The 115,343-nt window shown below is 38.1% G+C and carries 115 protein-coding genes and 2 pseudogenes; 84 read left to right on the forward strand and 33 right to left on the reverse strand.

All coding sequences use genetic code 11. The features are described 5' to 3' along the window. From CD001_RS27445 to CD001_RS11405, 17 genes and pseudogenes are all read left to right on the forward strand, one after another. Nucleotides 1-283: pseudogene (locus CD001_RS27445) on the forward strand (transposase); the annotation flags it as partial. A gap of 34 nt (nt 284-317) precedes the next feature. Continuing rightward, on the forward strand, nt 318-737 hold the full coding sequence (locus tag CD001_RS27450; RefSeq protein ID WP_455423364.1) for a transposase: 420 nt from the start codon (nt 318-320) through the stop codon (nt 735-737). A gap of 265 nt (nt 738-1,002) precedes the next feature. Further along, nucleotides 1,003-1,482, forward strand: coding sequence for a M50 family metallopeptidase (locus CD001_RS11335; RefSeq protein WP_096187847.1), 480 nt, complete (start codon nt 1,003-1,005; stop codon nt 1,480-1,482). A gap of 356 nt (nt 1,483-1,838) precedes the next feature. After that, nucleotides 1,839-3,041 (forward strand): substrate-binding domain-containing protein, encoded by a 1,203-nt coding sequence (locus CD001_RS11340; RefSeq protein ID WP_407081105.1) that lies wholly within the window; start codon nt 1,839-1,841, stop codon nt 3,039-3,041. Between the two features lie 11 nt (nt 3,042-3,052). Continuing rightward, a complete protein-coding gene (locus tag CD001_RS11345) occupies nt 3,053-3,820 on the forward strand; it encodes an ABC transporter ATP-binding protein (protein WP_096187848.1) in 768 nt (255 codons plus the stop codon). Further along, the gene (locus tag CD001_RS11350) at nt 3,807-4,505 is read left to right on the forward strand and encodes an ABC transporter ATP-binding protein (protein ID WP_257009789.1); all 699 of its coding nucleotides are present in this window, start codon (nt 3,807-3,809) and stop codon (nt 4,503-4,505) included. The genes CD001_RS11345 and CD001_RS11350 overlap by 14 nt, the downstream gene beginning before the upstream one ends. Before the next feature lie 92 nt (nt 4,506-4,597). Continuing rightward, the gene (locus CD001_RS11355; RefSeq protein ID WP_096187850.1) at nt 4,598-5,485 is read left to right on the forward strand and encodes a branched-chain amino acid ABC transporter permease; all 888 of its coding nucleotides are present in this window, start codon (nt 4,598-4,600) and stop codon (nt 5,483-5,485) included. A gap of 4 nt (nt 5,486-5,489) precedes the next feature. Continuing rightward, the gene (locus tag CD001_RS11360) at nt 5,490-6,566 is read left to right on the forward strand and encodes a branched-chain amino acid ABC transporter permease (RefSeq protein ID WP_257009790.1); all 1,077 of its coding nucleotides are present in this window, start codon (nt 5,490-5,492) and stop codon (nt 6,564-6,566) included. Next, nucleotides 6,563-6,745: a hypothetical protein gene (locus CD001_RS11365; RefSeq protein WP_096187851.1), complete on the forward strand. Its 183-nt coding sequence runs from the start codon at nt 6,563-6,565 to the stop codon at nt 6,743-6,745. Before CD001_RS11360 ends, CD001_RS11365 begins: the two co-directional genes overlap by 4 nt. 24 nt (nt 6,746-6,769) lie before the next feature. After that, nucleotides 6,770-7,831, forward strand: a complete 1,062-nt coding sequence (locus tag CD001_RS11370) for a 3-oxoacyl-ACP synthase (RefSeq protein ID WP_096190578.1) — start codon at nt 6,770-6,772, stop codon at nt 7,829-7,831. Continuing rightward, nucleotides 7,828-9,327, forward strand: coding sequence for a class I adenylate-forming enzyme family protein (locus CD001_RS11375; protein ID WP_096187852.1), 1,500 nt, complete (start codon nt 7,828-7,830; stop codon nt 9,325-9,327). The genes CD001_RS11370 and CD001_RS11375 overlap by 4 nt, the downstream gene beginning before the upstream one ends. Before the next feature lie 153 nt (nt 9,328-9,480). After that, the gene (locus CD001_RS11380; protein ID WP_179298709.1) at nt 9,481-12,714 is read left to right on the forward strand and encodes a BTAD domain-containing putative transcriptional regulator; all 3,234 of its coding nucleotides are present in this window, start codon (nt 9,481-9,483) and stop codon (nt 12,712-12,714) included. Between the two features lie 5 nt (nt 12,715-12,719). Continuing rightward, on the forward strand, nt 12,720-13,619 hold the full coding sequence (gene phaZ / locus CD001_RS11385; protein WP_306454071.1) for an intracellular short-chain-length polyhydroxyalkanoate depolymerase: 900 nt from the start codon (nt 12,720-12,722) through the stop codon (nt 13,617-13,619). 21 nt (nt 13,620-13,640) lie between these two features. Then, nucleotides 13,641-14,381, forward strand: coding sequence for a 3-oxoacyl-ACP reductase FabG (gene fabG / locus CD001_RS11390; RefSeq protein WP_096187854.1), 741 nt, complete (start codon nt 13,641-13,643; stop codon nt 14,379-14,381). Nucleotides 14,382-15,073: 692 nt separating this feature from the next. Beyond that, a complete protein-coding gene (locus tag CD001_RS26405) occupies nt 15,074-15,211 on the forward strand; it encodes a hypothetical protein (protein WP_179298710.1) in 138 nt (45 codons plus the stop codon). A 12-nt stretch (nt 15,212-15,223) separates the two neighbouring features. Further along, nucleotides 15,224-16,495: a group II intron reverse transcriptase/maturase gene (gene ltrA / locus CD001_RS11395; RefSeq protein WP_096187855.1), complete on the forward strand. Its 1,272-nt coding sequence runs from the start codon at nt 15,224-15,226 to the stop codon at nt 16,493-16,495. A 687-nt stretch (nt 16,496-17,182) separates the two neighbouring features. Continuing rightward, nucleotides 17,183-18,553, forward strand: a complete 1,371-nt coding sequence (locus CD001_RS11405; protein WP_096187857.1) for an aldehyde dehydrogenase — start codon at nt 17,183-17,185, stop codon at nt 18,551-18,553. 232 nt (nt 18,554-18,785) lie between these two features. Here the strand turns inward: CD001_RS11405 and CD001_RS11410 are convergent, their stop codons facing one another. Continuing rightward, nucleotides 18,786-19,982 carry a GNAT family N-acetyltransferase gene (locus tag CD001_RS11410; protein WP_179298711.1) on the reverse strand — a complete coding sequence of 399 codons (1,197 nt, stop codon included), beginning with the start codon at nt 19,980-19,982 and terminating at the stop codon, nt 18,786-18,788. A gap of 400 nt (nt 19,983-20,382) precedes the next feature. On the opposite strand from CD001_RS11410, the gene CD001_RS11415 reads away from it, so the two are divergent. Beyond that, nucleotides 20,383-21,705, forward strand: coding sequence for a lysine N(6)-hydroxylase/L-ornithine N(5)-oxygenase family protein (locus CD001_RS11415; RefSeq protein WP_257009792.1), 1,323 nt, complete (start codon nt 20,383-20,385; stop codon nt 21,703-21,705). A gap of 247 nt (nt 21,706-21,952) precedes the next feature. Next, nucleotides 21,953-22,165, forward strand: a complete 213-nt coding sequence (locus CD001_RS11420; RefSeq protein WP_096187859.1) for an LOG family protein — start codon at nt 21,953-21,955, stop codon at nt 22,163-22,165. A gap of 207 nt (nt 22,166-22,372) precedes the next feature. On the opposite strand, the gene CD001_RS11425 is transcribed toward CD001_RS11420, so the two are convergent. Both CD001_RS11425 and CD001_RS11430 read right to left on the reverse strand, forming a co-directional pair. Beyond that, nucleotides 22,373-22,879 (reverse strand): DoxX family membrane protein, encoded by a 507-nt coding sequence (locus tag CD001_RS11425; protein WP_096187860.1) that lies wholly within the window; start codon nt 22,877-22,879, stop codon nt 22,373-22,375. Between the two features lie 359 nt (nt 22,880-23,238). Further along, nucleotides 23,239-23,514, reverse strand: coding sequence for an acylphosphatase (locus CD001_RS11430; protein WP_096187861.1), 276 nt, complete (start codon nt 23,512-23,514; stop codon nt 23,239-23,241). A gap of 277 nt (nt 23,515-23,791) precedes the next feature. Between CD001_RS11430 and CD001_RS11435 the strand changes: the two genes are divergently transcribed. Both CD001_RS11435 and CD001_RS11440 read left to right on the forward strand, forming a co-directional pair. Beyond that, nucleotides 23,792-24,535 (forward strand): lysophospholipid acyltransferase family protein, encoded by a 744-nt coding sequence (locus CD001_RS11435; protein WP_096187862.1) that lies wholly within the window; start codon nt 23,792-23,794, stop codon nt 24,533-24,535. Between the two features lie 94 nt (nt 24,536-24,629). After that, entirely contained in the window at nt 24,630-24,965 is a 336-nt protein-coding gene (locus CD001_RS11440; RefSeq protein ID WP_096187863.1) for an SCP2 sterol-binding domain-containing protein, read from the forward strand. A 160-nt stretch (nt 24,966-25,125) separates the two neighbouring features. Here the strand turns inward: CD001_RS11440 and CD001_RS11445 are convergent, their stop codons facing one another. Next, a complete protein-coding gene (locus CD001_RS11445; RefSeq protein ID WP_096187864.1) occupies nt 25,126-25,266 on the reverse strand; it encodes an FbpB family small basic protein in 141 nt (46 codons plus the stop codon). A gap of 170 nt (nt 25,267-25,436) precedes the next feature. Between CD001_RS11445 and CD001_RS11450 the strand changes: the two genes are divergently transcribed. The 3 genes from CD001_RS11450 (at nt 25,437) to CD001_RS11460 (ending at nt 27,630) form a co-directional block, all read left to right on the forward strand. Beyond that, complete coding sequence (locus CD001_RS11450; protein ID WP_096187865.1) at nt 25,437-25,922, forward strand: ferritin-like domain-containing protein; 486 nt, start codon at nt 25,437-25,439, stop codon at nt 25,920-25,922. 216 nt (nt 25,923-26,138) lie between these two features. Further along, the gene (locus CD001_RS11455) at nt 26,139-27,110 is read left to right on the forward strand and encodes an MBL fold metallo-hydrolase (protein WP_096187866.1); all 972 of its coding nucleotides are present in this window, start codon (nt 26,139-26,141) and stop codon (nt 27,108-27,110) included. Nucleotides 27,111-27,207: 97 nt separating this feature from the next. Next, on the forward strand, nt 27,208-27,630 hold the full coding sequence (locus CD001_RS11460; protein ID WP_142303580.1) for a hypothetical protein: 423 nt from the start codon (nt 27,208-27,210) through the stop codon (nt 27,628-27,630). Between the two features lie 20 nt (nt 27,631-27,650). Here CD001_RS11460 and CD001_RS11465 read toward each other — a convergent pair whose 3' ends face one another. Then, nucleotides 27,651-27,917 carry a hypothetical protein gene (locus CD001_RS11465; protein ID WP_096187868.1) on the reverse strand — a complete coding sequence of 89 codons (267 nt, stop codon included), beginning with the start codon at nt 27,915-27,917 and terminating at the stop codon, nt 27,651-27,653. Between the two features lie 102 nt (nt 27,918-28,019). Here CD001_RS11465 and CD001_RS11470 point away from each other — a divergent pair, with 102 nt between their 5' ends. Continuing rightward, on the forward strand, nt 28,020-28,814 hold the full coding sequence (locus tag CD001_RS11470; protein ID WP_096187869.1) for a VLRF1 family aeRF1-type release factor: 795 nt from the start codon (nt 28,020-28,022) through the stop codon (nt 28,812-28,814). A 114-nt stretch (nt 28,815-28,928) separates the two neighbouring features. Here CD001_RS11470 and CD001_RS11475 read toward each other — a convergent pair whose 3' ends face one another. The 3 genes from CD001_RS11475 to CD001_RS11485 all read right to left on the reverse strand — a co-directional run bounded on the left by CD001_RS11475 (nt 28,929) and on the right by CD001_RS11485 (nt 32,561). Continuing rightward, complete coding sequence (locus CD001_RS11475) at nt 28,929-29,468, reverse strand: DUF4269 domain-containing protein (protein ID WP_096187870.1); 540 nt, start codon at nt 29,466-29,468, stop codon at nt 28,929-28,931. A 51-nt stretch (nt 29,469-29,519) separates the two neighbouring features. After that, nucleotides 29,520-31,232 carry a DUF2207 domain-containing protein gene (locus CD001_RS11480; RefSeq protein ID WP_096187871.1) on the reverse strand — a complete coding sequence of 571 codons (1,713 nt, stop codon included), beginning with the start codon at nt 31,230-31,232 and terminating at the stop codon, nt 29,520-29,522. Between the two features lie 108 nt (nt 31,233-31,340). Continuing rightward, entirely contained in the window at nt 31,341-32,561 is a 1,221-nt protein-coding gene (locus tag CD001_RS11485; RefSeq protein WP_096187872.1) for an MFS transporter, read from the reverse strand. Nucleotides 32,562-32,751: 190 nt separating this feature from the next. Between CD001_RS11485 and CD001_RS11490 the strand changes: the two genes are divergently transcribed. The 3 genes from CD001_RS11490 (at nt 32,752) to CD001_RS11500 (ending at nt 35,670) form a co-directional block, all read left to right on the forward strand. Further along, nucleotides 32,752-33,135 carry an OsmC family protein gene (locus tag CD001_RS11490; RefSeq protein WP_096187873.1) on the forward strand — a complete coding sequence of 128 codons (384 nt, stop codon included), beginning with the start codon at nt 32,752-32,754 and terminating at the stop codon, nt 33,133-33,135. A gap of 219 nt (nt 33,136-33,354) precedes the next feature. After that, nucleotides 33,355-34,707, forward strand: coding sequence for an MATE family efflux transporter (locus CD001_RS11495; RefSeq protein ID WP_096187874.1), 1,353 nt, complete (start codon nt 33,355-33,357; stop codon nt 34,705-34,707). A 210-nt stretch (nt 34,708-34,917) separates the two neighbouring features. Further along, nucleotides 34,918-35,670 (forward strand): YfkD famly protein, encoded by a 753-nt coding sequence (locus CD001_RS11500; RefSeq protein WP_096190581.1) that lies wholly within the window; start codon nt 34,918-34,920, stop codon nt 35,668-35,670. A gap of 58 nt (nt 35,671-35,728) precedes the next feature. Here the strand turns inward: CD001_RS11500 and yfkAB are convergent, their stop codons facing one another. Continuing rightward, nucleotides 35,729-36,847 (reverse strand): radical SAM/CxCxxxxC motif protein YfkAB, encoded by a 1,119-nt coding sequence (yfkAB, locus tag CD001_RS11505; RefSeq protein WP_096187875.1) that lies wholly within the window; start codon nt 36,845-36,847, stop codon nt 35,729-35,731. Between the two features lie 194 nt (nt 36,848-37,041). Here yfkAB and CD001_RS11510 point away from each other — a divergent pair, with 194 nt between their 5' ends. The 6 genes from CD001_RS11510 (at nt 37,042) to pdaA (ending at nt 43,366) form a co-directional block, all read left to right on the forward strand. Further along, complete coding sequence (locus CD001_RS11510) at nt 37,042-37,233, forward strand: SE1561 family protein (protein ID WP_096187876.1); 192 nt, start codon at nt 37,042-37,044, stop codon at nt 37,231-37,233. A gap of 387 nt (nt 37,234-37,620) precedes the next feature. Beyond that, the gene (locus tag CD001_RS11515; RefSeq protein ID WP_096187877.1) at nt 37,621-38,433 is read left to right on the forward strand and encodes a hypothetical protein; all 813 of its coding nucleotides are present in this window, start codon (nt 37,621-37,623) and stop codon (nt 38,431-38,433) included. An 885-nt stretch (nt 38,434-39,318) separates the two neighbouring features. After that, the gene (locus CD001_RS11525) at nt 39,319-39,888 is read left to right on the forward strand and encodes a GNAT family N-acetyltransferase (protein ID WP_096187879.1); all 570 of its coding nucleotides are present in this window, start codon (nt 39,319-39,321) and stop codon (nt 39,886-39,888) included. A 154-nt stretch (nt 39,889-40,042) separates the two neighbouring features. Beyond that, the gene (locus CD001_RS11530; protein WP_096187880.1) at nt 40,043-40,681 is read left to right on the forward strand and encodes a histidine phosphatase family protein; all 639 of its coding nucleotides are present in this window, start codon (nt 40,043-40,045) and stop codon (nt 40,679-40,681) included. Between the two features lie 163 nt (nt 40,682-40,844). Next, nucleotides 40,845-42,359, forward strand: a complete 1,515-nt coding sequence (locus CD001_RS11535) for a fumarate hydratase (RefSeq protein ID WP_407081142.1) — start codon at nt 40,845-40,847, stop codon at nt 42,357-42,359. Between the two features lie 200 nt (nt 42,360-42,559). Beyond that, nucleotides 42,560-43,366, forward strand: a complete 807-nt coding sequence (pdaA, locus tag CD001_RS11540) for a delta-lactam-biosynthetic de-N-acetylase (RefSeq protein WP_096190582.1) — start codon at nt 42,560-42,562, stop codon at nt 43,364-43,366. A 208-nt stretch (nt 43,367-43,574) separates the two neighbouring features. On the opposite strand, the gene CD001_RS11545 is transcribed toward pdaA, so the two are convergent. Continuing rightward, nucleotides 43,575-43,940 carry a GAF domain-containing protein gene (locus CD001_RS11545; RefSeq protein WP_096187882.1) on the reverse strand — a complete coding sequence of 122 codons (366 nt, stop codon included), beginning with the start codon at nt 43,938-43,940 and terminating at the stop codon, nt 43,575-43,577. A 231-nt stretch (nt 43,941-44,171) separates the two neighbouring features. Between CD001_RS11545 and CD001_RS11550 the strand changes: the two genes are divergently transcribed. The 3 genes from CD001_RS11550 (at nt 44,172) to CD001_RS11560 (ending at nt 47,379) form a co-directional block, all read left to right on the forward strand. Beyond that, nucleotides 44,172-45,044: a DNA-3-methyladenine glycosylase family protein gene (locus CD001_RS11550; protein WP_096187883.1), complete on the forward strand. Its 873-nt coding sequence runs from the start codon at nt 44,172-44,174 to the stop codon at nt 45,042-45,044. Between the two features lie 70 nt (nt 45,045-45,114). Beyond that, nucleotides 45,115-46,473 carry a 23S rRNA (uracil(1939)-C(5))-methyltransferase RlmD gene (rlmD, locus tag CD001_RS11555; protein WP_096190583.1) on the forward strand — a complete coding sequence of 453 codons (1,359 nt, stop codon included), beginning with the start codon at nt 45,115-45,117 and terminating at the stop codon, nt 46,471-46,473. A gap of 297 nt (nt 46,474-46,770) precedes the next feature. Continuing rightward, a complete protein-coding gene (locus CD001_RS11560; RefSeq protein WP_096187884.1) occupies nt 46,771-47,379 on the forward strand; it encodes a lysozyme inhibitor LprI family protein in 609 nt (202 codons plus the stop codon). A gap of 655 nt (nt 47,380-48,034) precedes the next feature. Here CD001_RS11560 and CD001_RS11570 read toward each other — a convergent pair. After that, nucleotides 48,035-48,625 (reverse strand): oxidoreductase, encoded by a 591-nt coding sequence (locus tag CD001_RS11570; protein ID WP_096187886.1) that lies wholly within the window; start codon nt 48,623-48,625, stop codon nt 48,035-48,037. Nucleotides 48,626-48,783: 158 nt separating this feature from the next. Here CD001_RS11570 and CD001_RS11575 point away from each other — a divergent pair, with 158 nt between their 5' ends. After that, nucleotides 48,784-49,221 carry an Lrp/AsnC family transcriptional regulator gene (locus CD001_RS11575; protein ID WP_096187887.1) on the forward strand — a complete coding sequence of 146 codons (438 nt, stop codon included), beginning with the start codon at nt 48,784-48,786 and terminating at the stop codon, nt 49,219-49,221. A 198-nt stretch (nt 49,222-49,419) separates the two neighbouring features. On the opposite strand, the gene CD001_RS26410 is transcribed toward CD001_RS11575, so the two are convergent. Continuing rightward, nucleotides 49,420-49,626: a hypothetical protein gene (locus CD001_RS26410; RefSeq protein ID WP_096187888.1), complete on the reverse strand. Its 207-nt coding sequence runs from the start codon at nt 49,624-49,626 to the stop codon at nt 49,420-49,422. 543 nt (nt 49,627-50,169) lie between these two features. Here CD001_RS26410 and CD001_RS11585 point away from each other — a divergent pair. Further along, entirely contained in the window at nt 50,170-51,765 is a 1,596-nt protein-coding gene (locus CD001_RS11585) for an IS1182 family transposase (protein WP_096187580.1), read from the forward strand. A 213-nt stretch (nt 51,766-51,978) separates the two neighbouring features. Here the strand turns inward: CD001_RS11585 and CD001_RS11590 are convergent, their stop codons facing one another. After that, a complete protein-coding gene (locus CD001_RS11590; protein WP_179298712.1) occupies nt 51,979-53,181 on the reverse strand; it encodes an endo-1,4-beta-xylanase in 1,203 nt (400 codons plus the stop codon). 526 nt (nt 53,182-53,707) lie between these two features. Between CD001_RS11590 and CD001_RS11595 the strand changes: the two genes are divergently transcribed. Next, the gene (locus tag CD001_RS11595) at nt 53,708-55,156 is read left to right on the forward strand and encodes a phospholipase D-like domain-containing protein (RefSeq protein ID WP_096187889.1); all 1,449 of its coding nucleotides are present in this window, start codon (nt 53,708-53,710) and stop codon (nt 55,154-55,156) included. 154 nt (nt 55,157-55,310) lie between these two features. Further along, entirely contained in the window at nt 55,311-55,751 is a 441-nt protein-coding gene (locus CD001_RS11600; RefSeq protein WP_096187890.1) for a DUF5392 family protein, read from the forward strand. Nucleotides 55,752-55,818: 67 nt separating this feature from the next. Here the strand turns inward: CD001_RS11600 and CD001_RS11605 are convergent, their stop codons facing one another. The 4 genes from CD001_RS11605 to CD001_RS11620 form a co-directional block, all read right to left on the reverse strand. Beyond that, on the reverse strand, nt 55,819-56,421 hold the full coding sequence (locus tag CD001_RS11605; protein ID WP_096187891.1) for a TetR/AcrR family transcriptional regulator: 603 nt from the start codon (nt 56,419-56,421) through the stop codon (nt 55,819-55,821). 26 nt (nt 56,422-56,447) lie between these two features. Further along, a complete protein-coding gene (locus tag CD001_RS11610) occupies nt 56,448-57,236 on the reverse strand; it encodes a DNA alkylation repair protein (protein ID WP_096187892.1) in 789 nt (262 codons plus the stop codon). Between the two features lie 3 nt (nt 57,237-57,239). Continuing rightward, on the reverse strand, nt 57,240-57,680 hold the full coding sequence (locus CD001_RS11615; protein WP_096187893.1) for a VOC family protein: 441 nt from the start codon (nt 57,678-57,680) through the stop codon (nt 57,240-57,242). 136 nt (nt 57,681-57,816) lie between these two features. Further along, nucleotides 57,817-58,785, reverse strand: coding sequence for a sugar phosphate isomerase/epimerase family protein (locus CD001_RS11620; RefSeq protein ID WP_096187894.1), 969 nt, complete (start codon nt 58,783-58,785; stop codon nt 57,817-57,819). 218 nt (nt 58,786-59,003) lie between these two features. Here CD001_RS11620 and CD001_RS11625 point away from each other — a divergent pair, with 218 nt between their 5' ends. The 15 genes and pseudogenes from CD001_RS11625 (at nt 59,004) to CD001_RS11690 (ending at nt 74,372) form a co-directional block, all read left to right on the forward strand. Then, nucleotides 59,004-59,993, forward strand: a complete 990-nt coding sequence (locus CD001_RS11625) for a LacI family DNA-binding transcriptional regulator (protein WP_096187895.1) — start codon at nt 59,004-59,006, stop codon at nt 59,991-59,993. A gap of 113 nt (nt 59,994-60,106) precedes the next feature. Next, on the forward strand, nt 60,107-61,054 hold the full coding sequence (locus CD001_RS11630; protein WP_096187896.1) for a substrate-binding domain-containing protein: 948 nt from the start codon (nt 60,107-60,109) through the stop codon (nt 61,052-61,054). 149 nt (nt 61,055-61,203) lie between these two features. Beyond that, nucleotides 61,204-62,718 (forward strand): sugar ABC transporter ATP-binding protein, encoded by a 1,515-nt coding sequence (locus tag CD001_RS11635; RefSeq protein ID WP_257009793.1) that lies wholly within the window; start codon nt 61,204-61,206, stop codon nt 62,716-62,718. Further along, nucleotides 62,711-63,676, forward strand: coding sequence for an ABC transporter permease (locus CD001_RS11640; protein WP_096187897.1), 966 nt, complete (start codon nt 62,711-62,713; stop codon nt 63,674-63,676). The genes CD001_RS11635 and CD001_RS11640 overlap by 8 nt, the downstream gene beginning before the upstream one ends. A 12-nt stretch (nt 63,677-63,688) precedes the next feature. Further along, a complete protein-coding gene (locus tag CD001_RS11645) occupies nt 63,689-64,702 on the forward strand; it encodes a Gfo/Idh/MocA family protein (protein WP_096187898.1) in 1,014 nt (337 codons plus the stop codon). Between the two features lie 106 nt (nt 64,703-64,808). Beyond that, nucleotides 64,809-65,433 (forward strand): annotated as a pseudogene (locus CD001_RS11650) (DUF993 family protein); the annotation flags it as partial. A gap of 57 nt (nt 65,434-65,490) precedes the next feature. Continuing rightward, complete coding sequence (locus CD001_RS26910) at nt 65,491-65,652, forward strand: hypothetical protein (protein ID WP_257009794.1); 162 nt, start codon at nt 65,491-65,493, stop codon at nt 65,650-65,652. Further along, nucleotides 65,627-65,995, forward strand: a complete 369-nt coding sequence (locus tag CD001_RS11655) for a sugar phosphate isomerase/epimerase family protein (RefSeq protein WP_257009795.1) — start codon at nt 65,627-65,629, stop codon at nt 65,993-65,995. The genes CD001_RS26910 and CD001_RS11655 overlap by 26 nt, the downstream gene beginning before the upstream one ends. A 320-nt stretch (nt 65,996-66,315) precedes the next feature. Continuing rightward, nucleotides 66,316-66,855 (forward strand): GNAT family N-acetyltransferase, encoded by a 540-nt coding sequence (locus CD001_RS11660; RefSeq protein ID WP_257009796.1) that lies wholly within the window; start codon nt 66,316-66,318, stop codon nt 66,853-66,855. A 232-nt stretch (nt 66,856-67,087) separates the two neighbouring features. Then, complete coding sequence (locus CD001_RS11665; protein WP_096187899.1) at nt 67,088-68,506, forward strand: alanine/glycine:cation symporter family protein; 1,419 nt, start codon at nt 67,088-67,090, stop codon at nt 68,504-68,506. A gap of 226 nt (nt 68,507-68,732) precedes the next feature. Next, nucleotides 68,733-69,305 carry a tyrosine-type recombinase/integrase gene (locus tag CD001_RS11670; RefSeq protein ID WP_096187900.1) on the forward strand — a complete coding sequence of 191 codons (573 nt, stop codon included), beginning with the start codon at nt 68,733-68,735 and terminating at the stop codon, nt 69,303-69,305. A gap of 23 nt (nt 69,306-69,328) precedes the next feature. Next, the gene (locus tag CD001_RS11675; RefSeq protein WP_096187901.1) at nt 69,329-70,843 is read left to right on the forward strand and encodes a potassium/proton antiporter; all 1,515 of its coding nucleotides are present in this window, start codon (nt 69,329-69,331) and stop codon (nt 70,841-70,843) included. A gap of 516 nt (nt 70,844-71,359) precedes the next feature. After that, nucleotides 71,360-73,048: an alpha,alpha-phosphotrehalase gene (gene treC / locus CD001_RS11680; protein ID WP_096187902.1), complete on the forward strand. Its 1,689-nt coding sequence runs from the start codon at nt 71,360-71,362 to the stop codon at nt 73,046-73,048. A gap of 23 nt (nt 73,049-73,071) precedes the next feature. Then, nucleotides 73,072-73,788, forward strand: coding sequence for a trehalose operon repressor (gene treR / locus CD001_RS11685; RefSeq protein WP_096187903.1), 717 nt, complete (start codon nt 73,072-73,074; stop codon nt 73,786-73,788). Between the two features lie 119 nt (nt 73,789-73,907). Next, a complete protein-coding gene (locus CD001_RS11690) occupies nt 73,908-74,372 on the forward strand; it encodes a GNAT family N-acetyltransferase (RefSeq protein WP_096187904.1) in 465 nt (154 codons plus the stop codon). 424 nt (nt 74,373-74,796) lie between these two features. Here the strand turns inward: CD001_RS11690 and CD001_RS11695 are convergent, their stop codons facing one another. The 5 genes from CD001_RS11695 to CD001_RS11715 form a co-directional block, all read right to left on the reverse strand. Then, nucleotides 74,797-75,672, reverse strand: coding sequence for a hypothetical protein (locus CD001_RS11695; RefSeq protein WP_096187905.1), 876 nt, complete (start codon nt 75,670-75,672; stop codon nt 74,797-74,799). 77 nt (nt 75,673-75,749) lie between these two features. After that, nucleotides 75,750-75,962, reverse strand: a complete 213-nt coding sequence (locus CD001_RS11700; RefSeq protein WP_306454109.1) for a PLDc N-terminal domain-containing protein — start codon at nt 75,960-75,962, stop codon at nt 75,750-75,752. Between the two features lie 154 nt (nt 75,963-76,116). After that, entirely contained in the window at nt 76,117-76,290 is a 174-nt protein-coding gene (locus CD001_RS11705) for a YfhD family protein (RefSeq protein WP_096187906.1), read from the reverse strand. Nucleotides 76,291-76,391: 101 nt separating this feature from the next. Continuing rightward, complete coding sequence (locus CD001_RS11710; protein ID WP_096187907.1) at nt 76,392-76,517, reverse strand: YfhE family protein; 126 nt, start codon at nt 76,515-76,517, stop codon at nt 76,392-76,394. A 100-nt stretch (nt 76,518-76,617) separates the two neighbouring features. Continuing rightward, entirely contained in the window at nt 76,618-77,520 is a 903-nt protein-coding gene (locus tag CD001_RS11715; protein WP_096187908.1) for a TIGR01777 family oxidoreductase, read from the reverse strand. A 114-nt stretch (nt 77,521-77,634) separates the two neighbouring features. Between CD001_RS11715 and recX the strand changes: the two genes are divergently transcribed. Next, nucleotides 77,635-78,441 carry a recombination regulator RecX gene (gene recX / locus CD001_RS11720; RefSeq protein WP_096187909.1) on the forward strand — a complete coding sequence of 269 codons (807 nt, stop codon included), beginning with the start codon at nt 77,635-77,637 and terminating at the stop codon, nt 78,439-78,441. Between the two features lie 150 nt (nt 78,442-78,591). Continuing rightward, on the forward strand, nt 78,592-78,909 hold the full coding sequence (locus tag CD001_RS11725; protein ID WP_096187910.1) for a YfhH family protein: 318 nt from the start codon (nt 78,592-78,594) through the stop codon (nt 78,907-78,909). A 48-nt stretch (nt 78,910-78,957) separates the two neighbouring features. Here the strand turns inward: CD001_RS11725 and CD001_RS11730 are convergent, their stop codons facing one another. Both CD001_RS11730 and sspK read right to left on the reverse strand, forming a co-directional pair. Further along, nucleotides 78,958-79,119, reverse strand: coding sequence for a YpzG family protein (locus CD001_RS11730; RefSeq protein WP_096187911.1), 162 nt, complete (start codon nt 79,117-79,119; stop codon nt 78,958-78,960). Nucleotides 79,120-79,229: 110 nt separating this feature from the next. Continuing rightward, nucleotides 79,230-79,382 carry a small, acid-soluble spore protein K gene (sspK, locus tag CD001_RS11735; protein WP_096187912.1) on the reverse strand — a complete coding sequence of 51 codons (153 nt, stop codon included), beginning with the start codon at nt 79,380-79,382 and terminating at the stop codon, nt 79,230-79,232. A gap of 142 nt (nt 79,383-79,524) precedes the next feature. On the opposite strand from sspK, the gene CD001_RS11740 reads away from it, so the two are divergent. Beyond that, nucleotides 79,525-79,791, forward strand: a complete 267-nt coding sequence (locus CD001_RS11740) for a YfhJ family protein (RefSeq protein ID WP_096187913.1) — start codon at nt 79,525-79,527, stop codon at nt 79,789-79,791. Between the two features lie 433 nt (nt 79,792-80,224). Here CD001_RS11740 and CD001_RS11745 read toward each other — a convergent pair whose 3' ends face one another. Further along, nucleotides 80,225-81,211, reverse strand: a complete 987-nt coding sequence (locus tag CD001_RS11745) for a metal-dependent hydrolase (RefSeq protein WP_096187914.1) — start codon at nt 81,209-81,211, stop codon at nt 80,225-80,227. 202 nt (nt 81,212-81,413) lie between these two features. Here CD001_RS11745 and CD001_RS11750 point away from each other — a divergent pair, with 202 nt between their 5' ends. The 9 genes from CD001_RS11750 to CD001_RS11790 all read left to right on the forward strand — a co-directional run bounded on the left by CD001_RS11750 (nt 81,414) and on the right by CD001_RS11790 (nt 90,660). Then, the gene (locus CD001_RS11750) at nt 81,414-81,725 is read left to right on the forward strand and encodes a hypothetical protein (RefSeq protein ID WP_096187915.1); all 312 of its coding nucleotides are present in this window, start codon (nt 81,414-81,416) and stop codon (nt 81,723-81,725) included. Between the two features lie 35 nt (nt 81,726-81,760). Then, nucleotides 81,761-82,867, forward strand: coding sequence for an A/G-specific adenine glycosylase (mutY, locus tag CD001_RS11755; RefSeq protein WP_096187916.1), 1,107 nt, complete (start codon nt 81,761-81,763; stop codon nt 82,865-82,867). Nucleotides 82,868-82,904: 37 nt separating this feature from the next. Further along, a complete protein-coding gene (locus CD001_RS11760) occupies nt 82,905-83,663 on the forward strand; it encodes an SDR family NAD(P)-dependent oxidoreductase (RefSeq protein ID WP_096187917.1) in 759 nt (252 codons plus the stop codon). 362 nt (nt 83,664-84,025) lie between these two features. Then, nucleotides 84,026-84,784 carry a DeoR/GlpR family DNA-binding transcription regulator gene (locus CD001_RS11765; RefSeq protein ID WP_096187918.1) on the forward strand — a complete coding sequence of 253 codons (759 nt, stop codon included), beginning with the start codon at nt 84,026-84,028 and terminating at the stop codon, nt 84,782-84,784. Further along, on the forward strand, nt 84,781-85,692 hold the full coding sequence (gene pfkB, locus CD001_RS11770) for a 1-phosphofructokinase (RefSeq protein WP_096187919.1): 912 nt from the start codon (nt 84,781-84,783) through the stop codon (nt 85,690-85,692). Before CD001_RS11765 ends, pfkB begins: the two co-directional genes overlap by 4 nt. A 15-nt stretch (nt 85,693-85,707) precedes the next feature. After that, on the forward strand, nt 85,708-87,588 hold the full coding sequence (locus tag CD001_RS11775; RefSeq protein WP_096187920.1) for a PTS fructose transporter subunit IIABC: 1,881 nt from the start codon (nt 85,708-85,710) through the stop codon (nt 87,586-87,588). A gap of 331 nt (nt 87,589-87,919) precedes the next feature. Then, nucleotides 87,920-89,533 (forward strand): gamma-glutamyltransferase family protein, encoded by a 1,614-nt coding sequence (locus CD001_RS11780; RefSeq protein WP_096187921.1) that lies wholly within the window; start codon nt 87,920-87,922, stop codon nt 89,531-89,533. A gap of 30 nt (nt 89,534-89,563) precedes the next feature. Continuing rightward, a complete protein-coding gene (locus CD001_RS11785; RefSeq protein WP_096187922.1) occupies nt 89,564-90,130 on the forward strand; it encodes a chromate transporter in 567 nt (188 codons plus the stop codon). Further along, the gene (locus CD001_RS11790) at nt 90,127-90,660 is read left to right on the forward strand and encodes a chromate transporter (protein ID WP_096187923.1); all 534 of its coding nucleotides are present in this window, start codon (nt 90,127-90,129) and stop codon (nt 90,658-90,660) included. The genes CD001_RS11785 and CD001_RS11790 overlap by 4 nt, the downstream gene beginning before the upstream one ends. 461 nt (nt 90,661-91,121) lie before the next feature. On the opposite strand, the gene CD001_RS11795 is transcribed toward CD001_RS11790, so the two are convergent. Then, entirely contained in the window at nt 91,122-92,084 is a 963-nt protein-coding gene (locus tag CD001_RS11795; protein ID WP_096187924.1) for an NADPH:quinone reductase, read from the reverse strand. Between the two features lie 304 nt (nt 92,085-92,388). After that, nucleotides 92,389-92,610: a cytosolic protein gene (locus tag CD001_RS11800; protein ID WP_096187925.1), complete on the reverse strand. Its 222-nt coding sequence runs from the start codon at nt 92,608-92,610 to the stop codon at nt 92,389-92,391. Between the two features lie 215 nt (nt 92,611-92,825). On the opposite strand from CD001_RS11800, the gene fabL reads away from it, so the two are divergent. From fabL to CD001_RS11825, 5 genes are all read left to right on the forward strand, one after another. After that, nucleotides 92,826-93,590, forward strand: coding sequence for an enoyl-[acyl-carrier-protein] reductase FabL (gene fabL / locus CD001_RS11805; RefSeq protein WP_096187926.1), 765 nt, complete (start codon nt 92,826-92,828; stop codon nt 93,588-93,590). Nucleotides 93,591-93,710: 120 nt separating this feature from the next. Then, nucleotides 93,711-93,911 carry a gamma-type small acid-soluble spore protein gene (locus tag CD001_RS11810; protein ID WP_096187927.1) on the forward strand — a complete coding sequence of 67 codons (201 nt, stop codon included), beginning with the start codon at nt 93,711-93,713 and terminating at the stop codon, nt 93,909-93,911. 732 nt (nt 93,912-94,643) lie between these two features. Then, on the forward strand, nt 94,644-95,120 hold the full coding sequence (locus CD001_RS11815) for a DUF3939 domain-containing protein (RefSeq protein WP_096187928.1): 477 nt from the start codon (nt 94,644-94,646) through the stop codon (nt 95,118-95,120). 79 nt (nt 95,121-95,199) lie between these two features. After that, nucleotides 95,200-95,727, forward strand: coding sequence for a nucleoside tri-diphosphate phosphatase (ntdP, locus tag CD001_RS11820; RefSeq protein ID WP_096187929.1), 528 nt, complete (start codon nt 95,200-95,202; stop codon nt 95,725-95,727). Between the two features lie 107 nt (nt 95,728-95,834). Beyond that, complete coding sequence (locus CD001_RS11825) at nt 95,835-97,577, forward strand: ABC transporter ATP-binding protein (protein ID WP_096187930.1); 1,743 nt, start codon at nt 95,835-95,837, stop codon at nt 97,575-97,577. Between the two features lie 186 nt (nt 97,578-97,763). Here the strand turns inward: CD001_RS11825 and CD001_RS11830 are convergent, their stop codons facing one another. The 3 genes from CD001_RS11830 to CD001_RS11840 all read right to left on the reverse strand — a co-directional run bounded on the left by CD001_RS11830 (nt 97,764) and on the right by CD001_RS11840 (nt 105,470). Beyond that, nucleotides 97,764-98,843 (reverse strand): FUSC family protein, encoded by a 1,080-nt coding sequence (locus tag CD001_RS11830; RefSeq protein WP_096187931.1) that lies wholly within the window; start codon nt 98,841-98,843, stop codon nt 97,764-97,766. A gap of 358 nt (nt 98,844-99,201) precedes the next feature. Further along, nucleotides 99,202-103,701 carry a glutamate synthase-related protein gene (locus CD001_RS11835; protein ID WP_096187932.1) on the reverse strand — a complete coding sequence of 1,500 codons (4,500 nt, stop codon included), beginning with the start codon at nt 103,699-103,701 and terminating at the stop codon, nt 99,202-99,204. Nucleotides 103,702-104,177: 476 nt separating this feature from the next. Next, the gene (locus tag CD001_RS11840) at nt 104,178-105,470 is read right to left on the reverse strand and encodes a glutamate-1-semialdehyde 2,1-aminomutase (protein ID WP_096187933.1); all 1,293 of its coding nucleotides are present in this window, start codon (nt 105,468-105,470) and stop codon (nt 104,178-104,180) included. 177 nt (nt 105,471-105,647) lie between these two features. Between CD001_RS11840 and CD001_RS11845 the strand changes: the two genes are divergently transcribed. From CD001_RS11845 to CD001_RS11870, 6 genes are all read left to right on the forward strand, one after another. Then, complete coding sequence (locus CD001_RS11845; protein WP_096187934.1) at nt 105,648-106,658, forward strand: ABC transporter ATP-binding protein; 1,011 nt, start codon at nt 105,648-105,650, stop codon at nt 106,656-106,658. A gap of 1 nt (nt 106,659) precedes the next feature. Next, nucleotides 106,660-107,451 (forward strand): ABC transporter permease, encoded by a 792-nt coding sequence (locus tag CD001_RS11850; RefSeq protein ID WP_096190588.1) that lies wholly within the window; start codon nt 106,660-106,662, stop codon nt 107,449-107,451. Between the two features lie 4 nt (nt 107,452-107,455). Continuing rightward, complete coding sequence (locus tag CD001_RS11855; RefSeq protein WP_096187935.1) at nt 107,456-108,241, forward strand: ABC transporter permease; 786 nt, start codon at nt 107,456-107,458, stop codon at nt 108,239-108,241. Nucleotides 108,242-108,317: 76 nt separating this feature from the next. Continuing rightward, on the forward strand, nt 108,318-108,746 hold the full coding sequence (locus CD001_RS11860; RefSeq protein ID WP_096187936.1) for a potassium channel family protein: 429 nt from the start codon (nt 108,318-108,320) through the stop codon (nt 108,744-108,746). Between the two features lie 66 nt (nt 108,747-108,812). After that, nucleotides 108,813-109,283: a thioredoxin-dependent thiol peroxidase gene (gene bcp, locus CD001_RS11865; protein ID WP_096187937.1), complete on the forward strand. Its 471-nt coding sequence runs from the start codon at nt 108,813-108,815 to the stop codon at nt 109,281-109,283. A 127-nt stretch (nt 109,284-109,410) separates the two neighbouring features. After that, nucleotides 109,411-109,512 (forward strand): YjcZ family sporulation protein, encoded by a 102-nt coding sequence (locus CD001_RS11870; protein ID WP_096187938.1) that lies wholly within the window; start codon nt 109,411-109,413, stop codon nt 109,510-109,512. A 352-nt stretch (nt 109,513-109,864) separates the two neighbouring features. Here the strand turns inward: CD001_RS11870 and CD001_RS11875 are convergent, their stop codons facing one another. Genes CD001_RS11875 through CD001_RS11885 form a run of 3 tightly spaced genes read right to left on the reverse strand, consistent with a single transcriptional unit; the run spans nt 109,865 to nt 111,217 of the window. Beyond that, a complete protein-coding gene (locus tag CD001_RS11875) occupies nt 109,865-110,170 on the reverse strand; it encodes a hypothetical protein (RefSeq protein ID WP_096187939.1) in 306 nt (101 codons plus the stop codon). Beyond that, complete coding sequence (locus CD001_RS11880; protein ID WP_096187940.1) at nt 110,163-110,621, reverse strand: hypothetical protein; 459 nt, start codon at nt 110,619-110,621, stop codon at nt 110,163-110,165. Before CD001_RS11880 ends, CD001_RS11875 begins: the two co-directional genes overlap by 8 nt. Before the next feature lie 35 nt (nt 110,622-110,656). Further along, the gene (locus CD001_RS11885; RefSeq protein WP_096187941.1) at nt 110,657-111,217 is read right to left on the reverse strand and encodes a hypothetical protein; all 561 of its coding nucleotides are present in this window, start codon (nt 111,215-111,217) and stop codon (nt 110,657-110,659) included. A gap of 302 nt (nt 111,218-111,519) precedes the next feature. On the opposite strand from CD001_RS11885, the gene CD001_RS11890 reads away from it, so the two are divergent. From CD001_RS11890 to perR, 5 genes are all read left to right on the forward strand, one after another. Further along, a complete protein-coding gene (locus CD001_RS11890) occupies nt 111,520-111,960 on the forward strand; it encodes a hypothetical protein (protein ID WP_096187942.1) in 441 nt (146 codons plus the stop codon). A gap of 20 nt (nt 111,961-111,980) precedes the next feature. Then, nucleotides 111,981-113,090, forward strand: a complete 1,110-nt coding sequence (locus CD001_RS11895) for an aminopeptidase (RefSeq protein ID WP_096187943.1) — start codon at nt 111,981-111,983, stop codon at nt 113,088-113,090. A 285-nt stretch (nt 113,091-113,375) separates the two neighbouring features. Beyond that, a complete protein-coding gene (locus CD001_RS11900) occupies nt 113,376-114,410 on the forward strand; it encodes a D-2-hydroxyacid dehydrogenase (RefSeq protein WP_306454072.1) in 1,035 nt (344 codons plus the stop codon). A 35-nt stretch (nt 114,411-114,445) separates the two neighbouring features. Then, nucleotides 114,446-114,760 carry a cyclic-di-AMP receptor gene (locus CD001_RS11905; protein ID WP_096187944.1) on the forward strand — a complete coding sequence of 105 codons (315 nt, stop codon included), beginning with the start codon at nt 114,446-114,448 and terminating at the stop codon, nt 114,758-114,760. A 144-nt stretch (nt 114,761-114,904) separates the two neighbouring features. Then, complete coding sequence (perR, locus tag CD001_RS11910; protein WP_096187945.1) at nt 114,905-115,342, forward strand: peroxide-responsive transcriptional repressor PerR; 438 nt, start codon at nt 114,905-114,907, stop codon at nt 115,340-115,342. Nucleotide 115,343 lies beyond the last annotated feature (1 nt).

Here is a 115,343-nt window from a genome sequence, read left to right on the forward strand (position 1 = left end):
AGCTTACCATCCAAGAATGATGATGAAAGTGATTTTATGTGCTTACACACAATCTGTTTTCTCAGGAAGAAAAATTGAGGCATTACTCAAAGATAGTATTCGTATGATGTGGCTGGCTCAAGGATATGAACCGAGTTATCGTACCATCAATCGATTCCGTGTTCATGAAGAAGTAAAGGAATTATTACGGCAGTGCTTCGTCCAGTTTCGCTGTCAACTTGTGAAAGAAAAATTGATAGAGGAAGAAGCTATCTTTCTTGACGGAACGAAGATCGAGGCGAATGAATCGGGAGTGCACCCCACTTATCACGTATAATATGTACCGTAAGGAGAAGAAAAAGAGGTATAAAAATAACAATTTCAACTCGGCCAATTGGGAATATGACGAGGAAACAGATTCTTTTACATGCCCAAACGGGCAAAAGTTGCTGTTCCGTTACCTATCGAATCGGAAAGATAAAAGTGATTTTACACGAGCATTTAAAGTCTACGAGTGTGAGGATTGTTCAGGTTGCCCATTCCGTTCTCAATGCACTAAAGCGAAAGAAGGCCATAACCGAAAAATACAATATAATGAAAAATGGGAACAGCAAAAGGAATATATCAGACAAAAGCTTTCGGATGAGAAAACTGGCGAGATCTACGGTAAACGTAAGATTGATGTGGAGCCTGTCTTCGGATTTTTGAAGGCTAATTTGGGTTTCACTCGTATGTCAGTGAGAGGAAAGAGAAGGTAAAAAATGAATTAGGTTTTGCATTCATGGCGGTGAACTTGAGAAAGTACACCGCCATGAGCAGTTAATGGGACAAGAGATGACGAAAATACAACTAAAAAGGTTCCGATCATCTTATTTTGATGATCGGAACCTTTTACCAATTACTTCTTAGCTAGATTTGTCCCAGCCTCTTTTTCTACATATTATTCATAAATATGGAGTTTACATATATGTCCAAGTGGAATTGAACGTTGTAGATATTCGATTAGTAAAGGAGGACAATGGAATGTTCACTTGGTCTGACATTCCAACTTTTATCTGGGCTTTCGCATTCATTCTTCCATTAGTAATGGTCATTCATGAAACAGGACATTATTTAATGGCCCGACTATTTGGCGGGAAAATTAAGTTTATATTAGGCAGAGGTAAAGTCATTTTTAAAATAGGAGATTTTGAAATTCGACGTGTTTACTTTTTGGATTCTTGGTGTCAAATTGATGAATTACAATTCAGTAATCGCTGGTCACACGCTCTCGTATACTTCGGAGGTTCACTGTTTAATTTACTAACAATATTAATTTTAAACAGTTTAATTTCAAATGGATTTTTGGAACCGCATATTTTCTTTTATCAATTTGTATATTTCTCACTATATTTCATGTTTTTCGCTTTGCTCCCTGTTGAATATGGAGAAGGACATCCGAGTGATGGAAAAGCGATTTTTGATGTCCTTCGCTACGGTACGAAAAAAGCACCACTCGAGTAACGTTAATGAGAGACTCGGGGAAAAACAGGCTCATTAAAGCAAAAAAAGATTCCGATTATCGTAATTTGATATTCGGAATCTTTTTATATGGTCAAAATCATGTAAATGAAATTTGTGGACGAGGCGGTTTACTTTCTCAAGTTCACCGCCATAAGTGCAAACCATTATTTGTTTTTACCTTCTTTTTGCCTCTCACCGACAATTGACTGGAATGCAAACTCAAGGTGTACTCTAAAACGGTTGACCGTACGTTAACCTTACCCCATCCTCTTAGTTTGTAACTCATTTGTAACCGCTTTCATATAAAGTGTATTTGTAATATTACGAATAATGAATTTAAAGGGGGAAATTGAAAGATGACTATGAAACGGTGGCTCATTGTTCTTGCATTTATGACTACTATGATCCTTGTGTTAACTGCTTGTGGGGATCAAGAATCGTCTAGTGAAGATTCACCAATCAAAATCGGTGTCTTAACATCTCAAACTGGTTTGTTAGAAGCATACGGAAATCAAATGATAAACGGGTTTGAGATTGGCTTAGATTACGCAACTGATGGAACGAGAGAAGTAGAAGGCCGTGAAATTGAATTAATTGTTCGTGATACACAAACTGACCCTCAAGTTGCGGTTCAGCAAGCAACAGAACTTTATGAAGATGAAGAAATTGATGTTTTAGTCGGTGCAGCTGATAGTGGAGATACGTTAGCTGTTTTACCTTTAGCAGAGGCTTATGAACGAATTATGGTCGTTGAACCTGCGGTAGCAGATGCAATTACAGGTGAAGAATGGAACCCTTATATTTTCAGAACTGGTCGTAACTCATCTCAAGATGCTGTTGCTGGAGCTGCTGCGATTGCTGAGGAAGGGACGAAAATTGCGGTTTATGCACCGAATAATGCCTTCGGTCTAAATGGTGCTGAAGCCTTTATTGACGCTGCAGAAGATCTTGGAGCAGTAATTGTATTAGAAGAATACCCAGCTATTGATGCTACTGACTTTACAGCAAGTGTTCAGCGGGTTATCGAAGCTGAACCGGAATATTTATTTGTCATTTGGGCAGGCGCGAACAGTCCGTGGGGGACATTTTCTGATATGGGATTAAAGGATCGAGGAATTACGATCTCAACGGGAGCGCCAGATATTGCAGCTCTTCATTTAATGGATGAGCTCATCGGAATGGAAGGCTTCTCTGTTTATCACCATACGCTTCCGGATAACGAAGTAAATGATTATTTAGTTGAAGAGCATATGGAACGCCACGACGGAGAGGTACCAGATTTATTTACAGCTGGAGGAATGGCAAGTGCAATGGCTGTTGTAGAAGGGTTGAAGTTGACTGGTGGTAATGCAGCTGCTGAGGAGCTTCGTACTGCTATGCAAGGAATGGAATTCGAATCACCAAAAGGACCGATGACATTTAGAGAAGATGATCATCAAGCATTACAGACATTGTATGCTGTTCGTCTTGAAGAGCATCCGGACTATGATTATCCATTACCCGTTCTCATGAGGGAACTTTCCCCAGATGAGACAGCACCACCTGTCAGAAACGAGTAAGGGGGTTAAGCATGAGCGCATTATTAGAAACGAAAGATTTAACGATAAATTTTGGGGGACACACGGCAGTTGATCACGTGTCCCTCACAATTAAAGGAAAAGAATTGAAGTCTATTATCGGTCCGAACGGAGCTGGTAAAACAACTGTCTTCAACTTAATCACCGGACAGTTAAAGCCATCGAACGGGCACGTTTATTTCAAAGGAAAAGAAATTGAGCACCTTCATCCTCATAAGCGAACAAAACTTGGAATTGGCCGCTCTTTTCAAATAACAAATGTCTTTCCAAATTTATCTGTACTAGAAAACGTCCGGTTAGCAATCCAGTCACGTGAGAACATTTTATACAACATGTTTAGACACTTTAAATATTTTTCATATTTGGAAGATGAAGCAATGCAATACTTGGAGCAAGTTCAGCTATCACATAAATATGATCACTTAGCATCAGCACTTGCACACGGGGAGAAAAGGAAACTGGAAATTGCTATTTTATTAGCATTAGATTCTGAACTGCTTCTATTAGACGAACCGACTGCTGGGATGAGTGTAGAAGAAGTCCCAGCCATTATAGAACTAATCAAAAATATCCGTGAAAAAAGAGACAGGACGATTATTCTAATCGAACATAAAATGGATCTCGTTTTAAACTTATCAGATTCGATCGCGGTGCTCTTTCACGGAAAATTGCTTGCAGACGGTGATCCCGAGGAAATTATGAAAAATGAACAAGTACAATCTGCTTATTTGGGGGGAGAGGGGATCGATGCTCATTATTAAGGAGCTTCAAACGTATATTGAACAGTTTCATATCCTCCAGGGGGTTGAATTTGAAGTCCCTGAAGGTCAAGTCACCGTTGTTCTGGGGCGAAATGGGGCAGGGAAAACGACAACAATGCGCTCTATTATGGGTCTTACACCAGCAAAAGCAGGTGAAATTATTTTTCAAGGTGAGAATTTCACCTCTCTTCGACCATATGAAATTGCAAAAAAAGGGATCGGATATGTCCCGGAAGATCAGGATATATTCGGCTCTTTAACGGTTGAAGAGAACATACGTGTTGCAATGCAAAAAGAAGATGAAGCGACATTGAGCAGGCAAGAGTGGATTTTAAGTTTATTTCCAGACTTAAAAGAAGCGTGGAAACGAAAGGGAGGAAACCTTTCTGGAGGACAAAAACAGATGCTTTCGATTGCGAGAGCACTTGTGAATGAAACTCCTTTATTACTTATTGATGAACCTTCTAAAGGACTGGCACCAATTATGGTAGAGAAAGTCATGGAAGCATTGCAAGTGATTAAAGAAGACACAACTGTTCTTCTCGTCGAACAAAACTTTATGATGGCAAGTAAAATGGGGGATTATTTTTATATTCTTGATGAAGGACAGACAGTATATCAAGGGGAAATGCAAAAGCTTCGAGATGATCATGAGCTTCGAAAAAAATACTTAGGTATTGCTTAGTAAAATAAAAAAACGTTAAGAGTGTGTTCTTCCTATTTGAAAACGTACTTTAATGACTGATTTGGTATGACTTTTAGAAAGAAGGTGAATCCATGGAACTTCACTTAACCTTAATCTTTAATGGGCTGGCAACTGGAATGCTAATATTTCTTCTTGCTGCCGGGCTTTCTTTAATATTCGGATTAATGTCTGTATTGAACTTTGCTCACGGTGCTCTATTTATGTTTGGCGCTTATGCTGGGACTTGGGTATATATCATGCTTGGCGGATGGTCCACTGAATGGAGTTTTCTCTATTTTTCATTAGGGCTGGGTGCTGCAAGTGTGATCGGCATTGTTCTCGGGTTCATTGTCGAGCGTACGACAGTGCGCCGAGTATACGGTGACCATTTAAGACAAATTTTAGTGACAACGGGTGTCATGCTTGTGATGATGGAACTCGTAAAAGTATTTTGGGGCTCTAATGTCATAAATGTTGGACGCCCGCAAGTATTAACAGGAAGTACAGAGTTTATGAACGTGCTTCTTGGTCATTATCGGATTTTTATTATCATCTTCGGGGTAATCGTTCTCGTTGGAATGATGTTGATGCTAAAAAAATCTAAAATCGGCCTCATCGTTCGAGCAGGGGTAGAAAATAAAGAAATGGTTCAAGCTTTAGGAATTAATGTAAGACGTGTCTTTACTTTTGTCTTTGTGTTTGGAACAACATTAGCTTGTATTGGAGGTTTTTTGTGGGGACCTTACCAAGGCCAAATTAATCCGAATATGGGACTCGATTTAATGCTCATAGCTTTTATTGTTGTTGCAATTGGAGGGATGGGAAGTGTTGGTGGTTCAGCAATAGCAGCATTGCTCGTCGGGTTGTCAGAAGCGTATATGGCATACTTTTTTCCACCAGGAGCGCTTGCTATTAATATGCTTATTATGGCTGTCGTTCTATTAATTAGACCGACTGGATTATTAGGAGTAACGAGGTGATCGTATGAAAACAAACTTAACTAATCAAAACATCAATCGTGATGGACCAAATTCAGAGATCCGAAGACCTTTTCAACGTCACTTACTCTTGCGTGAACCGAAATATTGGTTTTTTATTGTCATTTGTATCGCTATGGCACTCGTTCCGTTATTTGTAAGTGGTACGACGATGTTACTAATCTTAACAAACATTTTTATTCTCGGTGTCTTTGCCATGAGCTATGACCTCCTATTAGGCTACACCGGAATTATTTCTTTCGGCCATGCGATGTTTTTTGGAATAGGTGCATACAGCATGGCTTTGTCACTTCGTTTCTTTGACAGTGCTGAAGTCGGTGTGCTTGTCGCCTTAGGTACGGCAGTAGTCCTTTGCTTTATCGTCAGTTTTATTGTTGGACTGCTGTCATTAAGGTTGAAGGATACGTTTTACGCATTAATTACATTGGCAGTAGCGACAATTTTTCTTATTACAGCTGAACAATGGCGAGGGTTAACGAGAGGCAGTGATGGATTTAACTTTACGGCGCAAATACCGAATGATCTGTTTGGATTTATAAACTTGCTTGACCGGCAAGTGATTTACTATATTGGTCTGCTTTTTATTATTTTGATGTTTCTTCTATTACGGAGATTCATTTATTCACCAGTCGGAAGGACGTTACAGGCAATAAGGGAAAATGAAGCTCGTGTTTCTTCATTAGGATATCCGGTGTTGCATTATAAGCTAATATCTAACGTAGTTGCCGGTGTGGTAGCAGGCTTAGCTGGGATTATGTATGCTTTTTCGATTCGTTTTGTGAATCCTCATAGTGTTCTCGGTGTAGAGCTTACCATTGATGTTCTATTAATGACTGTAATTGGTGGTGTAGGAACATTGATCGGGGCAATTGTTGGAGCAGGGATTATTGAATTTTCTTCTCATTGGCTCATGAACCTTCGCGATGTGCATCCGATTTTTGAGAGGTGGACGATCTTATTTGGGATCATTTTTATCCTCATCGTCATATTTTTTCCAGCTGGAATTGTTGGAACAGCAAGACAAAAGTGGGCGAAAAGAAAATCCGGGAGGTTATCGCAATGAACCAGCACATCACATCTTACGTTTTACGTATCGTTCAAACGTACAATGAAAACGGTGAAGAATACAGAATCAAAATTCGGCACGTACAAACGGATGAAGAAACGTATTTACCATCTTTACATGATGTCCCAAGCTTTATCGAATCACAGTTGAAAAAAGAAACGGAAGAAAAATCATAGATTAAGTATATGTATACTCATTCGATGAGGTTGACGGTTAGGAGGTTGGTCATCTTGAAAATTGAAGGATATGATTCGATCGGAATCGTTAGTTTCGCGACGTATTTACCTAAAGATCGTATGACAGGCAAGGAAATTGCTGATCTGGCTAAACTGCCTGAAGACGTTGTTGAAAAGAAGCTAGGCATTATTGAAAAAACGATTCCCGGAGAAGAGGATCACACAGTTGAAATGGGAGTTCGTGCAGCAACTAAAGCACTTAAGAATGCCTCGATTTCATCAGAAGAGATAGATTTAATCATTTATATTGGAGAAGAACATAAAGAGTATCCACTTTGGACAGCGAGTATTTATATACAAAAGAGACTTCGGGCAAAAAATGCTTGGGCTTTTGATATTTCGTTACGGTGCTCAACGACGGTTATGGCAATGAAAGTAGCTAAGGCGCTCATGCAGACAAATGAAAACATTCAAACTGTGCTGCTTGCAGGTGGCTACCGGAATGGTGATTTTATCGATTATACAAATGAGAGAACACGGTTTATGTACAATTTAGCGGCAGGTGGAGGAGCGATTATTTTAAAAAAATCTTATGGAGTAAACGAATTGCTCGAAACAGAAATAATCACTGATGGAAGTTTTTCTGAGGATGTTTACGTACCAGTTGGTGGGACAATAGAACCGTTAACAAAAAGTTTACTAGAATCAAAGAAATATAACCTCGATGTTATAGATCCAGAAGGTATGAAATCACGTCTGGAAGAAAAATCGCTAAGAAACTTTTTAACCGTAATTCGTGGTTCATTAAAAAACAGTGGATACTCAGAAGATGAGCTTGATTATTTAGCGATCCTCCATATGAAGAGGTCAGCTCACGATTATGTCATTAATGAGCTGAACTTATCTGAATTGCAGACCTCTTATCTAGATCATATCGGTCATGTTGGACAGTTTGATCAATTAATATCACTCGAAAAAGCTGTTAATAGCGGGAATGTACAAGATGGATCAGTGGTTTGCATGGTAAGTGCCGGAATTGGCTATGCCTGGGCAGCGAATACAATTAGATGGGGGCGGTCAACGTGAACAATGATGTCGATTGGATAGCTGAACGTGCTCGACTGTACCCAGATAAAATAGCTGTAATCGATGGGGAAAATGAGGAAAAGTGGACATATGATCAACTTTATCATCGCTACCTGCACATTGAGAAAAAGCTGAACAGTTTGCATGTGAAAGCGGGGGATCATCTTGCTTTTCTAGCTCCAAACACAATTAGTTGTATTGAATATATGTTTGCTTGCAGACGTATTGGGGCTGTGTTCATCCCGTTAAACTGGCGGTTATCTTTAAATGAGCTAAACGATATTGTAAAAGACTGTTCACCGAAATTGCTTATATTCGATGAAACATATCAGGAAATAGCTCTTCATTTAAATGTCACGAAGAAACATTGTATACAACATGATAACAAACCGTTAGAGGTAAACGAGACTCATCCACCGTTTCCTGATCGAAAAGCATTTATTCAAATGGATTCTCCGTGGTTGATGATTTATACAGGAGGAACAACTGGAAAACCGAAAGGGGTCGTTTTATCAAATCGGTCCGTTTACACAAATGCTTTAAATACTGTTACAAGCTGGCAGCTAACCGCTGACGATATTACGTTAACTATTTTGCCGATGTTTCATACTGGAGGAATCAATGCCTTAACTGTTCCAATATTGTTTGCTGGCGGAACCGTTATTTTGAAGTCAGTATTTGAAGAAACAGCAATCGTTCATTTACTTCGTACATATCGTTGCACGATCGTCTTAATGGTGCCAACGATGTATCATACGTTAGTCCAAAATGAATCATTTTTGAATGAACGTTTTCCACACATGAAAGCTTTTTTATCAGGCGGAGCACCTTGTCCGCTCTCTATTTATGATATTTTTCAAGAGAGAGGGTTGCCATTTAAAGAAGGGTACGGTTTAACTGAAGCAGGACCGAATAATTTTTTTATATCTACTGATCGAGCTGCAATAAAACGAGGCTCAGTAGGAAAGCCAATGAACTATAATGACATCAAATTAGTTAATGAAGAAATGTGTGAAGTAGGAACAGGCGAAGTTGGTGAAATCACGATATTGGGGGAACATGTATTTGATTATTATTGGAATAAGCAAGCAGAAACATCAATAGTGAAATGTGACGGCTGGCTTTTAACAGGTGATTTAGCAAGAAGGGATGAAGATGGTGATTATTATATTTTAGGCAGAAAAAAAGATATGGTTATTACAGGCGGCGAAAATGTATATCCGCAAGAAGTTGAAAATGTCATTTGTGAACACCCTGATATAAAAGAGGTCGTCGTTATCGGGCTGCCGGATGAAAAGTGGGGAGAAATTGTGACGGCAGTTATCAACCTTTATGAAGAAGAAAGTGTATCTGAAGAGGATATTAAAACATATTGCTCGAAACGATTAGCTGGATATAAAGTACCCAAAAGAGTATTTATGACAGATCGTTTCCCGACAACCCACGTTGGAAAGATCGACAAAAAAGCGCTTATTTCGCAATATAACGCAGTTTAATCGTAAATGAGGAAGCTTACTCATATGTTATAATGTCCACATCAAACGTGTTGACAAGAGTGTTCGGAGTAAGGAATATTGTGTAAAACAGTAACTTTCTCCTATTCATTTCATTACATGCGTTTAAATAATTTGGAGGGAAGGTGTTATCCCGTGCACACAATATATGGTCAAATTGTAAAAACAAAATTAGTGCCTCCTAAGGTAACTGACCATATTTTATTTCGTCCAACTTTAAGTAAGCGCTTTAAGAAAATTCAGGAACATACTTTGACGATTATTCACTCAGGTCCGGGAACCGGAAAAAGTACGGCTCTGTCTTCGTTTTTATGCCATGAATCGGTCCCATCCTGCTGGTTGAGTTTGACGGAACATGACGATCATTTATTTCGTTTTTTTCAGTACATGACTGAAGCAGTTAGAATGAGGCACGAGCCATTTGCAGAGAGTTTAAGTACCGACTTTTTTCAAAAGCTCCAATTAACACAAGAGCAAGATATTTATGCTACTTGCTCTGCATTTATTAACGAGCTGATGGCAATAGACGAAGAACTGATTCTAGTCATTGATGATTATCATTTAGTAGAAAATACGAGAGAGATAGAAACGTTTTTAAAATGGCTTATCCTTCACCTTCCTGACCATATCCATCTTGTCGTTGTAAGTCGAACTAGGCCGGATTGGGATTTTATCACATCATTAAAACTAAAAGGCAGACTTTGTGAGTTATCCGAAAATGATTTTTCTTTTAGTAGAGATGAAATTACCGTCCTTTTTGAAGACCATTATGGGTACCCACTCTCTCCAAAAGCTGTTCAACGTATCTATGAACGAACAGAAGGATGGATTATTGCGATCCAAATGATTTGGCAGCAGCTAAACGAAGGTGTTGAATTAACTGAAATTTTAGAAAATGAAACAAATACGATGCATGAATTGTTTCAATTTATGGTATTAGAAGTGATGGTAAATCAGCCTAATGAAGTCCAATCGTTTATGAAACAGTCTTCCATATTAGAGACGATTACGACTGCATCATGTAAAGGGGCATTACATCGTGACGATGGGGGTAAGATCATAAAATATTTGCATGCAAAAAATTTGTTTTTAGTGAAAGTGGGAGAAGGTGAGTTTCGCTATCATAGTTTATTCAAAGAGTGTTTATATGAGCAGTTAAAAAAAGAACCCGAAGAGTATAAAAAACTCCATCGCCAAGCAGGGGGATATTTTGCTCAATCTCATCAAGTTGAAGTCGCATTAAGACATTTTAAGCAAATTGATGATCATCTATCAATCGCCAAATTGATTGTAGAGAATGGTGAATTTCTTTTGAAAGAAGGAAGTCTCGAGGGCTTTTTACAAACACTTCAAGAGCTGCCTGTGCAATTAAAAGATTCATACCCAGCCATATGGGGATACGAAGGTGATATATACCGCTTTCGTTCTTTGTATGAAAAGGCACTTCTTTGTTATGAACGTGCTGAGGAAATAGCTAAGGCTGCTGGAGATATCGCAGGTGAAAGTATTGGTCTAGAAGGGAAAGCTAGAATTTATTTAGATACAATTCAGCCAAAACAAGCTAATAAATGGCTGCGAAGTGTCATTGAATTACAGGAAAAAATTGAAGATGGTCCGTCTGAAAGACTTATTCAGTTGTATACGTTAATGGCTGAGAATGCCATCAACCTTGGCAAAGCTCAAGAAGCTGAAATTTGGTATGAGAAAAGCAGGGAAATCCAAAATGACTTTTACGAAGAAGAACTTGAAGCACGGATTTTATTAAGAACAGGACGTCTCACTTCGACAAGAAAGCTTTTGGAGAAAGCTTTATGTGAAGAGGAATATGGAGCTCATGACCGGCTGCCGCGTTCGCATCGGGAAACAAATTTATTATTGTCATTAGTATACTCTTTCGTTGGAGAAGGCGAAAAGGCGAAAATAGCCGCTGAGAGTGGGATTATGCAAGGGGTAAAAAATAAATCTCCGTTTGTAGAAGCGTGTGGGTGGATTCGAATGGGGCACGCTGTACAAATTACGTCACCAGAAAAGGTGAAGCTCTCAGAACAATGCTACAGAACGGCTCTGTCAATTATGGATGATATAAATATGTCCCGCGGAAAAGCTGAACCTTATTTAGGACTTTGCTTGCTTTATGGGCGAAGAAAAAATTTAAAGCTTTCATTGCAATATTCTGAGGAAGCGTTAAGAGAGACGGAAAAAGTCGATGATCTATGGTTATCAAGTCTCGTTAGAATATGTCGAGGCGTCAGTTTCATACAAGCTGAAAAATTTGAAGAGGCATCAAAAGAATTTGTGATTTGTTATCGGAACTTTCAACAATGCGGAGACAGTTACGGCTTAACTGTTACACTTCTATGGCAGTCATATATTGCTCACCATTTAAAAGAGGAAGAGTCATTTTATACAACAATAATGCAAATGTTACAGCTAGTCGAAAATGAGGGATATAGCCATCTATTTAGTAAAAGCACGTTTCTTGGCTCAACAGATGTACAAAAATTGTCGCCAATGTTGTTAGATGCGCAGCAGAAGAAGGTAGAAAACCCATATCTTGAACAATTGTTAGTAAACATGGGAATTGAAGACATGTCTTCTCATCCAGGTTATACGTTAAGGATAAAAACGCTAGGAACGTTTGAAATATACTTAGGAGATGAATTGATTACAGAAAAAAACTGGAAGCGCGAGAAATCGAAAGAACTTTTCCAGCTGTTTATGACGAAGCGGAAATATTTACTCCCTAAAAACGAAATTTTTGCAACTCTTTGGAAAGATCATAAAGAAGACGTTGCAGAGAGAGACTTTAAAGTGGCTTTAAATACCTTAAACAAAGTTTTAGAACCGGGACGTAAAGCAAGGTCTCAGCCCTTTTTTATTCAACGGCATGCTAACACCTACGGCTTTAACTTAGCGGCCCCATTTGAACTGGACGCTGCAAAATTCGAGCATGGTGTGACGAAAGGGTTGTCAGAAGGAGATGTTGAACAAGCATTACCCATATTAAAGTCAGCCCTTGATATGTATGAAGGGGACTATTTGCCAGGCAGAGCAAATGAAGATTGGTGTATCGAAGAAAGAGAACGCTTACAAGTGTTGTTTTTGCGTGGTGCTGAGAGGCTGTCTGAACTTTATATTTTGAAAGAAGATTTTAACGAAGCAATTCGTTGGTGTGAACACATCCTTTTAAAAGATAAATGCTGGGAGGAAGCCTACCGGCTGTTAATGAAAAGCTATTTATTAAAAAATAACCGCTCTTCTGCTATACGGTGGTATGAAAAGTGCAAACAAGTATTGGCTGACGAGCTTGGTGTTCAACCGATGGAGCCGACTGTAAAGTTTTATGAAAAATTGATGAGGGAGGCGTAACGATCTTGAAAGTACATGTAAAAACGATTGAGTTGGAAAATGGGGAGATGTTAGGGTATCGAGAGCGTGAAGGTGGATGTGAAGTGTTAGTATTCATTCATGGAAATATGCAGTCTTCAAAGCATTGGGATGTTTTGTTGGAAACAATCGATTCTAGATATAAAGTGTATGCTGTAGACTTACGAGGGTGTGGACTCTCATCCTACAACAAACCGTTTGATTCATTAAAAGAACTTGCAGTGGAAGTAAAACAATTTATTGATCAATTAAATTTGCCTTCCGTTTCAGTTATCGGCTGGTCAACTGGAGGCGGAGTTGCGATGAACTTGGCAGCGATGTATCCAGAAAGGATCAAGAACCTGATTTTGCTTGCCTCTTTATCAACGAGAGGGTATCCATTGTTTAAAGTAGATGAACAAGGAAATCCACGATTATCTGAACGATTAAAAACAAAAGATGATATTAAAACGGATACAGCTAGATATATTCCAATATCAAATGCTTATGAAACGAAGAACAAAGAAGTACTTAAAATGATTTGGAATACACTGATCTATACACATAACCAGCCAGAGGAAAAACAGTATGAAGCATACTTAGAGGATATGCTTACTCAACAAAATCTATTAGATGTTTATTATGCAAATAACCGTTTTAATATTAGTCACCACCATAATGGTTTAGTAGATGGTACAGGAGAAATCGATGAGATACAATGTCCGGCATTAATACTGTGGGGTGAGAACGACCTTGTTGTTACAGAACAAATGACAGAAGAGCTCAAAAATGACTTTGGAGATAAAGCCGAGTTTGTATTATTAAAAAACTGTGGTCATTCACCTCTTATTGATGATCTCGGTCAATTACGCACAGCTATCACATCATTTTTACAAAAAAACGTTTAATAGATAAGGAGTTTTTAGATTATGAGACTAAAAGATAAAGTCGCAATCGTAACAGGTGGGGCAGGAGGAATCGGTGAGCAGACGGCAAAAACCTTTGGGTCAGAAGGAGCAAAGGTCGTCATAGCAGATTTTGATGAAAAAAATGGGCAAAAAGCAGCGAAGCATTTACAAGAGTCAGGAGTCGAATCTCTGTTTGTTCAAGTGAATGTAGCTGATCACGAAAGTGTTGAAGCAATGGTAAACAAAGTCATCGACACGTATGGAACGATTGATATCCTCATTAATAATGCAGGGATCACCCGTGATGCTATGTTGAAAAAATTGACGAAAGAAGATTGGCAGCAAGTGATTGATGTGAATTTGAGCGGCGTATTTCACTGCACTCAAGCTGTCTTGCCACACATGATCGAACAAGGAAGCGGGAGTATTATAAACACATCGTCCATCGTTGGTGTTCATGGGAATGTTGGTCAAACGAACTATGCTGCAACGAAATCGGGTGTGATTGGAATGAGTAAATCATGGGCAAAAGAGCTTGGACCAAAAGGAATTCGTGTCAATGCCGTTGCTCCTGGGTTTGTAAACACAGCGATGGTTGATACTATTCCAGATAAAATAGTAAACGGTATTATTGATAAAGTTCCATTGAAACGCTTAGGGGATCCGATAGATATTGCAAATGCTTACCTCTTTTTAGCTTCAGAGGAAGCGAGCTACATTAACGGAACGATATTAGAAGTAAATGGAGGATTAGTTATTTAAAGCTTAGTCAAAAAATGAGAAATAAAGTTACGAGTATGAACTATTACTCGAAATAGCGTCAGCGATAGCGATTTCGAATACAATTAGATTATAAAATGAAGTAAGGGTGTCCTCAAAATAATTTTGAGACACCTCTTTCGCGAGTGGCAGCACATGTGCTAAAGGGTGAAAGTCCCGAATGCATCGACTAGCCGGCAAGCATTAGCTGACAGGTAGTGCGTTGACTGTGAAGTAGCGTGCGGAGGATCTGAAGGCAAACCGCTGAACAGAGCTGATAGCCCATGTTGGCACGAGAGTTGGATGACTGTGCAAGCCAACAGAAAGTCCGAATAGTTAGAAACTCAAAGTGTTATGAGGGCTGGGGTAGAGGGGAAGGACATGATGTGACCCATTGAGATCTCCCTGCTTCCTAAAGTCGGTACTGATGTCACAAGGCTAAGCCAAGGACACAGGATGAGCTTTAAAGGGAGAAGTCAGAGATCGCCATAGTAGTGAAGAAGCACATGCCAATGACCTACTGGCGACAGTAACGAGGACAGCACATGAGTGAAACTGTACATAGATACAGTTGCGAACCTATACTCAAAAGGTAGGGATTCGTGCGAAGGGCGTGACCCATAGAAGAACAATGTGAGTAGGCTTACTTATGACTGCGGAAGTAGACAGAAGCTGGACAAGAGCCAAGGGGGCTGATGCCAGGGTGGAACAGAAGGGTACACCGTCTACCGCCAAATGAGATGCACAAGTTATTGCCGTGCGCTATCAACCTTGTAGAATCACATTTATATGGGGAAGCAGAAACAAAGGCAGAAGCGAAAGCAATGGCGTAAGGGGAATAACAGATGAAAAGACGTGTATGGTACAGTTTGTATGACAAAGTGTACAAGAAAGCGAATCTAGTAAGTGCCTTCTATCAAGTGAAGAAGAATAAAGGTGCACCAGGGGTTGATAAGGTAACAATTGAAGGCTATGAAGCAAAGCTGGAGGACAATCTAGAAGTGCTCCAACAGAAGCTAAAAGATAAACAATATCGACCCAAACCTGGTCGACGAAAGATGATCGACAAAGATAATGGCAAGAAACAACGTCCACTAGGGATACCAACGGTGGAAGATCGCATCGTACAAGCTTCTCTTCGAAATGTATTGGAACCGATCTTCGAAGAAGAATTCCTTCCGTGTAGCTATGGTTTTCGGCCCGGAATAAGTGCTCATATGGCTTTAGACAAAGTCACTGAACACTTGAATGCAGGATACCATTATGTCATCGATGCCGACTTACAATCCTACTTTGACACGATCCCACATGATAAACTGGAACATCAAATAAGGAAACGAGTGACAGATGGGTCTATAATCAAACTCATTCACCGTTTTCTCAGAGCAGGTGTCATGGTAGGAGATCGATACGAAGATACCCCTGAGGGAGCTCCGCAGGGTGGCGTGCTAAGTCCATTACTTTCGAACATCTACGTACATCAGCTTGATCAACTGATGACTGAGCGAGGTCACCGAATCGTCCGTTTTGCGGATGATTTTATCATTCTTTGTAAAAGTTCAAAAGGCGCAGAAAGAGTTATGCGAAGTGTCTCAAGATTTCTTGAGGAAGAGCTAAGTCTAACTGTGAATCAAGAAAAGACTAAAGTTGTCAACGCCAACAAAGAGCCATTTACATTCTTAGGCTATGAATTCATCGGAGATATTCGAAGAATAGACCCTAAGAAAGAGGCGACATTCAAGGAACGAGTGAAAGAAATGACTCGTCGAAACCAAACAGTTGATATTCAACTACTTATCCAAGACAAATTAAATCCATACATTCGAGGTTGGGCAAATTATTTTCGTTATGGAAATGTGAAGAACAAATTCAAAGTATGGGATAGCTGGATAAGAAGACGGTTACGAATGGTACAACTAAGAAGCTGGAGACATATAAAGAACCTCCACCGCCTTCTGAGAAGAAAGGGATGGAGGGAAGAAAACCTTAGAGGAATCCGTATGTTTGCTTGGCGAAGTTCCAAAAGTCCAATGGTTCATGCGGCACTAGACAATAAGTTCTTTTCAGAACTTGGACTCGTTAGTTTATCATCTGTTTATGATGAACGTTATCTCTAAAAGGGATATATGGGAAGAGCCACATGCGAAGATCCGCACGTGTGTGCTCTGTGAGAGGCGTGGTCAGTAATGGCGACGCCTACTCGGTTTTTTTTAAAGCCTGAATCCGTCACGAGCTTCCACACGGATGTGGCGACTTCGGCGTTCCTGCAGGACGTGGGGGGGATAGCCGAAGATCTGGTCTAGCGATTTGCCTCGACGGACAGGACGTCCTAATGCCGGGCATGCCACAGGACGTGGCGTATTGCCCGGTTGACGGACAGGACGTCCTAATGCCGGGCATGCCACAGGACGTGGCGTATTGCCCGGTTGACGGACAGGACGTCCTAATGCCGGGCATACCACAGACGTGGCGTATTGCCCGGTTGACGGAGATAACCACAGAGCGATGCTAGAAGAGGGAGAGGCAGTGCTTTTCTTTATTGTGGTTAAGAAAAAGTGCAGGTGAAGAAATATCTATAATTGTGTAACAACACGATCTGCGTGACAAAATCATATGAGGCTAGTGTATAATAACTAGTATCAATGCACCTATTGGTACAGTGATAGTAGGAATTAAGTATTTCATATTCAGCTAACATTCATGTCGAAATACTGGCAAGATAGTATGTATGGCATGATTCACATCCGAATATATTGGGTATGTATATAGAAGATCGTGTGAAAGAGTAGGGAGTGGTGAACGAAATGAATGAGGTCATTCATAGCTTAGTACAAAAACAAAAAAACTATTTTTATAGTGGGGATACAAAATCAATTGCTTTTCGTGTCAAGCAGCTTGAAAAGCTGAAGGCAGCGATTAAAGAAAGAGAGAACGATATTATCGATGCTGTCTGGAGAGATCTAAACAAATCCCAGCATGAAGCATTTATTTCAGAAATTGGCTTATTATACAGCGAAATAAAAGATATGATCAAAAACGTTGATCATTGGGCAACACCGCGAAAAGAGAAAACCCCTTTGAGCCATACTGGAAGTAAAAGTGTTGTTTATAAAGAGCCGTATGGTGTGACGTTAATTATTGCGCCATGGAATTATCCTTTTCAATTAGCGATTGCTCCGTTAATTGGAGCAATTGGTGCAGGAAATACCGCAATTATTAAGCCTTCGGAGATGACTCCATATACGAGCTCTGTCATTCGCGAACTTATTTCTTCGACGTTTGACGAAGAATTTATTGCTGTCGTTGAAGGAGATGCTGAAACGGCAAAGGATCTGCTAGATGAAAACGTTGATTATATTTTTTTCACAGGCAGCGTAAAAGTGGGTAAAAAAGTGATGGAGGCAGCAGCTAAGCATTTGACACCAGTTACGCTGGAACTTGGAGGTAAAAGCCCGGCGATTGTCATGAAAGATGCAAATGTGAAGCTAGCTGCAAAACGGATTGTGTGGGGGAAGTTTATAAATGCCGGTCAAACGTGTGTCGCACCAGATTATATTCTCGTACATGAAAGTAATCGACGAAAGTTAATTAAATACTTAGTTCAATATATTAAAAAATATTACGGGGATGCAGTAAAACGCCGTCAATTCCCGCAAATCGTGAATGAATGGCATGTTGACCGTCTTGTTGAATTAATAGAAGAAGATAAAGTTTACTATGGAGGAAGCTATGGTCGCGAAGAAAGGTTTGTTGAACCTACGATCATGATTGATGTCACGTATGATGATAAAGTGATGGCAGAAGAAATTTTCGGTCCAATTTTACCAGTCGTCACTTTTGAAAATGATTATGATGTAATAGACCTTGTACGTAAACGTCCGAATCCGCTTGCACTATACTTATTTACACAGAGTCAAAAGAACGAACAAATGGTCCTCGATCATATAGCTTTCGGTGGAGGGTGTGTAAATGATACGCTCATGCATTTAATGACACCTTACATGCCATTTGGTGGTGTAGGTGAGAGTGGAATGGGTGCTTATCATGGAAAACATAGCTTTGATACTTTCACCCATGAAAAAAGTGTATTAAAGCAAACAACAAAATTCGATCTGCCTTTAAGGTATAGTAAATCAAAACGGACATTAAATACACTCCGAAAAATGTGGGAATAAAAAAGCAGAAGAGGGAGCATTGCTCTTTTTTCTGCTTTTTTTATTGCTGTACTAAGGTTCGGTATCATCAAAAAATCACTATTTTATCTCGCCTGTGGACATGGAATACCTTATTTGGAATGTTCTTCATAATCGGACAATAGAGGAATGTGTGTCCACTTAAGGTCTATAAACATCGCATTTAGCAGTAATAGCTGATCCAGTGTCCATCAAAACTTTATTAAATCAACCTTTAAAAGAAATCATAAATAAACGCTGGCTTATAAGGAATCTCTTCTTTTAATCGGTCGAGTTCATCTTGCTCACCATTGATGAACCCTTCTCTAATTAACATTTCTGGCTGCTGTGAACTAAATAAAAGCGCAGATAACGTTTGAATAGTCATATGACAGCCGCGTTTAGGCATGTGTGTGCAAGCGCCATCGGATTTATATGGAAAATATTGAACGTCATTTTTATTCCCTTCTTCATGGGATTGAATAATAAACGTTCCGTCATTCCAGTCGCAAAAATCATCATGGATGTGTAAAATGATCGGTGAGCCGCCTTTTATTCCCTTAAAAGGAACATATGACAAGAAGCTTTTCACATCGACAATTCGCGCCATAAAGTAGGAAGTAACTTCACGTTCTACTTTCGGGTCATCTAGAATAAAAGGAAGTCCATCATTAGCAGTTGTTTTTAACACAACACTATTGATCATCGAATCATGATTTCCGATAAATGTCCATAGAGCGGTGCGAGCTTCAGGATCTAACCATATAAGTTCTTTAATCGTCATTTTATCTTCTTTTACTTCATAAAGCATATAGCCGCGGGCTTCTTCCTTCTCATTATAATAAACCGCAACATTCCCTTTTTTTCGTTTGAAAATAGACCGCTTCCACCAGTCTTCATCACGAATAAGAGTACCGTTATATTGTTCCGCCCATTTTTCATATACAGGCTGCAATACTTCGATAGACGGTTCAATTCGACGTACTGTTCCTTTCGTACTTTTTCTTTGCGGAAGCTGTTCCTTCTTTATTGTAATCGTTTGGGTATCAGCAAACAGCTCCCAACCGAATTTACGATAAAATGGTATTGAAAATGGAAAGAGAAATGAGACTGGGAAACCTTTTTCTTTCATTTCCTGTAGGGAATGGAAAAGCAGATTTTTTACAAGTCCCCCACGACGGTGTTCCGGCCATGTTGCGACTCCAGAAACCCCTGCCATCGGAATGACCTGTCCGTAGTAAAAAATATGAAAAGGGATCGTCGAACTTTTTGATAAGATCTTGCCATCTTCTTCAGCGATCCACGTGTTTTCTGGCTTGATCCACCCACGCCTTTCCCGTCTTTCTTCATCAGTTAATTCAAACTGGAATGCATATTCAGACATTGTGATGCTTAAGTCAACTTCATTTTCTTTTAATTTTCTGTAGTTCAATTTTCCCCACTCCTCTAAGATCATCATAAATGCTAATGCGATGACTCGTGCTAATATTTCGAACTCTTATATAATCATATCGAATTTTTTATAAAAAAAGAAACATTTTATAGTTAAAGGGGGATGTTCAAAAAGTCTGGGAAAAATAGCTTTCGTATCTCTAGGTTGATTCGTTTCTCCGTGAATCAAGTAGGAACACGATATGCTCCGTGACTCAAAGCTTCGTCTCCTTGATCTACTCGCCTCTTTTTGAACAGACACTACTAAATTGTCGTCTGACTCCCTTTAGAATGGACTTTAAAAATGTTTCATGTTTGATTCCTTAAAGGAACGTGAAAACTAAGGAATAAAATAAGCATTTATAATCACAGTGATTATACATAGGGAGTGAGGGTTTGCTATGAAAAGAAATGAAGAAATGTATGATGTCATTGGTATTGGAATCGGTCCGTTTAATTTAGGAATGGCTGCACTATTGGAAGATGTAGATGAAATAAAAGCACAATTTTTTGATGAAACACCAGGGTTTAATTGGCATCCAGGAATGCTTATTGAAGGAGCGGATTTACAAGTCCCATTTTTAGCAGATCTTGTTACTTTTGCTGACCCTACTAGCCGTTTTAGTTTTCTCAATTATTTGCATAGCAATAACCGGCTCTATCAATTTTACTTTTTTAATCGTTTTGATATTCCGCGTCGAGAATATAATGATTATGCTCAATGGGTCGTTACACAACTGACAAATTGTTCTTTCGGTAAGAGAGTGATTGATGTGATTGATCATCATGAGCAACAACAACCATATTATGAAGTTGTTGTTGAAGACCGTGACACCAATGAAAATGAACGCTATTATACGAATCATGTTGTTCTAGGTACAGGAAGCTCTCCTCTCATTCCTAAAGGATTTGCTGGTTTTCCGGATAAGGATATTTTGCATACGAGCCATTATCAGTATGAGTTAGATGGGGTTAAACAAGCTGAAAGAATAATGGTCGTCGGATCTGGCCAAAGTGCAGCAGAAGTGTTTCTCGATTTATTACAACAAACGAATCAATTCGATCAGCATTTGTATTGGGTAACGAGATCACCTTCATTTTTTCAGCTTGAATCTGGAAAATTGGGTCAGGAAGTATTTTCCCCTGATTATCTTGACTATTATCATTCGCTTCCCTATAAAAAACGAATCGAAGAAATTCCTAATTTGCAACATTTAAGACAAGGGGTCGAAGAGAAAACACTGCATGAAATTTATGATCTGCTCTATCATAAATCGATTAACGGTCTCGAAGCTGGAGTGACGATTTTATCTAGTACGAATGTAGAAAAGATTGATAAGAAAGCTGCTAATTATTCCGTTACTTGTGAACATTGGCAATTAGAAAAACAATATAACATTGACGTTAATAAAGTCATCTTAGCAACGGGCTATAAGCCAAATATTCCAGATTGGTTTAATAAATTTAACGATCAAATTGAGTGGGAAGATGATAACCATTATAAAGTTTCTGAAGATTATCGAATTGTTTTTAATGAGCCGCGAGATCATTGCTTTTTTACGGTAACGAATATTGAACATTCACACGGAGCAGGAGCAACAAATCTTGGACTGGCTGTGCAGAGGAATGTGACAATGATTAATCAAATTGCTGGAAAAGAAATTTATCCTGAACAAAGAAACACTGTATTTCAAACTTTCGGCATTATAGAAGATGATGAATGAAGGTTAACACTATTTTTATTTACAACTTAAAATTGTATGAAGAAAGCGAGTGTTATTATGACGACACTTGTTTTTTATACTATTTGATTTATATTACCGATGGACATAGCTTAACATCAATTAAATCTTTCAAGATCCTTTAGCGATAATGAAAAATAAAGATTGTTAAAGGTGTACGTAAGTATGTTGCACTTTTGATAATATAGATTATAATTGGAATTGTTTGTCATCGGAGGGAGGAGCGATTATGAAGAAAATTTGTGTCTTTTGCGGCTCGAGCTTTGGTAAGCATCCTGTTTATACTGAAAAAGCTGCTCAGTTTCGAAACATACTTGCTAATCAACAAAAAGAACTCGTCTATGGTGGTGGTAATGCTGGTTTAATGGGAGAAGTCGCTCGAGCAATTATAAACAATGGCGGCAAAGCTTCGGGAGTCATTCCAAAGGTTAGAAACGTTTGAATATAAGCATATAAACAAGTGGGGATAAAAAGAATGAAGGTATCTCAAAAGCCCTTTAATGCGATAAAACAAAGTGAAACACGAGTAGATGTCGCACTTGTGCTTTGGAGTGAAAGCGTCCGGCAATAGCGATTTCGAAATCTATTTGATTATAAAATGAAAAAAGAGGTGTCCCAAAAATACTTTTGGGGCACCTCCTATGTCATACTAAGCTATTTGCTCGATTGGCTGCTCTTTTGATTTCATTTTAAATACTTTCGTACGGAGGTACGGAATCACCCAGCGGTCACCACCATAGTGGCCTGCATTATAACCAGCTGCGATGATAAAGATACTAAGCAAAATAAGCAAAGGGTTTGAGGAAACTGTACCTGCGAACATGAAAGCAAAGTTCATGACCATTCCGAAAAATACTGCGGCTGTTGTGAATACACCGACTAACAATCCTAATCCGACTAGTAGCTCTCCCCAAGCGACCATAAAACTAAATACACTAGAGTTTGGTATTGCAAAATTTTCAATGAAGGCATGGTAAGTTGGATATTGCTCAATCACCATTTCATTATTTACTACTCCAGTTAAATAACCTGATGCATCAAAACCGTTAGACACTTTTCCCCAGCCAGCAGTTAACCATTGCCATCCTAAATATACTCGTAAAACGGTCAAAATTGCCGCTGCAATTGAATTGTTTCTTAAGAAGTTCATAAACATATGAATCTCCCCTTTCAAGAGATAAATGTGTAATGAAAATGGCTGAAATGTTTTGTTAAAGCTTAAGTTTTATTTGCTAGTGATCACTAACTATCTTTCAATTACATTATAATATAGAAATGGCCATAAATATTGTGAAGTATTGAACAATCTGTAACGAATTAGTGGCATATTTGTGAACTATTGAGCAAGATGGTGGATATAAGGCTAGAAAAGGGGTTTTACGGTGAGTGATTACACGTTCATGTCCCAAAAATATTTGTGTGAGGTGACGGAAGTAAGCTTCTAAAAAAAAGTAAGAAATTGCACGTATTTTTCTATATGTGTTAGAACGCATCATCAACCTTTGTCCAAAAGAACTAAGTATAAATAATCTTAAACTTCGTCTCATTGTTTAAAGGGTGGATATTTTTTAACGATAAATTTGTCACTTTTGCAGGATATTTTGCTTGTTGAATTTTTCTCATAAAGGATCGCACTGCAGATCTATTCCCTTGAACTTCAAATTCTACCGTTCCTTCTGGTGTATTTTTTACCCAGCCTGTTAACTCTGCTTCTAATGCAAGTTGTTTCGTGAAATAACGAAAGCCGACTCCCTGTACACGTCCTTCGACAACTCCTTTATATCTGACCATCTCGTAAAACCTCCTCTACAATATTTTATTCCCTTATAACGAACATGAACCCGTGATGAAATAAATGTACTATGTAAGCATCTTAATAATCTTTCGATTTAATGACTCAAATCCTTACTGGTGGATGCGAGCAGATGGATGGCATATCAACATCTATTATCACGGATTCAGGACGAATGTATTTACCTTGATTTTAGTAAATCAATACAAAAAACAGCAAGCTATCTGCTATAATAGTTTTCAGTGAAAATAGAACATCGTGGGGGAAGAAGAAGTTATGCTGCGTACTGTATTTTGGTTTATTTATTTTTTTAGTTATCTTATTTGTTCGCTGCCAAGTCTCTGGAAGGCGAACCGACTAAAAAAACAAAATAAACAAAGCGAATATGATGCTCATGTAGAAAAGATAACATCTAATTGGGCAAAGTCATTAATTAAAGTTGCGGGGGGAACCATTCACGTCCATGGTAAAGAAAAAATTCCCCGTAATGAAACATTGCTTATTGTTAGTAATCATGTCGGAAACTTTGATATTCCGATTTTATTGGGTCACTTAGGATTGAAAATTGGTTTTATTTCAAAAGTAGAAGTGAAAAAAATTCCAATTGTCAAGTCATGGATGAAACATTTGGAATGTGTTTTTATAGAAAGAAAAAATAGACGGCAAGCTGTAAAAGCGATTATTGAAGGCTCTAGAAACTTACAGAACGGGAATCATATCGTCATTTTTCCAGAAGGTACTCGCAGTAAGGGAAGCCCGATTAATACGTTTAAAAAAGGGAGCTTCAAGCTTGCTACGAAATCAAAAGCGACGATTTTACCTGTTACGATTAATGGCACTCATCGAATGATGGAAGCGAACAATAATATCATTCGCCCAGCTGAAGTTCATGTGACAATTTCTGATCCTATTCGTGTTCACCAAGATCAAGAGGACATGGATCTTAAACAATTAGCAGAAATTGTTCAACACCAAATTGAGAGTCAGCTAAATCATGGGATAGAGAAACAATCAGTATAATTAATGAGTGAAAAAGGGAAATTGTTGAATTAGCGAGAATATGTAATAATGAATGAGTATTCAATCATATTATATTGAAAGGTGGAAGATGAAAATGGCTGTAAGTGAGACATTTGAACAATTAACGAAAAAAATTAATGATAATCCAACACATATAGAAGGGTTGAACATTGTGTATCAATTTAACTTATCTGGTGATGAAGAAGGGACTCATCAGATGAAGCTTGCTAATAATGTGGTGGAATATAATACCGATGAGAAATATGACGCCGATATAACGTTAGAGATGAGCGATAAGAGCTTTATTAAATTAGCAGATGGTGATTTAAATCCGACTACAGCGTATATGACTGGAAAACTAAAAGTAAGAGGCGATTTGTCACTTGCTTTAAAACTGAATACGTTATTAAAAAAATATCAAGGGGAATAGAAAGCTTAAGTCCCTCCTTGGTAAATAAAAAGGGAGCACCGGTAAATCGGCAGCTCCCTTTTTATTGTATTTATACTATCAAAATATATGAAAGATAAGAGTTTCTCAGTAAGCACAATTCGCTTGCTGAAAAACTCTTTAACGACAAACCAAGTTTTGTTTATGCTTTTTGTAGATTTTCTTTTGTGTACTTCTCATCTACTTTTTTTTCAATCTGAGAGATTGCTTTTTTATCGCGAAGTAATTGTTGTTTATTTTCATTAACGAGCTCGTCAAAGCTTTTTGTCATTCTTTTTCTCATTTGAATCAATCCTTTTTAAATCTAAATTTTCTTACAATTCAATTATATACCCTTTTAGGTGTATGTACATGTGAAACTTGTTACAATTTTTTGAACATTTGAAAGATCATTTTTTACAACTGGTCATATATTGAATATTGATTGGGGTTTTATGGAAAGGGGGAGTTAAAATGATCAATCACGAAAACGTTTATGGAAATAATCCAGTGTGGGCTCATTCTCCTGCATGGCATAGTTACGGCTACACAAATGATCAATTAGTGTTAAGAATAATATTACAAATTGTCAGAAGGGAAAGTACGGATGAACTGCTGTTTGATTACTTAAAAGTCATTGCACAAGATGATGAAACAGAACGAATTTTACACAGCATGTTATTGGATGAACGTACACACTTTGATACGTTAAAACAAGTTTATTATTATATTACTGGACGTCCAGCAGAAGTGGATGCACCTATATTTGAACGACCGGAGTCACTTCGGAAAGGGTTGTCAAATATGCTGTTACGTAAGGATAGAAGTGCTAAGCTCTACACACATCTGTGGCTTCATTTAAGCCCTAATTATGCATACTTTGTGTTCCCGTTTATTATTGACGAACAAAACCATATGAGTTTAATAAATTATTTACTAATCAAGCACGTGGCCGTATAAAAACTGATAAATTAAGAGTTTTCACAGGGAGAGCCCTGTGTTTTTTGTGTTGATCCCAGCTCTCACACAGCAAAGTAATCTTTTATATGATGTAACTGATATTTTTTGACGATCCATCCTTTCTGTTGTATTTTCGATGACAAAATAGGAAGGATCGTTTAAAATATAATAAAACCGAATGAATATTCATTCATTATTGAAGTTGAAGGAGGCAATATGAATACGCTTATGAAGCAACTAACAAAAAATATTTTTCAGTTGACCATTCCTACCCCTTTTTTAGTTGGTCCGGTCAATACGTATGTTGTAAAGGGAGATGCTCTTACTCTTATTGATGTTGGCCCTAGAACAGAAGAGGCTTTATTCTCGATGAAAGAGCAGTTAAAGGAATTAAATTTAACTATTAACGATATAGAAAATATTGTGCTTACCCACCATCATCCAGATCATATCGGCTTACTTCATTCATTTTTGCCGAATGCAAAAGTGTTTGGTCATTGGAAGCTAAATCCGTGGTTAATGCGTGATCCAACTTTTATGAATCATTCTCAAAAGTTTTTTATGAATTTGTATCGTGAGCATCATGTACCTGATGAAATGATCGATTCAATTACAAAATCGAACGAGTACTTTTTAAATTATTCAGCCGAAGGACAAGTTGATCAAATTTTAAAAGAAGGTGATGAAATTCCTGGTCTTCCGGGCTGGACTGTTTTAGAAACCCCGGGGCATGCTCAAAGTCATATTTCATTACTTAGTGAAGCAGATAGAACTCTTATTGCAGGGGATCATTTAATTGAACATATTTCTTCTAATGCGATTATAGAGGCACCATATGAAGAAGGAGAAGGACGTCCGAAGACATTACTTCAATACAGAAAATCATTGCAGAAATGCAAAGATATTCACCTTTGCTATTCCGGCCACGGAAACGTAATTGAGGATCCTAAAAAACTGATCTTATCAAGACTAAAAGAACAAGAAAATAAAGCTTTCTATTTTAAAGAGATGCTTGGGGAAGAGCCAATCACATGTTTTGAGCTTTGTAAAAAAGTATATAACCGTATTTATAAAAAACAGCCTGGACTTACATTGTCTGAAACATTAGGTCATCTTGATTATTTAGAGGCTATGAATGAAGTAACGGTCGAAAAAAATGATGGAATCATCTATTATTCTTCTCATTAAAAGGGAGATTTGGATGAAAATTTTTGTTTGATTTAGTCCTTTCTTGGTAAAATGAAAATAAGTACTGTCGATTTATGAATTTTTAGGGGAGGGCTTTATGATGGAAAAGAATCATCAAACAAAAAAGTGGCTCGTTAGAGGGATTATAGTTGGTGCAATTGCAGGAGCTGCGATCGCAGCATCAAATAAAAATGTTCGGGTGAAAGTAACTGACAGTGTCGAATGTTTTAGAAATAAGACGAAGCATTATGTGACGTTATTAAATGAAAACCGTGGACCTTTAGTTGAAAAAATTAGACAATCCGGAGATCGAATTACGTCTGTAGTCGAAAAAGCATCGTCAGATTTTGAAAATATTGTAGAATCTACTCTACATATGAAAGACCATGCGAAGGAGCTTGTTCATGAACTAGAGGAAACGAAAAAAGAATTCCAATCTTTTGCGAGTCATTTAAATGAACAAGGTACAGATCAATTAGAAAATGAGCGGGATTTATTGCCAAAAGCAAAAGAGGAATAAAACATCTATATTAACGCAGTTTAATAATCGAGAAGCTGTAATACTGGCTTCAAAGACCATTTAATAATGATTGTACGGTTTTGCTGAAGGAACGCAAAAGCTTGCTTTTGCATCCCCTTTACATCATTGAAGATCGAGCTTACACGGTTTTCAATAGGCTGTATGATCAATTGTTTCTGAATGGTCATCATGAGAAAGGCTGTCTCAAAAAGACCTGAATCTCTTTTAGAGTTCTGGAGCATTGAGGCAGCCTTTTTCGTTGTTAGCTGAGATTGAATGTTTTTCACACATCATCCGCTTTTTAATCAAAATTATATAAAAAAGTAGTTTGACTAAGCGGATTTAAGGATACATATTTGTACACGCTATTCAAAGGAGGAATATTATATATGGCATTAGCCAAAGAGCTGGAACAATTACGGAGCTTCCGTTGTCCAGAAGGAAAGTGTGTACTGTCTGTTTACTTGAATACTGACCGCTCTGATCAAGATCAACAAAAAGGTGAATGGAAAATCAGGCTAAAGAATGGCTTAAAAAAACTAGAAGAGTACCTTCGTGCTTCTGGCAATGATGAGCAGTTAAAAAGCTATCTGAAGCTGAGGAAAAAAGTTGAGAAAGAGATTCGTGGAAATCAATCACAACTTCAAAAAAGCATTGTAATTTTTGCGTCAGAAGAACAGCATTTATGGTCGGTTCATTATTTGCAAATTCCGGTGGAAACAAGCTTTCGTTGGGAACGAGTACCAATTGTAGACGAGCTTGAAAGAATCCAAAGCGCTTACCCTAAATGTGGCGTCATTTTACCGAATATGGATGAAGTAAAAGTGTATGATGTTGATTTAGGTGAATTAAACGACTCAAGAACGTATACCTTTAACCCAAATACGGAAGAATGGACATTTAAAGAAGGACTTGCGTCAGCAGATCGAATGGCATCAGGGGCTAGTCATGTCGATGACTTTGAACAGCGTTTCAGAGAAAATTTACATCGGTTTTATAAAAAAATGGCGACGAATATCGAACAAATGCAAAGGGACCGTAAATGGCAACAAGTCTATCTCGTTGGAGAGCCTGAGTTGATTCGGTCCTTTGATGACCAGCTTCGTTTGGACGTATCGAAGAAAATAAATAAAAATTTAAATAATGCACGTTCCGCAAAAGTTCTTGAGCATGTGTTTTTATAAATATGAAACGAGCTTGGGCATCCCAAGCTCGTATTTTACCCGTATTGTTTTTTAGCGGACATAGGTCTAAATCATCTTTTAAATCTCACAACACTATTGGAATTTTTCTTCCCATTATTCAATAAATTGTTTCTCTTTGCCAATCCGGATCAATTCATCATAAGGATCGCCTTGAATGTTTAATGCTTGAGCAAAGGCAGGTTCAGTTTTATAACCGTTTTCTTTTAATTCAATGATTCGTTCTTTTAATTCGGGAAAGAGGTTTAGTAAAGCATGCTCAACAACCATATGTTGGTATGCTCTTTGTTTTGTGACAGAAATAGGTTGGGCAAACAATTCAAATTCAAATCCCCCAAAGTGAAAATTTGCTTTAAATACAGGGGTATGACGAATAGTCATATGTTTTACCTTGAAGTGATCATAGTGACCGTATAGTCGATGAACGGATTTTTCAAATGTAGAAAATTGATCTTCCTGTACTTCAAAAATAATATCAAGGTCTGAATTTGTAAGATGAATATTGATAGGAATTGTCCCGCAAAGAACCGGAGTATATTGGACAAGGTCATTCATTAATTCTAGTGATGTTATTGCGTGATAAGCTTTCTGTTGAATGACAGACCCTTCCTTCAAATAATCGATTGTAGTGAACATAATCCCCTCCCATGAGTCCATTTAACACAGTAGTGATGGAGGAGGACCAAGTTAAAATGCACCTGAACCACCACCGCCACCACCCGCACCGCCTCCTGGCATCGAACTAGAGCCGCTTGACGATTGTGTAGTCGTATCACTTGCTGATTTAAACGAGGAACTCATTGTTTGAGATATGAAAGCAATTGTAACAAAATCAACTGAGGACACTGACGATGCACTTGCAATGCCTAAGTGAGAATCTGCTGCTTTTTGTTTAAAAGGTTCAATAAGTTCTTTGTTTTTATCATGCAGCTTTTTTTCGTTTAAGCTTAGTGCATATAAATAAGATCTGATTTGTTCATCTTTTGGCCAGTCACTCCAATCTGATGTAGAGAGTTGTCGATAGTATTGGCGAAACTCTTTCCAGCGATAATATAGTTTTGCGCCTTCATCATTAAATTCTCGGTAAAAAATACTGAAAATCAAAGATATAATAAATAATCCGACCACGAGAAAAAATAAAGGAATGTCATTATTTATAATGAACACGTATGAGAAAGGTGTAATGAGTAAGCCGGTCACACCAATTAAGATTTTTACTCCTGCTTTATTATGATAAAAATTCATCTCTTTGATTTCATTTTTAATCGTTTTTAGCCATTCATGGTAGCTGCTTTGGTAAGCGTCACTGTTCTTTTTCGTAAAAGTTGTTAATTGGTCGAGAGAAAATGTGCCACCTTCTCCAATTTCATAAAACATCCAATTAATAAAGTATTTTTCTTGATCTTTTACCTGATCAAGGTGATTCACTTTAAATGAATTTTCACCTGTTTGCTCAATATTTCCTTTACGGATTAAATTTAATAAAGTAGCTGCAAGCGTATGAGGATTTATATATCCTCTTGAGAACTGGACAGTGGCAGCCAGTGATAATTGTTCTTCTGGAATTTTTTCTATTGATCCTAATGAATGTTTCAATCGATTCGATCGCATTTTATATATTACATAAGCACGTAAATAAATTAATAAATGGAGTAGTGCGACAACTGATACAATGATCGTACCGATTGAAGAGAAATACTCTTGCCTTTCTTCTCGCTCGATTAATTGTTGTGCATATGCTGTTTCATCACGTATAATCTGTTCTTTATACTCAACATTTTCAGATGCTTCTGTTGCAAATAAATCAGCAGGGTATGCAAGACGTATGTCTCCGTTTGTTCCGCTTGGAACGGAACCTAGTTCATAAACAATTTTTCCCCCCTCGTAAATTGTAGCAGTGTTATAGGCTGCATCACGACCATAGGCAAGCACGTCGTCAACGTTTACTTGAGAAGGAGGTGTAATCGCAATCGTGACGTTTTCATAATCGGATTCATTTCGGTCATCAAAAAATGGCCAGTGAAATTGAGTTACGTCATCATAAGTGTCTACTCCGTCTTCGATGACATAAGTTAACTCGATTCGGATTGTTTCATCTGTACCGGAACGATGAATTCTGTGAGTTGATTGATCTGATTCAATGCTAAGCTCATTTCCGTTTTCGAAAGCTTCGAGCTGTTTAATAGCCGATCCTTCCTTAGGGTAAAGGTCTCTTATGATTCCGTTAAACTCGCCATCAAACGTGTACTCGTGCCATTCTCGTACATAAACATCACCGTTTTCTTGCAGCTCTGCTTCGATGATGACATCAGTGATTTGAAAATCGACGGCACCTGCTCCGATTGGAAACAATAAAAAGAGAGAAATAAGCAGAAAAAAGCTGAGAATTCGTTTTATCATTTTGGTCACCTCACTTTTTATTTACGGTCCTTATGAGAAAAAAGTTTCTTGTTTTTGACTTCACATGTCGTTTTATTAAAAGAACACCAGCCGAATGACTGATGTTTTTTATGCAACTTCATTCATTGATTCATTTAAACCTCCTTTACATTTTTCAAATATCATCCCTGCTGAGAATATAAGCAGGAGCATTCCGCTTAATGAATAATAAATTGCCCCTTGACCGATTGTTTCAATCAACCAGCCGCCGACAGTGGGACCTACCATACTCCCTACTCCGAAAAGAACGGCTACCATCACATTCCCTGTAGGTAAAAGATCAGCAGGCACGAGGTCAGCTAAGTAAGCAATACCGAGTGAAAAAAGTGATCCGAGGAGCATTCCTGCAAAGGTGAATAATGACCAAAGCAGTAATTGGTTTTCTTCAACAAAGCTCATTGACAAAAAGACGATTGTACCTAAAAAAACGAGCGAATGGAGAACACGGCTCCGTCCAACTTTGTCACTAAGCATTCCTAATGGCAGTTGGGTTAGTAAACTGCCGAAAACAAAACTAGGTAATAAAAAGACGGTGACAAACTGCATATCAAGATCAAAGCGCATCGCATAAACAGGGAAATTACCGTGCAGAGATGCTTCTAAATAGCCGAAGCAAAAACCTGGAAGTAAGGCAAACCAAGCTAACTTTAGTACTTTTTTATAACGAGAGAAAGTGCCTAGCTGAGAAGCTGTTTCAAAGTCACCTTTCGGCCACTCATTTTTTAAGAAAAGCATAAATATCCAGGCAATAATACTAGCAGATGATGCAATAATGAAAGGTAAATAATCATTAATTGTTAATAATCTCGTCATCATCGGACCAATTCCAAAACCCATACCGAAAGCAAGTCCGTATATTGCAAGCTGACGTCCGCGCTTTTCTTTCGTACTCGTTGTACTAATCCAAACTTGGGTCGAAAAGTGAATTAAATTATCTGCAATCCCAACGACCATTCGTAATACAAACCAAAACCAAAATGCTTGCCATAACGGAAATAGCATAAGAGCAATGACTAGCATAATGAGTCCAATAATAATAACTGGTTTATATCCGTACTTACGCACTGGTTTTTCAATAAAAGGTGAGATTAAAATAATTCCGATATAAAGGGCTGCAGCATTTAGGCCATTTGCTGATGAGGAAACTCCTGCGTGTTCTAGCATGACAGCGAGGACAGGCAGAAGCATTCCTTGGGAAAAACCTGCAATAAGTACCATTGCTACAAGTACCCAGTATCGATAGGTTGGGTGATTTTCTGTTGAGTAATTAGGTAGGTTGTTATTGTTCATAATGTTGTCTCCAATCGGGCGAAGGTCAATGTCGTGTACACTATCTATTCTAATTCGTTTTAGATTGATTTCAAGGAAAGAGTTTTTAACGTGACGAATGAATGATCATAAGGTTAAAATAATAGAGGATGATCAAAAAGTTTCGGAAAAATAACTATTATGAAAAATAATTGAAAAGGGTGGTTATGCAATGAAATTTCAAATGAAAGAGAATGGGTTTGAAACAGAGGTTGAATTCGGTACATTACAAGTTTCAGGAAATGAACATTACGGGTTTCGTCCATATCAATTAATGGTTAGCTCAATCGCAGTATGCGGTGGAGGTGTTTTACGTAAAGTACTAGAAAAGCAACGAATGGCAGTAACAGATATGACCGTTGATGCAGATGTTGAGCGTAATCCAGATGAGGCGAACAAAATCACAAAAATTCATTTGCATTATACCATTACAGGAGAGAACTTAAATGAAGCAAAAGTAGAAAAGGCGATAGAATTAGCAAGGAAAAATTGTCCAATGGCTCAGACTGTCATTGGAGCGGTTGAATTGACGGAAAGTTTTTCAATAGAATCATGAATGAGAAGAGACAGACTGTTTATAACATGATGACCTAGATCATGTCGGTTAGACTTAGACAGTTGTCTCTTTTCTCGTTTAAGAATGATTATTGATTCGGTTTAAGATGTAGTTCTTCTTGGAAAATTAGTAACTTGTATACGTTTTTGAGTGAGAGTCTTACGAGTACTTGCACTTATGTCCTAACATTGTCTGACTTATACGATAAGGATGATCACAATGGAGCAAAAACAATACGACTTTACTGAAGGCAGCATTCTTTCAAAAATGATCTTTTTTTCTGCCCCAATTTTTTTAGCAAACCTTTTACAAGCTTCGTATCAGTTAATCGATTCGTTATGGGTCGGGAATTTACTAGGCGCGAATGCATTAGGTGCAATAGCGATATCAGGAACGGTAATCTTTACAATTTTATCGTTTATCATCGGTATCAACACAGCGGCTCTTACAGTTTTGTCGCAATATAAAGGGGCTAAAGATAATGAGGGGTTAAAAGCTTCCTTGAATGCTTTCGTTGTCATTTTAGGGTTAATGACACTTGCACTTGGAATATTCGGCTTTATGTTTTCCGGAAGCATTTTAAGATGGATGGGCACACCAGATGATATTTTGCCACTGGCAACTTCTTATTTGCGTATTAATTTTATAGGGATTATTTTCCTTTTCGGGTATAACTTTATCGCCACCGTTTTAAGGTCGCTAGGTGACAGTAAAACACCGGTTCGGTTCGTGCTCCTTGCTGTTATTTTAAATGCTATATTTGATCCGTTATTTATTGCTGGGTTTAATTTAGGTATTGATGGAGCAGCATATGCAACGATTGTCTCACAAGGAACTGCTTTTTTGTATGGACTTATCTATTCAATTAAAAAGGCGAATGTTCCATTTACATTACCTGTTTGGCCAACAATCTTTTTACTGAAAAAAATATTTAAACTCGGTTTGCCTTCAGGACTATCTATGATGGTCATATCCGGCGGAGTACTAGCGATTATGACGGTCGTTACATCATTTGGCGAGGAAGTGGTTGCTGGATTCGGTGCAGCACAGCGCTTAGACAGTTTAATAATGCTTCCAGCACTGACATTAGGGTCAGCAATAAATAGTATGGCAGGTCAAAATATCGGTGCTAGACAGTGGGATCGTGTAAATGATATCGCGAAAAGCGGGATAGTACTCATTTTAGGAGTATCGTTTGCGATTGGTGCAATTGTGTTTATCGGTGCCGAGTGGATGATTTCCTTATTTGTTCAAGACCCTGAAACTGTCGCATTTGGAAAAATGTATGTACAAACGATTGCCTTTTTCTACCCGTTCTTAGGGATTAATTTCGTGTTGAACGGTGTAGTTCGGGCAGCTGGAGCAATGTTTCAAGTGTTTATTTTAAATACAATCTCATTTTGGGTCCTTCGCTATCCGGTTACGTACTTATGCTCTTCCTTGTTCGGAGAGAAAGGGATTGCAATCGGAATGGCTGTCAGCTTTGTCATTAGTAGTATCATTGCTGCAGGGTATTTCTTATTTGGACGTTGGCGGGAATTGAAAGTCATCGAAGATGGGGAAGAGGCTTAAAGGGCTTGAACGAATGTATGTTAATAAGTATCGATTGACGTTCGTTTTTTGCATTTATTTCCGCTCTCCTTTTTAACCAATGAGGGATATTTTTTCAACTTGTAGAAAAACTAAGGAAAACTGATCTCACCTTGGTTGAAGGAGGATAATAAAGTGAAAAAGAAAGGTCTTCTTTTACTCGTATTTTCATTACTTGTGCATGTTTTTTTTATGACGAATGTATTTGCGGAAGAACAGGACGAAGAGGAAGAGGGTAAGCTGATTCCGGATTCTGCAGTGGAAATATCGAAGGAAAACACATATCCGAATCCTACTCAAGATCTCCCACGGTTAAAACCGAGTGAATTAGCGGATGAATTATTACAGTCAACAGAGATAACGATTGAAAATCCAGAGCTTATAAAAATTTTTAATGAATCTGCGATAAAAGGGTCAAAGTTAGGGTTCGATATGAACGTTTCGATCTATTTAGGTCAATGGCCGTTAGCTTATGAGTCAGATGAAACGAAAATTAACTGGGATTTCGAAAAGGTAAATACAAATATGGTTGATAATCGCGGTGGCAAAGATTCAAAGAAAATATCGTACAGCCAAGAGCAGCAGAAGCGGATTAAAGGTGGATTAACAGCTGAAGTTCCGAATGGTGATACCGTCCAAAAAATGATGATGATTAAAGCGATGGAGAAAACGAATTTACCGCTAAGTTTTTCCACAGTGATCGGATATGGGACGAAAGCAGAGCGTGTTTACAATGTGCCGGCAAAAACGATGGGCTACTTAACGGCATTTGCACCAGCTGTAAATGAAAAAGGGAAAGTCACTTATGGTGAAGTCTACTTAAGAATTAAAAGAGATAACACGTGGCTTGAAGTGAAAAATGTAACACAGCAAGGTATCGGAGCATGGATTCCGATTCAGGATCATATTAACTTAAAACTGCAAAGCACGAATCAACCCCGCTAAAAAAGAACAAAAATGGAAAAGACAACCAGGTGCCTGGCACCTGGTTGTCTTTTTCCATTTATTTCGTTACGAGTGCTTTTCGTGTCGTAAAGTCTACTTCTTTGTAATATGCATTTTTTACGAGTAAATTCGGACCAAGACATTCGGCAGCAGGGCAATGGCAATCAATGCTTTCTGCAAGGCTTGACTTTTTCCAGCGGTTATACGCTTCAATAAATGTCGTATCTTCGATATTTCCTAGTGGCTCAGCATCATGAAAGTCAGTGACGTTAATACTGCCATCAAAAATATCGACATTCAGCCTCGAACGACCATCTGGATCATTTCGAACGGTGACATTTTCTTCGTTATACAGTCTTCGAAGTAAGTTCTGATCTTCTTTACTCGTATTACAAGGATAAAATGGTAACGTTCCAAACAGCATCCAAACCTGTTTATCTCGATGGTCTAACAACCGGTGGATTCCTTGACGTATTTCATCTAACGTCGCAATTGACAAAGCACTTGCAAAGTCGCTAGGGTACATCGGGTGTACTTCATGGCGTTGACAGCCCATTTCAATAATCTGATCATGAATATTTTCAAGGTGTGGTAACGTTCGTTTATTGATCATCGTCTCAGCAGAAACCGTTACACCTTTGCTCGTTAAATATTTGCTGTTTTCAACCATCTGTTTAAAGTAAGTTTGCCGCTGTTTCATAGAAGGCTTTCGCTCCATAACCGCAAAACCAATGTCTGTAAAATCTTCAACACTTCCATAATTATGTGAAATGTGCAAAACATCTAAGTATGGAACGATCAATTCATATCGTTCAACTGGCAACGTTAAATTCGAATTGATTTGAGTACGAACCCCTCTTTCGTGGGCATACTTTAACAAAGGCACAACATAGTTTTTGACAGATTTCATCGATAGCATCGGTTCACCGCCTGTAATACTTAAAGAACGAAGGTGCGGAATGTCATCCAGTCTTCGAATGAATAGATCAAGTGGCAAAGCATCAGGGTCTTTCGTCTGCAGCGAATAGCCTACTGCACAATGCTCACATCGCATATTACACAAATTTGTTGTCGTAAATTCTACATTTGTTAAGCGCTGTTCTCCATATTCTTTTATATCTAGATAAGCTTCCCACGGATCGTAAGAAGGGGTAATTGGTGGTTTTGTGTTTAGCATTTAAAACGTCCTTTCCGAATTAACACATCGTTAATCATCATACATGATTTTTCGTTGATTGAGAATGGAATGATTAGAGGAAAGTCTATGAAAAGGGAAGAATCTTTGATATACTTTGACATTGTCGAAAAGCCGAAACAACTTAATTTTTCGTAAAAAACGGTTCGAATTGCATATTAGAAAGGGGCACTTACATGAATAACATGCAAATGGGGAAGGAAGAGAAGATGAGCCTTCTTCACCAACGAATGGAACATCTTGTAAAAATGCTGGATTCTATTGATCCTGAAAAAGCAGGAGTGGAAGACATTGATCGTATTATTGAAAAACTTGATGAATTAGAAAAACAATGTCAGAGCTACCGAAAAGAAATAGATGGGGAATAATGTGGAAGGTCGACTTAAACGTCGTCCTTTTTATGTTTTAGTATCAAAATTGATAAAACCTATGGCTGATCGTATAACTAATAACTGAAACTCAGGCTTGCACGAAAGCATAAGAATTTTTAGGGCAGATTAATTCGCTAGCTTAGAAACTCTTTAACGATAAGCCAAGTTTTGTTTAAAAGATCTTTTCTCCTAAAGATAAAAGCAACTTTTAAAGAAATCACATAATTTTTTACATTTTTATTTAGAGCAACGAAACATTGCTACTGTCGTTGTTTTGATATCTTAAAATAACTCAAAACATTCTAGTATTCAGATTTTACTTACTCTTTTTTCGGAAAATTGTTATAATCCAATAGGATTAAATTTTTTAGGGGGAACAATATAATGAATCGATTTTTAAAGACTTTAGCCTTAGGTTCTTTATCCTTCGCTCTTGTTGCTTGTGGCTCGACTGAAGAAGAAACAGAACAAACAGGTGCTCCAGACGAAGACGACACAGAAGAGGGTGTGGAAGAGACAGAAGAAGATACAACGAATGAAGAAGGTGCTGAAGAAGCAGAAGCTGGAATGCCTTTTACCGTATTAGAATCAGCTGACGATGAACTTCGTGTTGATGTTGATGGTGAAGAAGTTGTTCATGATGCATCGATCTATTCAACAAGTTTTGATAAGGAAGTGAAGCAGCTTGAAGGCATGACCTTTGATTATACAGAACAGGGCCAGCCAATTGCTTTTGCTGTATATGAAGACGAAGATCATGATTTACAAGATGTCTACTTTGAAATTGAAGAAAACCTTATTTTAGACGGGGGAGAACCGATTACTCGTCCTGTTAACGTTGAAAGTGAAATGGACATGGAGCAGCGTATGCTCGAAAATCGTGGTCATGTTGAAACTGCTGAGCTGCATCTTCTTGATGAAAGTACACCATTCCATTTTTACGCTGAAGTAGAAGGGGATGCAAGTCGCCCTGGAAACTTCCCAGAAAATATTGATGGTCAAGAATATCGTCAATATTCATTCTATGAAATTACTGAAAATGGACGTTATATCGTAACGATTCAACTGCCAACGAATGTTGATGTAGAAGTGGAGGCTACTGCGATTGCATTAGCACTCTCATATGAGTCAGATGAGGAAATGTCAGCAGACGACCTAGAAGAGGTTGAAGGTGACGAGGAAACAACAGAGGAATAACGAAGTTTAATCGAGGAACTCAACAGAGTCAGGAGTTCTGTTTAGAAAGAGAAAATTAAAATAACTTAGGAAAACGAGGCCTTTTCATTTATTGGATTGGTCTCGTTTTTGCTACTAAAGAATACATTACATATTTGCCTGATTCATTTATTTCGTTAATACTTTTTATGAAGTACACGGGAATATTATCATGGTATAATTATATGATATACTTAACAGCCTTGAATGATCTAAATACTTTTAATAAAGAAAAAGTTATTAAGTATACTAAATATTTGATTGATAATAGAAGAAAACAGATTCAAAAAATCTCACTAGTAAATCAAGACATTACACCAGAAAATTTAATCTTAAATCTTGATAAAATATCAATTATTGACCCATTTCCAAAGTTAGATTTTGATTTAAAATATGCAGCTTACTTTGTTTTTTGTTAAAAATTTCTTTTACCTGCTTTTGCAAATGCTCCAAGATACTTAAATCATGCATATTATAATAAAGTTAATATCCTTCATGAAATAGCAGATGGATTTATACAAGGATACTTTTAAAATCACACTAGCTATGAATTTACAATTCAAAATGAGAGGTTGTTAATGAGCGAATATACTTAATAGACACTCCAGGAAGCTCATGAGCATTTTGAAATATTAAATAAAGGTAATCTAAATAATAAAATAATTCAACAAATGGGGAATAGAGAAATCATAAAATCCAGGTTATTACTCTGCTTGGGAGAATTAGAAATACTATGTTCTGAAATCTAAAACATTGTGAAGGAATTCACTTCAACTAACGGGAAGAGATAGCAAAAGAAGCTGTTGCAGCCCTTTTTCTACAAACGGGAAGAATCTTAAAAATAATATAAATTGAGGAGAGGTTATTATGTCCCTAGATAATGATACATTTCCCTTACTTGAGACTAAAAGATTACTGTTAAGGAAAGTTAACAAAGAGGATGCGAAAAGCATACTGAATTATCTGTCTGATAAAGAAGTAGTGAAGTATTATGGATTAGCACCTTTCAAATCTATAAATGATGCTCTAGATGAAATTTCGTGGTATCAATCAATACAAAGCAATAAAACTGGTATTAGATGGGGAATTACGTTAAAAGAGCAAGGAATTGTAATTGGCAGTTGCGGTTTTCATAACATTGTTTCTCAGCATTTCCGTACTGAAATTGGTTTTGAATTGAGTAAAGATCAGTGGGGAAAAGGTATAGCTGTTGAAGCCGTTGAGGCTATAATAAGGTACGGATTTGAACGTATGAATTTTAATAGAATAGAGGCTTTAATCGAGCCTCCTAATTTATCATCACAAAAGTTAGTAGAAAAAATGGGTTTTATTAGAGAGGGATTATTAAGGAATTATGAATTCACATGTGGAAAATTTGATAATTTATATATGTACTCTTTATTGAAACAAGACTTTGATAAAATTAAAAGTAGTTAGGCGAAAAAAATATATTAGTAACGAAGAACGATTGCATAAAAAAGAGTTATCTCTTTTGTTTTTTCACAGATGATTATACAATGGAAAATTATATAGTGAATGTACGCTTTTACAAATGTGATGATCGTTTGATAAACGTTGGGAGGTTAATCGAGTGAAGCTTTATTTAGTAAGACATGGACAATCAGAAGCGAATGAAAAAGGAATTATTCAAGGTCATGCGAACTTTCAGTTAACTAGTTTAGGAAAAAAACAAGCTGAACTTGCTGGGGAGTTTTTTTCAACCATTCATTTAGATGCGATCTATTCAAGTGATTTAGATCGTGCTTATGATACAGCTAAAGGGATTGAAAAGCACCATCCATTAACGGTTCAACGGTGGGATAAGTTAAGAGAAGTAGGGCTAGGTCCACTAGAAGGAAAAACACGTCAACAGTTAAAAACAGAGTATCCTAATTTAGGCACAGGGTCATTATTATTGTCTGGTGTAAAAGGCAGTGAAACACGTGAAGAAATTACGACGCGTTGTGGCTACGTCCTTGAACAATTGAGAGCAGCCCACAAAAACGACACGATTGCTCTCGTTTCACACGGCGGTTTTATTAGTATCCTACTTATGTACATGATCGCTGGAGATAGCTGGTATAACCTTGACCGCCCATTTATCATTGGAAATACTGGAGTGAACCTCGTAGAATATGATGAAAAAAATCAAGTGAAATTTCATTATACAAACCGAACCGATCATTTAGAAAAAGGCGAAAACTTACGATCCTCGACCGTGCTTTATTAAACCATATGGGAAATGTATCCAGGTGCCAGGCACCTGGATACATTTCCCATTTCATTTGTCGACCCTTTCAAAATATACCGCCAACTGTAAAGGGTTTCATAGTATAATATAGATGAATGATAGAAAAGGAGTTGGATGAGTCGTGAAAAATTTTCAACAAAGCATGTATGAATTAGTTGTCGAAACATCGACAAATCTGCCTTATGATGTTCGCCGTGCAATCAAAGAGGCAAAAGAGAGAGAAAATAAAGGGACAAGAGCTGCGCTTTCTTTATCAACAATTACTGAAAATATTGATATGGCAGACGAGCACGTATTACCGATTTGCCAAGACACAGGAATGTTAACATTTGAAATTAAAGTTCCGGTTGGAGCAAATCAAATTAAAATGAAAGAAGCGATCCATAGTGCCATACGTCAAGCAACAAAAGACGGAAAATTACGTCCAAACTCAGTTGATTCACTGACAGGTGAAAACAGTGGCGATAATATCGGTCCAGGAACACCGATTATTCACTTCGAACAGCGGGAAAAAGATTACATAGATGCTCGCCTTATTATTAAAGGGGGTGGCTGTGAAAATAAAAATATTCAATACAGCCTCCCGATGGAAATCGAAGGATTAGGTCGTGCAGGACGTGATCTTGACGGGATTCGTAAATGTGTTCTCCATTCAGTCTATCAAGCTCAAGGTCAAGGGTGCAGTGCCGGATTTATTGGCGTTGGTATAGGCGGAGACCGAATTTCCAGTTACGAGCTTGCAAAAAAACAACTGCTTCGTGATGTAAATGATGAGAACGAGAATGAAAAATTGGCACAACTTGAAGATTATATACTGGAGAAAGCAAATACTCTTGGGATTGGAACGATGGGCTTTGGCGGTGAAGCAACACTTCTTGGATGTAAGGCAGGCTCGATGAACCGCCTTCCAGCAAGCTTTTTCGTCTCTGTTGCTTATAACTGTTGGGCGTTTAGACGTCTAGGTGCGACACTTGATGCTGAAACCGGCAGCATACAAGAGTGGATGTATAAAGATGGAGAAAAAATTACGTTTGCAGATGATAAAAGTGATCAGAAGGACGAAAGTGATGAACGTAAAGAAGTTGTCTTACAAGCTCCTATTACAGAAGAGCAAATTCGCGAATTGAAAGTTGGAGATGTCGTTATCATTAATGGTGATCTTCACACTGGGCGAGATGCCATTCACCACCACTTAATGGACCATGACGCTCCGATTGATTTAGATGGCCAAATTATTTATCACTGTGGGCCGGTCATGTTAAAAGATAAGCAAGGAGAATGGCACGTGAAAGCCGCTGGTCCAACTACGAGTATTCGTGAAGAACCTTATCAAGGGGACATTATGAAGAAGTTCGGGATTCGTGCCGTTATTGGAAAAGGTGGCATGGGACCAAAAACTTTAAAAGCACTTGAAGAACATGGCGGTGTCTATTTAAATGCAATAGGCGGTGCAGCTCAATATTATGCAGACTGTATTAAAAAGGTAGACGGAGTAGACTTAATGGAATTTGGAATTCCTGAAGCGATGTGGCATTTAAAAGTTGAAGGATTTGCAGCCATTGTTACGATGGACTCTCATGGGAATAGCCTTCATGAAGATGTTGATAAAACATCGTTTGAACGTCTAGCAAAACATAAAGAAAAAGTGTTTGCCTAATCAAAGCAAAGCCCAAAAAGATACGTGAAAAGCAGCTTATTGCTACTCACGTATCTTTTTTAGCCTTTCAGCTATCATGAATGAAAAATAACATAGCGATTAAAAATGAAATCCGTACTCACCCGTGTATGAATTAAATTCTTCTTTTTGATAAAAACTACATCATATTGGAGTGATATGATGAAAGGGTGCAAGAAGAATTGAAAAAGTACATCTTATGTATTGTATTAATTTTATTTTGTTTAACTGCTATACAGAGTGAAGCATTAGCTTTAGATAATAAATCATACAATTGGAACTTTAAGCCAGCAAAAAACAATGAGCCCGCTACAACAGAACCATTATATGAAGAGCTCCTGGAAAAATATGGAGGCTTCTACATAGGGGATACTTCAAAAAAAGAACTTTATTTAACGTTTGATAATGGTTATGAAAATGGCTACACCATTAAAGTGTTAGACGTGTTAAAAGAAAAAGAAGTTCCTGCAGCATTTTTTGTGACTGGACACTATCTAGATAAAGAGCGAGATTTAATCCAGAGGATGGTTGACGAAGGTCATATTATTGGTAATCATTCATACCATCATCCGAGTCTGCCGGAAGTTTCTGACGAACGGTTAGAAAGAGAACTGTTAACATTGCAATCTTTGTACGAAGAATTAACAGGTAAAGATGATATGAGATATTTGCGTCCACCACGTGGGACATTTAGTGAAAGAACGCTTGCGAAAACTGCTGATCTTGGCTATATCAATGTGTTTTGGTCTTTTGCTTATATGGACTGGGAAGTAAATAAACAAAGAGGATGGCAATATGCGTACGACTCAATTATGAATCGTGTTCATCCAGGAGCAATTTTGCTGCTCCATTCAGTTTCAAGTGATAATGCCAATGCCTTAGGAAAAGTGATTGATGACCTGAGAGAACAAGGGTATGAATTTAAAAGTTTGGATGAATTAGTTTTGAAAAAAGAATTTGAATCATATATCCAAAATCAATCATCGTAAAGTACGATTAAAATATCCTCTTACCAAAAAAAGAAGCTGTCTCAATCCTCCATGGATTAAAACTTAAATAAGATAAAGCGAGTTGGAATTTTTCATTAAACATATCCCCGCTCGTTTTTCTATGCTATTTCGAATTCTATTAGATTATAAAATGAAAGAAAGGGTGTCCTCAAAATACTTTTGAGTTACACCCCTCCATCACTTTTGGTTAATTTGCGAAGCTCGTTTCACCAATAGCCTGTGCGATCGTTTCTAATGTAGAAACATCCGTAACATCAAAAGCGATAGCTTCTTTTGTACGTACGATTAAAGTTCCTAATTGTTCTTCATCAGACGTTTTAATTGGGAATTTCAATTCACTGTTTGATTCCCAGCGAAGATCATCTTCTTTGTTGGAAGCAGCCATCAATTTTACACTTGAATCTTCTTCGTAAAAATAAATGCCAGCCCAATCAATATAAGGAACGGTTTCTTCAAGTGTGTTTACGGTCTTTTGTAAGATCTCTGACAAGCTTTTCTTTTTATACACATCAGCCATAATGTGTATAGATGCTACATCTGTTGCGAATGACACGACTAATCTCTCCCTTTAGAAAAATTGTTCAAAAAGAGATGGACAAAAATGGAAAAATGATCGAGGATCACTTCTTATTAACAAGCCCTTAATTGCCTCGCTTTTTGAAACACGATCTATAATATCTTTTCACTCGTCTATTCTATCAAACGTTCACTCGCTAGCGGCCTTCCAAGTTAAGGAAAGCCTAATGATATGTTATGATAAGATACGAAGGAAGGCGGTGTGACGATGGATCGACAATTAGAAGTGTCAGGCCCATACAATTTTAACCAAGCATTGATTCGATTATCTTTAGACCCATTGAATGATATTGACAGGGACAACATGCAAATAAAAGTCCCAATGTATGTGAATAGTGAACGAATTGTCGTTACGGTTAGGAGCGTGGGTACGTTTGAACAGCCTTGTTTTCACATAAAAACGAATGATATTGTTGATGAAGGAAAAGTGATTCACAGGCTGAATGAAATATTTCATTGGGATATTCCGCTAGAAAAAATATGTGAATATTTTCAAACGACAGAACTTGCCAGTCTGTTTTCAACATTACGTGGCACACCGTTTGTCTGTGATTTTCAATTATACGGTTGTTTAATGAAAACGATCATTCATCAACAGTTGAATATGGCATTTGCTATTACATTAACGGAACGATTCGTCAAAGCTTTCGGTGAAGAATTAGATGGTGTATGGTTTTATCCAACACCGGGAAAAGTCAGTACACTGAATGTAGCTGATTTACGTGAAATGCAATTTAGTCAGCGAAAAGCAGAATATGTCATTGATACATCAAAATTGATTGCAGACGGTCAGCTAAATTTAAATGAATTGCGAGCACTTTCGGACGAAGAAGTAATTCAAAAGCTTGTAGCCATTCGCGGCATTGGTAAATGGACGGCTGAGAATTTTCTTATGTTCGGCCTTGGGAGGCTTGATTTATTTCCAGCCCAAGATATCGGTATACAAAACGCTATGAAAAAGTATTATAAACGTAGTGAAAAACCTCCACTAGAAGAAATGCTCGAGAAGTCTGAAGCGTGGAAGCCGTATCGTACATATGCATCCTTGTATTTATGGGAGAGTATTGAAGCAGTAGAGTAAGATCGGAGTGGAAAATGTGAGAAATAATAAACAGGCTTTGAAAAAGCCGACGAAAGTAAAAAAAGCATCGATGCATAAAGGACAACAATTCCCGTTAACAATCAAAAGAATGGGGATTGACGGAGAAGGAGTTGGTTTTTACAAACGAAACGTCGTTTTTGTACCTGGTGCGATTCCTGGAGAAGTAATCGTTTGCGAAGTTACGAAAGTTCACGAAAAATATGCGACTGGAAAAATTGTCAAACTAAGAACCCCTTCTAAAGATCGTAAAGAAGCTCCTTGTCCAGTATATTGGGAATGTGGCGGATGCCAGCTTCAGCATATGTCCTATGAAGCACAGCTCCGCGAAAAAAAAGATGTTGTACGCCAAGCATTTGAACGCTATACGAAGCTTCATTTAGATGCCGTGGACTTTCACGATACGATCGGGATGGACGAGCCGTGGCGTTATCGTAACAAAAGCCAAATGAGAGTTGGCGAACGCGATGGGAAAGTGATTGCTGGTCTTTACAGCACAAACAGTCATAAGCTCATCGATGTACCTGGCTGTATCGTACAACATCCAAAAACAGATGAGATAACCCAAGTCGTAAAAACGTTAGTCGCTGACTTGCGTATCCCCGTTTACGATGAGAGAAGCAAGGGTGGGGTCATAAGAACAGTTGTCACGAGAATAGGCTTTGAAACAGGCCAATATCAAGTCGTATTAGTAACAGCAAAAGAGAATTTTACGAAACGCGATTTACTCGTTGAACGAATAAAGGAAGAGCTGCCGGATGTCACTTCGATCGTTCAAAATGTAAATCCTAAAAAGACATCTCTCATTTTCGGCGATCAAACCTATGTTTTATACGGAAAAGAGAAGATTGAAGAAAAGCTTGGAGATTTGTCTTTTCATTTATCAGCGAGAGCGTTTTTCCAGCTAAATCCGATTCAAACGAAAAAGCTTTATGATGCAGCAAAAAAAGTAGCTGCATTGACCGGAAAAGAAAAAGTTGTGGATGCCTATTGTGGTGTCGGAACGATCGGTTTATGGCTTGCTGATAAAGCAGCTGAGTTACGTGGGATGGATGTAATTGATGAGTCGATTAAAGATGCTAGGAAAAATGCGAAAAATCATGGCATTGATCATGCCCTTTATGTAACAGGGAAAGCAGAAACGTGGCTTCCAAAGTGGGAGAAAATCGGCTGGGTTCCCGATGTTGTCGTCGTTGATCCACCGCGAACAGGGCTGGATCGCTCATTAATCGAAACTTTCCTGCGAACGAAACCGAAGCGAATTGTTTATGTCTCTTGTAACCCTTCAACGTTAGCGAAAAATGTCAACGATTTGACAAATGGCGGCTATAAGCTTAAATCGTTGCAGCCAGTTGATATGTTCCCACAAGCAGGGCAGGTTGAATGTGTGGCGGAGTTGGTATTAAAATAATTGCTTTGTTAAAGTCTATTGTTGATTTCTCGTCACTACTGGCGAACGCTTGCCACGGGCACCGCTTCAGCCTCTTCGTCGCAAAAACGCTCCTGTGGGGTCTTCAGCTGGCGCTATTCCCGTTGGCGTCGTCGCCTTCTGTTCCTCAAAATCATTCATAAACAACAACGAACTTTAACACGTAGCCAAAAATAAAGCAGGTTTCCGATAAGGAAACATTGCTAGTTTAGTAAAAGAATTATGAGTCATTTTGGTAAAACTACATAAGGGATTTTAATACAGTGGGAGAGTTATATTATGAAAAACAATAGCGAAACTTTAATGGTAATGTTTTCTATAGTATTTGTAATTTTATTAGCAGCTTGTGAAAACTCATCTCAAAATGCAAATGACGATTCTTCTAATGTAGAATCTACAGAAAATGCTTTAAACACAGACAATGTTGATACAGACACCATAAACGCAGACAACAACGATACAAACGAAAAAGTGGATACATCAAACAATGTACCTAAAAAAGATGAAGAACCATCTACCAATAATACTGAAGCGAGGTTCAAAGGTGAGTACCTGAAAAAATTAATTGGTACTAAAAAAGAAACGGAGGAATTGGAAGCAGTAGATTCATCGACATACGCTTTGAAAAAAGTGGAGAACGATAGATGGGATATTTGGGATGAATTGTTGAATGAAATATACGGAGCATTAGACGAGCAACTGTCACCAGAAGAAATGGACCTATTAAGGAAAGAACAGCGGAATTGGTTAAAATATAGAGATGATAGTGCATTGGAAGCGTCGCTAAAATATGAAGGCGGTACGCAGGAACATTTAGAATATGTGACTGTGCTAGCAAATCTTACAGAGGAAAGATGTTATGAATTAGTAGAGGGTTATATGAAATAATATTTCTTCATTGATCAATCAACTTTTAAGAACACTAAAGATAATTACTAGTATGGTGAATTTTTTTACTTAAAGAAGAAAGGGGGTTATTCGACGGTATTTTATGATGAGGGGGCTGAATCAAAAGGCGATTGAAGACGCCATCGCGTTCAATATCGAATCCCTGAAACGAAAAGATGACACATTTCCACACGAACGTATCTTCCGAAAAGGCCTAGAAGAAGTCGCTCAACAAGTCGAACAGGAACTCAAGGCACAGGACGATGCCATCGAAGCTGCCGACACCGTCGATGAAACACGGACGAACACTCTACGCGCGTCGAAAAACGGACGTGGCGAGTGTATTTGGTCATGTCAAACAGAACCTTGACTTCCAGCGATTCCACCTGCGGAGGCTGAAAAAAGTCCACGTTGAGTTCGGTTAGGTAGCCCTAGCTCATAACATATGAAAGGTGGCGGCGGGGAAACGCCACCAAAAGAAACAAGTAGCATAAACAAGATCAAAAAAATACTATGGTCACTATCTCGATGGATGGCGTCCATGGTATTTTACGCAAAGGGCTTTTCTTTTGCCTACATTGAATAGGCTAGATTTTTTAATAATAAGGTACTAAAAAAGCAAAAATATAGATGTTTTTACTAAAAAAAGATGTTTCTAATTTAAGTATTTTAAATCAATTGCTGCTTGATAGGGTTTAATAGGAATTCCTTCTTTAATTTTCTGAACGAAATCAGGATTAGCAAGTAGAGGACGTCCAAAGGCAGCAAGGTCAATTGTACCATTTTTAATCGCCTCAGAAGCAATATCTGTATTTAAATTTCCCACCCCAATAATAATCCCATCCCAATGTTTCCTCACAAGTTGATGAAAAGTCATGCCATTAGCCATTTTTTCAATGAAATTATTTGTTGAGGGGTGTATAATTTCGATTCCTGATTCTTTAAACACTTGAATAAAAGCCCTTATATTCTCTTCAGTTACGTTTCTCCATGCATCTACTTGGCTAGTTGTGTACAGCCCAGGAACACCAAAAGTTCCTCTACCTCTAAGTGAAGGATTAATACCTTCTGTAATAATCAAACCAATACCATCTTTGGCTCTTCTGCGATAGTAGGTGACAATATCATTATCAACAGTGCCTGTATTGTTATTTGCAAAACTCCTCGTCATTGGAGCCATTACAATTTTCGATTTCAAGTACCAGTTACCGATATTAATTGGATTTAATAGCTCATTTTTTTTCATGTTGTCTTAACTCCTTTTATAAAAGTATTAACTTCGTAAATAATTTTATATAATAAAAAGAAGTAATTATATAAAGAAAAACAGTTAATATGTTGGTATTAGTTTGAAATTTATTTTGTTTTAAGAATTTTACTTATAAATTAAAGGTGGGAACCAATGTGGATAAATTAGATAAAGAAATTCTTTTGGTATTACAGGAGAAAGGTCGAATATCGATGACGGAACTAGGAAAAGAGGTTGCTCTTTCTCAACCAGCAGTCACCGAAAGAGTGCGAAGAATGGAAGAAAAGGGAATTATTGACCATTATCGGGCTATTGTGAGGGCAGAAAAAATAAACAAACCTATAACAGCTTTTCTGTTATTCCATACTAAAAACTGTCAAAAATTTGTGGACTTTTGTAATAAATCTACTGAAGTAGTTGAATTGCATAGAATAAGCGGGCAATATAACTTTTTGGTAAAAATAGTAGCTGAGACACTTCATTCGCTAGAGATTGCAATTAACGGGATGGGAATCTTCGGAGATTCAACTACATTAATAGTCCTATCATCGCCAATAGAAAATAATAAATTGATACCAATAATAAATAATTAAGAAGACACTACGAATACAAACGAAGTGCAGTACGAGTAGATGTCGCACTTGTGCTCTGGATTGTAAGCGAGGGTTTTTTTAATAATCAAACCCAATACAAAATTCCTTTTAAATAAAATATGTGGCTGGGACAAAACAGTATCAAATTAAGTAAAAAACGGTGTCCATTATCGCTTTTCGATAGTTGGCACCGTTTTGTTATTTAAAATAGGTTGATGAAACTGTCGGGCGGTGTACTTTCTCAAGTTCACCGACATTAGGGCAAATCCTATTTCGAACCTGTTCTTTGCCTCTCACCGACATTCGGGTGAAATGCAAATTAGCCTTCAGAAATCCGAAGACAGGAAGTTTATGGAATAGGTCCATCGGCATAACCACTTGATTCATGTTATAATCTTTAATCATAAGGATACCTCCGATTCTGTTATGTTGTGGTGATTTAACTTTATCAGAAGGTATCCTTTTTGTGTACATATTCTTTGATTGTTCAAAAATCATGAGACGCCTGCGGGAAAAGCAAGAGCTTTCTCTTGTGCGACGAGTAACCGCAGGAGCAGAAGATCCGCCGGGGCGTTTTACCCCGGCTAGCTGAAGCCTTGCCCGTGGCAAGCGAGTGTACTTTTGAACAATCAACCATTAGAATGCTGAATACAATAAGAGGGTGTCCCAAAAGCCTAGCTTTCGGTGACACCCTCTTTGTTTTAACTAATTAATTGAAGTAAATGTAATAGGTTCGCTCGAATCGCTCTAGGCGGACGCTTTCCGCGGGCAACACTTCAGCCTCCTTGGGAAAACCACCCTGCGGGGTCTTCAGCTGTTGCTTTTCCCGCTGGAGTCGCCGCCTGCCACTCTTTCGAGCTTTTTTAATAAAATTGAAAAATAAAGAAATCGCCCCATTTGGTATAATTAAAGCACCACACCAAAACCATACCAGGAGGCGATTTCTTTATGAAACATAATCATATTTCTTTCCAAGATTATAACATGGATCAGCTATACTTACCAATGGATCTTGAAATAGAAATTCCTGTCCATCACGTTTGCCGCATTGTCAATCAAGCCGTCGAAGAACTGGATGAATCTATTCTCTATCAATGTTACGATGGCGGCGGCCGTCCTCCTTACCATCCCAAAATGATGTTAAAGATTATCCTTTATGCCTATACACAGAAAATCTATTCCTCCAGACAAATCGCAAAACAACTTAATGAAAACATCTATTTTATGTGGCTTGCCCGTCATCAAAAGCCTGATTTTCGCACGATCAACCGTTTTCGCTCCGAGAAGATGAAAGATATTATTTATGAAGTTTTCTTTTCCATAGTTGATCTCCTTCGGAATCACGGCCTCGTAAAGTTAGAAGATTACTTCCTTGATGGCACCAAAGTAGAAGCTAATGCCAATAAATATACGTTCGTCTGGCGAAAAGCCACAGAGCGCTACGACAGTCAGCTCAACGAAAAGTACCACACCATTATGCAGGGCATTGAAAAGGTGACCAAGCAAGACGAGGAACACGCAGGAGAGTTGGACGAGCAAGAGAAACTGGAGGCTGATCCAATTACTTCAGAGGATATCAAAGAGTCTATTAACCATCTCGAAAAGAAACTGGTTGATGAACCAAAAAACCGTGAGGTTAAAAAAGCGAAGCGCCAGCTTGAGAAGGACCTTCTTCCGCGAAAAGAAAAATATGAAAAACAAAAAGAGATTCTGGCGGGGCGAAACAGCTATTCTAAAACGGATACGGATGCCAGCTTTATGAGAATGAAAGACGACCATATGCGTAATGGCCAACTCAAGCCAGGTTACAACATTCAGACAGGAACCGAAAACCAGTTTATTACCGGGTTTAGTCTTCATCAGCGTGCCGGTGATCCTGGTTGCCTAAAACCCCATTTTGAACTTTTAGAGAAATACGGACGACCACTGCCGGAGCATCTGATAGCCGACTCAGGATACGGTAGCGAGGAAAATTACTCCTTTTGTGAAGAGAAGCAAATGGAAGCTTTTGTGAAATACAGTACGCTTGATAAAGAACAGACTAAAAAGTTCAAAAATCAGGTTGGACGGGTGGAAAATCTCCAATATGATGAGGATGAAGATGAGTGGATATGCGCCAATAATAAGCGTCTCACGTTTCAGTACAAGGCAAATCGCCAAACTGAAAACGGTTATACAACTATCAAGCGTGTTTACCGGTGCGTGGATTGTCACGGCTGCCCTTTCCAGGAAGTATGTGCTAAAGGAAATGACACCAAGACCATCAGTGTTTCCATGAAAAATCAGGAGCAGCGAAGACAGGTTCGTGATCGACTGAACACGGAAACTGGCAGTCAGCTTTATCGGCAGAGAAAGTGTGACGTAGAGCCTGTTTTTGGACAAATAAAATATAACCGGGGCTTTGATCGGTTCCATCTGAGAGGCCTTTCCAAAACTACGCTGGAATGGGGTCTTCTTTGTATTGCCCATAACTTTCTAAAATGGGAAAGACATTATAAATTCAAAGAACAAAAAGAAAAAAAGAGAGAGCAGATGGCAGGATAACAGGCCACCTGTCCTCTAAAACAATAAAAAATCAAACGAAATAGAAAAGAGACCGTCCACTAAAGGTCGCTATTCAGCGACCTTTTGGGACAGCCTCACTCTATACTGGGTTTTGTCCCAGCCTCTACTTGTTATTCTTCGATACCTTTCCATTCAAGCACTTTTTTCACATACATAGTGCTGTCTAATAACTTCAATTTTGTGGAAGAGGCATTATTCAATAATTCTCCAAAAAGCAGGTTTTACTCTGTAATTGTGGTCAAAGACAAATGGTGCATCGATTCGCTCACCATCGTTATGTTCTGTTGCACGATCATCGAGCCACGTATGGTTATCAGCAATTCCCCAGAATGTGACACTGCTTATATCAGCACCTAGTTCCTCGTATAATTCGAATAACTGTTCATAACGATCGGCTTGAGCTTGAATATCGCTTTCTTCGATGTCCTCATACGTTTCATAAGCTGGTGTTGGAGGCCATCCATATAAACTAACATCAAGCTCGGTTACTTGATTATCTAATCCTAAGTCCGTAAATAAGTTAAAAGACTCTTCTATTTCTTCAATTGAAGGCCAATCAATTTGGATATGTGCTTGATGGCCAACACCATCAATGGGTACTCCTTGTTCTAATAAGTCAGTTACAAGGTTATAAAGGTGATCTCTTTTCGGTTGTACTTCTGTGTTGTAATCGTTAATATAAAGTTTCGCATCATCTCCAGCATATTTCCTTGCTGTTTCAAATGCGACTTTAATGTATTCGTCACCAGTGATTTGATACCATATTGATTCACGCAATCCTCTTTCATTAGGCGTTCCATCGTCAATGACTTCATTCACTACATCCCATGACGTGACATCATCTTTATATCGTTGTACGACGGTTTTAATATGAGTTTCGAGCCGTTCTAATAAAAGCTCTTTATTGCTCTCCCTTTTTTCTGGGTCTGTTTCATCTACCATTGGATTTCCTTCTTCATCAATAAAGAACCATTCTGGTACTTGATTATGCCAAACGAGTGTATGGAAACGCAGCTCCATATCATGCTTACGGGCAAAATCGACAATTCGATCTGCTCCTTCCCAGTTCCATTCACCTTCTTCAGGCTGAAGTGAAATAGGCTTCATTGCATTTTCTGCCACGAGGCTATTGTAATGATGTTTCAAGATTTTACCTTGTCTTCCGTTTAATTGATACGGCTCAACAGCAGCTCCGATATCGAAAGACTGTTCATAACGGTCAGCAAGAGATGCTACTTGCCAAGCAAAAGGTGCAACATTGCCATTCCCTTTTTCATTTTCACCAAAAACTCCTGATTTAGGTGGTCCTCCTTGAGCAGAGGCACTGCCGATCATTCCAACTAATAGAGATAGTGCAAGGCTTGTAACAATAATCTTTTTAAAAGATTTAAGCATATCAAATTCCTCCTTTTATAAAAATAATAGATTTCATAAAAATGTGGTGTAGCGACCTAAATGAACCCTCCTTTCATTAAATTTATTAATGTTCAGCTAAAAGAAAGGGCTTACATAAAACTTCAAAGAAGGGAGGTTGTCTATTACCTCCATGTTAAATTATAGCAACAGGTCACTTAGTTAGTACAGTGTACAAACTAAGTTTTTGGAAAATAGTCTGAAAGTTGTGTTAATTTTGTATACCTATTGTTTAAAAAACATTTTAAAGGGAGGATACTGTACTAAAGTCCTTATTGAATAGTTTGGGAAAAGCAATTTCTCCTAGTTGCTTTGTGGGAGAAAAGCGGTGATCCATTTGTTTACTTAAAAATAGTTGCTATGTCTCTCCACCGTCGGGTTAATGTACAGTTTATAAAAGTATGATTATCTTTACATATTCATCATTTGTACATATTAGCATTATATAATTGAAAGTAGAAGTGGTTCTGATGTGTGACAAACAATGTAAGCAAGTGGTGATGATGACATGAGAAAGGCAAATAGGATGATGAAAGTGATTATCGGAATCGTAATCGCTTATGCTTTATATGCTTTTATTTTTGGCGTACTCCTTTTTAATTTTCATCAACCTTCAATTAGTTCAGAAGAAAAGCAAAATGAACGCTTATACGAAGAGCGCTCTTCTACAGATCGAGTGGTGTTAATAGAAGATCGAATGGATGCAGCAATCGCACGAATTAACCTTATTGAGAATGCTGAAACATCACTGGATATCGCGTATTATACGACGCACTCTGGAAAAGCGAGTGATGTCTTTTTTGCCAGCATTATTGATGCTGCTGATCGAGGTGTTCAAGTTCGGGTGCTGCTTGACGGGTTATTCCATAATTTGAGAGGGGAAAACCGGGATATTATTTCTGCTTTCGCCTTTCATCCGAATGTAGAATTGAAATTATATGAACCTTTAGATGTATTACGACCTTGGAGCTGGAACAATAGACTTCACGATAAAATGATGATTGTTGATCATGATTTAGCGATCATTGGGGGAAGAAATATCGGAGACAGTTACTTTGCATCTGAAGGTTATGATGGGGCTAAAAATGATCGTGATGTCATCATTGTTAATGCTAATGAAAAGAAAAAGGATACTGTCATTCATGACATGCATCAATATTTCCAGCACGTTTGGAGTCATAATTATTCAAAAAGGCCAAAGATGTTGGAGACGAATCGTCAGTTGAACAGGGGTGAAAAAGCAACATCAGAACTAAGAACGTTTCTTGAACAGTATCAAATGAACAACAATGAACTGTTTCAGCAAGATATCAACTGGTTGGACGAATCGATCCCAACGAATAGAGTTTCGTTTATCCATAATCCGATTGAACGCTTAAATAAAGAGCCTATCGTTTGGGGAGAAGTTGTTAACCTAATAGAAAGTGCAGAAAAATCAATTGTTTTACAAAGTCCATATATTATTCCGACTCCTAAGATGATGCAGTACATGAATAAAGAAAACGTATCTGCTGAAGATATTGTGATGATAACGAATTCTTTAGCTGCTTCTCCAAATGTTATTGCACAATCAGGTTATACGATTCATCGGGAGGACATCGCAAATTCAAATGTGAAACTATATGAATTTCAAGGTCCGGCAGAATCATTGCATACGAAAACATTCATTTTTGATGACAGAATAAGCGTTATTGGTACATTTAATTTCGATTCAAGAAGTACTTTTCTTAATACTGAATCAGTCGTCGTTATTGATAGCGAGGAGTTTGCAGCAAAGGTAAATAGTGAAATAGATGAAGTCCTCGAAAGAGGTAGCTTGCTAGTAGACGGTGACGGGTCATACTATCAAAATCCGTATGTAATAGAAGCAGAGGTCTCTCGTATAAAGGAATGGATAACATCAGGTTTATCCTTCTTTACGCGATATTTTCAACATTTATTATTAATAAAATTTTAACGTTTATATTCATATTTAGTTCATATTTCTTTTATATAATATAAGAGACCATCGTTGTCAAAGGGAAGAAACGATGGGGGAAATTATCTTTTATCTTCTAGATCTTTTTTTTAAAAGGTGCAGTTTGTTTTATAAAATGAAGGAGTGATTATTAATGCTGCCTTTAAAACTTGATCATTTATCATCTTATACAAAGAAAGAGGTCGAAAAACTCCAAACTGACCTTGCCCCATTAGTGAAAAGAAGTGCGATATTAACGTTTATTTCCTTTTCGATGCTGTCAATCGCGATCGTTAATCTGTTTCTTTTTATCTTTGGGATGGGGAACAATGATTTTGTAATTATTTTTGCATTTTCTTTATTAGGAGCATTAGGTATGGCTTTATATAAAGAAACGATCTATAAAAATAAAGAAATTCAGACAACGAGCATTGAATATATCAAAAAGAGAATGGTGAAAAGTACATTAGTACCAGAGGATACGAAGGATCAGTATATTGAAAAGGTTAATAAAGATCCGATGACAGCCTTTCAAACGTTTTGCGATTTTTTAAGTAAAGAGGAACGAATCAGAAGAGTCGAAGATTCAAACTGACTGTGAGCAATAAGCAACATTGTTAAAAGGCAGGAAGCGATATGATGACGTTTCCTGCCTTCCGCTATCATTCAAAATCAATATTTTCTTTACTGAAGCCTTTAAGCATAAGCTCGATGATAACCATCGTTTCTTCAATTAATTGTTCGTTGTTAGGTTCTTTCGCTATCCATAAAACAGCTTCATTCATTGCCCCAGATAGTGAATGGACCATGGCATCGATGGATACTTCTTTCAAGTGGCCTTGTTCCTTCATGAATTCCAACTGTTCACGTAATAACCTCATTGAGTTTTGCTCATCCAATAACCGCCAATTTTCCAAACCTAAAACAGCCGGACCATCTATAAGTAAAATTTGCACGTTTTGAGATTGGACTGCCGAAGTGATAAAGGCACGGCAGCCATACTCTAGCTGCTTCCAAACATCATCGCTTTGTGAGGCATCCTTTTCAATGCGGTCGGCTATTTCTTTTTGAACATTGTCAAGGACCTTATAAAACAGTCCTTTTTTATTACGAAAATGATGGTAAACTGCACCTCTAGTGAGCTCTGCCTCATGAACAATTTCTTCCAACGATGTATTGGCATAACCCTTATCAGTAAAATGGTTCTGAGCAATTTTTAAAAGTTTACGTATCGTTTTTTCTGTCTCTGCTTTATTTTTCTTCATATACGTTCAATCTCCAGTTCATACAGTTACGATTTGTTAACTTTGTTTAATAATTGTAACGCAGCATCATCGTTTACTTTTACAAGGGATCGTAATGCATGCATCATCATCCACTTCGTATGTTTGCCTCCATTATTTAAGTGTTCTTCGAGCCAAGCTAACGTTTCCGTCCGATAATCTTTAGTTAAATCGTTCAAGTGGTTCGCGACAGATTTTCGAACGTAGAAAGAATCGTCGTTTAATAAAGGTTCAAGTAGTAAGAGGTTATTTTCTATACGATTGTTTAATAAATTGATTCGTTTCGCCCACGGAAGACGGGGACGTGACCCTTCGCTTACTAGCCTACGAACATGAACATTATCGTCATGAACCCACTTGTTTAAAAGTATGAGGCATTCATCTGGGTAATGGACTAAATAAGGACGAATCGTATATTCAGACGTGTGACGTTTAGTAATATCGTACAAAGCACTCATCGAAAGATCAAGATGTTCAAGTCCGTATTTTTCTACAAAGTACGCGACAGGCATAAGAAAATATCCGTTTGTAAACATCCCTTGTTCAGATTTATTTTCAGGACCTAATATGTGTAAAAGGATGTTTAATGCTTCTGGGTAATCATCGGGCAATGATTCTTTTAATTTCTCGGCAATGACTGCAACTCTTCCTTTAAGTTCTAAGTCTGGTGTCTGTTTTTCAACGAAGTAACAAAATTGGTCTGCAGGAAAATCAGTGTAGTGTGGCATGATTAAGTCGGCGATACGTTCTGCTAACTCAACTCCGAAATAGTCTTTTAATGCAATCGTTTTTGTCATTATTTAATCTCCATTAGTTGACCAAGTATTTTCCGTATACTGATGGATAAACTCCTCAGAAGGTGGAATGACTTTTATCATATCAATCAAGATACCATTCGGGTCACTCGTAATAAAATGTCTTTGGCCAAAATCTTCATTTTTCAACGGAAGGTGCAATGGAAGGTTTTCTTTCACTATTAGACGTTCGTATTCTGAATCAACATCGTCTACTTCGAAGTTGAGGATAAGTCCTTGAACTGAGTTACGGAAGCTGTCAGGGAGAGTAGAGTGAGTCCGGTCTAAAATGGCAAATTCATAAGTCTGTTTCTCGTTCTCTAAAATCATGCTGACGTACCAATCAGATTCAAAAACTGCTTTAAAACAAAAATAATCTTTGTAAAACTTCGAGCTTTCACTTACATTGTCCGATAGAATGACTGGATAAAAGCTATTCGTTACCATAAAATCACTCCTAATTAGTAAATTGTAATATTAGATTAACATACATACTGTATGTATGTAAAGTGAGGTAACGAAAAGACAGCCCAACAATTATTTAGGACTGTCCTCTTTATACGTGCATGTTCTAATCGTGATCTTAAGCCCACCACATATTACTAACGGATTCTTTTGCGATTACAGGATTAAGATTTTCGACTGCTTTTGTGAATCCCTCTTCAATTGACATGAGGCCATCTTCGTGTTCGATACTGACAACATCATCATAACCATAAAGACGCAATGTACTGATAATGTCAGCCCATACTTTTTGATCGTGACCAAAGCCGACTGTTCGGAAATACCATGCACGCTCTTGCATATTTGTATATGGTGTCATATCAGTTAATCCGTTACGATTCATGTTAGGCTGATCAATAATCGTATCTTTCGCATGAAAATGATGAATCGCATGCTCACGTCCTAAAATTTTTATCGCTTCAACGGGATCAATGCCTTGCCACCACATGTGGCTCGGATCTAGGTTTGCACCAATGGCTTGGCCGCATTCTTTTCTTAGACGAAGTAAATTAGCAGGTGTATGAACAGAAAATCCCCCATGTAGTTCAAGACCAATTTTTACATTAAGCTTATCTGCAAAAGCAGCTTTCTCTTTCCAATATGGAATCACTTTCTCTTCCCACTGCCACTTTAACATTTCTTGAAAATCATTTGGCCAAGGGGAGACTGGCCAGTTTGGATACTTGGCATTTTCATGATCTCCAGGACAACCGGAAAAAGTATTGACTACAGGGACGTTAAGTTTATTAGCTAGTCGGACCGTTTTTTCGAATAATAAATCAGCTGCTTCTGCAATGTGTTTTTGTGGATGAAGGGGATTGGAATGACAGCTTAATGCACTAATAATTAAACCTCTGCTTGATATTTCATGTAAAAATGCTGTTTGTTTTTGTTCATCCTCTAATAGCTCGTCGACTTTACAATGAGCATCTCCAGGATATCCGCCTGTGCCTAACTCAATCGCTTCAATTCCGCTAAACAATACAGAATCTAACATATCTTTGAAACTTTTATCAGAAAATAAAACCGTAAAAACACCTAACTTCATACAAATCCCTCCCATTAATGAAAGCGCTTAATGTAAACCGTTACATAATATGTTAAGCAAAATGTAGTTCAAAATCAATGGAAATAGTAGAAATATTTGAAAAAATACCGATAAAAATGTATATTGACAAATAAATCTGAAAATTCTATAATTATTTTTGTAATCGATTACATTTTGATTACATACTTAAATAATAACAATTGAAAGAAGGATGCGTCTTGGCAAATATTCAACAAGTAGCTCAAAAAGCTGGAGTATCTGTAGCTACCGTTTCCAGAGTATTAAATAATAATGCGACCGTTTCACCGAAATCAAGACTTAAAGTTGAAGCGGCAATTAAAGAATTAAATTATGAACCTAGTATGTTAGGCCGAAATCTGAGAAATTCAGAAAGTCGTCTTTTACTTGTGTTAATCCCTAGTATTTCAAACCCTTTTTATACAAAGATTATTAACGGCATTGAAGACACAGCAATCAGCAACAACTATAATATTCTCCTTTGTGAAACTGACTCTAACCCTCAACGAGAAAACATTTACTTCAATATGGTAAAAAATAAACTAGCTGACGGGGTTATTTCGATGGATCCAGCAGTAAATATGCAAAAGCTGAACGAGTTAGCTGAACAATATCCAATTATCCAATGTAGTGAATATGAAGAAGGTGGCTGCATTCCTTATGTCACGATTGATAACGATGTAGCAGCGTACAACGCTGTTAAACATTTAATTAAATTAGGTCATGAAAAAATTGCGCTTATTAATTCTGATGAAAAGTTTTTGTATGCTCGCCAGCGCAGGCAAGGGTATGAAAGAGCTCTTCAGGAGTTTAATCTGTCGATTAGAAAGGAGTGGATATATAATACGGAGCATTTAGAATTTGATAACGGTATTCAGGCAATGAGAAAACTTCTTCAACAAAAGGAGAGACCAACTGCGGTATTTGCTGTTTCTGACACATTAGCGATAGGAGCGTTAAAAGAATTAAATGTAAGCGGGTTAAAAGTTCCGGACGATGTTGCTGTTGTAGGATTCGATAAAATTAGTTTTTCAAATATGACGAATCCAACGCTCACTACGGTTTCCCAGCCGATGTATAAAATGGGCTGCACAGCTGCAAACATGCTTATTAATAAAATTAAAGGAAACAAAGTCGAAAATATTATTTTAGATCATGAGTTAGTCATTCGTGAGTCAACTATGGGATAGCATTACCTGAGACTGGCGAACCGATATTAAAATCGATTTAATATCGGTCAGTTAGCCTCATATGAAAGCGTTTACGTTGGGGTAAATATACTAAACAAAGGGGAGAGGTTTAGATGAAGCGTTGGTTATGTTTAATCGTTTTCTTAGTCGTTGTTGCAACAGGATGCTCTGAAAGCAGTTCTGGCAGTGATGGGGAAACAGTTTTAGGACTTGCATTGCCATCTGCCACACATGGATGGATGGGGGCACTCATACAAAATGCTGAGGACCAAGCGAAAGAACTTGTTGAAGATGGCACGATTGATGACTACGTTTTTACAACGGCAGATAGCCCGTCTTCACAGGCTAGTAATGTTGAAGATTTAATTGCACAAGGTGTTGATGCAATTGTGATGCTCCCGATTGAATCTGATGCATTGTCTCCAGTGGCGTTACAAGTTGAAGAAGCGAATATTCCTCTTGTTATCGTTGACCGTGAACTAACAAATGATGCGGCTACAGTTGTCGTTAAAGGTGACAATAAAGGGATTGGGATTAACGCAGGTGAATATTTCGTTGAACAATTAGGCGGCAGCGGAAAGGTCGTTGAAATTACAGGTCCATCCAACTCAGTAACTCAACAGAGAAGTGATGGATTTTTAGAATCCATTGAAGGAACAGATATAGAAATTATCGCCTCTCAATCTGGGGATTTTTCAACGGAAACGTCATTACAAGTGATGGAAAATATTTTAACGGCACAACCTGAAATTGATGCTGTTTATACTCAAGATGACGGAATGGCGTTAGGAGTCATCCAAGCGATCAATGAAGCAAATCGAACGGACATCCAGTTCGTTACAGGTGCTGCAGGAAGTAAAGATGTTTATGACATTATTAAAGAAGACGGTTTAGTAACGGCAACTTTTCTCTACTCTCCTTTAATGGTGAAAGACGGTGTCATCATTGGAGCTGATTTAGCAAATGGCGAAGAGCCCGAAAGTGAAGAAGTCATTATTCCAGCTACTCCAGTTACGATAGAGAATGTTGATGACCATTATGATCCAGATGCAGCATTTTAATTTGTAATAGGGAGTTTATTAATATCTCTTATTAAATAGGATGACAGCTGATTGTAAAACGGAAATACGATAGATGCTTGGCATTTATCGTATTTCTCAAAGGAGAAAAATATATAAAATTTCAATCTCTCGATTGGGGGAGGAGAACGGTGGAACGAGAAAGTATATTAGAGATGCTTAAAATCCAAAAGTCTTTTAATCAAGTAGAAGTTTTACACAGTGTTGATTTCATATTAAATAGAGGAGAAATCCATGCTTTATTAGGAGAAAACGGTGCTGGTAAATCAACACTTATGAATCTTTTAGGTGGTGTCCATCAACCTGATAACGGCAAGATAAAATTAGAAGGACATATAGTCAAAATGGAAAGTCCGCGTATTTCACAGGAACATGGAATTAGTTTTATCCACCAGGAACTAAATGTTGTATCAGACTTAACAGTATACGAAAACATGTTTCTCGGAAGTGAACTTCGTAACAAATGGGGCTTTCTAAATATTGATGAAATGTGCAAACAGACAGGCGAAGTTCTAACGAAGCTAGGAGTGAACATTAGCCCTAAAACGTATGTAAGAGACCTAGATACCTCTTACAAACAATTGATTGAAATAGGAAAGGCATTATTGCAGGACTCAAATATCATTATTATGGATGAACCGACAAGTTCATTAACAGACAATGAAGTAAATCGCCTCTTTGACATTATGCGCTCCCTAAAAAATTCAGGTGTTTCTATCATTTATATCTCTCATAAATTAAAAGAAATTCAAGCTGTTTGTGACAAATTCACAGTGCTGCGTGATGGCTATCGCGTAGGTCATGGAAAAATAACGGAGACTGATTTAGAAGCCATCACACAACTAATGGTTGGAAAAGCAGTATCATCTGACAATTTTTATCATGAAAAAAATGACGGTGAACCTGTTTTAACAGTAAAAGAATTAACGAGTGACGGTCTGTTTAAAAATATTCATTTTTCAGTATCAAAAGGTGAAGTAGTAGGATTTACTGGTCTTGCCGGAGATGGCAGAACCGAGTTGTTTGAAAGCATTTTCGGTTTTCGGAATAAATATCGCGGTGTGATTGAAGTGAATGGTCGGGCTGTAAGAATGAATCATCCGCAAAAAGCCGTTCGTGCTGGAATTGGACTTGTACCAAAAAATCGCAAAGAAAATGCGATCGTAAAAGATTTAAATGTCATTGAAAATATGAGTTTATCATCGCTAGGGCACTTTGAATCGAACGGATTTATTCGTTCAAAAAGGGAAAAAAACACGTTCAAGCATTATAAAGAAAAATTAAATATTAAGGTACACAATCCAAATGTAACGATTGATTCACTTAGTGGCGGGAATCAGCAGAAAGTCGTAATCGCAAAGTGGCTCGAAGTAGCAGGGGATATCTTAATTTTTGATAATCCAACACAAGGGATTGATATTGGCGCTAAAAATGAAATTTATCAACATATTATGAGTTTAGCGGACCAAGGAAAAGCAATTATTATTCTCTCTTCAGAAGCTCCAGAAATTCTTAGAGTATGCGATAGAGTCAATATTATGTTCCAAGGTGAAATAACGGGACGATTTCATCGTGAAGATTTAACAGAGGAAAAAATGATGGAATACGCAACCGGTTCAAAGAGGGAGGCGGAAAGCGTTGGCTAAAATACAAATAGATGACCATCAACCGAGTAAAATATCGAAATTAAATTGGGTTTGGAGCGAGTATAGTGTTGTTATAGCCTTCATCATGATTTATATTTTAGCAGCAATTATGAATGATCGTTTTCTGCTTCTTCAAAATCAGATGAATATTTTAATGCAAGTATCAACAATTGGCATTATCGCACTTGGAATGACTCTTGTCATGTTATCTGGAGGGATTGACCTTTCTGTCGGTTCGGTGCTGGCAATGGTTGGTGTTTTCGCTGTATTATCTTTAAATGCAACTGAAAGTATTTTCGTTGCTATATTAACAGCTTTAGCTGTCGGAACGGCTGCTGGGTTTCTTAATGGTTTACTTGTTGCAAAAGCGAAAATTGCTGCTTTTATTGCGACACTCGGGATGATGGCTGGAGCCAGGTCAATCGCATTATACAATGCTAATGGCGGGAGTATAGCCAGTGAAGTGGGAGGGTTTACGAAAATCGCAAATACAAAGCTCGGTATTGTATCCTTACCGATTATTATCTTCCTTTTCTTAACATTTGCTGTCTATATTTTAATGAAAAAAACAAGGTTTGGCCGTTATGTTTATGCAGTCGGCAGTAATGAAAGAGCAGCTCTTTTATCTGCAATCCGAGTTGACCGAATTAAAATAGGCGTTTATACATTGTGTGGATTTTTAGTTGGTATTGCAGCGATTATTGAGACTTCAAGGTTGAATTCTATTTCTTCCTCTAGTTCAGGAAATTTATATGAACTTGATGCAATCGCTGCTGTCATTATCGGTGGAACTAGGATGACTGGCGGGAAAGGAAAAGTGATCGGCACTTTATTTGGGGTATTATTGCTAGGTGTATTAAACAACACGATGAATTTAATGAATATTTCTCCACACCTTCAAGGTCTTGTTAAAGGATTAATTATTATTGTGGCTGTATTTTTTCAAAAAAGGGATTAAGGAGGACCTAACGTGAAACAAATAAATGTTGGAATCATTGGATGCGGCTCGATTACGAGGTTTCGTCATGCTCCAGAATACAAAGCTAACCGATACGTAGACCAAATCATTTTCTACGATCGTCATATAGAACGTGCGCAAGCACTTGCAAAAGAGTTTGAAGGTCGAGTAGCTGAAAGAGTAGAAGAGCTGTATGAAGATCCAACGATCGTGGCCATTAGTGACTGTTCCTCAAATGAGGCTCATCATATTCATACTACGAATGCGCTACGTCATAATAAACATGTTCTTTGTGAAAAACCGTTAGCGATTAATGTTACACATGCTGAAGAGATTTTAGCCGCTCAAAGGGAGTCAGGGAAAAAGTTAATGGTTGATCATAATCAACGTTTTACGAAAGCGCATCAAAAAGCAAAAGAGATTATCGACTCGAGAGAATTAGGGGACGTGCTAACTTTTAAAACATCTTTCGGTCATAAAGGACCTGAAAACTGGGGCGTAAATAAATCGAATTCAACGTGGTTTTTTAAAAAAGAACGATCTTATTCTGGCGTAGCTGGTGACCTGGGCATTCATAAAATCGATTTAATTCACTTTTTATTAAATGATGATATTGAGGAAGTGTACAGTTTTTCTGGAGCACTAGATAAAGAAAATGAAAAAGGAGAACGAATTGGAGTTTGTGACAACGTCGTTTGCGCATTAAGAACGAAGAAAGGAAGGTTAGGAACAGCTTCTTTTTCATGGACTTATTACGGTGCAGAGGATAATTCAACAACAATCTACTGTCAAAAAGGGGTTATTAAAATTTATCATGACCCTCTCGACCAGCTAATTGTTGAAACGAAGGATGGCGAGTTAAAAAAATACCAACTTGAACCTATTCAGACAAATGATAACCAAACGAGCACGGGAGTGATTGATGCTTTTGTTGATGCGATCATCTATGATAAAAAGCCTAGTGTGACTGGTGAAGACGCCCTTTCTTCCCTAAAAGTAATTGAGAAGATGCTCAGTAATGAATAGGATAAAACGGATAAAAGGATAGAACTCCCTTGGTCGTTTGTGCTGAGGGATTCTTTATCGTGATCGAAATAATGAGTAAGAAATAGCCAAAAAGGTAGAAGGATTACAAGTATCTGAACCGGTTATTATCCATTGGCTTGGAGAGATGTTTGATCCTGCACTAAGAAATTATTGGGGACACTCTCATCTAGATGAGGCGATGGATCTATGTCTGGAAGTAATCCGGAAAAATCAAGATAAAATTGATGGCATTAAAATTTCCCTCCTTGATGACGAGAAAGAAATTAAAATGTTAGGCTTCTACCTATAAATGTAAGGATGTATACAGGTGATGATTTTAATTACCCTTCCCTTATTAAAGGAGACGAACATGGATACAGTGATGCACTCCTTGGTATTTTCGATGTAATTGCTCCAGCTACTTCCGCTGCCATGCATGCATTGGATGCAGGAGATATGAGGACATATGATGCTCTATTAGAGAAAACCGTTCCATTATCGAAGCACATTTTTGAAAAACCGACTTACTCTTACAAAACCGGAAATGTCTTTATGGAATTTTTAATGGACACCAAACTCATTTTCGGATGGTAGGTGGAGCAGAAAGTGCTCGTTCGATCATTCATTTATCAGATCTCTTTGTTCTAGCAGATCGAGCAGGCTTATTTGAAGATCCTAAATTGGCAGCTAAGCGTATGAAAAGTGTATTAGCTATAAGTGGGATCGAATAGAGGGTTTTGAATCATGTAAAGAAATGTTCGAGTAATGTTGAAAAGGGGAGTGGTGTTTTGGATAACTTTCAAAGGTTGAGTCTCAATCAAATCACGACTGAGCAATGGAACGTAAAAGAGGCTATTAATGGTTGTCAGCGAAGCGGAATACCGTACATTGGGATATGGAGACATAAAATAAAAGAATATGGCTTTGAAAAAAAAACAACTAGTACGTGATTCATATATAAACGTTTCAAGTTTATGCCGTGGCGGAATGTTTCCTGAGGGATCAAGACAAAAATTCAAAGAAAATATTGAGGAGAACAAAAGAGCAATAGATGAAGCAGCAGAATTGGGAGCGGAAGTTCTCGTATTAGTTTGCGGTCCGTCTGCAAATAAAGACATTATAACAGCGAGAAAACAGGTGGAGGAAGGGATTCGAGAAATTCTTCCATACGCTATGGATTATGGGGGAAAGCTAGGGATTGAACCATTACATCCGATGTATACTGACGACAGATTTACTCATGAGCCGAGGAATGATGGGAGACGGTGTTATCCAGTTGCGTCAAATACGTAAAGCAGTGGAAACTTCAAATTATTTAACCGAATGCTAAGTGACAGGCACTTCCCGAATATTGTCGAATATTTTAGGTTGGTTGGAGAGAACTGGCCAATAATGACTGAAAAATGGCTCCAGTCAATGTTTTTATATTTTCTTGTTTTTTGCACAATCAACCCCAATATAAAAACCTGATAAATAAGAAATGGCTCTCACTACGGTGAGGGCCTAACTTTTTAACTGTTTTCTTGTTTCCTCAGTCTCTGTATTAATGGAGGAGACAGAAGTTTGTTTAATTGGTATGATCATTTAAGGAATGGTTAGAGGGGGATTTGCACATGATGAGAATAAAGATAGAGAAATTATGTAAGGAACATAAGAAGCGATTATTTGATTTTGAAAGAGAGAATCGGTCTTATTTTGAAACGATGGTACCTGGAAGGGGAGATAAGTATTATACAGAAGACGGTTTTCAATCTACTTTAGGTGAGTTATTAAAAGAGCAAGCAGAAGAAAAATCATACTTTCATCTCATTTTTGACAGTGATGAAAATTTGGTCGGAAGAATTAATTTAATCGACGTAAATAAAGAAGGGACTCAATGCGAATTAGGATATCGAATCGGAAAAGGTTACATAGGAAAAAAGGTTGCAACGAATGCTGTTAAAGAAATCTTAATTAAAGCTGCTCGAAGTTATGGGATTGAAAGCGTTCAGGCGAAAACGACAACAAATAATATTGCCTCGCAAAAAGTGTTAGAAAACAATGGATTTAACCTGCTTAAAGTAGAGGGTGAAAAATTTGAATTTTTAGGAGAAGCTTGTTCATTTGTACATTATGAATGGCGGTCTCAGACACAATCGAAAGACACGTTTTAATAACGAAGACTTCAAAATTAGACTCGTGGAGTTCATTAAATATAGAAAACAAGTGAGAATATCCAGGCTTTACGAGAATATAATTGGATGGTGATATATGGAATAGTTAAAGGTCTTTTCAGTCGATCTCATTATATATTTCATATTGCAATGTTGTTCTGTTTTTGCGAAAATGTTGAATATCTTTTATACTGCTATATTTTACATCATGACTTTCAAGGAGGATTAAAGCATGTTCTTAGATGGAGTAAATTGGATCGTTGATTATGGTAATGAGCTGCTTTGGGCGTACATATTAATTGCTTTATTACTCGGATTAGGGCTGTATTTTACAATTCGAACGAAGTTTATGCAGTTTCGTATGTTTGGGGAAATGTTTCGCGTTATTACTGAGAAGAAAGATAGTGAAAATGGAATATCATCCTTTCAAGCATTTACGATTAGTACCGCATCCCGAGTAGGTACAGGGAACTTAACCGGTGTTGCTCTTGCTATTGCAATTGGTGGGCCTGGAGCGGTATTTTGGATGTGGCTCATTGCAATTATTGGGATGGCGACAGCTTTTATTGAAAGCACTTTAGCTCAAGTGTATAAAGTAAAAGATGGTGATCAATTCCGTGGTGGACCTGCTTATTACATGGAGAAAGCTATGAATAAACGCGGACTTGGAATCGTTTTCGCTATTTTACTCACTTTATGTTTTGGTTTTATATTTAATTCTGTTCAAGCAAACACAATTACACATGCATTTGACGATGCTTTCGGAATTGAGCCGCTTGTGTTAGGAATAATTATTGTTGTCGTTGCAGCGATCGTCATTTTTGGCGGAGTAAAACGAATTGCGAAAGTAACACAAGTCGTCGTACCTGTGATGGCAGTGTTGTATTTAATTCTTGCATTTTACGTTGTCATCACGAACCTTACTGAAATTCCGGCTGTCTTTACGCTGATCATTCAAAATGCTTTCGGTGTAAATGAAGTACTCGGTGGAGGAATCGGTGCTGCAATCATGCAAGGTGTGCGCCGTGGTCTCTTCTCAAACGAAGCAGGTATGGGTAGTGTTCCAAATGCAGCGGCAACAGCGAATGTTAGTCATCCTGCAAAACAAGGACTTGTTCAAAGCTTAGGCGTATTCTTCGATACGATTATTATTTGTTCTGCAACAGCATTTGTCATATTATTAACTGATGTTTACCAGTTAGGTGAAAGTGAAGGGATTGCTTTAACACAATCAGCAATGGCGACTCATGTCGGAGAATGGGCTCCATACTTTGTAGCAATCGCAATCCTTTTCTTCTCATTCAGTTCGATTATCGGGAACTACTATTACGGTGAAACGAATATCGAGTTTATCGGCAACAGTACAGCTTGGTTAAATGTGTACCGTGTTGGTGTATTGATTATGGTCATGTTTGGTGCACTAGCTGAAGTTAGTATCGTTTGGAATATGGCAGACTTATTTATGGGATTGATGGCCACGCTCAACTTAATTGTCATATTCTTCATTGGCAAAGTAGCATTTGATGTGTTAAATGACTATACAAATCAACGATCAACGGGGAAAAATCCAGTATTTTACGCGAAAAATATTCCTGATTTAAAAGGAACCGAATGCTGGGGGCATTCTGAGGAACAAGGTAAAAATAAATAATATGACGAAAGAGCAGGCTTCTGTTTGAAGTTACTGCTCTTTTTTTGGTCTTTTCGTTTTCTTTGCTGTTATTACCTCGAGTTGATTGCGAGTTTCATGGATAGAAATAAATCTCCAGTAGCGGGTGCCGGGCACCGAAGAATATAAATTCATTTATAAGCATATGAGTAGAATGTTACATAACCCTATGATAAAATATTGTTATGTAACATAGGAGGTCGACTCAATGGAATATGTTGAGCCAATAAGAGATATAGCAAAAATTAAAGAAATAAAGAATATTCTTCTGAAAAAATCGCTACGAGATTATACGTTATTTGTGCTTGGCATTAATACAGGCTTAAGAAGTAGTGAATTGCTATGCTTAAAAATATCAGAAGTTTATGATTTTGATCGTGATTGTGTAAAAGAATTTTTATGTCCAGAATCACGGAAAGATAAAGCTTACTCAGCTTTTTACTTAAATGATCAAGTGAAAGAAGCGTTAATCACTTATATAAAAAACACCTCTTTCTCCTCTAGCGACTTTTTATTTAAATCGGCAAAGAGTTACAGTTCTCCGATCACAAGACAGCAGGCATATCGAATCATCCTTCAGGCAGTACGTGATGCTGGAATAGAGGACAAAATTGGGACACATACTTTACGAAAAACATTCGGTTATCATGCGTACCGTAAAGGTGTTGCGATTTCTTTACTGCAAAAAATCTTCCATCATACAACAAAAGCAGAAACACTTGCTTATATTGGAGTTAAGTCAGTCAAACAAAATGATGTTCGTGTCGATGTCAACTTGTAATAAAAAGGAGGCGATAATGATTCATGTTTGAAAATGTCATTAATACAGATTCTCTTATTTTACTCCTTGCATTGTTTTTAATTATCGGAGTTATAACAACGAAATTCTCAACGAGAATCGGTGTCCCTGCCCTCGTATTGTTTATTATGTTAGGAATGATTGCTGGAAGTGATGGCCTTGGAATCATTTATTTTGATAATGCTTCATTAGCTCAAGCAATCGGGATCCTCGCACTTATCATCATACTTTTTGAAGGTGGTTTATCGACTAAATGGACGACGATTAAACCAGTCATGCTGCCATCAATCCTGCTCGCTACTGTCGGTGTTATCATTACGAGCTTTGTAGTAGCAGTTGCCGCAATCCTCGTACTAGATGTTTCTTGGAGAGAAGGGTTACTTTTTGGAGCAATTGTTGGCTCCACAGATGCAGCAGCTGTATTTGCAGTATTGAAAGGTCAAAATATTAGCCAAAGATTAGGTGCTACACTCGAGGCTGAATCAGGTACAAACGATCCGATGGCAATGTTTTTAACGTTAGCGTTCATTGAATTACTCCTCATAGAAAGCAAAGGACCGCTTCTGTTAATCACTTCGTTTTTCTCACAAATGGGCTTTGGACTTTTGATTGGCTTCGGACTTGGCTGGTTTGCTTCATGGGCGATAAATCGAATAAACTTAGATTCGAGTGGTCTTTATCCGATCTTTGCGCTTAGTTTTGCACTATTAACTTACGGTACTGCGACAATCATTGGAGGTAGCGGCTTATTAGCCGTTTATGTCGCTGCACTCGTAATCGGAAACAACGACCTGACATACAGGCATTCAATATTCCGGTTCAATGAAGGCTTTGCATGGATGATGCAAATTCTCATGTTTATTATTCTCGGACTTCTTGTATTTCCTGGACAGCTGCTAACAATCGAAGTCATTGTCAGTGGACTTACTTTGTCATTCGTATTAATTCTTATCGCCCGTCCATTAGCTGTCTTTATTTCTACAATTGGTTTGAAGTTTACATTAAAAGAACGAACATTATTATCATGGGCTGGCTTGCGTGGAGCTGTACCGATTGTATTAGCGACTTTTCCGATGATAGCTGGGCTTGAAAATGCGCAAATGTTCTTCAATGTTGTCTTTTTCGTTGTTTTGACTTCCGCATTAATACAAGGCTCAACGATTACACCTTTTGCGAAAAAATTAGGTCTAACTGGACCGAAAAAGGTGACACCGATTCATTCACTGGAACTCGTTTCAATTGGTCAAGCAAATGCTGAAATCATTGAGTATCAAGTGAATGAAGAGGCGAAAATCGTAGGAAAAACATTAGCTGAAATTACGTTTCCGAAAGATGTGCTTATTAACGCGATTATAAGGAACGGGGAATTGATCACGCCGTACGGTGAAACGATCATAGAGAAAGAAGACATATTATATATTCTCGTTTCACAAAAAAGAATGAAAGAATTAAAAAGACTGCTTGGAGAAACGAATGAGCAGAAGAAGGAACCAAAAAAAGGCAAAACACCTTATTCATAGATGGTAGAGGATGTCTCAAAAGTGAAATTAATGAGGGTGTCTCTAAAAGCATATCAATGTGCTTTTGGAGACACTCTTTTTTAAAGCTTATTCGTGAAAAAATGAAGTTTATTCCTGATTTTTTTCGTTTTATTCGCGAAAAATGATGGGGTTATTCGTGAAAAATCGGCTTTTATCCTTTAAAAATCCGTGTTTATCCGCTAACTAGAATCATTCTAAATCAAACTTGTTTCACCTCACCACCTAGATTCCCCTCATAGAATGGTATGACACCATTCGTTTGTGGAAACTTCTTTAACGACAAGCAATTCCATTCACGGGGCACTTTACGTTTTATACATAAAGCCGATTATTCTCATTCATGAAATAATCATTGGTTAATGAAGACTGTTAGAAGGAATGATAAGAGTAGAATGTATGATTGACTGTCTTGTATATACAAGCTATACTTTTTGGGTGAAAAGTGACAAGGAAGAGAGTATGAATTTTTGTACATATATTTAGGAGGTTTCTAACATGAATTTCAACGAATGGTGGCGAAAGTCCGTCGTGTATCAAATTTATCCAAAAAGTTTTAATGATACGGTGGGAAATGGTGTCGGAGATTTACAAGGAATCATTGAAAAGCTAGATTACTTAAAAGAGCTTGGCGTTGATGTGATCTGGCTTACTCCAGTTTATGAATCACCACAAAAAGATAACGGCTATGATATTAGTGACTATTACAGCATTCATGAAGAGTATGGAACGATGGAAGACTTCGACCGTTTACTTGAAGAAGCACATAAAAGAGATTTGAAAATGATTATGGATATCGTCGTAAACCATACATCGACAGAGCACAGATGGTTTAAAGAGTCAGCCTCTTCGAAAGATCATCCAAACCGCAACTATTATATTTGGAAAGACCCGGTTGATGGAGCAGAACCAACCAACTGGCAGTCAAAATTCGGTGGTAATGCATGGGAGTATGACGAAGCGACAGGTCAATATTATTTACATTTGTTCGATGTGACGCAAGCTGACTTAAACTGGGAAAATGAGGAAGTGAGAGAAAACGTTTATGAGATGATGCAATATTGGTTTGAAAAAGGTGTTGACGGATTCCGTCTAGATGTCATCAATCTTATTTCGAAAGATCAACGTTTTCCAAACGATGATGGTTCCGTTCCTCCTGGGGATGGACGAAAGTTTTATACAGATGGACCGCGCGTACATGAATATATGCAGGAAATGAATGAAAGAGTTTTTTCAAAATATGATGTCATGACAGTCGGCGAAATGAGTTCAACAACGATTGATCATTGTATTAAATATACACGCCCGGATCGTCATGAATTAAGTATGACGTTTAACTTCCATCACCTTAAAGTCGATTATCCGAACGGTGAGAAATGGACAATTGCACCATTTGACTTTCATGAATTAAAGCAAATTCTTTCTACTTGGCAAACAGAAATGCACAAAGGTGGCGGCTGGAATGCCCTCTTCTGGTGCAATCATGATCAACCGCGAATCGTGAGCCGATACGGCGATGATGGAAAGTACCATAAGGAATCAGCAAAAATGTTAGCAACGACAGTTCATATGATGCAAGGTACACCATATATTTACCAAGGTGAAGAATTCGGGATGACGAATCCGAAATTTGAGACGATTCACGAATATCGGGATGTTGAAACGCTTAACATTTTTGAAGAGATGAAGCAAAACGGTGTGCCTGAGGATCGGATTATGGAAATCATTAAAGAGAAATCACGTGATAATTCGCGTACACCTGTACAATGGAGCAGTGATAATCATGGAGGATTTACAACGGGTACACCTTGGATTCCAGTTGCAGACAATTACAAGACGATTAATGCAGAAGCAGCGTTACAAGATGACACTTCGATTTTTTACCATTATCAAAAGTTAATTAAACTTAGAAAAGAGTTGGATTTGATAACGTATGGTAACTATGAGCTTATTTTAGATGATGATGACCGGATTTTTTCTTACGTAAGGGAGTATAAGGGGGAAAAGTTACTAGTCATTAATCATTTTTACGATGGTGAAGCGAATTTTGAAGCACCGCAAGAGCTCGAATTGGATCAATTCGTAACAGAATTAGTCCTATCAAATTACGAGGATTCGGCGGCACGACCGGACTCCATCAATCTACGCCCATATGAATCTGTTGTTTATCATCTTAAAAAAGCATGATACACTATTATCGGTGATGCCGTGTGAAAAATAAATATATCCAAATATATCGTGAAATCGCAGATGATATCCGGGCGGGGAAGTATCCACCTCAGACGAAACTTCCGTCAGAACATGAATTCATGGACATTTTTGAGACATCGAGGGAAACGATTCGAAAAGCACTTACTTTGCTCGCTCAAAATGGATTTATTCAAAAAGTACAAGGAAAAGGTTCGATTGTCCTTGATGCACGTAAATTCGACTTTCCTATTTCAGGTCTTGTCAGCTTTAAAGAGCTAGCGGACAAGCTTGGTGAAAGTTATCAAACACATGTAGAAAAGCTGAAATTGATTTCTCCGAATGAAGAAATTCAACAGCAGCTGCAAATGAGTGGAGAAGGAAATGTATGGGAAGTGCACCGTGTCCGTGAAATTGATTCTGAACGAATTATTTTAGATAAAGATTATATTAATCAACTTTATGTTGAAACATTAACTGAACAAATATGTAGAAACTCAATATACGAATATATCGAACAAGAATTAGGATTGGTCATTAGTTTTGCGAAAAAGGAAGTCATCGTTGAAGAGCCGACAGAAGAAGATCGTCAACTCCTTCATTTAGAAGGATTCTCTAATATTGTCGTCGTGAAAAATTATGTCTATTTAGATGATGCAAGCCTTTTTCAATATACGGAATCACGGCATAGACCGGATAAGTTTCGTTTTGTAGATTTTGCAAGACGAATGAATCGATAGAAAATGTATACACCCTCAGGATGAAAGTGAAGGCATTCTGGGGGTGTTTGTATGACTAATAAGAAACTAAAAGGAAGTTACAGACGAGAATCGAATTTAGCAATAGGAGGGGGCTTGGTGTGTTCATACGAAATGCAAAACAAAGCGAAGCTCACGCTCTATCGGAATTAGCATTGAAATCTAAGCGCTATTGGGGATATGATGAGCAATTTATGAGTGTTAGCAAAGATGATTTGACGGTTACCCCAGAATTTATACAACAATCAAAAGTGTATGTTCTTGAAGGTCCAACTAAGAACATTCTTGGTTTTTATAGCTTTACAATAGAAAATGATGAACTTGAGCTCAGCTTCTTTTTTATCGATCCGAATCAAATCGGGAAAGGATCTGGTAAATTGATGTGGGAAGATGCAATGAAAAAAGCTGAGGAAACGGGTTATCATTGCATGAAGATTATTAGTGATCCATATGCTAGAAACTTTTACGAAAAAATGGGTGCAACATTCATACGTGAAGTGCCATCAACCTTTATTAAAGGGAGGTTTTTACCACTATTAATCGTGAACTTTCATATGTTAAATTAATTTAGATTCAGTGTAGATGTAAGGAATTATCTTCAATCCTATGTAATTTATAATAAAATCAAGCTGCACCTTCATTCTCTCCCTTGTTCTTTTGTGTTGTGGTGACTCAAGATTAACAAAAGAGAGAATGGGGTGCGACTTTTTTATCTTTTTCATCCTGTTTGGAGATTGATTGAAGAACGTTAGGCGGCGACTCTAGCGGGAAGAGCAATAGCCGAAGATCCAACATGACGCCAGTCATGTTTAGCTAAGGCATTGCCCGCAGAAAGCGTCCGCCTGTCAGTGATGAAATCAAAGGTTGCATGCAATAACATCATGTTGTTTAGGATCAAAGCAAAACATTGACCTAATAAGGGTTACCACAACATTCATAATAGAACTATCAAAACTCAAGTACTCTCTAGCGAGCACTTGAGTTTAACGGTTAGCCAGTTTTCTTTTTTAACGAGACAGCTATTGAATGTTTTAGCTTTTTGTCGTGCACAATACTTTGTAGCCATTCCTTTGGTGTTGAATCCGTTTCATGTTTAACCCGCTTAAACAATTTACTTAAAGTTGTACGGAGTACTTTCGTAAAATGAACATGATCGATATTTTGAGCTGTTTGCAGCAGCTGCTCGATTAATTCCTCGTTTTCAACGGAAATGTGGTTGACTGCTTCGTATATAAAGTCTTCAGCAACTTTTGATTCGTCATAGCCTAAATAAAAGTTTGAGACGTCTTCTAACAGTTTTGGATGTTTTTCATATTGTTGAGCAAGTATTGGAATAAATGAATCGTATCGGTGGCGCAGTAAGAAATGAAACGCTTTTGAACCGTTTGCTTGTAGAAGTGCTTCATGGAGTGATGTAAGTATTAGTGATTGGTCACTTTTACCGTAAGCATTCTGTAGTGTGAGTAATCTTGAAGGCCAAAGTTGTTTAATATCTTCAAGATGTTCATCGACGAGATGTTTTAAGATGTTTTCATTTTTCATTTTCGCTTCATCGATCGGTTTAAGTGCATCGCGAAGGTCATCTTGGGTGACGCGATGCTGCTTTTTTCGATCAGCTATTTTTTTGTACCGTTCTAATGTTTTTGCGGAAAGCTCTGTCGTTTTATTAGACAAATAAAAGGAGTCTAAAAATCGTCCATCATGATGGATGACAGCAAAAATAACGGGATTTTCTTGATCGAATAAGAGGACATGTGATCTTTTCTTTCCGGTATGTTCCTCATAACGGATTAAATAGTACCGATTCTCAGATTGATCGATATACACTTTTTTACCTAAATAACTCGGAGGCAGTTTTTTACTCATTTGTATCAATCCTTTCAAGATTTTTTATCATAACATTGACGCAGTTTTAGCGGAAAGAAAGGCTTCTGATACGAGTTTTACGCATCTTTTCGGATGATGAGATACACAATCAGACCGATTACGGGAAAAAATAATGTTGCCAAGAGTATAAGCAAGCTGTACTCTTTACTCTGACCGTGCCTCAGAGAATCCCGATAAGCCCATATGCTAGTGAAGATATTAAGCAATAGAAGACCTAGCCCGAAAAGTAGAAATAAAAAAATGATTGTAGGGAATTCAATCATCGTCATAGATGTAAGCACCCTCCCCTTTATACTTACTTCTATGATACCTGTCTTTTCGTTATTTGTGTAGACATATAAGAGAAAAGGGAGAGATTTCTAGTTCGTTCATTAAAAAAGAGGATGCTAAAAAAAACAAATTTAGCTCATCCTCTTTGCTCATTCATATTTTATTTGTATTTACACGATTTTCTTGACGCTGTTCAGCTTCTTTTGAACGTGCTTGTGCTTCACGATCCTCAGCATCAGCTAACTCTTCTGAGTACTCCACTTTTTGATTTTCAGGCACTTGAGGTAAATCTTGTTTGTTTTTATCACGACTTTTTTTATGAGGCACGTAAAATCATCCTTTCATGTAACAGTCGTATGTTTCTTTTCGAGGGGGAAAATGATTGTTTCAGTGCGAACGAACTTGTAATAAAGTAAGGTGTCATCGCACTAAAGGTTATTTTTCGCTTGGTTAAACATGCGATCGGCAGCTTTAAATGAAGAGCGGTAGTGAACTTCTTGCGCGCGTTTCATATGGCGTTTCTCTTCTTTTGGTTTTCTAGGCTTGCTTGTCATGTTTTCACCTCTTTTTAGTCTGTTACAAGTAGTATGATCGAGTATTGAAGTTAATATGCAAAATTTTTTAATAAATGTCGTATAAAGGAAAATCGGCTTGCTATTTTAATAAATCTTCTAGAGCACTATGAAGGTGAGCATATTTAAATATAAACTGATGATCTTCCAATTTTTTCGGTAATACTTTTTGCCCCTCTAAAACGAGCATACTCATTTCACCTAAAAGTGTTTTTAATGCCACTCCGGGAACAGGTGTCCAAAATGGCCGATTAAGAGTAGCTGCCAACGCTTTTCCAAATTCTTTCATACGTTGCGGGTGAGGAGCGGTTACATTCACAGCACCTTTTATAGTTGGTGTTTCAATACAATGGATGATCGCTCTCGCTGCATCGTTAATATGTACCCAAGACATCCATTGTTCTCCAGAACCTAATTTTCCGCCAAGCCCTATTTTAAATGGCGGCAGCATTTTCTTTAATGCCCCTTCCTTTTGATCTAGCACGACACCGAAACGAGTATAAACAACTCGTGTCATTTGCTGTGCCTCCGCTGCTTCTTGCTCCCAATTTTTCACGACAGTTGCAAGAAAGTCTTCCCCGGGTTCTTCAGTATCTTCTGTATAGGTCGCGTGTTTAGACATACCGTAATAACCAACTGCTGATCCGTTTACTAAAACTTCAGGTTTTTTGTCCAGCTTCGCTATTAATGAAATGACTTCTCTCGTTGCTGCAATACGGCTATTTAATATTTCTTGTTTCTTTTTTGCTGTCCATCTGCCGCTGTTTAAATTTTCACCAGCGAGGTTAACGAAGGCATCGATGTTTTGTAATTGTTTTTCAGCTGATGCTGATTCCTTTAGCCATTCGACATAGGTGACATTTTCTTTTACCGGCTTGTTATTTTTGTTTCTTGTTAATATGATGACTTGGTGACCTTGCTTGATTAAATGATCTGTCAGCGCTTGCCCGATGAAGCCAGAACCGCCTGTAATGGCAACATTCATACTATTCCTCCTTTGTTAAAGTATTCTTACTATCATCATTTCCCTTTTTAATCGAAAAATCAAACGTTTCACCTTTCCCTGAATATGATAGGATAGCATTGAGAGGTGAATGGTATGCCAAAAATTACAAAAATGACAGCGTCGAAACGTAAGAAAGGACGTTTTCATATTTATGTAAATCGTGGAGCGAGTGATGAATATGCCGTGACGATTTCCGAAGATATATTTGTTAAAAAGCATTTAAAAAAAGGAATGGAACTTACCGAAGACGACATCGTAGCATTAAGGCAGGAAGATACACTTGATAAGGCGTTTCAGAAAGCACTAAATTACCTTTCTTACCGGATGCGCTCTGAAAAAGAAGTTTATAATTATTTATTAGATCAAGAAGCTTCTCCGGAAGAAGCGGATCAGATGATGGACAGGCTCCGCGATTTAAATTTACTTGATGATGGAGCTTTTGCTGCCTCTTTTGTCAGGACGAAGAAGAACACACAGAAAAAAGGACCCTTTATTATTGAACAGGAACTCTATCAAAAAGGGATCTCACAGCAAAACATCGATAAAGCGATGCTAGAATATCCTGAAGAAGAGCAGCTAGATAATGCGATAAAAGCGGTTGAGAAAAAACAAAAAAGTTATCGGTCTGACAGTGTAAAGCAGCGAAGGCAAAAATTAGTTCAGTTTTTAGTGCAGCGCGGCTTTTCACAATCAATGTCACAAACAGCAGTTAATGAATGTGAACTAGAAAATGACATTGACGTAGAATGGGACGCTGTAAAAAAACACGGAGAAAAAGCATTAAAAAAATATGCAAACTATGATGGCTGGGAACGAGAACAACGGATGAAACAATTCCTATATGCGAAAGGGTTTTCGATCGAACTAATTGAAGCATGGTTAAAAGAAAACACCGAATAAGCACCTGGATTTAGATTCTATATTAAACCCCATATTAACTCTTACATTATGATGGTTTCCATATTTATCCACGTGCCAGGCACCTGGCGTATTTTGTAAATTTTCTTTATAATGTGGTGTACGAGATGTGATGATTTTGGAGGAATATAAATGGAGAAACGTTATAGTCAAATGACGAAGGAAGAGTTAACAGAAGAGATTGCTGAGTTGAAAGTAAAGGCTCAAAAAGCAGAGCAAATGGGCATGGTAAATGAATATGCAGTTCATGAGCGTAAAATGACAATGGCTAAAGCATACATGATGGATCCTGAGGAATTTAACGTAGGAGCTACATATGATATTATCGGCAGTTCGGGTGAGACGTTTACGATTGCCTATATGAACGGTATTTTTGCCTGGGGAAAGCGGAATGACAATCGCGAAGAAGAAGCCTTACCTATATCATTATTAGGTGATAAACAAGAATAAAGGTTAAAGAGAGGAGAGGTCATTTATCCTCTCCTCTCAATAGTGGAGTTACGACCTCTTACGAGTTTGTACTTCTAAAACTTGGTTATGCAAACTTTGTTCCGTCTCGCCATTCACTTGATGAAAGGCGTGTTTCGGATTAGCTCTTGGAGACTGAAATGGATCTTCATAATTGTTTTTACCTTTAATAGGGAAATTCTTTTTGACCATCATGGACCTCCTAAACGAATAATTCGTTCCGCTTATTTGGTGAGATTAAACGTGAAACAAGTCATTACTTCAGGTAAAGCTGCATTTTACGTTTAAAATGATGCTCGGTCCTATTCATTTCGCTCCTGAGTTGAAGCTTGCATACGCTCCTGAGGATGGTCATTGGTTGAGCCATCCGGACGTTTTGAAGCATAAGCTGATTTAGCTCTTGCTTCACCTGAGGGCGATATTCTGTTTGGAAAGCCTTTTGCTTTGTTCCGCACAGTTAAAGCCTCCTTTAAAAACATCTATTTGAAAGTGGAACAAGAAATACTGACTAAATTGATTAGTCATTAGGGCACTCATAGTATGTGTGTGTTTGAATGCATAAATGAAATGTAATTGTTGACAAGGAGACTGAAAGATATGAATGATTATCATGAACGATTAACGAATCGTTTATTAGAAAAAAACGATCATCTATCCTATGCTGAGGCAAGAACGTGGATTGAACTGTTATGGGAAGATTTTGAAACCACATATGCAAAAGCAGGGAGAAAATATAAAGGAAAAGAAATGACGGAAAATATTATTAACCAATGGATCATGAATTACGGAGATCGTCTGCATGAAGTGCTAGTCGATAAACCGAAATATCGCGAATGGTTTGAAAAGAAAAAGTTTAACCATTAATACAATAAAAGCCCTGTATTATCACCATTTTTAGGATAACCAGGGCTTTTATTAAATGATAAGAAACAACCATGGCTACGCTTCTCGTAGCCACCATCTACAATGAAAATGAGTTTCCAGCAAAGTGTGGATGACCATAAAATATCAATCACTCGATTGGTGTCTAGACTTCAGGCACGAGCGTTTATTACACGAGCTTCCACACGGATGTGGTGACTTCGGTGTTCCCACAGGACGCGGGGGTTTTAGCCGAAGATCTTATCTTACGAGTTGTCTCGACTGATAGGACGTCCTAATGCCGGGCATGCCAAAGGACGTGGCGTATTGCCCGGTTGACGGATCTAGCCTCAAAGTGATACTGGAAGAGGAAGAGACAGCAGTTTTCGGCTCGAGGTCGCTTCGCCGATAGGCGGGCGCCTTGCGCTTTTCGTTGTTAACTCGACTCTGCAACGACTTCTAATTTTCGCTGCAATGTTTCAGTATTATAAATCCAGCCTGTATAGGATGATAAAATGTTCAAGTTTTTATCAAGCCGGACAATCGCAATAAATGGGTAATATCCTTTGCTTCGATAGCGAAGGTCAACAAATTTTACAGTATAACCATGAGTTTCTTTCGACACTTCCCATCGGTAAGCTGGCGAAAAAGATAAAAAGGCATGCAAATTATCATCTTTTCTTGCAGCATTTATAATCGGGTCATCAGGAATCGGTTCAAAAGGGTAAGTCTCAAAATAATTAATCTTCTGTTTACGGGATTCTGCGACGTACATTTTTTTAGGTGTTCGTATAACAACATGCCACAGGTTCCATTTAAAAGTTGGAGAAATAAAAATATGGCTTGCATCAGGATGGCGACTTTTTAACGTATTGTATACTTGCCTTTGCACATACGTTCTCCAAATGTAGTACATGGCAATGAAACCATACATGATTAAAAAGGTCCATCCAGGGTCAGTGCCAAACCTCCAAAACAAAATAGCAACGATATGTGTAATAAAAATAAATGGATCAAAAATGTTGATAATGCCTAGAGCGGTCCACTTTTGATTGAATGGGGCAAAAGCTTTCGTCCCATATGCATTAAAAATATCAACAAATACATGAATAAACACGGCTAGAAAGGTCCAAAGCCATAAATGGAGAAGGTTTATATCAGGCATTAACCCATACAAGAATAATGTAATGAGTGTCGGCCAAATAAACCACGCAGGAACAGAGTGAGTTGCTCCGCGGTGATTGCGAATATACGACGCATTGTTTTTCAGCTTTAGGATAGTGTCAAAATCAGGTGCTTGTGATCCTACGATCGCTCCAACCATAACTGCTTGTGTCATAGCAGGACTATTAGATACAACAGGGTCTAATGTGGCGAGTCCTCCTATTGCTATCCCCATTACGACGTGAGTTCCAGTGTCCAACCGCGACCCTCCTTAATGAATCCAATACATATTCCTGATAAAATATATGTAATCGAATTTTAAACGATTTGATTTATACGTTTAAATGTATTCGTTCAGGTAATAGAGAATTTGTACAGTCAATGGATATTCGACTAGCTAAAATGATAGACCTACATATATTTTTACCCAAATTACTTTGATTTAAAAAGGAGAATTGTAAATGTCATCACCAATCCAAGTGTTTTTAGAGTATAAAATCAAGCATGATAAAAAAGAAGAGTATGAGTCATATATGCCAAAACTGCTCCAGCAATTAACCGATTATGAGGCTGATGAAATTGATTGGTATGAAGCAGCTGATCAAGATTATTTGTATGTAGAAATGTTTAAATTGCCAACAATGTCCCACTATTATGCGATGAAAGAAAGTAGGTCTAAGAAGGATCATCCGCTGTTCGGTGAGCTTGATACCTTCATTGAAGGCGGCTTACATAAACTTCATTGCTGGGCATTTTTACAGAAAAATCATTAAGCTAAATGGGAAGAGGACAACTAGGAGGAAAGCGTATGTCATCAAATATAAGTGAAATCCAATCATTCGCTGCCGAACAATTTCAATATGATTTGATCGAATGGTTTGAATATCATCAAAGAGATTTGCCATGGAGAAAAGATCAAGACCCATATAAAGTATGGGTATCCGAAATTATGCTGCAACAAACGAGAGTCGATACTGTCATCCCTTATTATAAAAGGTTCATGAGTTTATTTCCGACAGCGAGCGATTTAGCCAAAGCTGAGGAAGAGACCGTTCTAAAAGCATGGGAAGGGTTAGGATACTACTCTAGAGCAAGAAATCTACATCAAGCAGTGAAAGAAGTAGACGAGAAATATGGTGGAGTCGTTCCTGATTCAAAAGATGGCGTACATAGTTTGAAAGGAGTCGGCCCTTATACGGCAGGAGCGATTTTAAGTATTGCTTATGATATACCTACACCTGCAGTTGACGGTAATGTCATGAGGGTTTTATCAAGAATATTTACGATCTATGATGATATTAGTAAACCAGCTACTCGTAAAAAATTTGAAGCAATTGTTGAAGAAATTATCTCGAAAAATAATCCTTCATATTTTAACCAAGGTTTGATGGAATTAGGTGCATTAGTTTGTACACCGATGAGCCCGTCATGTCTGTTGTGCCCCGTACAAGCTCATTGTAAAGCTAGGGATGAAGGAGTTCAGCAATTATTACCAGTGAAAGCGAAGAAAAAGCCACCAAAATCAAAGAATATGAAGGCTGTCATTATTGAAGATGCGGACGGAAATGTGCTAATCGAACGACGACCAGAGACGGGGTTGCTAGCAAAATTGTGGCAATTCCCAAATATCGAAGCATCTACCGAACAAAATGAAGATTTACAAAGCTATATAGAAAATCTAAATGTAGAAGGTAACATGATTGGGCCGGTACAACACGTAAAGCATGTTTTTTCTCATATTGTTTGGGAAATTGATGTATATACAGTACAAGCTGATACAATCATTAATCGTGACTTTTACGATGATGAAGGAGAAATACGCTTTGTACCGAAAGATGAAATACATTGGTATCCGTTTCCGGTATCACATCAAAAGATCATGAAAGAACAGGTGATGAAATCGGTTCACAGTTAGTACTTCACATCTTGTTTTACGGAAAGGGGTTCACGTCATGGATATGCAACTACACGGGAAAAAAGTGTTGATCACTGGAGGATCAAAAGGTATAGGGAAAGGGATCGCAAAATCATTTTTGACTGAAGGTGCGGATGTTGGAATTGTCGCAAGAGGAGAATCCAGTCTAAATCAAGCTAAACACGACTTACCAAAAGTAAAAACGTTTCAAGCTGACCTGGTCGACAAAAAAGCAAGGGACCACGTCTTCGAACAATTTATAAATGAATTCGGCCATATTGATATACTCGTTAACAACGTAGGTGGCAGCAATGGCGGAGTAACGATGGAAACGTCTATTGAACAATTTGAAGAGGCAATGCAGCTTAATTATTTTTCAGCAGTCCACTTCAGTCAGCTCGCTGTACCATATATGAGGCATTATAATTCCGGTTCAATTGTTAATATTTCATCTATTTTTGGCAGAGAAGCTGGTGGAAAGCCAACATATAACAGTGCAAAATCTGCGATGATTAGTTTTACAAAATCGTTAGCGGATGAAGTGATTAAAGACGGCATTCGTGTCAATGGTGTTGCTCCAGGCTCTATTTTACATCCATCGGGAAATTGGCAGAGAAGACTTGAAGAAAACCCAGAGAAGATTAATCAGTTTGTACAAGACTCGATACCTGCTGGGCGCTTTGGTACTGTTGAGGAGATTGCTGATGTCGTAATCTTTTTAGCTTCTCCAAAAGCAAGCTGGGTTGTCGGAGCGACTCTAAATGTAGATGGTGGTCAATCACATTCAAACTTTTAGCTGACTATTAGATTTAGTTTTTTTTCTGCAATCGCTATACCCAGAAGCTTTCACCAAAAAGCTTAGCGTTCTTTTCTCTTTATAGTTTTTGATAAATGAGCAGCAATGATAACAATGAGAAATACTGATGAGATGTTTCATAGTGAAAAAGTCCATTAAAGAATGGGCTTTTTTTGTTTGTAAATAATAAATCAATGGTTACTTATGGTAGGAAAAATGAAATGTGAATGAAATTGAATGATTATTGGTCGATTAAGTGATTATATGTGAATGTTTTTGAGTGAAAATGATTGATTTGTGAAAACGTTTTATTTATAATAATGATTACAACGTATTCAAACAAAATAAAGGAGATTTAAATCGTGCTTACATTTGAAAGACAACAAATGATTTTAAAGCTTCTTGAAGAGAAAAAGGTTGTAAAAATTCAAGAATTGGTTGAAGAAACCGATGCATCTGAATCAACGATACGTAGAGACCTTACTGAACTAGAGAACAGTGGTCATTTAAAAAGGGTTCACGGTGGAGCTTCATTGTTAACTCGAAAAACGGATGAACCAACTGTTGAAGAAAAAGAAGCGAAAAATAATGAAGAAAAACGTGCGATTGGTCAGTATGCAGCCTCATTAGTCAATGATGGCGATTGTTTATTTATTGATGCCGGAACGACTACAAAAGCACTGATCGAACATTTAACGAATAAGGATTTAGTCGTCGTAACGAACGGTTTAAATATTATAACGGAGCTGTTAAAGCACGGAATCAAAACGTACGTAACTGGCGGTCTTGTAAAAGAAGGAACCCATGCTTTTATCGGAAGGGGAGCTGTAGACAGCCTCACAAATTATCAGTTTGATAAAGCTTTTATCGGAACGAATGGGATTCACCTATTAAATGGTTTTTCGACTCCGGATCCTGAGGAAGCGTTTATTAAAAAAGTTGCCATCCAAAGAGCCAATGAGCCAATTGTTTTAGCCGATCATACAAAGTTCGGTGATGTATCGTTTGCAAAAATAGCTCGTTTACACGAAGCGATGATCATTACGTCAAATCAATTAGAAAGTAATGTTCAAAAACAGTATGAAGAGAAGACAGAACTTAAGGTGGTGAACATCAGATGATTTATACACTTACACTGAATCCATCTGTAGACTATATCGTTTCAGTTGACCCTTTTGAATTAGGAAAAACGAACAGAACGACAGAAGAAATGAAAAACCCAGGAGGAAAAGGGATCAATGTCTCAAGGGTTCTTCAAAATTTACACATTGAAAGTAAAGCGCTCGGTTTTATTGGGGGATTTACAGGAAGCTTCATAGAGACAGCTTTGAAAAATGAAAACATCGCTACAGATTTTATTGAAATTGATGGTGATACAAGAATTAATGTCAAACTTAAGACGACTACTGAAACGGAAGTAAACGGTAAATCCCCGACGATTACAACAAGCCATATTGAACATTTAATGAGAAAGTTAAATGTGCTGCAAAAAGGTGACTTTTTAGTATTGGCAGGCAGTGTGCCAGATTCGTTACCTGCATCATTTTATGCAACTTTGATGGAAGAGTTGGAAGCAACTGGCGCATACATGATCGTTGATACGAGTGGAGAAGCGCTTTCGGAAAGCATTGAAGCAAATCCATTTTTAATAAAGCCAAACGAAAATGAAGTAGCTGAAATGTTTGGTTGTAAAAACGTCACGAAGGAACAAGCTGTCGACTTCGGTAAACAGTTAATTAAAAAAGGGGTACAAAACATTATTATTTCCATGGCAGGACGCGGGGCACTATTTTTAAATGATGAAAAGGTTCTATTTGCTAATGTACCTAAAGGTAAAGTGAGAAACTCTGTCGGAGCCGGAGACTCGGTCGTTGCCGGGTTCATTGCTTCTTATGTGCAAGAAAAAAATGTTGAGGAAGCGTTTCGTAATGGGATTGCTGCGGGAAGCGCATCCGCTTTTTCAGATGGATTTTGTACAAAAGAGACGATCCATGAGTTAAAGCAACAAATAAAGATAGAAATATTATAAAGGGGTGTAAGCAAAATGAGAATCGCAGACTTGTTATCAACAGATACGATGATTCTTGATCTTCAATCTACATCTAAGGATGAAGTTATTGAAGAATTAGCTAGTAAGCTTGATGAAGCTGGAAAACTTGCGGATAAAAAACAGTATATTGAAGCAATACAAAATCGCGAAAGTCAAAGTTCCACAGGAATTGGTGATGGGGTAGCCATTCCGCATGCTAAAACTGCGGCAGTGAAAGAACCAGCGATCGTTTTTGGAAGAACAGAGAAAGGCCTTGATTACGATGCGCTTGATGGTCAGCCAAGCCATTTGTTCTTTATGATCGCTGCGAGTGAAGGGGCGAATAATGAACATTTACAAACGTTATCTCGTCTATCAACATTACTTATCGACGAAGACTTTCGCAGCATTTTATTAAAAGCCGAAACAAAGGATGAAATCCTTGTTGCGATTAATGAAAAAGAAGCAGAAAAGCTTGATGACCACGAACAAGAAACCGTATCAAGTGAAGCTGAAGAGAAATATATTTTAGCTGTTACTGCATGTCCAACAGGGATTGCCCATACGTACATGGCGGCTGACTCTTTAAAAGAAAAAGCGAAAGCGATGGGGGTCAGCATAAAAGTTCAGACAAACGGGTCTGACGGAGTGAAAAATAAACTTACGAGTGATGATATTGAAAAAGCTGATGCCATTATTATTGCTGCGGATACGAAGGTAGAAAAAGAACATTTTGTTGGAAAACCGTTAATTGAAACAGCCGTAACCGATGGCATTCGAAAGCCAGAAGAATTACTCACAAGAGCAGTGAATGGAGATGCACCAATATTTGAGGGTGATGGAAGCAGCAAATCGGCTAGTGACGAAGAAAGTTCTGGCAAGAAATCTGGCTTTTACAAGCATTTAATGAACGGTGTTTCAAACATGCTGCCATTTGTTGTAGGTGGAGGTATATTGATTGCTTTATCCTTCTTCTTCGGAATTGATGCAGCAGATCCTAATAGTCCTGATTATCATCCATTAGCTGAAGCGCTAGATACGATTGGCGGAGGAACAGCATTCGGACTAATGATTCCGGTATTAGCAGCATTTATTGCGATGAGTATTGCTGATCGTCCTGGTTTTGCACCTGGTATGGTTGCGGGTTTAATTGCTTCAACTGGTGAAGCCGGATTTTTAGGTGGAATTATCGCAGGTTTCTTAGCTGGTTATATCGTCGTTTTACTGAAAAAGGTGTTTAATTTTGTACCCGCTTCATTAGCTGGTATTAAAACGATTTTATTTTATCCCTTGTTCGGAATCTTTTTAGCAGGATATATTATGCTTGAATTAATCGTTGATCCTGTGCAAGGATTGAATACCATGTTAGAAAACTGGTTAGGAAACATGGGGACAGGGAATATTGTTCTGCTCGGTATTTTACTAGGCGGAATGATGTCAATCGATATGGGCGGACCGATTAACAAAGCTGCCTTTACGTTCGGAATTGCAATGATCGACGCTGGAAACTATGCTCCACATGCCGCGATTATGGCTGGTGGAATGGTGCCTCCTCTAGGAATTGCTTTAGCTACAACGTTTTTCAAAAACAAATTTACAAAACAAGAGCTTGAAGCAGGAAAAACAAACTATGTATTAGGTGCATCTTTCATTACAGAAGGAGCGATTCCATTTGCAGCTTCTGATCCAGGGCGTGTCATTCCGTCTGCTGTAACAGGCTCGGCTATTGCTGGTGGTTTAGCTATGTTATTTGGGAATACGTTGTTAGCCCCACATGGCGGTGCATTCGTCATCTTTGTCGCTGTAGAAAATTGGCCGCTGTATTTGTTAGCAATCTTAATAGGAGCTATCGTTACAGCAGTCATGCTTGGCGTTTGGAAAAAGCCAGTCAAATAACTTTCATATGAACGGTTAGGTAATGATAAAATTGCCTAACCGTTTTCTTTTTTAAATTAATATAATTTGAATCTCTCAATCGTTTTCTAGGCCCAAAGAGCGGTTACATCACGAGCTTAGTACCGCCAAGAGAGGATTTCAGCATCCTTGACGGTAGAAAATGCCGAAATAGTATCCGTCAAGAGAGGGAGAAGAGGATTTCCTTATGATTAAATAATTGAAAATTTCCATCATTTACAACAATGAAATTTTTTCATAAAAAATGTGTAAAAATAAACAATTCGCTACTCGAAATATGTTAACATAATGAAAAGCAGAAGGAGGAGTTTTGATGGTGACATATGATAGTTTGCATTATCCATATCCATCTCAGCGGATGGTTACATATGGTAAAAATGGTATGGTTGCGACATCACAACCATTAGCAGCACAAGCAGGTTTAGATATATTAAAGCAAGGTGGAAACGCGATTGATGCAGCAATTGCGACTGCAGCTTGTTTAACAGTCGTTGAACCGACTTCGAATGGAATAGGCGGAGATGCATTTGCACTTGTTTGGGTAAAAGGAGAACTCCACGGATTAAATGCGAGTGGTCCAGCACCACAAACAATCTCAATTGAAAAATTGAAGGCACAAGGGGTCGATGAAATCCCTAAATTCGGCTGGACTCCGGTAACGGTTCCTGGTGCACCAGCTGCATGGGCTGAACTTTCTGAGCGGTTCGGTAAACTTCCACTTTCTGACGTGCTTAAACCAGCTGTTAAATACGCAAGGGAAGGGTACCCATTAAGTCCGACCCTGTCATATTTTTGGGAAAGAGCAGTAAAAGGCTTTAAAGAAGTGTTAAAAGACGAAGAATTCGAAAGCTGGTTTGATACGTTTGCCCCGAATGGTGTTGCTCCGAAGGCAGGAGATGTATGGCGTTCTGAAGGGCATGCATCTACTTTAGAATCAATCGGACAAACGAATGCAAAAGCTTTTTATGAGGGCGAAATAGCGGATAAGATTGATGCATTTTCGAAAAAATATGGTGGATATTTAACAAAAGAAGATTTAGAAGCATATAAACCTGAATGGGTGAAGCCAATAAGTGTTCATTATAAAGGCTATGACGTGTGGGAGATTCCTCCTAACGGTCAAGGACTCGTGGCATTGATGGCCCTTAACATGTTGAAAGATGAAGCGTTTACGACGAGAGATCACGTTGAAACGTTTCATAAACAAATTGAAGCAATGAAGCTCGCTTTTACTGATGGACAAAAATATATTACCGAAGAAAAAGAGATGAGTGTGTCAGTTGAAACGTTGTTAAGTGAAGCATACGGCCAAGAACGCCGTGCTCTCATTGGAGAAGAAGCGATTTTGCCTGAGGCTGGAGAACCTTCTCGCGGCGGGACGGTTTATTTAGCAACAGCTGACAATGAAGGAAATATGGTGTCGTTCATTCAAAGTAACTATATGGGCTTTGGGTCAGGATTAGTAGTTCCGGGTACTGGAATCTCGCTCCAGAATAGAGGACATAATTTCAGCCTAGACCCGGCTCATGATAATGCACTTCAACCAGGAAAACGGACTTATCATACGATTATCCCTGGTTTCTTAACGAAAGGAACCGAAGCTGTTGGTCCATTTGGCGTTATGGGTGGGTTTATGCAGCCGCAAGGTCATATGCAAGTTGTCATGAATACGATTGATTTCGGCTTAAACCCTCAAGCAGCTCTAGATGCCCCTAGATGGCAGTGGATGAAAGAGAAGAAAGTTTTAGTGGAGCAAGGTTTACCAAATCATTTAGCTCAGCAACTTTCAGCAAAAGGACATCACATTCAAGTGACTCACCAATCTGGCAACTTTGGACGTGGACAAATTATTTGGCGTGATCCGAAGACAGGTGTTCTTTCTGGTGGTACAGAGTCACGGACAGATGGTTCAATTGCAGTATACTAGCTCGATATTTTGAAAGGGAGAAGTACACAAATGAAACATACGGAAATCTTTATGGCTTTTTTCCGTGTCGGAATGTTAGGGTATGGAGGCGGTCCTGCTTCCATACCCCTCATTCATAAAGAAGTCGTAGATAAATATAGGTGGATGACTACGGATGAATTTTCGGATGTGTTAGCAATAGGGAATACATTACCGGGTCCAATTGCAACGAAAATGGCAGGATATATAGGCTATCGAATCGCCGGAATAGGCGGCATGATTAACGCTCTTATCGCCTCGGTTATTCCAACAGTTATTTTAATGATCGTTCTTTTAGTCTCTTTAGCCTCTTTTCGAGAATATTCCTGGGTACAAGGAATGACGAATGGCGTACTTCCAGTCGTTGCTGTCATGCTCGGAGTGTTAACGTGGAGTTTTATTAAACGATCGAAAGACGACTTCGGCTGGGGAAAAGTCGCTTTATTAATCGTCCTTTCTGTTCTGCTCATTCAACTAGCAGGTTTGCATCCAGCTATCGTTATAGGCGGTCTAATCGTTTTTGTCTTTTTAAAGAAGAAAAAACAGCCTTCTAAAGAACAGGAAGGTGAGCGTGGATGACTTATTGGGAAATTTTCTTAGCTTTTTTTATTCCGGGTATTGTCGGCTATGGCGGTGGACCAGCTACTATTCCGTTAATCGAATATGAAGTTGTCCATCGGTACGGATGGATGAATGTTGAAGAATTTGGTGAAGTATTAGCTCTCGGGAATGCACTGCCGGGTCCGATTGCGACAAAAATGGCAGGATATATCGGATTTGTAGAAGGTGGGGTACTTGGAGCATTTGTAGGAGTATTTGCTACTGTGGCACCATCATTAATTTTAATGATTGTCTTATTAAGTATATTATTTAAATTTAAAGACTCACCGAAAGTAAAGCTTTTATCAAGTATAGTTCGTCCGACGATTGCGGTTCTGCTTGGGTTAATGACTTTCCGTTTTATAGAAACATCTTATTTTGATAACGGGGTGCTGCAAACAGGATTGCTTGTAGCAGCTAGTTATTACTTATTAGAAAAGCGAAAAGTACATCCTGCCTTCGTCATTTTAGGCTCACTCATTTATGGAGCGCTATTTTTAGCGCCTTAACATGTAGAATAGTACGATCGAAATCGCTATCGTGGACGTCTTCACCTTAGGGCAAAGTGTGACATCACATTCACTAGATATAGAAGCAACTTTATGGATTTATTTACAATACGGCAAACGTATTGTTCCAAGATTTACTGGTAAATAAGCTTATTTGGCAATTAATTTGATCATGTTAAAAAACGCTCCTTTGTATACTGCTTACATTATACAAAATGGAGCGATTTTTTTTGTTTGAAAGTATTTTTGAAGCGTGAAAGGTGGCGACTTCTAGCGGGAAAAGCAATAGTCGATAATCCCTTTGGTGCACACAGTGGTGCATCAAGGAAGTTGAGGCATTGCCGCTAAAAGTGTCCGGCCTGAAACGAAGAAAAAGAAGCAAAAAAACGGTGTCCCAAAAAAACAGGCATTTGGGACACTGTTATCATCTTTTACTGGATATATGGAAGTAATCGCATTTATTATGGCGTAAGGACAATGCTGCCGTTAACAGAATGGTTTTCAATCGCTTCATGCGCTTTATCTGCCGCAGAGAATGAATACGTAGCACCGACGTGAGCAAAAATTGATTTTTGCTCAAATAACCTGCTAATCTCTTCTCCTGCACGGCGCAGTTCTTCTTGAGGGGCAGTAAATAATAACACACCCATAACGGTCGCATGCTTTTGATTTAACTGACGCCAAGGCAGGGGAGGAGTATTATCTTTAGGTGATCCAATAGTGATAATTTTACCGCCAAGTTTAATCATTTCTAAATCTTTTTCGAAGTTTTCACTTAAGGACATTTCTAAAATGAGATCGACACCTTGAGAATCAGTGAGCTCATTTACCTTCTCAACAATATCTGTTTCTTTATATAAAATAACATGATTCGCTCCAGCTTTTTTACAAATACCCGCCTTTTCCTCATTGCCTGCCGTAGCAATAATTTTTAGACCGGCTTTTTTCGCTAGCTGAATCGCAGCTTGGCCAACTGCTCCAGCACCGCCATAGATGAGTACAGTTTCCCCTGGGCGAACGTTAGCACGGAAGTGTAAAGAAAGATGAGCAGTCATAAATGGCATCGCTAGTGCAGCACCTTCCACTTCGGTTACTCGTTTTGGGAGCGGGAATATTGAAGATTCATTGGCAACGACATATTCGGCACATGTTCCAGTAACATTTGTCGCCCAAACACGATCACCTTCCTTTACGTAAGTAACATTCGCTCCGATTTTTTCAACAGTCCCTCCTAAGTCAAAGTGAGGGACAGCAGGAAATGAACTTACTTGCCTTATTCCTTTTCTAAAATACGTATCAACAGGATTAAGTCCACTTCCGCCAACTTTTATGAGAACTTCATGTTCTTTTGGTTCAGGGTTATCAATATTTTTCGTCTGCAGAACATCAGGAGAACCATACTTTTCATAAACAACAGCTTTCATAATCTCACACTCCCACTCATATATTTTCGCTTCATGTCCAAATAACCGATTAGGTTTTATCGTGAAGTCGAAGTTTCTATTTATAAAATATTTTCTCATAATTCTCAAATAAAAAAAAGAAAAGCCTAAAAACTAGGCTTTAAAAAGTATGCGGACAATCGATGTGTTCTTATTAGGAAAAAGTATTTATATAGACTTTTCTGGACAAGCGTTCCGCTACTTAACTTTTCTCTATGTCCTAAAGTACCATAAAGATGACATATTTTGTCGGTATAAGGAGTCAAATGTCTGTACGTGATGCTGATCATTCATAGTGAATACGGCTACCGTTCGTCCCATCCGCTTCTTGATGAAGTCCGCCGCGGTTCATAATTTCTCGAATGATTTCTTTATGAATCGTTACACCTTCTGCGTTTAAATAAGGAGCAATTTGCTGTAAGTTATGGTGGAAAAATGCTAATTCTTTATCTGTCCAATTATTTTTTCCCATCATGGAAAGTTCCGTCATATCTCTTCCAACATACATGATTTTCTCCTCCTAAAAGTGGCAGAATGTTGAAAATGCAGAACGAATCGCTTGCCACTAGTTATAGTGTATCTAGAGTTTACGGGTCATATTCTGTATAATCATTAGTAAATATGAACAGCTAACTTCCTTACAAAAAGTTGTATAGGAGAGAATGTGAAAGATGCTGTTCGTTAAGTTAATGATCTTTATAGTTAGAAAGTGAGGGCATACATATGTCAGAACAAACAAATAACAAGGTTGCTCTAGTGACAGGAAGCAGTCGGGGAATTGGGAAAGAAATTGCACATAGGCTAGCCAAGCAAGGTTATAATATCGTGATTAACTATGCACGGAGTAAATCGAAAGCGGAAGAAACAGCAGACGAGATTCGTAAGCTAGGCAGAGAAGTACTAACTGTGAAAGCAAATATTGGTAAAATTGATAAGATAGAAGAAATGTTTTCCACAATTGATGACCATTTCGGACGACTGGATGTGTTAGTAAATAATGCTGCTTCTGGTGTCCTAAGACCTGTCATGGAATTAGAGGAAAGTCATTGGGACTGGACGATGAATATAAACAGCAAAGCGATGTTATTTTGTTCGCAAATGGCTGCACAGCGGATGGAAAAACAAGGAGAAGGCGGAGCAATTGTTAGCTTAAGTTCATTAGGTTCCCAAAGATATTTAAAACATTATACAACGGTCGGTGTTTCGAAAGCAGCAGTAGAAGCTTTAACGAGATATTTAGCTGTTGAATTAGCTCCCCAGAACATTCGAGTAAATGCTGTTTCCGGCGGAGCCGTTGATACGGATGCTTTGACTCATTTCCCGAATCGTGAAGAACTGTTAGAAGGTGCGAAAGCAAAGACACCTGCAGGAAGAATCGTTCAACCTGAAGACCTTGCAGATACAGTAATGTTCTTATTATCACCTCAAGCTAAAATGATTTGTGGGCAGACAATTATTGTGGATGGCGGTATCTCGCTTTTAACATAATAGGTCTATCTGTTTGCAATTTATCATGTTTTAAGGTAAAAAATAGCAGGACGATGAACAATATTTTCTTGGATAAAAAGGTCACCCGAGGACATCATAATTGATGTGGAGGTGATACTCATGGCTCACAAAAAACAACAACAGCAACCACAAGCTTCTAAAACTAACGCTCAAAAAGTGAAGCAGCAAAACCAACAATCTGCTCAAGGACAACAATACGAGTTTGCGAGCGAAACTGATGCTCAAAAAGTGAAGCAGCAGAACCAACAATCTGCTCAACGTAAACAGCAAGCTTCTGCAAAAGGACAACAGCAACAATAATGTTGCACGATAATTAGCGGATACCGCTAAGTCCATGCAAGGAGACTGACCTTATTGGCAACCATTCTATGTATACAACTGATTGATCAGTCAATTCGGACGTATACGATATAGGACAGGTGTCTAAGGTTAGTCTCCTTTTTGTACACATACATATATTAATGTGCGTAAAAGAAACAGTTATTATTTGCTTTATTTTTTCAAATTGGGTTTTGAATCGTTTTAAAATTTATAAATCAATAGTATAATAATGATGATAGAAGAAGAAAAAGAAACAATTATATGTCAAAAATGCAGGGATTTTTGATGAACTCCATTAAAGTGCGTGTTAAAGGAGGACAAAAAGAGCAACGATCGTTACATGACGAGCTTCCACACGGATGTGGTAACTTCTGTGTGCCCGAAGGACCCGGGATTTTAGCCTAAGATCGTCCTATTGTCTGACATGCCACAGGACGTGGCATTTTGTCCGAATGCCGGATACACTGACAGTAGAGGAAGAGACAAAGCTTTTTCAATGCGGCGAAGTTCGTATAGTGTTAATACGTAAGGTAACGGAGAGACGAGTCTACGCAGAGATACGAAAGCTATTATTTCTAGACTTTTTGAACATCCTCTTGAAAGGAAATGATTCATTCGAAGGAAAATGTGTCCTATTTCCTTAAATGATTTAGACTTTACAAGGAGGGAACCTGAGTATCTAATGTGTCAAGAACATTGGAGGGGATGAAAGTGCTTTTCCGTAAAAAGAAAAATAGGGATCATAAAGCAAAAGCAAAAGGAGAAGAAAACGAAGTAAAAATTGTGACAGTATCAATTGATGAAGTACGTGAAGCTGTAAACAAATATGCAGCTACTCTTCAGCAAGGGGTATCTTTAAGAAGTGTGGTTCTCGATGATCATAAGCTTGATTACGATTTGCTTCATCATTATATCGGCGGAAAACCGGACAAACCATTTTACATGTCTAAAGAAACATTTGAAGTATTTGAAGAACAACACTACCCTAAGCATATAGATCAATGTCAAATTGCATGTGATCAATATTTACTTGAAAATGGAGAAGAGCCTGTCATCCCGGGGAATCCTTATCGAAAAATTAGTTATTTTAAGTTACAAAATTACTTAGTTGAAAAACCGCCATTCGATCTATATTTACACCCGCAAGACCGAATGGTTACCCATCGCGCACCAAATGATAAAAAGTGAACGGTTGGAATATGATCCTCTCCCTGTTGCTAGCTAAGTGTTGTCTTTGGAGTGTAACTTAGAAGGAAGGAGATAAGCAGTGAGTTTTCCCAAAGTAGGCAGCAATATACAAGTACACAGCTATAAACATAACGGACAGCTCCATCGAATTTGGGAAGAAACAATTATTCTTAAAGGAACTTCTCATGAAGTGATTGGCGGGAACGATCGAATCATGGTTCAAGAATCCGATGGAAGACAGTGGCGAACACGTGAACCTGCAATTTGTTATTTTACAGCTGATCATTGGTTTAATTGTATTGGTATGATTCGAAATGATGGATTATATTATTACTGCAATTTAGGTACTCCATTCACATACGATCATGAAGCAGTAAAATATATCGATTATGATCTTGATATTAAAGTGTTTCCAGATATGACGTACAAGCTTTTAGATGAAGATGAATTTGCGCTACATAAAAAACAGATGAACTATCCTGATGAAGTTGAAGTCATTCTCAGGCGCAGCGTAGATGAATTAGTGTCTTGGATAAGCCAACAAAAGGGACCCTTTGAGCCTGGTTTTATTGAATATTGGTACGAAAGATTTTTACAATATCGATAAGAGGTCTTATCAAAAGCGGCTAATGTCTAGGCCGCTTTTTTAATTTTGTTGTTCCTCTCGAAAAAATTAGAAATGGGGTAACGTAAAGAGAAAGGGGGATGAGCTGTATGGGAAGTATTAGGCGATATTTATTCTTCGTTAAGCCGTATTGGAAAGAAATTATCGGCACAGTTATGATCGGGATGCTGAAATTCGGTATTCCATTAATCATACCGTTAATTTTAAAATATGTGATCGACGATATTATTGGTGCACCAAATTTATCTTCCGATGAGAAGCTAAACAACTTGTATTGGTTAATGGGAATTGTTCTTTTTATCTTTATCGTCCTGCGACCACCAATTGAGTATTACCGTCAATATTTTGCACAATGGATTGGAAGTAAAGTACTTTATGATATACGTGATCAGCTATTTACTCATTTGCAAAAATTAAGCTTGAAATTTTATTCGAACCGAAAGTCTGGTGAAATTATTTCTCGAGTCATTCATGATGTAGAACAAACGAAAAATTTTATTATTACCGGAATGATGAATATTTGGCTAGATTTATTCACGATTGTTGTAGCTATTATTATTATGTTTACAATGGATATTTGGCTCACTTTAATCGCGATATCATTACTTCCTTTTTATGGCATAGCTATTAAATATTTCTACAGCAGGCTTCGCTTTTTAACACGTCGACGTTCGCAAGCATTAGCAGAAGTACAAAGTCATTTACATGAACGTTTACAAGGAATGAATGTTATTCGCAGTTTTGCACTTGAGGATTATGAACAAAAAGAGTTTGATAAGCAGAACAGCAACTTTTTATCAAAAGCTCTTGATCATACAAAATGGAACGCAAAAACATTTGCAGTAGTGAATACAATTACCGATCTTGCACCGGTTCTTGTAATCGGTGTGGCAGGAGTATTAGTCATTCAAACCGGATTAACAGTCGGAACGATGGTTGCATTCGTTGCTTATATGGATCGCCTTTATAATCCGTTAAGAAGGCTCGTTAATTCATCAACCACTTTAACTCAATCAGTTGCTTCAATGGATCGAGTGTTTGAGCTTGTTGATGAGAAATATGATATTACAGACGAGGATAATGCAGTCCCATACCGTTTCCCGAATGGTGAAGTCATTTTTGATCATGTCAGCTTTAAGTATACTGACGATGAGTTAATCCTAAAAGATATGAATTTTACTGTTCAAGCAGGTGAAACGATTGCGATTGTTGGAATGAGTGGTGGTGGTAAAAGTACGATTATGAGTTTGATCCCAAGGTTTTACGATGTGACGAGTGGGAGAATTTTGATTGACGGTAAGGATGTCCGGGAGTATAAAGTCCGTTCATTACGTGATCGTATTGGAATGGTGCTGCAGGATAATATTATTTTTAGCGATTCCGTCAAATTTAACATTTTAATGGGGAGACCGGATGCATCTGAAGAGGAAGTTGTTGCAGCAGCAAAGGCAGCAAATGCGCATGAATTTATTATGAACTTGCCTGAAGGATATGACACAAATATCGGAGAGCGAGGAGTAAAACTCTCGGGAGGACAAAAGCAAAGGGTTGCTATTGCTCGTGTCTTCTTAAAAAGTCCGGAAATTCTTATTTTTGATGAAGCGACGAGTTCATTGGATTTAGAAAGTGAACATTTAATTCAACAGTCTCTATTTAAGCTTGCTGAGAATCGTACAACTTTCATTGTCGCTCATAGGCTTTCAACGGTCACACATGCTGATCGTATTGTTGTCATTGATCACGGAGAGTTAGTAGAGATCGGTTCACATGAAGAATTGATGCAAAGAGAAGGAGCGTATCACCGACTCTTTCAAGTACAGCAGTTAACATAAAAAGCAGAGGCATTTCGCCTCTGCTTTTTATGGATGTTCAAAAATTCCGGGAAAAAAGCTTTCGTATCTCAGTGTTGACTCGTTTCTCTGTAATTCACGTATTTACTACCTTACGCTCTGCTACTCAAAACTTCATCACCTTGATCTACTCGCCTCTTTTTATCCTCCTTTTTGAAATACGCACTTTTAATATTCTTTTTCACTAATGTCTATTTCATTTTTATCTTGATGGAAAGTGTAGAACCCATCGACTAACCGGTCAAGGTGTTCGAGCTCTTCACTATATTCGATAATCAGTGCAATCACTGGAAAGAAGTGAATCCATTCACTTTGTTCAAGCGTAGGGTCGTTATAAAATTGCATAAAACACTCCGTCAATTCTTTTTTTCCGACGGCGATTTCTTCATAAAGCTCATCGGTCGTTTGGGGCTTGACCTTACCTGCATACTTAAGCAAGATCCGATCGTGATAATTAGTCAAATAATCTAATTGTGTTTGAATAGTATTTTCCATTTCTTCTGGAAGCTGGTTTAATACATTTTCATGTTTGCTCAAACTTTTTAGTACGACTTTAGCATTTTTTGTACATTGAATCATTTGACGGAAGAGAACCACTTTTCTCATACGGGCGTACTCATTTTTTTGAAAGAGGTTTCGCTCTTCTTTATAGAGAGAAAATAAGTTATCAATTTTTAACATCGTTTCACGCATTGTATCTGTATCTTTTCGTAATGTTTGATAGTCTGCTTCATGGCGTGTTAATAACCGAATCCATTGAAGAACTTGCTCATTTGTATTTGTAATTTTATGATAGAGAAGATTTTCATGCTTTGGCGGAAGAAAAATCATGTTTACGACAAATGCAGAGACAACTCCGATCATAATTAATAAAAAGCGATTCAATGCAAAAGGAATAAAGTCTTCAGCAGGGTTACCCATTATAATAACGGCCGTAACGACAGCTAAAGGGATGATCGCTTCTTTGTTTAATTTCAAATGAATCGCGATGACGAGTAGAACGACGACTCCGACAACGAATGGTTCATGACCAAATGCAAGGACAAAGATGATCGCTAATCCAGCACTGATCACATTCGCTTGAACTTGATCCCAAATTAGCGTAATACTTTTATGGACAGATGGCTGGACTGCAAAAAAAGCAGCAAGACCGGCGAATGCTGGTTTGTCAAATCCTAACCATATCGCAGCATACAAAGCTAATGTAACGGCTAATCCTGTTTTGAAAATACGGGCTCCAAGCCTCATGATGTTTATTAATCCTTCCCTTTCTAAATTCCATATATTAGACGAGTCATATTATGCTTCATTTCAATCATTTATGCTTCTAATATTTTTTGTTCATCACTACATATCTACTCATAGCATATAAAAACAGTTTATTTATTCAAAATTTCTGTTTTGTTGAAGAAAATGATGAAGCTGGCTCATTCCTCGTACTATACACCTGTTTTGACAATCTTTCAATAGGTTATGATAACAATAATACGGAGCTCCTATAGTAAGAGGATGAGAATCGTAAATGGATCTGTAAGAATCGCATAGAAAAGGGGAATCAAAAAAGCCTGCTCCATCATAGAAGGAGCAGGCTGACATACAAAATACTTTATTCTGTTGATACGGCTGGGTCTGCTTGCTGTTTGACCGGAACAACTTGTAAGAAATGTTTTTCAGGATCTTTTAATAAGTTGTCAATATAGCCAGCTTCATCAAGTTGCTTTTGCGCAATTAATTCCTCATGATATTTTGTCAGAAGTTCAGTAACATCCGAAATTCCCGTTTCGCTCAACGGTTCGATCGACACTTTCGCTCCCTTTGCAATTCTTGCTTGTAAAGCTTGCTCATCTAAGCCCATTTCTGGATCGTGTCTTAAATAAATGACACCACCAGTCATACCAGCACAGATCCATGGACCAGGGTCACCTAAGACGAGACCACGCCCATTTGTCATATATTCGAAGGCAAATCCTTTTAAGTTTGCATGGATGCCCATGCCATATCTTCGTCCTTTTGTTATCCGGCGTTTAAGCTTGCCGCCAAATATCATATCAGCACCAGATAAACGAATTCCCGCACGAGAGTCAGCATCACCTTGAATCATAAAGAGTCCTTGCTGAGCTCCATAGCCAGCTCCTTTTCCTACAGAACCATTAACAAATTCTCCGTGGTGCCCTTTAGATTTAAAGATTTTAAAGCTTCCTCCAAATGACGTTTTTCCAACACCATCTTGAGCTCCTCCACTAATACGGATGTTAACACCATCACTGTTATAAGCGCCAAGCCCGTTCCCGAGAATTGAACCTTGTGTAAAGTTCAAATCGATGGCAGGGAGGTCACGATATGATCCATCAAGCTTTCCTCGGACACGGTGACAAGAAACTCGACTCCCTAGTACACGCTGTTCAGCAGTGACAGCCTCATAAGAACGAGAAGCCGTTAATTCTTCAACGTTGCCATCTAAATACTCTGCTCCGACAGCAACTGCTAATTGATGTTCTTCTTCAACTTCATGGAGCGGTTCGAATGCTGCAACATCTTGTTCAGGTAATGTAGAGAGCAAATCACCTAAATCCATTTGATCGTGACCGTTTACTTGTTCTAGCAAATCAGAACGACCAACTAGGTCTTGAGTTCGTTTGAATCCTAACGAAGCTGTTAATGCTTGAAGTTCACTCCCAAACGCACTAAACAAGTTCTTTAACCCTTCTACTGCTAAGTCATATTGTCTAGGTACAAAGCGTCGTAATCCATGCTCTTTCGCTTGTGCTTCCGATTCAATTTGTGTAGCTATACCGACGTGGCATGTGTCTAAGTGACAGCCTCGACATGCCGTACAACCGACAGCAATCATTGATAATGTCCCAAATCCAATACGATTGGCACCTAATAACATGAGTTTCATCGCATCTGCTGCACTTTTCACACCACCATCAGCCCAAATTTCTACTTTATGGCGCAATCCGGCTTCTAATAATGCGAAATGAGCTGCTTTTACGCCAATTTCAGCTGGGAGACCGACGTGCTGTAAAGCATGAACTCTTGCAGCCCCTGTTCCGCCATCAAAGCCACTAAGTGTAATATAATCTGCACCAGCTTTAGCGATCCCAACAGCAATCGTTCCGATATTTGGAACAATAGGTACTTTGACAGCTACTTTAGCTTGATCGTTTGCAGTTTTAATTTCTGTAATCATTTGTGCCAAGTCTTCAATTGAATAAATATCATGATTATTGGACGGAGAGATCAAGTCAGAGCCAGTTGTTGCATTACGTGCTGCCGCAACTTTTTCTGTTACTTTTGATCCTGGTAAATGTCCGCCTTCACCTGGTTTTGCACCTTGGCCAATTTTTATTTCTAATAAATTAGATGAATTTAACAGCTCAACGTTCACTCCGAACCGGCCAGAAGCAATTTGCTGTCCGCGTGTATTAGGATATTTGCCGAGCATATCTTTAATTTCTCCGCCTTCTCCATTAAAGCTGATCATATTTAATTGATCAGCAGCCTCAGCGTATGCTCTGAAGGCAACCTCGTTTTGAGAGCCGAAAGACATCGAACTAATCATAAACGGCAAGTCATGGTTTTTAACACCAACATCAACGTCGTCTTTGTTAACGTTTGACTCCACTTGTTTTAACGCAGTCAAATGACGGATATTAATCGGATTCTTTGCTTCTTGTTCATCTAATTTCTCACGGTATGCATCATAGCCAGCCTTTCCAGAAGCAAGGTCGCCTAACGACTTCCAAAGCCTTGGGAAAATATGAAATGATTTTCCTGGACGGGCTTTTTCATTTTCAAAGTCTTCTTTTCGTTTTAAGCTCTCTTCTTCCATTTTTGCGAAGTTGTAACCGAGCTCTGTTCCACCTAAAAAGTTGACGATGTTTAAACGATCAGCAATTTCTTCGTTTAACCCGATCGAAGAAAAGAGTCTGCCATATCCGCGCAGTTCATGAATCCCGATCGTTGAAATAATTTTTTCTAATCCTTTATTTAGAGCACTGAACAGTTTTGTTGCAGGTTCGGAATCTTCATCGACAACAGTAGCAAACATAATATATGGGTGGATAATGTCTGCACCTAACCCGAATGCCACAGCGATATCATGTAACGAACGAATACTTCCGGAGCGGAGAACAATTGAACCTAAACGACGTTTTTCTTTAGATGTCAATTCTTGATCTAGAGCTGACACTGCTAAGTGCGGATCGATCCAATAATTGTCATCCTCATGAGTACCATGATCATCGAGAACGAGTAATGTTTTTTCATTGTCAAGAGCAGATACGGCCTCATCGACTAAACGTTGTAAAGCTTCTTCAACGCTTTCGTGTTCGAGACGAACCATTTTCAACGTATGCGCTTCATTCGTTTCCTCGTAGCGTTGCAGCAACCCCTCATACGATAATTGGCCAAACTTGGATTCGATTGCTTTACCAGACATCGCCTCAGCAACGATTGGCGAATCAAGCTGTAGAATCGTTTTTAACGATTTTCTGTCAAATAGCTCTGGTCGTTGCCCGATAATGACACGTGTAGAGAAGTGTTCCATTTCCCGGTCACGGTCAATTGCAGGGTTTGTGACAACTGCAACACTTTCTTTAATAAAATCAGCAATATTTTGTCTTCCTGGATGAATGGCTGCTAAAGGAGAATCATGACCTAAAGAACGAATCGGTTCAGCTCCTTTATCTGCCATTTGTTCGATAAGCTGAATGTGCTCGCGATCCCATCCATTTGCAGAATAGACGGAAGGAGTCACATTTAGCTGGAATTGAATCGTATTTACAGGGCTTGATACATCCGTATTTAACCTTTTATGTGCTCCGTCGATCGGCAGCTTTCCAGCCATTCGTTTGTGTACTTCTTCTTGTAATTCATCGTGCCAATAAACGTCGATGACACCGTCTTCGTTTCTTGATAGTCCAACTTTTTCGCCAGGTGCAAACGGCTTAGGCTCAGATAAGTAGATGTCAGATGTAAAAATTCCTTGTTCAGATGAGAAGACATAACTCGTTTCAGTTTCTAACATCCAGACCGGACGCAACCCGAGAGAATCAACACTAAAGACAGCTTCATTTCCGATTCGTGAAATAATTCCAGCTGGTCCTTGAGCAAAATGTCCCCATGCCTCACGTATATAAGTAAATAAATCTTGAAGATGTTCTGGATAATGCTTCATTTCATTTACGATCGGAGGGAAGAGAACTTCCATCGATTCGAACAATGATAACTCATGACGGGAGACAAACGTGTCAATAACCCGGTTTAAATCTTGTGAATCACTTCCGCCATCAACTAAGGGGACACCGAGCATGCTTGCTTCATCGCGCAGCTTGGCAATCGTATTAATTTCACCGTTATGTCCGATGACACTGAACGGCTGTACACGGAAAAAATTCGATAATGTATTTGTAGAATAACGGTTGTGACCTAGAGTAGTCGTTGATGCTACTTTCTCATTAGATAAGTCATTATAATAGTTCGGCAGAACATCACCGCCGCCCATGACTTTGTAAACGGCATGCTCATGGCTTAGAGAAGCGACATGAACAGCAGGGTTCTTTTCAAACGTAATCGTCAATTCAAAAAGAAGTGCTCGTAAAGATGTCATCGACATTTCTTTGTCGCCAACTAACGCCACTTGCCAAAAAGTAGGCTCGTGTTTTTTAGCAATTGGCCCTAGTGCTTCTCGATTTGTTTCGGTTTCACTTTCAAAAATCAACTTCAGGCCAGCTTCTTCAAAAGACTTTTTCATTTCATCTTTTGAATGTTCCACATCAGTCCCTTGTTCGATAAAAATGTGCCCAACAATAAACGTGTTTTCATCTGTTAAAGAAGGGTTGCTGTCAGATTGACGAAGTTTTTCTTTCCAAAGCTCTACTGGGATGTCGATATGAATTCCTACACCATCCCCTTCATCATTAATAAACCCAGCTCGGTGGTTCATTTTAATAAGTGCTTCAATTGTATTGTCTATATTTGTTTTTGTAGGATTATCTTCTTTTTCAATAAATGCAACGATTCCACAACTATCGTGTTCTTCTTTCAATGCACCTTGAAAACTTCCAATCAGCTTATTACGATTTGTTAATAATTTGGTCACGCTGACCTTCACCTCCTATAAATAGTTAAACAGGTTGTTAAAAACGTTTCGAACAAGTGACTTTCGATGTTTCGCGTCATCTCGGCTTTTTGCTGTATTCTTGTTTCGACTCTATCTCTTCTCTACTAGATCTCGTGCGAGCATGAATAAATCAAATCGGAGTAGCTCGATGTTGATGATGCTCTTTGTCCGCTTTTTTAACATTCACTTATAAGGGATTTGTGTTAGAAAACTTAACACATATTGACGCAGCAACCCTCACTTCACAGAATTATCAGAATTATGATTACTTTACCATCTATTAATAGAGAAATCAATTATTTATACATTGAAACGGATATAATATACAAAATCAACCTGTCCGAAAATGCGAGTTCATACTTTACGACACCTTAATGTAAACGTTTTCAAAAAAGTTTCGAAAAAAATAAAGAGCGAATGGGTAGATTCGCTCTTGTATAAAAACGTATATTTATTCAAAAAATCCAATTGGAAAAAATATCATCTACAGCATGGAGCGTCGTTTCAATATCTTCTTTTGTATGTTCGGTCGTTAAAAACCAAGCTTCATATTTAGAAGGAGCGAGATTGATCCCACGCTGAAGCATTTCATTAAAGAAATAAGCGAATTTTTCACCGTTGCTATTTTCAGCGTCTGCATAATTACTTACTTTCTCGACATCAAAGTAGACAGTGAGTGCTCCTTTAAGACGGTTAACAGTAACTGGTATACGATGTTTTTCAGCTGATGTGATGATTCCCTCCTCGAGCAACTTTCCGAGTTCATCTAGTTTTTCATATACACCGGGGTCGTTTAATACTTCCAAACAGGCGATTCCTGCCCGAATTGATGCAGGATTACCTGCCATCGTCCCAGCTTGATAAGCCGGACCGAGCGGAGCGACTTGTTCCATAATTTCCTGTTTTCCTCCGTAGGCTCCAATTGGTAATCCGCCTCCAATTATTTTTCCAAGGGCAGTCATGTCTGGTTCAACATTAAGCAAGTTTTGGGCTCCGCCATACATGAAACGGAACGCCGTAATAACTTCATCATAGATGACAAGTGCACCTGCTTCGTGAGCAAGCTCATTAACCGATTCTAAAAATCCTGGCTCAGGTTCAACAATCCCGAAGTTTCCGACGATCGGCTCGACAAGTACGCCAGCAATGTCATTTCCCCAATGATGAAGGGCTTCTTTAAAGCTTTCAATATCATTGAACGGTACCGTAATCACTTCTTTTGCAATACTTTTCGTTACGCCAGCAGAATCAGGGTTCCCAAGTGTAGAAGGGCCTGAGCCTGCAGCAACGAGGACGAGATCGGAGTGTCCGTGATAACATCCGGCAAATTTAATAATTTTATCTTTACCCGTATAAGCGCGGGCAACTCGAATTGTCGTCATGACAGCTTCAGTACCTGAATTGACAAAACGTACTTTTTCCATAGATGGAATGGCTTCTCGAAGCATAGTTGCAAACTGATTTTCATATATAGTCGGTGTACCGTACAACACACCGTCTTCAGCCGCAGCTTGAATTGCTTTTGTTATGTGAGGGTGAGCGTGCCCAGTAATAATAGGTCCGTAAGCAGCTAAGTAGTCTAAGTATTTATTATCATCTACATCCCAAAAATAAGCTCCTTTTGCTTTTTTCATAAAAATCGGCTGTCCGCCTCCTACAGCTTTAAACGAGCGGGATGGGCTGTTTACTCCGCCTAAGATGACGTCTTGAGCTTCTTTATATAACTTTTTTGATTGTTCGTGGTTCATTTTTTGCCTCCTTCAAACTTCGTCATACGATTGAACATGACTATTGTATCACGTTTTCGCTCATACTCATTGTTCCGAAGGTTCTCCAATCTGTCAACATGAAAAGCTTGCTTCTTGAATCTAAATGAGGCATTCGTTACACTAATAAAGTTGTAAAAGTGAGAGGAGGATACTTTAATGAATATCATTGAAGTTCATCAACTTAGAAAGGAATTTAAGTCGTATTCAAGCCGACAAGGTTTAACAGGCGCCTTTCGTGACTTGTTTACGAGAAACTATAAAATATTACGTGCCGTGAACGATATTTCTTTACAAGTGAAACAAGGTGAGATGGTCGGCTATATTGGTGAAAATGGAGCAGGGAAGTCAACGACGATTAAAATGTTGACAGGCATTTTAACCCCTACATCCGGTGAAGTTGTCGTAAACGGAATGAATCCACATAAAGAAAGGGAAAAATTTGTTCAGACAATCGGTGTCGTATTTGGACAACGTTCCCAGTTATGGTGGGACATTGCTGTTCAAGAATCGTTTAAACTGCTGAAAAAAGTATACAAAGTGTCAGATGAAGATTACGAGACTCATATGAAAGAAGTTATTGAAACGTTAGAAATTGAACCTTTACTAGATAAGCCGGTTCGAAAACTGTCTTTAGGACAACGTATGCGTTGTGAGCTTGCTGCAGCACTTATCCACAATCCGCCACTGCTTTTTCTTGATGAACCGACGATCGGTTTGGACGTTCTTGTGAAAATGAAAATTCGTAGATTCTTAATGGAAATTAATAGAAAGTATAAAACGACGATCTTATTAACGACACATGATTTGGCAGATATTGAAGCATTATGTGACCGTGTCGTTTTGTTAGATGATGGAAAAATCATTTATGATGGGAAACTTGAACAATTGCAAAAAAATTGGGTTGAAGGAAAGCAAGTTCATTTTGAATTCCATGAAGAAGCTTCTCTTCCATCATTAGAAGCATTAACGAGTCATTTTGATGTGAAATGGCGTAAAGGTGAACGTTCGAATCAGTGGATTGTAACAGTTGATGGTGATGATGATGCGGTATCAAAAGTGATGAGTGAAGTTATGGCTGTTCATCCGATTGCGGATGTGAAATTAAATCAAGTATCTACTGAAGAGATTATCCGAAATATTTATGAAGAAGGCGTCATCCATGGTTAATATGAGTATGTATATCGAAATGATCCGCATCCGCTTTCTCATGATGCTCGCATATCGAACGAACTATTACAGTGGAATTTTAATTTATTCGATTAATATTGGTGCTTATTATTTTTTATGGCAGGCGATTTACGGTGCACAAGAATCGATTCAAGACTTAAGTGTCACGCAAATGACAACGTACGTTGCGATTGCCTGGATGGCACGAGCTTTTTACTTTAATAATATTGATCGTGAAATTGCCCAAGAGATACAAGAAGGCAAAGTCGCAGTAGAGATGATCCGACCTTATAACTACTTAGCAATGAAGACGATGCAAGGACTTGGTGAGGGTCTGTTTAGACTGCTGTTTTTCTCTGTCCCAGGTATGGCGTTAATTTGGCTCGTATTCCCGATCGATTTTTCGAATTCATTAACGATTTGGCTCTTATTTTTCGTCTCGATTATTTTCAGCTTTATCGTGAATACGCAAATTAATTTAATAACGGGGATTTTAACGTTTTTCTTAATGTACAATACAGGACTTATCCGTGCAAAACGCGTCGTGATTGATTTATTTTCAGGATTATTGCTTCCCATATCGTTTTATCCGTTATGGGCTCAAGAGATTATGGGATTCTTACCGTTTCAAGCGATTAGCTATATCCCATCGATGATTTTTACAGAAGGGTTTACCGGGGCTGAAGTGTATTCAGCGCTTGGGATTCAGTTGTTCTGGTCATTATTTTTGTTCATACCGATACAAGTTATGTGGATAATAGCAAGGCGACAGTTAGTCGTACAAGGAGGGTAGGTCATTGTTTTATTTATCGATCTTTTTTCAATATGCATCACAATATATGAAAACGAGGATGAGCTATCGTGCTGATTTAGTCGTTGAGCTTTTTTCAGATTTGCTCTTTCAAGCTGTAAACCTCATCTTTATTCTCGTTGTCTTCGGCCATACGACCCTTCTCAGCGGTTGGAGCAGGGAAGAGATCATCTTTATTTACGGATTTTTCCTCGTTCCATATGCGATTTTCTCGTCGTTTTTTAATATTTGGGATTTTAATGAACGTTATATCGTGAAAGGTGAAATGGACAGAGTGCTGACGCGACCGATTCATAGTCTTTTTCAAATTATTATTGAACGAATGGAGCTTGAGTCGATGTTTGGTGTCATTACTGGAGTTGCGATCATGTTTTATGCAGGATCACAGCTTGGCCTGACACTTGATTGGTATGATCCATTTGCGTTTCTGTTAATGGTGATCGGCGGTTCTCTTATTTATGCTGGAATATTTATTATTTTAGCAAGCATCAGCTTTTGGTCAGATAGTAAAACCGATATTATGCCGATGATGTACAATATCGGAAACTACGGGCGTTATCCCGTTGATATTTATAATCAAGTTATTCGTTACGTATTAACTTGGATTTTACCGTTTGCGTTTGTTGGTGTTTATCCTTCAGCATTCTTCCTCGGCCGTTCAGAGTGGTATGGGTATGCGTTTTTCACTCCAGTTATGGGTGTGATCTTTTTAGGAATTGCGATTATATTATGGAATGCAGGAGTTAAAAGATACCGCGGTGCAGGAAATTAAATGATCATAATCTAAACTTGAGGTTCCTTGTCCTAAAAGTCTCCAGTTATTCATAAGATAAATGGAGGTGGTAGTGATGAGGACCCTCCTTTTTTTGTTCATTATTGCGATGGCGGTTGGCGGTATTATTATGAGTTTAATGCTTTTATTAAAAAACCAGCCAGAGTATAGGAGAAGAGTATCTTTAAAAAATTTCATTGTTTTAATCGTAACATATGCAACTGTTATGGCCGGTTTTGGTGTCATCTATTTAGCACTTGAACTGTTAGGAATGCCGGTTTTAGCAGAAGGGAAAAGGCTGGAATATGAATCGTTTTTGCATCTAGTTGAAGATGTCCTTTATTTTAGTGCTGTTACGCTGCTAACAGTTGGTTATGGGGATATTATTCCTCAAGGACTCGGTCGCTGGGTCGCGATGGTTCAAGCACTTATCGGCTATTTACTTCCGGCGGCTTTCGTTGTTACGACAGTGATTCATTACGATCAAAGGGCAGAACGTTTGTAGCTTTTAGTTAGATTGGTTATCCTTATAATGTATATGAATACATACGTTTTAAGGAGGAACTAAAAAATGACTGTAGAAGTTGGACAATTAGTACCAGATATCGCTTTAAAAGCAAATGGTGGAAACGAAGTTCGTTTATCTGATTATCGCGGGAAATATATCGTTTTATATTTTTACCCGAAAGATATGACACCTGGGTGTACAACAGAGGCGTGTGATTTCCGTGATCATCACGAGAGCTTTAAAGATGTCGATGCGGTAATAGTAGGCGTCAGCCCAGACCCGGTTGATCGACATGAGAAATTTATTAATAAACACGACTTGCCATTTGAGCTATTAGCGGATGAAGAGCATAAATTAGCGGAAGAGTTCGGGGTATGGAAGTTAAAGAAGAACTTCGGAAAGGAATACATGGGGATCGAACGATCAACATTTATTATTGATAAAGAAGGAAAGCTGTTGAAAGAATGGCGTAAAGTACGTGTGAAGGGGCATGTAGAAGAAGCGCTGGAGTATTTAAGAGAAGAAACAAAATAACATTCTTATTCAATCAGCTAAAATTGGACGATAATACTATTTTTATTACAGTATGTCTTTTGCCCTTTCGTTTTTCCTCCTTTAGCCATAGTTTATAGTGTACCTTAAAGTAAAGGAGGAGTAACGTATGTCTGATTGTCATAGAGTTGCACCAGTTTCATTTTTTCCACTAATTGTTGTGTTGTTTATTCTGTTAGTTATTGTAGGCTGTGCATGTGCAACTTGGTAGTTAACAGTTAATAAGGAAAGAACCTGTCCAAACCGGATAGGTTCTTTTTAACTTTTTTCTAACAAGCTCTTATTTGTGAGTACGATTAATTACTAAAGTGTAGTAGTCGGGCGGCCTCTTTTTAAAGTAGTTATTATGCATTAGAATTTGAACATGCCATCGTCGAATGCTTTCTTCTGGTATTTTATTTAGAATAATTCTAGTTAGCGGATAAATCGATTTTTTTACAGGATAAAAGCAAATTTTCGCAGATTAACCGAGATTTTTACAGGATAAACAGGAATTTTTACAAGTTAAATTGATATTTTCGCGCATAAATGATCCATAAATCAACGAGCAAGCTGCTAACAATTTATTGGTTAGTCTCGTCTTCTAAGTATTCAAATAGTTCATCTTCATTTGTTGTTTCAAGAGCGATACCTTCGTGATCTAACAATAAATAGGTGGGATATTCTTCAGTCTCAAATAAACTTTCGGTATGATACTCAGGTGTCATAATATCAAAATAAAGTAGTGAGTGAAACTCTCGTCCTAATTCATTTTGCAGTTCATTAAATTCATCCCATGTTTCTTGATTGTCTGTTTCAAAAAAAGCGACGAGTCGATAGTCATCCGGGTTTACAGGCGTATGAAAAAGAAGATAGTCATTTTTATTCACTGGTGATAGTTGAATCTCTTCTGCTGTATAAATTGGAATTAAGTTTGGGTTGTAGACGATATATTCCTCTCTCTATGCGTGTTGCTTCGAAATCTTCTTGCACTTTGACTGAGGCTCTCCCTCCTCGAAATGTTATGTGATGAAGGTCCTCACTATTTTGATCAATTTCTTCCCCTGTCCCACTGTTGTATACTTTCGTTTCATCTGATATTAAGATCCGATAGGCTTCAGATGCATAATCATCAGGTACACGGTCATTGTAAATGGATTTTATATAGTTTCCGAATAAGTTATCCTCTACAAAAACAACAGCTTGGCCAGTTCCTGAGTGGCCATGTTGATAATAATATAATGTCACCCCTTCAATATCCCAATCATCCTCTCCAGTAGTTTCAGTACTTGAACAGCTGCTTAAAAGATAAAGTAACATGACCATGAATAAATATTTCACTTTGACCCTCCTAGTAAGCTTCATCGTATGGTTCATCATTGTGATCCGTTTTCTTCATATTGAATACTTAATTTTTTATATACCGTTGAAATTAGAATGACTAACGTATAGATGATGGTGACCGTATAAATATTGATGAAAAATGTATTCGTATATTGGTTCCACCAGCCAATGCGGTAAATCTTTGAATCGACTGCAGATGGAGTTCCTCCAAGAGCGTCTAGTACATTCATCACATGGTAAATGTGGAGGACAAGTGCTATCACGATCACTGAAAAACTAACCATCAATACATTTCGTAATGAAAAGTGAAAGCGTCTATACCATTCAGTAGCAGTCATGTAACAAAGTAATGAAAAGAATATCGCGAAAGGAAATATTAAGAACAAGGCTGTATTTCCATTTCCAGAAACAACGTCAGGCGGAGTCGTGACAATGTAAATACCGGTGAGTATTAGCGTATTTACAATCATTAACGTTATCAGTGTTGCTTTTATGGCTTTGCTGCTCCATTTTCTTTTACGATAATGTGTCATTGGGGGCGAAAACCAAATCGTAAATCCTATAAAAAGGGTAAAAAGAGCAATGGCTATCATCCATAGATCTCCTTTCATGAACAAACTTACTAAAAATTGTAACATAAACAAAATTTTTCTTGTCGTTAAAGAGGTCCAAAACAATCTATTTGTACTCGCACGTCTTTATGGCGGAAGCGTTAGTTGCAGTTATCTGATCATCCGTAGGTTTTATATATGCTGGTAATACGGATAAATAATAGACCTCGTCTAATTTCAAATGATTTATGGAAAAATTAAGACAATTTCATCCATCATTATACAAGTATTTGATACAATGATAAATAGGACTGAAACAATGAACAAGAAGCGGAGTGACGGATGTGAAGCAAATCATGCCATTTGTCGTCATTGGTCTCATTGTCGGAGGGGCGATGTTCTTTTTAAATGATAGCTATAAAGAAGAATTTGATCCGGGCTGGAGCCAGGAACAGGACGGTTATGAATGGAATATGACGGTCTTTCTTGAAGATGTCCATCGTGATGTGCCTGAAATAGGGGTGAGGCTTGAAAGACATAGAGAGGATGTAGATATAGAGGCGATTGAATTTTTCTTTGAAACAGGATATGGCGGATTTTATTATCAAGACCTCGATGTTAATCAACAGGATGGTGTTTTTACATATACAGAAGACTGTGACTTTTGTCAGGAAGCTGACATGAATTCGATTCCTGGTACAATTATGATTAACTGGAAAGAATCAGGCCTTTTAAAAACCGAACATTTCAGCATTGAAATCATCGTTGAAGACGAAGCAATTTAATTAGAAAAGGAATGAAGAATATGGGAGATAATCGAATTAAAAAGCTAGCGAGTACATTGCTCGACCATTCTTTAAAATTAAAAGAAGGCGACAAGGTACTTATTAAAGGACATTCATCGACGAAGGAGCTAATGATAGAATTAATTGATCAAATATACGAGCGAAGCGGCTATGTTTATACACAACTTCTAGATGATGAAATTAATAAGCATCTGTTGATAGGAGCTAAAAAAGAGCAAACTAAACTGCAAGCAAAGTGGACAATGCAGCAATATAAAGATATCGATTGTGTCATCGCCATTATTGCCGAAGAAAATGATGCAGAGTTAGCTGAAGTACCACCAGAAGTTTTTCAAATGCGTGGTGAAATTCTCAAACCAGTAAATGAATTTTACATCAATCAGCGAAGATGGGTGTTATTAAATTATCCAACTCCTGGGCTGGCACAAAAGGCAGGAATGTCGACTAAGAAATTTACGGACTTTTTATTTGAAGTTTGTACAGCAGATTATAAAAAAATGGAAGCAGCCTTTCAGCCATTAAAGGAGCTGATGGAAAAGACGGATCAAGTACACATTAAAGGACCGAGAACAGATTTAACGTTCTCAATCAGAGGGATCCCAGTAGTCCCGTGTGCAGGAGAGGCGAATATTCCTGATGGAGAAATCTATACGGCTCCAGTAAAAGAGAGTGTTAATGGTACGATTACGTATAATACTCCTTGTCCTTACAGAGGAGTTACATTTAATCAAGTAGCTTTAACGTTTAAAAACGGAAAGATAATCAAGGCAGTAGCAGATAAAGAAAAAGAGATTAATGATATTTTTAATACAGATGAAGGGGCGAGATATGTTGGCGAGTTTGCTATCGGTGTCAACCCATACATCACTCAACCGATGGGGGACATCTTATTTGATGAAAAAATTGCAGGCAGTCTTCATTTCACACCAGGTGAAGCTTATGAAGATGCTGATAACGGTAATAAATCATCGATCCATTGGGATATGGTTCTTATTCAAAGAGAAGAGTTTGGTGGAGGCGAGATCTACTTTGATGATGTCCTCATACGAAAGGATGGAATTTTCGTATTACCAGAGTTAGAGGGGCTTAACCCAGATAATCTGAAATAGAAACATTCATTGAAAGATGGACAGATGTCCAACCAATATGATGACATATGCATATAAATAAACAGACTGGTGACAGTTAATCCCTCTTTAATATAAAGCACTCTCTTTTTGAGGCGAGATATGTTCTCGCCTTTTTTTCGTGGACTGCACTATATATGGAACCCGGGATTTGTTTCAGAGAGTATCGTTTAGTCTAGCCGCAGTGCTTGATAATGCTTGATCTAAATCCGGTTGATAGTATCGGGAGAGAACGATACAGCATGTTCTGCAAAAGACGCATATGGTATGATTAACATAAAAGCAGACAAAATTGTACGGGACCAGGTCCGTGACAATTTTGTGAACAAGCAGGAGATCGGAGGGGTAACATTGATTGTATTGTCATCAGCGAAAATACGCCGTGATTTACGGGAAAACCTATTAAACAAATTTCCGGAAGTGACCTTTATTTTTCGGGATAAAATGAATGAAGCAGAGGAAGAACTTCCGCATGCAGATATTCTCATTACATACGGTGAAGATTTAACACAAGCACATATTGAACGTGCTGCAAAATTAAAATGGATCATGGTCATCTCAGCTGGTATCGATCGTATGCCATTTCAAGCGATTAAGGAAAAGAACATTTTCGTTACGAATGCCCGGGGAATTCACAAAACCCCGATGGCTGAATATGCGATTTCGATGATGCTTCAAGTCGCCCGAAAAGCGAAGGCGATTATTTCAAATGAACAAAATCAAGTATGGGAACGTAAAATAGAAATGAGTGAGCTGTCCGGCAAAACGATAGGTGTATTAGGGGCAGGAGCGATTGGCCAAGAAATAGCAAGGCTGTCGAAAGCATTTCAGATGAAAACAATCGGTCTTAACAGGAGCGGAAAACAAGTTGAAAATTTTGATGAAATATTCTCTTATGATCAGATGCGCACAATATTAGAACGAGCTGATTTTGTCGTATCCGTTCTGCCAAAGACGAAAGAAACGAACAACCTTTTAGGTTTAGAAGAGTTTAAGCGAATGAAGAATGATGCCATACTAATAAATATCGGCAGAGGAAATGTTATAAATGATGCGGATCTCATCTCAGCATTAAATGAAGGAGAACTAGCCCATGCTGTGTTAGACGTATTTAATGAAGAACCTTTGGTAAAAGAACATCCTTATTGGGAGATGGAACAAGTAACTGTGACTCCTCATATATCTGGGATTTCGCCACAGTATCAACCGCGTGCTCTGAATATTTTTGAAGAAAATTTGAAGGTGTTTCTTGCTAAAAAGGAGAACTATATCAATGTCATTGACCTGGAGCGAGGATATTAGTTCATTTAAGTATAAAAAGGTTGGAGGAGGAGCCTATGAAATTAATGGTCTGTGTTGTGCATAACCGGTATGCAGATGAGATGGAAGATGGATTGAAGAGTAAAGGTTACCGCATGACAGAACTGGCTAGCAGCGGAGGATTTTTAAGAAAAGGAAATACGACATTCTTGCTCGGGATTAAAGATGAAGACCTTGAAGGGTTACGTGAAGATATGAAAGAAATTTGTTTACAAGTTGAAAAGAAAAAAGGGAAGCCTAAAGATGTCGATAGCAGGTATACATCATTTTTAATCAATGCGAAAGATAGTTTGCCGATTTTTACTCAACTAAACAATAATGATCAATCGTAGATGCTAATTGAGAATTGACACTCGTTCATTCGGATAGCAAGATAGCATGTACAGGCTGTTTACATTGACAAAGATTGCTATCATTATGTATACTGTTTGTAAATATTATAAAGTAAGAATGTCTTTTTGGAAGAGGTGAGGCAAATGGAAAACCATCGACTTCAAGAGGCTCTACAATCTTTGAAGAGCACAAAAGTTCGTATGACACCTCAACGCCATGCTATTTTAGAGTTTTTATTTAATGCAGAATCTCATCCGACTGCCGATGAGATTTATAAAGCGCTTGAAGGGAAATTTCCTAACATGAGTGTGGCCACTGTATACAACAACTTGCGTGTTTTTAAAGAAGTCGGGCTCGTTAGAGAATTAACTTATGGCGACTCTTCCAGCAGATTTGACTGCAATACTACCGATCATTATCATGTCATCTGCGAAGATTGCGGCAAAATTGTAGATTTTCATTATCCAGGATTGGACGAAGTTGAAACTTTAGCTGAACATGTTACGGGCTTTAAAGTGAAAAGCCACCGCATGGAAATTTATGGATTGTGCCCTGCTTGCCATAAACATCAACAACACTAAT

Origin of the sequence: Evansella halocellulosilytica (assembly GCF_002335745.1) — a bacterium.
Classification (GTDB): domain Bacteria; phylum Bacillota; class Bacilli; order Bacillales; family Salisediminibacteriaceae; genus Bacillus_CA; species Bacillus_CA halocellulosilytica.

Excerpts from the sequence above, each read along its gene's own strand:
- CD001_RS11370 (WP_096190578.1), top strand. The coding sequence starts at position 6,770 with ATGAGGTTGACGGTTAGGAGGTTGGTCATCTTGAAAATTGAAGGATAT.
- CD001_RS11420 (WP_096187859.1), top strand. The coding sequence starts at position 21,953 with ATGAAGAAAATTTGTGTCTTTTGCGGCTCGAGCTTTGGTAAGCATCCT.
- fabG (WP_096187854.1), top strand. The coding sequence starts at position 13,641 with ATGAGACTAAAAGATAAAGTCGCAATCGTAACAGGTGGGGCAGGAGGA.
- CD001_RS11870 (WP_096187938.1), top strand. The coding sequence starts at position 109,411 with ATGTCTGATTGTCATAGAGTTGCACCAGTTTCATTTTTTCCACTAATT.
- CD001_RS11335 (WP_096187847.1), top strand. The coding sequence starts at position 1,003 with ATGTTCACTTGGTCTGACATTCCAACTTTTATCTGGGCTTTCGCATTC.
- CD001_RS11695 (WP_096187905.1), bottom strand. The coding sequence starts at position 75,672 with ATGAGTAAAAAACTGCCTCCGAGTTATTTAGGTAAAAAAGTGTATATC.
- CD001_RS11790 (WP_096187923.1), top strand. The coding sequence starts at position 90,127 with ATGACTTATTGGGAAATTTTCTTAGCTTTTTTTATTCCGGGTATTGTC.
- yfkAB (WP_096187875.1), bottom strand. The coding sequence starts at position 36,847 with ATGCTAAACACAAAACCACCAATTACCCCTTCTTACGATCCGTGGGAA.
- treC (WP_096187902.1), top strand. The coding sequence starts at position 71,360 with ATGAATTTCAACGAATGGTGGCGAAAGTCCGTCGTGTATCAAATTTAT.
- CD001_RS11885 (WP_096187941.1), bottom strand. The coding sequence starts at position 111,217 with ATGATAGCCATTGCTCTTTTTACCCTTTTTATAGGATTTACGATTTGG.
- CD001_RS11440 (WP_096187863.1), top strand. The coding sequence starts at position 24,630 with ATGGCTGTAAGTGAGACATTTGAACAATTAACGAAAAAAATTAATGAT.
- CD001_RS11630 (WP_096187896.1), top strand. The coding sequence starts at position 60,107 with ATGAAGCGTTGGTTATGTTTAATCGTTTTCTTAGTCGTTGTTGCAACA.
- CD001_RS11435 (WP_096187862.1), top strand. The coding sequence starts at position 23,792 with ATGCTGCGTACTGTATTTTGGTTTATTTATTTTTTTAGTTATCTTATT.
- CD001_RS11900 (WP_306454072.1), top strand. The coding sequence starts at position 113,376 with ATGATTAACATAAAAGCAGACAAAATTGTACGGGACCAGGTCCGTGAC.
- CD001_RS11895 (WP_096187943.1), top strand. The coding sequence starts at position 111,981 with ATGGGAGATAATCGAATTAAAAAGCTAGCGAGTACATTGCTCGACCAT.
- CD001_RS11825 (WP_096187930.1), top strand. The coding sequence starts at position 95,835 with ATGGGAAGTATTAGGCGATATTTATTCTTCGTTAAGCCGTATTGGAAA.
- CD001_RS11405 (WP_096187857.1), top strand. The coding sequence starts at position 17,183 with ATGAATGAGGTCATTCATAGCTTAGTACAAAAACAAAAAAACTATTTT.
- CD001_RS11715 (WP_096187908.1), bottom strand. The coding sequence starts at position 77,520 with ATGAATGTTGCCATTACAGGCGGTTCTGGCTTCATCGGGCAAGCGCTG.
- CD001_RS11450 (WP_096187865.1), top strand. The coding sequence starts at position 25,437 with ATGATCAATCACGAAAACGTTTATGGAAATAATCCAGTGTGGGCTCAT.
- CD001_RS11590 (WP_179298712.1), bottom strand. The coding sequence starts at position 53,181 with ATGCTTAAATCTTTTAAAAAGATTATTGTTACAAGCCTTGCACTATCT.
- CD001_RS11415 (WP_257009792.1), top strand. The coding sequence starts at position 20,383 with ATGAAAAGAAATGAAGAAATGTATGATGTCATTGGTATTGGAATCGGT.
- CD001_RS11785 (WP_096187922.1), top strand. The coding sequence starts at position 89,564 with ATGAAACATACGGAAATCTTTATGGCTTTTTTCCGTGTCGGAATGTTA.
- CD001_RS11570 (WP_096187886.1), bottom strand. The coding sequence starts at position 48,625 with ATGAAAAAAAATGAGCTATTAAATCCAATTAATATCGGTAACTGGTAC.
- CD001_RS11525 (WP_096187879.1), top strand. The coding sequence starts at position 39,319 with ATGTCCCTAGATAATGATACATTTCCCTTACTTGAGACTAAAAGATTA.
- CD001_RS11345 (WP_096187848.1), top strand. The coding sequence starts at position 3,053 with ATGAGCGCATTATTAGAAACGAAAGATTTAACGATAAATTTTGGGGGA.
- CD001_RS26410 (WP_096187888.1), bottom strand. The coding sequence starts at position 49,626 with ATGATTAAAGATTATAACATGAATCAAGTGGTTATGCCGATGGACCTA.
- CD001_RS11710 (WP_096187907.1), bottom strand. The coding sequence starts at position 76,517 with ATGACAAGCAAGCCTAGAAAACCAAAAGAAGAGAAACGCCATATGAAA.
- CD001_RS11510 (WP_096187876.1), top strand. The coding sequence starts at position 37,042 with ATGAATAACATGCAAATGGGGAAGGAAGAGAAGATGAGCCTTCTTCAC.
- rlmD (WP_096190583.1), top strand. The coding sequence starts at position 45,115 with ATGCATAAAGGACAACAATTCCCGTTAACAATCAAAAGAATGGGGATT.
- CD001_RS11425 (WP_096187860.1), bottom strand. The coding sequence starts at position 22,879 with ATGTTTATGAACTTCTTAAGAAACAATTCAATTGCAGCGGCAATTTTG.
- pfkB (WP_096187919.1), top strand. The coding sequence starts at position 84,781 with ATGATTTATACACTTACACTGAATCCATCTGTAGACTATATCGTTTCA.
- CD001_RS11355 (WP_096187850.1), top strand. The coding sequence starts at position 4,598 with ATGGAACTTCACTTAACCTTAATCTTTAATGGGCTGGCAACTGGAATG.
- CD001_RS11480 (WP_096187871.1), bottom strand. The coding sequence starts at position 31,232 with ATGATAAAACGAATTCTCAGCTTTTTTCTGCTTATTTCTCTCTTTTTA.
- CD001_RS11760 (WP_096187917.1), top strand. The coding sequence starts at position 82,905 with ATGGATATGCAACTACACGGGAAAAAAGTGTTGATCACTGGAGGATCA.
- CD001_RS11860 (WP_096187936.1), top strand. The coding sequence starts at position 108,318 with ATGAGGACCCTCCTTTTTTTGTTCATTATTGCGATGGCGGTTGGCGGT.
- CD001_RS11360 (WP_257009790.1), top strand. The coding sequence starts at position 5,490 with ATGAAAACAAACTTAACTAATCAAAACATCAATCGTGATGGACCAAAT.
- CD001_RS11600 (WP_096187890.1), top strand. The coding sequence starts at position 55,311 with ATGCTGCCTTTAAAACTTGATCATTTATCATCTTATACAAAGAAAGAG.
- CD001_RS11515 (WP_096187877.1), top strand. The coding sequence starts at position 37,621 with ATGAATCGATTTTTAAAGACTTTAGCCTTAGGTTCTTTATCCTTCGCT.
- CD001_RS11740 (WP_096187913.1), top strand. The coding sequence starts at position 79,525 with ATGAATGATTATCATGAACGATTAACGAATCGTTTATTAGAAAAAAAC.
- ltrA (WP_096187855.1), top strand. The coding sequence starts at position 15,224 with ATGAAAAGACGTGTATGGTACAGTTTGTATGACAAAGTGTACAAGAAA.
- CD001_RS11340 (WP_407081105.1), top strand. The coding sequence starts at position 1,839 with ATGACTATGAAACGGTGGCTCATTGTTCTTGCATTTATGACTACTATG.
- CD001_RS11800 (WP_096187925.1), bottom strand. The coding sequence starts at position 92,610 with ATGTATGTTGGAAGAGATATGACGGAACTTTCCATGATGGGAAAAAAT.
- CD001_RS11850 (WP_096190588.1), top strand. The coding sequence starts at position 106,660 with ATGAGTATGTATATCGAAATGATCCGCATCCGCTTTCTCATGATGCTC.
- CD001_RS11845 (WP_096187934.1), top strand. The coding sequence starts at position 105,648 with ATGAATATCATTGAAGTTCATCAACTTAGAAAGGAATTTAAGTCGTAT.
- CD001_RS11700 (WP_306454109.1), bottom strand. The coding sequence starts at position 75,962 with ATGACGATGATTGAATTCCCTACAATCATTTTTTTATTTCTACTTTTC.
- CD001_RS11840 (WP_096187933.1), bottom strand. The coding sequence starts at position 105,470 with ATGAACCACGAACAATCAAAAAAGTTATATAAAGAAGCTCAAGACGTC.
- CD001_RS26405 (WP_179298710.1), top strand. The coding sequence starts at position 15,074 with ATGCCAGGGTGGAACAGAAGGGTACACCGTCTACCGCCAAATGAGATG.
- CD001_RS11350 (WP_257009789.1), top strand. The coding sequence starts at position 3,807 with ATGCTCATTATTAAGGAGCTTCAAACGTATATTGAACAGTTTCATATC.
- CD001_RS11905 (WP_096187944.1), top strand. The coding sequence starts at position 114,446 with ATGAAATTAATGGTCTGTGTTGTGCATAACCGGTATGCAGATGAGATG.
- CD001_RS11485 (WP_096187872.1), bottom strand. The coding sequence starts at position 32,561 with ATGAACAATAACAACCTACCTAATTACTCAACAGAAAATCACCCAACC.
- CD001_RS11780 (WP_096187921.1), top strand. The coding sequence starts at position 87,920 with ATGGTGACATATGATAGTTTGCATTATCCATATCCATCTCAGCGGATG.
- CD001_RS11665 (WP_096187899.1), top strand. The coding sequence starts at position 67,088 with ATGTTCTTAGATGGAGTAAATTGGATCGTTGATTATGGTAATGAGCTG.
- CD001_RS11660 (WP_257009796.1), top strand. The coding sequence starts at position 66,316 with ATGATGAGAATAAAGATAGAGAAATTATGTAAGGAACATAAGAAGCGA.
- CD001_RS11430 (WP_096187861.1), bottom strand. The coding sequence starts at position 23,514 with ATGGTCAGATATAAAGGAGTTGTCGAAGGACGTGTACAGGGAGTCGGC.
- recX (WP_096187909.1), top strand. The coding sequence starts at position 77,635 with ATGCCAAAAATTACAAAAATGACAGCGTCGAAACGTAAGAAAGGACGT.
- CD001_RS27450 (WP_455423364.1), top strand. The coding sequence starts at position 318 with ATGTACCGTAAGGAGAAGAAAAAGAGGTATAAAAATAACAATTTCAAC.
- CD001_RS11725 (WP_096187910.1), top strand. The coding sequence starts at position 78,592 with ATGGAGAAACGTTATAGTCAAATGACGAAGGAAGAGTTAACAGAAGAG.
- CD001_RS11470 (WP_096187869.1), top strand. The coding sequence starts at position 28,020 with ATGGCATTAGCCAAAGAGCTGGAACAATTACGGAGCTTCCGTTGTCCA.
- CD001_RS11795 (WP_096187924.1), bottom strand. The coding sequence starts at position 92,084 with ATGAAAGCTGTTGTTTATGAAAAGTATGGTTCTCCTGATGTTCTGCAG.
- CD001_RS11550 (WP_096187883.1), top strand. The coding sequence starts at position 44,172 with ATGGATCGACAATTAGAAGTGTCAGGCCCATACAATTTTAACCAAGCA.
- CD001_RS11535 (WP_407081142.1), top strand. The coding sequence starts at position 40,845 with ATGTATGAATTAGTTGTCGAAACATCGACAAATCTGCCTTATGATGTT.
- CD001_RS11365 (WP_096187851.1), top strand. The coding sequence starts at position 6,563 with ATGAACCAGCACATCACATCTTACGTTTTACGTATCGTTCAAACGTAC.
- CD001_RS11830 (WP_096187931.1), bottom strand. The coding sequence starts at position 98,843 with ATGAGGCTTGGAGCCCGTATTTTCAAAACAGGATTAGCCGTTACATTA.
- perR (WP_096187945.1), top strand. The coding sequence starts at position 114,905 with ATGGAAAACCATCGACTTCAAGAGGCTCTACAATCTTTGAAGAGCACA.
- CD001_RS11460 (WP_142303580.1), top strand. The coding sequence starts at position 27,208 with ATGATGGAAAAGAATCATCAAACAAAAAAGTGGCTCGTTAGAGGGATT.
- CD001_RS11490 (WP_096187873.1), top strand. The coding sequence starts at position 32,752 with ATGAAATTTCAAATGAAAGAGAATGGGTTTGAAACAGAGGTTGAATTC.
- CD001_RS11775 (WP_096187920.1), top strand. The coding sequence starts at position 85,708 with ATGAGAATCGCAGACTTGTTATCAACAGATACGATGATTCTTGATCTT.
- CD001_RS11500 (WP_096190581.1), top strand. The coding sequence starts at position 34,918 with ATGACGAATGTATTTGCGGAAGAACAGGACGAAGAGGAAGAGGGTAAG.
- CD001_RS11445 (WP_096187864.1), bottom strand. The coding sequence starts at position 25,266 with ATGAGAAAAAGAATGACAAAAAGCTTTGACGAGCTCGTTAATGAAAAT.
- CD001_RS11560 (WP_096187884.1), top strand. The coding sequence starts at position 46,771 with ATGAAAAACAATAGCGAAACTTTAATGGTAATGTTTTCTATAGTATTT.
- CD001_RS11750 (WP_096187915.1), top strand. The coding sequence starts at position 81,414 with ATGTCATCACCAATCCAAGTGTTTTTAGAGTATAAAATCAAGCATGAT.
- bcp (WP_096187937.1), top strand. The coding sequence starts at position 108,813 with ATGACTGTAGAAGTTGGACAATTAGTACCAGATATCGCTTTAAAAGCA.
- CD001_RS11595 (WP_096187889.1), top strand. The coding sequence starts at position 53,708 with ATGAGAAAGGCAAATAGGATGATGAAAGTGATTATCGGAATCGTAATC.
- CD001_RS11675 (WP_096187901.1), top strand. The coding sequence starts at position 69,329 with ATGTTTGAAAATGTCATTAATACAGATTCTCTTATTTTACTCCTTGCA.
- CD001_RS11610 (WP_096187892.1), bottom strand. The coding sequence starts at position 57,236 with ATGACAAAAACGATTGCATTAAAAGACTATTTCGGAGTTGAGTTAGCA.
- CD001_RS11620 (WP_096187894.1), bottom strand. The coding sequence starts at position 58,785 with ATGAAGTTAGGTGTTTTTACGGTTTTATTTTCTGATAAAAGTTTCAAA.
- CD001_RS11615 (WP_096187893.1), bottom strand. The coding sequence starts at position 57,680 with ATGGTAACGAATAGCTTTTATCCAGTCATTCTATCGGACAATGTAAGT.
- CD001_RS11605 (WP_096187891.1), bottom strand. The coding sequence starts at position 56,421 with ATGAAGAAAAATAAAGCAGAGACAGAAAAAACGATACGTAAACTTTTA.
- CD001_RS11495 (WP_096187874.1), top strand. The coding sequence starts at position 33,355 with ATGGAGCAAAAACAATACGACTTTACTGAAGGCAGCATTCTTTCAAAA.
- CD001_RS11810 (WP_096187927.1), top strand. The coding sequence starts at position 93,711 with ATGGCTCACAAAAAACAACAACAGCAACCACAAGCTTCTAAAACTAAC.
- mutY (WP_096187916.1), top strand. The coding sequence starts at position 81,761 with ATGTCATCAAATATAAGTGAAATCCAATCATTCGCTGCCGAACAATTT.
- fabL (WP_096187926.1), top strand. The coding sequence starts at position 92,826 with ATGTCAGAACAAACAAATAACAAGGTTGCTCTAGTGACAGGAAGCAGT.
- CD001_RS11585 (WP_096187580.1), top strand. The coding sequence starts at position 50,170 with ATGAAACATAATCATATTTCTTTCCAAGATTATAACATGGATCAGCTA.
- CD001_RS11730 (WP_096187911.1), bottom strand. The coding sequence starts at position 79,119 with ATGGTCAAAAAGAATTTCCCTATTAAAGGTAAAAACAATTATGAAGAT.
- CD001_RS11455 (WP_096187866.1), top strand. The coding sequence starts at position 26,139 with ATGAATACGCTTATGAAGCAACTAACAAAAAATATTTTTCAGTTGACC.
- CD001_RS11475 (WP_096187870.1), bottom strand. The coding sequence starts at position 29,468 with ATGTTCACTACAATCGATTATTTGAAGGAAGGGTCTGTCATTCAACAG.
- CD001_RS11670 (WP_096187900.1), top strand. The coding sequence starts at position 68,733 with ATGGAATATGTTGAGCCAATAAGAGATATAGCAAAAATTAAAGAAATA.